A 115,343-nucleotide genomic window follows, 5' to 3' on the forward strand; every position below is an offset into this window, starting at 1 on the left:
TATTGTCCATCTCGTATTAAAAGATTTCCCAACTTAATATTATTGGCACGTATAGCTTGTTCTATATCAGATAATTTTACTTGGAGTGCCTCCATTTTTTGTTTGTCCGGCACAATAAGTAACTCAGGAAAAACTTGACCACTGATATCCACCAAGGCTACTTCCTTCAATTGCTCAATACGTTTTTGTACAACCTGACTGCTAAAATTACTAAGATTGATGAATTCCTGTGTGACGGGAAATAGCTCTTTGTCACCGTTTTGTACTTCTATCTTATTTTTTAAGGTAAGGTTTAAGTAAAAAACTGGAATGTCTGTGGCACTTGCCTTAATCACTTTAGGTCGTTGTATTTCTCGTGGAAGACTATTTATGGTCTGATCAATCTTTTCGTTTACTTCAATAAATACAAAATCTATATCAGAGCCATATTCAAAATCAAGATCAATAATACAACTACCATCTCGCGATTTGCTTTTAATATCTACCAAATGGGACACCTGCATTAATTGCTGTCTTAAAGGTTTTGCAACCGTTTGTTCTAACTCTTGTGCCGACCGGTTGGGGAATTTCGCATGAACCGTAACTTTAGGTATATCAATATCTGGCATTAACGATACAGGAAGTTTTGTCAATGAAGATATTCCAAGCAAAAGAATTGCTACAAAAGTCATGCTTACAGCAATGGGGCGTTTTAATAGAAATCTTACCATTTTACTTCTACTTTTGATTCATGTGCGAGATTAAGGTTGTCCGAAACAATAATTGTATCACCAGCTTTCAGTTTTCCTCCTTTGTCTGGATGTGCTATAACTGCATAAGAAGTGCTGTTCTCAAAATTGGTTTGTACATAAGTCCAGCAAGCAATTCCTTCTTTTGTGTATTTAAACAATACCTGTTGATTGTCACGCTGTATAACAGCCCCCTTAGGTACTACCAACTGGTTTTTTATTTCATTTTCTATTAGAATTTTAACATTCATCCCTTCCATTAAATTCCCAGTATTCTGAACTAGTGCTTTAATATCAATTAATCCATTTTCATTTACGATGGGGTTAATCTCAGTGATGTAACCGGAAAAAACTTTATCTGTTGAAAACGGGATGACCTTAATGCTTTTATGAAGTGATATATTAGAAATCTCTGTTTCCAAAACTGGAAATTGAACTTCAAAATTCGTATCATCGATTAGCAGACAAAAAACCTCTCCCGAAGTATTTTCAAATTCTTTGGTTTTGATATCTGCGATTATACCTTGAAATGGTGCAGTTAACGTAGTTAAATTTAGATGATAAATGGCCGTTTTTAGCTCACTTTGAGCAGATGAATAACTCGATTTGCTCTTAGCAATCTGCATAAAGTTTTCAGGTATTTTCTCAGAATCGTCCAATCTGTAACCTAAACTTATAAGGGCATCCTGCAAATCGATAGAAGCTTTGTCTAATCTAAATTTTGCTTGCTCGTACCTTTGCTCTTGTTCAAAACTGTTTAAAATGGCAATCGTATCATTCACTGAGATACGTTGTCCATTTTTAACGAATAGTTTTTCTACAGTTCCATTTGTTTTAAATCTTAAATTCACTTTTCGAGAGGCATGCAATTTACCGTTACTGACCATCTCTTTTCTGAAAGTGGTTTTTTTAAGGGTTATCACTTTCACCAGATTTTTCTCTTCGATGTATTGGCGTTTCGGAATAACTGGATTCGAGTCCTTATTGTTTGATGGCATGCAACTATATATAAATAATGCTACAAATGTTAATAATAATATTTTTGTCATGTTGAATTATATTAGTTGTATAAATTGGCTTTCTGTAGCAAAGTAGATATTGTAACTAAATCTTTTATGATATACTAATTTAGCCGATAGATTTATTATATCATTTGGAAAGTGTCACTTTTTTTAATATTTCTAGTATAGAAATCATTAAATACATATTCCAATTATCCATTTATTAGTATTGTTACTAATAAGAGAATCATTTAACCAAACCTTCATTGCAATTCTTCCCCAATTACCCGTATACATTTCTTGCTCCTTATCAGAAATGAGGATGGCTTTTAAATACATCATAATACCATCTCTATAATCAAAAGGTTGAAGATGCCAACTTGGCTCAAAATACCATAGGATATTTCACCTATAAAATAATACTGATCAATAAAGTCCAAGCGTTAAATTTTGAAAATAATTTCATAGGTAAAGTTATTTTATTTCAAGGTTCATTAATATGGGCAAATAAATAAATATTGCAATCAACGAAAAAATCAATCCACCTATTGCCCCAACGGCAAAAGAAAACCAAAATGCTTCGTTTTGCCCCATCCATATAAAAGGGATTAGCCCCAGAACGGAAGAAATGATAGTTAAAAGTATCGGAATTATTTTATGATTAAAGGCTTTTAAATATAGTTGCATATTGTTCTGTTTGGTGCCTCTTCTTTTTAGATTGTTATAATCGTTGATGATATAAAGTCCTGCATTTACGACTAGTCCACTAAGAAGTATAAATGATGCAAATCCGCCCTGGTCAAAATTAAAATCGAAGAGGTAAAAAGCGAGGAATACTCCAATATAAGAAATGGGAATCATACTGATCACAACAAGTGGTTGAATCAATGATTCGAACAATATACTGGTTAGCAGAAATATTATTGCAATAATAAGGATCAAAAGGTAATACCGTTTTTTGTCGTTCTGTTTCCCCAAATTAGATGAATTGTCTTTTGCAAGATATCCCAATGGTAAGATTTTGTTCATCTCTTTAATATATTCATCTCTTACTATTATTACCAAAGGTATTTGACCAATAAAATTGTAAGCAACATTTAACAGGTATTGTTGGTTGTGTTTATGTATATCATTTCCTGTTCTACGTTGTTTAACCTTTCCTAGGTTTGTTAATTTATATAGTTTATGGTTTAGTTGGATAGGGGTATTTTTAAGATCCCAAACATTACCCCCACCTTCATTATTTGAAACTAAAGAAACGAATTGGTTTTTATTATTGGAAAATACGGGTTTTAGATAACGTTTATATGACCGGTTATTCAGATAGGAGTAAAAACTGTTTAAAGAAATTTCGTTTAAGCAAAATTGCTCTCGATTAAAATCAATAAAATATTCGTTTAACGAATGTGTTCGCCACGAGTTGTCCCCTCCATTTATATCTACCTCCTGAATCCGTTCGTTTTCCAGTAAATTACTTTTTAACTCCTCTGCATAGGCGTAAAGTTGGTCGTAATTGTATCCTTCCAAAATAATCTTACTGTTTTTGTCACCAAAATTCGACTGATTAATAAAGGCGCGACCAAGACCAGAAACTCTCCAATAGAGACCACCCATACTTAGAGCTTTTGAATTAAGTTCTTTTTTTAGGTAATATGGGAAGGAGCTGTTTTCAAATTCCGGTTTAAACTGTATGGTAATGTTTGAGTTTTGATAACCGTTTATGCGTGTTTTGAAAAACTCAATCTCATCGTATTGGCTAATATAGTTTTCTATTTTTTTAGTGACTTCGTTAAGTTGTTGCACGGTGCATCCTTCTGGCATTGATACCATTATATTCAACTTGGTTTGTTGGGGATCAGAATAAAATGAATTTTCAAAAACATGCTCGGTAAACAATCGCAAAGTTCCTCCTAAAACTTTTTCGGCAATGGGTTTAATATCTTCCTGACAACACGTACTGCCAATTGTTTTGTTGTATGCACTTGCAAAAAAGAAATCTTTTTCAACTTTAGTTGGCAACCAATGAATTGGTATCCCAAAACTAAGAATAGCTAATATCAGGAATGCCCATTTAAACCTTTTTCCAAAAACAATAGCCCGAATGTAAAAGTGAGTGAGTTTTATAACCCTCATTTTGCGCCGGTAAAAAAGTCTTTTTTTACTACTTTTTAAACTTATTTTTTCCATTAAGGCTGGAATAAAAAACAAAGCGATAAGTAATGAAACTGAAAGATTGGACATAATAACCAATGCAAAATCCATAAGGTTAATGCGTTGCTGTTCTTTTAAATAAAAAATAACCGAAAGAGATCCAATAGTGGTAAGTGTTGCAGCTAATACAGCCAAAAATGCATTTTTATTGTTGTGGTGTTTTATATGGTCGATCATTATAATGCTGTTATCAATAAGAATTCCAAAAGAAACAGTTATCCCTGCGAGTGAATAAAGATGAATTTCAATTTCTAACAGATAATAAAGAATAACCGCCAAAATCAGATTGGAAAACAGACTGATAGTAATCAGAACCAGATAACGGAAACTGAGAGTAATAAGTAAGACAAATAGTAAAAGTATTAACATAGAGAACAAGGTCTGATAGCCTATCTTGCGAAGCTCTTTGGAAATAAATTCACTGCTATCATTTGCCAGTAAAATAGAAAAGCCGTTTGGCAGATTTTTCCTAATATTTGCAATCTCGGCTTTTACACATTTGGACAGTTTAATATTATTCACATTAATTTCAGGATAGATTACCACATTAATAGCATTCAGTCCATTTATACGAAAATAAGAGTTGGGCATTTGCTCTATATACGATACACTTGCTATATCAGTTAAGAAGACAACCCTATTATCCAGCTTTTTTATTGGTATTTTCTCCCATATAAGTTCTGTAGGAATATCATTTTCGAGAGAAAGACGAATATTTTTGGGGATTTCATCACCTTCCTGAGCAATGTCACCAACTCCAATTATCTCTTTACGGAAATAATTATTTACTGCTTCAGAAATTTCGTCAGCTCCAATATCAAAGTTATCTATTACATTGCTATCAAAGCGAATTTCCCATTCAAATGGGGTAGCACCATAAACCCGAACTTTGTTTACTCCTTTAATGGCTGAAATTTTTGGGATAATATTGTCCTCTGCATATTTTTGGATAAAGTACGAGTTAGAACTTGCGTTTATAGTATAAGTTAATAAAGGTGCGGTTTTTCGTCCACCTGTTCCGAGGGATAACATCGGATACGAAACCTGTTCTGGTAAATCGCTATAGATCCGACGTATAAGTGTCGCGACTTCAAAACGAATGGCATCGAGATTGCACCCTTTTTTGAAATAAAGATTTATTCTACCATTTCCTTTTGATGTAACAGATTTTATTTCCTGAATTCCTCTAATTGAATTTAATAATCCTTCTACTTTTGTTGTTACCTCTTTTTCAATTACCCGAGCTGAAGCATCTGGCCAGGAATAAGAAATTACTATTGAGGGTAATGAACGTGATGGTTCAAGCTGAAAATTAATTAATGGAACAAGGCTAGTGCCTATTATTATTAAGCCAGAAAATATTAGAATGATGCTAAAAGCAGATAGTTTACTTCTATATTTTATATCTCGTACCATTGCTAAGCCTATTCAATTTTTTTGTGGATTCAAGCATGATTATTGGCAACTGTGATCTTTTACTCTGTCTTAAGTATTTCTTGAAACTTAACTCGTATATCGAGTTTTACTTTGCAGAAGAACAGGAAAACAAAATAATATTAAGATTACATTGATCTTATATTTTAATTTTAATAAAGTGAATGTAATCGGCGTCCTTCATTTTAGACTGATCATTTTGTATTGCAAAAAAACCATCATCACAAGCAATAATTTTACTTATCGATGATACCTTAAATGTTTTTATTTCTATAAACTTTAGATTTTCATCAAATAAGATGATACTACGATGTTTCTTATCAATATGATTGAAGAAACGAGAATATTTTTTAGATTCCTTATGATAATACAAAGGTCCGTAATATGGAGTTGCCTTTCTTAAAGCAATAAGACTGGAGTAATCCAGTGCTTTTTTGCCATACAATGGTGAAGGAAAATTTTCACTGATAGGAATATTATTTTCTATCTTTCCAAGATATTGGTTTGTTTCAAGGTCATAGCTATAGATGGAGTGATCAACAGGGTAAGTTACATAGACATGATTATTGTTTTTTAGTTGATACGGATGTTGCATATCATAGTAATATCTTCCCTCTTTCTTCTTTTCAAGAACTCCCTTATATTTACCAAAAATAAATTTCCACTTGCGTTTTTTTAAGTCATAAACCCCATGTCGTTTTATGTTTACATCCCCAATCTCATCCATTGAACTAATAGGACTTAATTTTACAAATAATAAACTATTTTTTACATCTACATCTGGTCCTTCTAAATATGAAGATGTTGCAAATCCATAGCCTTTGGAATGTAGAACTGAATCAAGATTATATGGTATCTCAAGTTCGGGTGATGTCCATTTGTCAATTTCTGCTCCATCTCTGTTTATTAGATAAACCATGGGCCCCTGACTTGACAAAAAATAAATACTATCTATATTATGAACATGCATGTTTGTTATTTCCGTTGTTTTAAACAGATTTGGATCAATACTAATTTGATCAATATGCTTCTTTTCGACTAAATCAATTATATTTAACTGGAGTGGAGCAAGCAAGTTTACAGCAAATAGATATCTGTTATCATAAAGCTCAACCACATGATAGTAATTGTATGAATTGTTGGGTATCTTAACCCTAAATGAATCTTGTTTTATAAAAAATGAACTATTTATGTCACTACGTTCATTATTTATAATATTAACTTTCTTATTCTTATCATTGCAACTAAACAATAGAATTGATAAAATGGTATAGATTAGTAAGAATCTCATTGCTAGATATTTTTTATTATTTACTTTTTATAGTAACATAGAATGCTACTATAAGCAGAATTGGTTTGACTTTTTATTATAGAACCAAAATTACAAGGGATATATAAACCGATACCGAGTTTGCCATTCTTAAAACTGTTTTCCCCAACTAGGATAAGATTTTCATCAAACATAAAGAATAGCAAATAAATAAACCCTCAAAAGAAACCTATTAGTACGGCGGAACTTTTTCGTTGTTATTAATAATAGAAGTAATGTTGAATAAAGAAATGCTAATCATTTATTAAATAAATTGACGAAATACGACAGAGCGTATTGAATAGTATTTAAAAATAATAAGATAGTAAAGTCTCCATAACATATTTGCCTTCCAAAATAACCGATTTAATATAACAAACAAGAAAAACTACTTAATATACATAAAAAGTAAATTTGAGTTGAATACATGTTATAATTTAAACTTTCGTCACCTAAAATTGGCGTAGCTGAGATGGCAAATATAATAAACAAAGATATAAATCTTATTATCCTAAAATTCACTTTTGGATAGATAGATAATTGAAATAGACTAGAAGTCATTTAGCTATAGATTAGTTAGTTGTTTTATTTAATATGGCATTAACAAATATATGAGATATTATATAAAAAACTTTCCATATTCTAATATATATTTAATGTTTTAGAACATCAATCATTACACACAACAAGACACATCTAACTTAAATCAGTAAACTGCACTTGTTCATAAAATATTACTTCCATTCAAGTCATAAATGCAACGCTATATTCTAAATTTAAGGTTTGTTAAATTATGGAACTATGGGGTACAAAAAAAGAGGGCACCCATCATCGATGCATACCCTCCTTGATATTTATTAAAACTTACTTATTTAAAATCGACATTGATTCTTATTCGTATACTTTCAATGCTTCTTCTCCATCGAGATAACGTTGTGCATTAGAGTACATAGCATCCATTTCATCTTCTCCTGGATGAATACTTATTGGAGCTAAGAAAGAGACACGACGAGAGATCTCTGCCACCATAGCTTTGTCATAAGCAAGTCCTCCTGTAATTAGAATCGCATCCACTTTTCCAGCAACGACAGTGGCCATCTCACCAATTGCTTTTGAGATCTGATAAGCCATTACATCAATCATATGCTGAGCTTTATCATCGCCTGCTTCTGCCCTACTTTGAATCTCCAGACCATCAGAAGTCCCAAGATGCGCAACAAAACCTCCACGTCCACAGATCATTTTACGAATTGCACTTTGGGTGTAATCTCCTGAGAAACAAAGATCCACTAGTTGTCCATTAGGAAGCGATCCACTACGTTCTGGTGAAAGTGGTCCTTCTCCATCCAACGCATTGTTCACATCGATGATATTTCCTTTTTCATGAATACCTACTGAGACTCCACCACCTAAATGAGCTACAATCAGATTCAATGAATCATATGGTTTGGAGATACTATTGGCATAAGCTCTTGCTACCGCCTTTTGATTTAAAGCATGAAAAATAGACTTACGTTCAAAAAGAGGATGACCTGCAGTTCTAGCAAGTGCAGCCAACTCATCTGTCACTACTGGATCAGAAATAAAAGCTTGTGTATTTGGTATCTTTGATGCTAAATCATATGCCAATAGAGGAGCAAGATTACTTGCATGCATTCCATACTGACGACTATTTATATCATCTATCATGGCTTGATTCACCTCATAAACACCTGACTCTAAAGGTTTGGTTAAGCCTCCTCTTGCAACAATTACATTTACTGCTCCTGGACCTATATTCTCCGCTCCTAGCTCTTTAAGAATCATCTTTTTTCTAAAAGCAAACTGATCATATATTGTCTCATACTGAGCCAATTCTTCTGCTGAATGTCTGATCGTTTTTAGAAAAACACACTTCTTGTTTTGGTATACTGCGATCTTGGTAGATGTACTACCAGGATTAATTGCTAAAACTTTAGTCTCTTTCATATTTCGTGATTGTTGTTAGTTTGAGAGTATTGCTCCCAATGCTATTGAATTGATTTTACATTGCACACTATCTCCTCTAGAAGTTAATACTACAGGAATATTTGCGCCCATTACAATTGCTGCGGTATCTGCACCCATAAGTTTTGTTGCACTCTTATAGAATACATTTCCAGATTCTAGGTTTGCAAAAACCAAGCCATTACATTTTCCACCTGCTCGGCTCTTATATCCCTTCTCTTCTACTGCTTCCATATCAAGAGCCAAATCTAAAGAGATAGGTCCTTCGACTATTACATCTTTGGCCTCTTCAAAATGTTTCTTTACCTCGACGGCATCGGTCGAAGAGATCACTTTTTTAGATACTACTTCTGAAGGAGTGATGATGCCAATGCAAGGGTTTTCTATTCCTATTCTTTGGAATATCTCCTTTTGATAGTTCACCATCTGAATTTTGTGTTCAATGGTAGGTTGCGGAATGATTGCAACATCCGATGCGATCAATAGACGATCAAAGCTCGGAATAGAGATGGCACAGACATGAGACAATACCGATCCCCTATTAAATAGTTCGGCATCTTTGGCTAAGATCGCACGCATATACTGATCGGTAGTCAAACTTCCTTTCATTACAAAATCTGCCTCTTTCTCTTTCAATAATACCACACTCTTTGCAATAGACTCCTCTAAAGAAGTCGTATTATATATTGTGAATGCTTTCAAATCGTACCCCTCTTCTTTACAGATTTCTTCGATCTTATCTTGAGATCCAGTCAACAGAACATCACAAACTCCATTTTGTTGTGCAACATAAGCTGCATTTAACGTATGGTGATCCATTCCATGCATAATTACTAAACGACGCTTTGTTCCTTTTTTTGCTACGTCAACTAATGTATCTAAAGAGATGCTTTTCATGTCCTTTTTTTTATTTTAAATATAGATATTTTGATGGTTCTCACTAATGATCAATGCCACCCTTTTCATTTTTAATAATTTGCAGCTCAATAATTCATTTTAGAATAGATATATTACTATTTACATGAACCTAGGTTGACATTCTATCTGTATTCTATCAATTGCCTAAAGATTATTAAATAGACCTCTTTCTTGTTTATGTGTTATACAATAGTTTTTTTATCATTTTTGTCCATTTTAGATAAAAAAACATCACCTAAAAGATTAGTTGATTAATCTTTATTTCGTTTTTTCTTTCAAGACACTCTTTCTACGAAGAACTTGTTTCAGATCTAGGAATATAAAAAATCATATTCCCTTAGTAGGAAAAAATCGATTAAGCCTCATCCTTCAATGCACGAAAAAACACTTCTCATATATGTATGAATTGTATTTTTTTAATAGCAAATAGAAAAAATATTATTAGTGAAGAAGTGTTACACGAAAAATAGACGAACCCCACCACTAAGCAAAAAGCAGAAAAGTACACGTCTATTAAATATCACATGAAACTTCACTAAAGCGAAGTAGATATATACAAAGCAATAATATTATGAATAAAGAACTATATGAGGAAACTCAAAAGAGGTTGATAAAACCCGTTTCCGTAAATGAAGCAGAACAATTAATCCATTCGATGCCACAATTAGAAATTCTTGATGGACGAAATATCGAAAATTATCAGCAAGGACATATTGAAGGAGCACAATTAATAGATGCTTTTAGCCCAGATGCAGGAAGTAGATTGTTGGAATTAGATAAGAATATCCCCTACTTGGTATATTGTACCACGAATGTTCGAAGTACCATGATTGTACGCTTTATGCATGACCAAGGATTTAAAGAAGTTTATCATATGGTAGAAGGAATGGTGGGATGGATAGAACATCAAAAAGATACAGTCTCCTCTTAACGATGTGAGAAAACAACCATACTCAAAGCCCTTCGACAAGCTCAGAGACCACTTCTCAAAGGGCTCAAAACAATGAACAGACATCAAATAGAGACAGTCTCCTCTTAACGATGTGAGAAAACAACCATACTCAAAGCCCTTCGACAAGCTCAGGGACCACTTATCGAAGGGCTCAAAACAATGAACAGACATCAAATAGAGACAGTCTCCTCTTAACGATGTGAGAAAACAACCATACTCAAAGCCCTTCGACAAGCTCAGGGATCTAATTGTCGAAATACAGGACCGCACTACAACATTATAGTTACTGTATCTCATGGGCCCCTTTGATATTAAAGTATCTGCATTTCGAAGCACAGATATCAGAACCATACAACAAATTTTCACCACAAAACGCAATGTCAATAAAAGCATAAACTCCCTATCGTCCTATATCATCACTCCTTATTCCATAGCATATATCTTATCTCAATCATCCGTGGATAGTTTAATTTGCTTGAATTTCTTCCGTCCAAATGCTTTCTTATAAAGCTTAGGAGATGGACAATACAATGTAGCGACTTTTGGAAACACCTCTTTTCCTATAACAGGAGGTATCAATGCAAGAGAGACAACATCAGAAAAGTGGTCACATTCTTTAAAAGCTTCATCCCTTATAGATGTAAGAGAAGATGGTAAGGATAACTTTCCTGTAAAACCATTACAACCAGCAAAAGCTGAATATCCGATAGATGTCACAGATGAAGGAATGGTCAAATCCCCAGAGAAGCTACAACATCCAGCGAAAGCTGAGCGTCTTATAGAGGTAATGGATGATGGTAATCGCAATTCTCCTGTCAAATGAGAACAACCTTCAAATACTGATTCATCCACATAGGTGATATATTTAGGCATAACAAGGGAACCTGTAAATCCACTACAACCTCGAAACGCAGATGCACCAATTATTGTCAATGAAGAAGGTAAAACAAGAGAACCTGTAAGACCTTTACAACCATAAAAACTACCTCTTTCGATAGACGTCAAAGTAGAAGGCAGTTTTAATTCTCCAGTCAACCCACTGCAAGCCCGAAAACAATCCTCCCCTATAAAAGTCAAGGTAGAGGGTAAAGTCAAAGATCCATCCAAACCATTACAACCACTAAAAGTGGAAGCCTCCATAAAATTAATAGCTTGAGGTAACCTCAGTGGACCAGTAAGTCCATGGCAATCTTTAAAAGCAGATCCCCCTATATATTTGACAGACGAAGGAAAAACCAAGGAACCCGTTAATTTAGAACAACCTGCAAAGGCTGCTTCACCAATAATTTTGAGAGAACTAGGGAGGATCAAATTTCCACTCAAGTTCTCACAGCCACGAAAAGCCTCATCTCCAACAGAACGTACAGACAATGGCAATATCAACGAACCTGAAAGTTTCCCACAATATCTAAAAACAGAAGATTCAATAGACATAAGAGAAGAAGGGATAGTCAAACTTCCTGTTAAATTAAAACAACTATCAAAAGCACTCATACCAATATGTTTTAACGTTGGAGATAGTGATAGTTTTCCATTAAAGCCCTTGCAATCAGCAAAAGCACACATGCCAATATTTTTTAACAAAGAAGGTAATATGAGATCCCCAGTCAGTCCATCACACCCATTAAAAGCATATTTTCCAATAGAAACAATCGTTTGTGGCAAAATCAAGGGCCCCTTAAACCCATATTTTTTTTTCAGTTCATCACAACCTCTGAAAGCATAATCATCGATAGCTAAGACTCTTTTTTTACCAATAGTCTCTGGAATAACAAACTTATCTTTGGGATAGTCCCCTTTATAGTCTTTAATAATGCAACCAATGAGCACCTTTCCATCTGAAGAGGTACAACTATACTTTGCAACGACAAACTTATTCACTTCTTGTGACCACACGGATTCCATAAGAAGGAGAGAAAAAATAAAACAGATAAGTTTTTTCATATCAAACAAATAACTAAAATACAACTTGAATAGACAATCACTTTGACATCATAGAGGATTGAAATAATCCAATGAAAGCATAAACGCTTCACTCTGTCACAATAGAATCAAAAGTTTTAAATACGGATCTCTTTTTATATACAGAGGGAGTTGAACAAATAAGCGTTGTAATACTACTTGGAAAAGATTGGGCTTCTAACTTGGGAGGTTTCGTACTGGTAATATGAATCTCTTTAAACCCCGTACACCCATCAAAAGAATAGAGCCCAACTTCACGTACAGAAGCAGGCAAAGTTAAGCGACCGGAAAAACCGCTACAATCCTCAAATACGGATGCTTCAATAGTTACTAGAGAATCAGGTAAAGAGAGGATTCCAGTAAAACCACTACAACCTGAAAATGCAGATTTACCAATACTCACTACGGATGAAGGGAAGTTTAATGATCCCGTAAAGCCACTACAATTACAAAAAGCAAATGCACCAATACTTCGCAAAGAGGTTGGGAATAGCAATGGACCAACAAAACCTCTACAATCATCAAATGCAGAATCCCCTATCGACTCCAAGCCAACAGGAAGTGTAAGCCAACCTCGCAAACCTGTACACCCATTAAATGCAAATTCTCCGATCCTATTTAAAGAAGAGGGCAATGTTAAAAGACCAATAAAGCCATTACAATCAGAGAAAGCTCCCTCTCCGATCTCTTCTATCGAAGAAGGAAGTGTCAGTGTCCCATGAAGACCTCTACACTCGGCGAACACATAATTTCTGATGTTTTTTATACTAGATGGGAGGACTAAGGTTCCATCGAAACCACTACATCCCGCAAATGCAGATGATCCCAAAGACTCTAATGATTCGGGAAGTGTCAGACTACCACGCAAACCATAGCATATATAGAAAGCGTGACTCTCGATAGTCTTAAGTGAAGTGGGAAAATTTAAAACACAATCAAAACTATAACAACCATAAAAGGCTGATCTTCTAATAGAGACCAAAGAGGTTGGCAAAGTCAATATCCCATCAAAACCTTCACAACCATAAAACACCGACTCTTCTAACGAGGTTATAGAAGAGGGAAGTTTCAAGTCTCCTGTGAAACCACTACAGTTATAAAAAGCATATGCACCTATCGACTCTAATTTAGTAGAGAGAGTCAAAGTTCCATCAAACCCAGTGCATTCATAAAATGCTCTCCGTCGAATTGTCTTTAAAGACGAAGGGCAAATTAAACTTCCTGTAAGGCCACAACAACCTTCAAAAGCAAAAGCTCCTATTGAAACCAAAGAAGTAGATAATGTCAATTTCCCCTCGAAACCAACACATTCACCAAAAGCTTTCTTCTCAATGGATACAACAGAGTTCGGAATGATCAAATTCCCTGTCAGATGACGACACCCAAAAAATGTATACTCCTTTATTTCCTTTAATGAGGAGGACAAAGTCAAGGTTCCTGTAAGGTTCCCACATTTGTAAAATGCAAACCCTCCTAAATATTCGATGGATGAAGGGAGAGTCAAAGCTCCCGTTAGCTCCTGACATCCATCAAAAGCAGACTCTCCAATATAAGTTAGTGAAGTGGGAAAATTTAAAGGTCCTCTTAATTTACGACAACGATAGAAGGCTGTCTCTTCAATCACTCTTAGGAAAGATGGGAATACCAAAGGACCTTGAATCTTTTGACATTCACTAAAAGCGTCGCTCCCAATGGCCAATACAGGCTTATTATTTATTCTTTCAGGGATAACAAATTTATCTTCAGGAAAAGTTCCATGATACCCTTTAATAAGATATCCTCTAAGTTGCATTCCCAAATCACCATTATATATGTACTCTTCCACATCAAACTGATCCACATCTTGTCCCCATACATTAGAGACAACAAAGGATAAAACAATTAATACAAAAAACTTTCTCATGTTCGGTTTATTATATTTCACACCCTATTTTCTTTTTCCATCTGATCCATGGAAAGCATTCCATTATTTTGAATCTATTTATAATAGAACTTTTCGTTGCAGTAAGAGAATTTCTATATCCTACAATTGAATGAATTCACTTTATGATAATTCATAGATTTATATCATTCCTATAAAGGAGCAATCATCTCAAATTCGAGCCAACCATCTGCTTGTTTATATATCTCAGGAGTTGGACATGAAAGCATCATATCAGATAAAGAGAAAACCTCTTCTCCAAGTTTCGGAGGAACTTCATTGGAGCAAACCACCTCTGCAAAATTTACACATCCTTTAAAAGCAAATCTATCTATCTTCTGCATCGAAGATGGGATAGTTAATGTTCCATCAAAACCACGACAATCTTTAAACGCTGCTTCTCCTATAGTAGTCAAAGAGGATGGCAACATCAAGCTGCCAATAAAACCATGACAATCTCGAAATGACGACTCCCCTAACCACTTTAAAGTGGAGGGCAAATCTAAAATACCATCAAAGCCGCTACATCCACTAAAAGCCGCATCGTCAATACGCTCAATAGTAGAAGGCATGATAAGACTTCCTCTAAATCCGCGACAGTTCTGAAAAGCATGTTTCCCTACTCTATTCAAAGTGAACGGCAGGGACAACATCCCAGTAAAACCATGACAATCTCGAAAAGCAGCATCCCCTATAATAGTTACAGAATTTGGGAGAAATAAAGTCCCTTTAAGACTACTACAATCTTCAAAAGCAGACCATCCGATGGTCTCCAACTGAGAAGGCAATACCAAACTACCATTCAATCCACTACAACCTGAAAATGTTTCATGACCAATAGTTTTAATGGAAGTAGGCAAAGTGATCCCATCATCAAAACCGCTACAGCCATAAAAAGAACAAGCTTCAATAGAGTTCAAATTTACTGGAAGAAGAAGCTTTCCTGTAAAGCTGGAGCAATCTTTAAATGCAGCATATCCTATCGAATCCAATGAGGAGGGCAAAGTTAAATGGCCGTTGAAACCACGACATGAATAAAAGGCACGTGCTTTAATAGAGGTTACAGCAGGAGGAATAGTCAAATTTCCCGCAAGAAATGTACATTCAGCAAACGTATTCTTTTGGATAGAAGTCAATGAAGAGGACAACGTTAATTTCCCATCGAATCCACACTCATAAAAAGCTCCATCTCCGATCTCCTTGATACTAGAGGGTAAAAAGAGGTCTCCCCTAAAATATTGACATTGCATAAATGCAGATTGTCCAATAGACTCCAATGAGTCTGGCAAGTTCAGTACTCCATTAAAACTACACCTTGTAAAAGCAAATGCACCGAGAGACCTCAAAGAAGAAGACAAAACCAGATCTCCCGTAAGTCCTACACATTCATAAAATGATGATTCCCCAATAGAAAAAAGTGAGGGGGGTAAAACCAAAGAACCTTGCACCTCTTTACATCCATAAAATGCCGATTTGGTAATATGCAATACGACCTTTCCATCAATCTTTTCAGGAATTATAAATTGATCATGGGGGTAAGTTCCCGTATACCCATCAATGGCAATTCCTATCATTATAGAATCTGAGACCTCGTAACGAAACTCAGAAACAACAAACTTATCTGCCTCTTGAGACCAGACAGTTTCAAGAAGAAAAGATAAAATAATCAATCCAAACAATCTCTTCATAAAACAAGTTAGATTAGCACTCTAAAAACATTTACTTTATTAATTATATAAAGAACTATCGGTAGAATTCAGAAACAAGAAATTTATAGCCATATTATTTCATCTTCCAATCATATACACAAGAAACGCCCTTGTCTAAACAAATAAAAAACAAACAGTTGCAAGCAATCTATATCTAGGTTATTGTACATATTTTATCTATTTCAGAGTTATATATATACGTTGTATTGCTTGATATTAGACAAGTAGCTGCCATGTCTTTACGGCTACAGAAACATAGTGTTTTTCAAATAGTAGTAGAAGAAAAACGATAAAGAGAACAGGGACTGAGGAAATATATGATCACGAAACTTTTGGAGAACAACAAACGCCCATCTAGTTTATTAATGGGAAGAAATCTGATTGCTTTTCGTTGAGCATAATTAGGCTCAATGAATAAAAGTAGAAATAGGAAAACAACAAAACGATTCATTGGTATTACATAAGTTAGGCGGATCTATGGATCCAGGACAAATTAATAAAAGAATAGCTGTTTTTGATTTCTCATCCATAAAGCTTGCCAAAAACAATCATTTACAAAATTAACATTTTACTATATTATTTACATAAAACAAAGGTGAAAATTATACTCAATTCATTGAATCTAATTAATAACAGTTCATATGATACTGGGTTGATATATAACATTGCAATATTCCTGTCACACAATAGACCAGTTCTGACGCCACTAGACAAAGCTCTGCCTTGTCTATACACGGTGTGTTGATATATTATTGGATACGATAGATTGACATATACAGGATGCTGTAGGGTGTCGATATTGAAATTTGTTATGATAATGCCTTTGATCTTTTGTTTTGTCAGCTTTCTGTCCTTTGACAAGGCGGTCCCTGAGCTTGTCGAAGGGCATTGTGATTGCTCAAGATCTCGTGCCAAATCAATAAATCGATTTAAAAAAAGAAGGGACATCCAGCTACGGACATCCCTTCTCTTGATATTATTTATGGTCGAATTATCTATTCTTGATAATCTCAATAGTGTCTCGTGCAATAACCAACTCTTCGTTTGTTGGAACTACAATAAGAGTTACAGTACTGTCGTCAGTAGAGAAAATAGCTTCTTCTCCGTAAACATCATTCTTTTTAGAGTCCACTTTACATCCTAAGAAACCAAAATCTTTACAGATATCTTCTCTTTGGTCTACTGAATTCTCTCCAATACCTCCAGTAAAAATAATGGCATCTACCCCACCCATCGCAGCAACGTAAGATCCAATATATTTTTTAACGCGGTAATTAAACATTTGACGAGCCAGTTTGGCATTATGGTTGCCTTCTTGTGCAGCTTTACGAATATCTCTACCATCAGAAGAGACACCAGAAACCCCTAAAAGTCCACTATGTTTGTTCGCCAAAGTGTTGAAAGAACGAACGCCAATCTGCTCTTTCTCCATGATATATGTTACAGCTCCTACATCTAAGTCACCACAACGTGTACCCATCATCAAACCTTCAACAGGAGTAAATCCCATACTAGTATCGATAGACTCTCCGTTTTGAATCGCTGCAATCGAACCCCCATTACCAAGGTGACAAGTGATCAATTTAGAGTTTCTATAGTCTAAACCTAAGATCTCACAAGCTCTTTCCGAAACATAACGGTGACTAGTACCATGGAAACCATAACGACGAATACCATATTTCTCATACAGCTTATGAGGGATCGCATACATATACGAATGCTCTGGCATTGTCTGATGGAATGCAGTATCAAAAACACCACATTGAGGAACATCTGGTATTAATGCAGAAACTGCTTCAATACCTTTTAGGTTTGGTGGGTTATGTAAAGGAGCTAAATCGATACATTTCTGCATCTCTTCAACCACTTCATCTGTAATAAAAACAGAAGAGTTAAAACGCTCTCCACCATGAACAACACGATGTCCTACCGCATCAATTTCATTCAAATCTTTTATACAACCATGTTTTTCGCTAGTAAGTACTCCCAAAACATACTCAATACCTGCAGTATGATCTAGAATCTCTCCTTCGAAAAGCACTTTTTCTCCAGACTCTTTTTCATGCTTCAAAAAAGAACCTGTCATTCCTACTTTTTCTACAAGACCGATAGCTAAAACAGCCTCAGTATTCATATTTATTAGCTGATATTTTATTGAGGAACTACCACAATTTAATACAAGAACCTTCATAATAGTGTCTTTACCTTTAGAATAGAAAGATTTTCAATTACAACTTAAAATAATTTTCTCTTACAATCACGTTATTCTCATCGTAGCCATAGAAACCTTGACCTACATCTTTACCATAACGTTTTGCACGAGACAACTTTTTAATTAATGGAGATGGTTTGTATTTTACTTTACCAAATTCTCCATATAAGTTCTCCATATATCTTTCGATCTTATCGATACCTAAAATATCTGCTAACTCAAATGGACCAAAACGCATACCGAAACCAACTTTCATTGTTTTATCGATATCTGGAATATCAGAAACTCCTTCCATAAGCGTTTCACAAGCTTCATTCAAGAGAGAACAGAATAGTCTAATAGAAACCAAGCCAGCAGATTCTGATGCGCTAACCACACTTCTATTCAACATATGTACAAATGTCACGACACTTTGATATACTCTTTCTGTAGTATAAAGACTTTTAACCACTTCACAAACCTTCGCCTCTGCAGACTGAATGAAGAAGTGTAAGCTTACACAACGCTCTTTATATTCTAATTCAGAAGCAAGTTCCGTGATTGCAATAGTTGTTGAGTTTGTTGCAATAATACATTCCTTACTTACTTTTGCTTCGATCTCTTTGAAAACATCTTTACGTGTTTCAATTCTCAATCCTTCAGATTGTTCACGTATTGCTTCAATTACAAAGTCACACTCTGCTAGATCCGAATAATCTGTTGAACCACAAATTCTTGATAGGATCGCTTTCTTCTCACCAGGAGTAAGTCCCCAATTATCTATGCGTTTGTCCAACTCATTCTCGATACTCGTTTTGGCCTCAGAGATTTTTTCGAGAGAAACCTCAATAAATACGACCTCGATGCCATTAAAAGCGGCAATACGTGCAATATTTTGTCCAACTTTACCACATCCGACAATACCAATCTTAGAAAACAACGTTTTTGAACGGTGCTTTTTACTCAGACCGAAATCCTCAATTTGTTCAACTATCTTTGTCATTTTAGCGATTCTTTTTTCTTTTATAGCTCTATAAATCTATCGTTTTCAAGAGAGAGTCTCCTCTCTCTTGAAATAGTTATTTCATCTCTATCCTGCTGCTTGAGTTGCAGTAATTGCAACCAAGTTTACAATATCACTTACAGAACATCCACGAGAAAGGTCATTGATTGGTGCAGCCATTCCCTGTAGAACAGGACCAACAGCTTGAGCTCCTGCCAAACGTTGTACCAACTTATAACCAATATTACCAGCCTCAAGGCTTGGGAAGATAAGTACATTCGCTTTACCAGCTACTGGACTTTCTGGAGCTTTTAGAGCAGCTACCTCTTCTACGATCGCTGCATCCAATTGAAGTTCTCCATCAATTTTGAATTCTGGAGCCATCTCCTGAGCTATCTTCGTTGCATTGGCAACCTTATCTACCACATCATGTTTAGCACTACCTTTTGTAGAGAAACTCAACATAGCAACTTTAGGATCCATTCCAACAATTGCCTTAGCAGTCTTCGCTGTTGCTACAGCAATCTCTGCCAACTGCTTATCATTTGTTTCTGGCATCACAGCACAATCAGAAAAAACCATTACTCCTTCATGTCCAAATGTTTTATCTTTTAAGAACATTAAAAATGCTCCAGATACCACACTCATTCCAGGTAAAGTTTTTACAAATTGGAAAGCAGGACGTAACACATCGCCTGTAGCATTGATCGCTCCAGCAACTTCCCCATCTGCATGACCGGCTTTAATCATAATAGGACCAAAACACAATGGATCATTCAACATATCCAAGGCTTTCTCTTTAGTAAGTCCTTTTTTCTTACGAATCTCAACCATAATATCTGCATAAGCATCTCTGTTGCTATCTGTTGCAGGATCAACGATCGTTGCACCATCAATACAAACCCCCAAGCTTGCTGCATTTGCCTTTACCGTTTCAGGATTGCCTAATAAAATGATTTGTGCGATCCCCTCTTTTAACAAAATCTCTGTTGCTTTTAAAGTACGCTCCTCTGTACCTTCTGGAAGAACAATTTTCTTATTTGCTTTTTTGGCGTTCTCCTTAATTTGGTTTAATAATTCCATCTTTCTTGACGATATTAAAGCTGAATGCTATTGTTATTGTTTGGACAAATCTATATAAAAATGTCCCATTTAATCGACTGATTAATTAATTTTATAACACAAAATCCACTTTTTTCTATATCTTCTGCTGTAGAGCATATATTTAGGTGTATTTTTGTATAAAATCGATCTCTTGTAATGATGATATTTCACACACAAGACTATTTTGCAATCTTTAGATTACAAAAATAACATTTTATTGACTTGTACACATCCCTTTTTTAAAAAAATATCACTCTTTTTGATATAAATTTATTGTCATATGAAAACATCACATTCGATCCCATGGAAAATATTGATGCACACTATTTCAGGAGATGTAGCTACTGATAAGACAAATCAAATCATGTATGCAACCGACTCCTCTCTCTTCTATATAAAGCCACGCGCAGTGGTCTTTCCAAAGGACGAAAAGGATGTGATTGCAACCATCAAATTTGCAAACAAATATGGGATCTCAATCACGGCAAGAACCGCAGGAACCTCCCTCGCAGGACAAGCAATAGGAAGCGGGATTATCTTAGATATGTCCCGTTACATGAATCAGATTTTAAAAATCTCTCCTGAAGAGAGGTGGGTCGAGGTGGAGCCAGGAGTAAACCTAGAACACCTAAACAACACATTGAAACCAATGGGACTTCTTTTTGGTCCCGAAACATCTACAGCTTCAAGATGTTGTATTGGTGGAATGTTAGGGAATAATTCATGTGGTCTTCACTCTCTTGTTATGGGAAGTGTAAGAGATCATATTGATCGAATAGATTGCATCATGGAAGATGGCTCAAAAATTCGTTTTAAGGAGTTAACTTACGATCAATTGATCAAAAAAACCCATGGTCCGAATAGAGTGGAGTCGAGAATATATCATTCTATCGATAAAATAATTCATGCTCCAAGATTTGCTGAGTCCGTATCAACGCATTTTCCTGATCCCATATTAAAACGTAGAAATATGGGATATGCATTGGATCAAATATACCATGAACAGAAACGCACGTACAACATAAGTAGACTGATTGCAGGGTCGGAAGGGACATTGGCTATTGCAACCAAAATACGAATCCATCTACAACCTCAATATCCTAAAAACAGAACATTACTAGTCATTGCTTTTGATAGCCTTCAAGACGCACTCTGTGCAAACCTTGAGATACTCAAACATAAACCGATAGCCATTGAGTTGATGGATCACTATATTGTAGATGCTGTCAAAAAACTAAATAAATACGACTTAAATCATTATTTCCCCAAAACCCCTCAAGCTGTTCTAATGGCAGAGTTTGTAGATGATCAATCTACAGCTCTAGACAACCTCTGTCACGATGCAATCCATAACATTAACAAACAATACCCTTCGGCTTTATTTTCTCAGTATAAGAAAGCCGAAGAGATCCAAACATTATGGAATATTCGAAAAGATGGACTGGGTGTTCTTGCAAATATTAAGTCAAAAAAGAGAAGTACCACTGTCATTGAAGACACTGCTGTTGCACCGAAACACCTTCCTGCATATATAGACGATTTAAACATCTTGTTTGACAGACTAGGATTAAATTGTGTGTTCTACGCCCATATTGCCACAGGGGAACTACACCTACGCCCGATGTTGGATCTAGAAGATCACCACGACAAGGAGTTATTTCTTACCTTAGCCAAAGAGGTAGCACTTTTAGTTAAAAAATACAGAGGCTCCCTTTCTGGCGAACATGGGGATGGTCGATTAAGATCGCCAATGCTCCCATATATGTTCTCTAAAGAGGTCATCGCATGGTTTAAAAACATCAAGAGAGCCTTTGATCCTCATGGACTGTTCAATCCCAATGTAATATTAAATGCAGATCCCGACTTTAATCATCTAAAGTATAACTTAAAGGAACCGATCCCCTCTCTTCCTACTTACTATCGATATGATAATTCTATCAATTTTCATGATCAAATAGATAAATGTACAGGCTCAGGGATCTGTATCCGAAAAGACAAAAACTATCAAGGGATGTGTCCAACATATCATGCAACCAAACAAGAGGAATATAGCACTCGTGGTCGTTCCAATTTGATGCGTGCAACGCTACGTACCAACGAAGTGCAGTGGAATATAGACAAAGAGCTCTTGAAAACGATTACCCACTGTTTGGGATGCAAAGCTTGTAAGAGAGAGTGTCCTTCAAGTGTAGATGTTGCAAAGTTAAAATCTGAATATCTTGCTCAATACTATGAAAAGCATAGGCCTACGCTTCAAACCTTGGCAATTGCCTATCTTCCCCAACTGGCTATTTTGGCATCTAAACTCCCGAGGACAAGTAATTTTTTTGCACAATCCTTCATTACAAAAAAGATGCTCCAAATAGCATCCAATACCGCCATGCCACGATTTGCAAACAAAACTGCTAGGAGTAAAATGGACAGACACCCAGCACCTCACAGCAATCCTGATGTAATATTATATGTCGATGAGTTTACAAACTATTTCGATAGTGAGTTGGGATATAAAGCCTTTCTTCTACTTCTAAAACTGGGGTGCAATATAAAGCCTATTTTCCTCTCTCAAAATGGAAGAACCTATATTTCCAAAGGATTATTAAAGCAGGCAAAAAAGATTGCCGATAAAAATGTCTCATGGATTCTCTCTGAGATAAGCCCCAACACCCCTATCTTAGGAATTGAGCCATCTACAACAGCAACGCTAGTGGATGAATATATGGATCTGATAGACAACCCAAGCGACTTTAAACCCTATATTGCGAATATTGATCTAATTGATCATTACCTTTTGAATATCATATCAAAAAATCCTTCGTTACTCAAATCAACACAAAAAACAGATCGAAATATCTATTATCATGGACACTGTCATCAAAAAGCCTCTTTTGGAATTGACAAAACAGTAGCTCTTCTTTCGATGTTTACCAATGGAATCGTCGAAACTTCTAAAACAGCCTGTTGTGGAATGGCTGGTTCATTTGGATATGAGAAAGCACATGCAACCTTAGCAATTCAAGTTGGAGAGGTAAAGCTTTTTCCAGATGTTCGAAAAAGAATTGAAAATACAACCTTTATCGCATCAGGCACAAGCTGTAGACACCACATTGCTCAGAACACCGGTGCGACAGTTCTACATCCAATAGAGTGGCTTTATCATATTATGGAGCGATAGAGATAAAGCGTATTTAAACAAGTAAGAATTTGACAACAGAAACATTTTTAAAATCATTCGTGAATTAAATCTCTCGCCAACATCAGTGTTCCCATTGTTATTCTTAACAAAAAATGTTGTAATGCAATTCAAGTACTAGTTTGCTCATACATAAAGAGTAGGAGTATTCTCTTTTGTGGAAATCATTTATTGTATTCTTAATCAAAATGCTAACATTCTAGTTCTAGCTAGTGTAACAGATGAAAGTTACTAATAAATAGGAAAAAAGAGGAGCTTCTACTAAAGCTATCCTGTAATTTCTTTTTCGGGTATCAACATTTAATAATTCAAAAAACATTTGATGAGTAGCAATTTAGCAATTGCTGAATTGATTTGGAAATTAAAAAACAATCCAACTGACAACATCTCTATCACTTTAGATTATGATAAAATGATAGAGATATTTCTAACCATAATGTACACAACTAGAATATTAATGAAGCACATCATATCTACTAAATAATGACGGTGGATTATCTTGCCTTGATAACTATTAACAGCGATAATTAGACTCTTCAGTATTAAGCTAAATTCACCAAATATGTCATTTATTTTACATATGCATACGATCAGATTTACATAAAAAAACAGATGTAATAACGATTGTTTTTACAACATTTAATAATAGATAAATCAATTTCTATTTACACGTTCTAATCATATATCATATCTATCTGGATACCTAATAATTTATCTTTAGGATTCCCATCTTTCAACTCTAAACAAATATTGTCAGTAATAATAGTTTTAAATTCTTCTTCCGATAGATATTGTTTTACTTCTTCCAACTGATTCTGGTTCAACGTTAAATTATATTGTTTCCCCGAAATTTTTATATAATCAGCTAATACCTTAAATAATTCCGCGATTTGCCTTGGATCTGTATCACTTAATAGCCTACTATCATGGAACAAAAAATTCACATTATGAGATTCTCCTTTGAGCAACAAAGTCAAATCATAACAAAATATCTTTATGTTATTAATACCATCAGAAGCATCTGCCTCAATTTTTGCATCGATATCAAATCTAATTTGATTCTCACCACTATTATTAATAATAGAGATTCCAGCTCCAGATTTAGGATAAAATCGTTTGGCTAACTCTCTAAAAAAATCATTCAGGACATTCGTTTTTTCTCTTGAATCTATTAAATACTGTATTGTGTTCTCTGTTGATTCAATGAATTTTTTATCAATTTTAATCTTATTTTTATTATAACTCTCGATTAATTCATCATATCGCCTAACATTTGCTTCTTGTGCTCTCAAATCCGACAATTTCTGATTCATTTTTGTGTATACATCGAGAGCCTGCTTTGCATCTAAGTATCTTAATCTTGAATCTAATTTATTTACCCTTTCCTTAGACTGATTCTGTAAGTCTTCTATTTCTCTTTGGAAGCTCGTCTTTTGTTCTTGAAGTCTTTTATTACGACTAGATGTAAGATTCTGATAAAACTTTTCTAGTTCATCCAATGTTTTTAAAGCATCCTGCTTTATGATGATTGAAGCTTCTTTATAGATATTCTCAATATTCTGCTTGTCAATATCAGGAGAAAGTTTCAAAGTTTGATCGATCTTTCTTATTTGATTTTGAAATAAGACAATCTTATTATTGATCTTGTCTAATTCATTTTTCAACTTGTCAGCTTCTGCATTAACTTCATAATAATCCTCTGCAACCTCAAATTTATTGAGCTTGGTTTGCAACAAGTCAATATCATCTTTAATTTGTTGTAACTCAATAGATGAATCTTTCTTCCTGTTAAAAAATTCCTTTAATAGATCATCATTCTTTAAATCTGAAACAAGTTTCTTTATTCGTTCCTGCTCTTTTCGTAGTTTGAACTTTTCTTCTATCAAGAAAATATTTAGCCCCAATAGCAATGCGTTTGTTACCTGAATTTGATATGCATTTTTGACAGCATTAGGGTTATTAAACATATTATATGAAGCTTTCCTTGGTCTTGCAAAAAAAGGTATCAAGGAACGAAAGGATAGTTGACTTACATTTTCAGGAATCCGAAACAATAAAGCTTCAAGTTTATCTTTAAAATCTTTAATTTTGAGCTCCCGTCCATTAAACACAATAACATTCTGATTTTCGGTACTTCTAGAGGAAACATATTCAGAGCCTTCAATTTTAAAAGTCAAAGTAAATGTCCATTCTTTTAATTTTGATTTGAATACCGTTTTGGAACTAGAACCTAAACAAAAATGAACGAGGGCAACAATCAATGATTTTCCTACACCATTTGAAGTTGGAGACTCATCGTTATTCGATGATCTATTATTAACTTGTGTAGCAACAATAAAATTTAAACCTGTTTCATTTATAAAATTTACAGTTTTAAATGAAGGCATGTTTGCTGTTAACGATATTAATTGCATTTGCTAATTATTCCTTTCTTTTGTTTAATTGCATTTATTCCATATAGAAAAATTAAGGTCATGATAATATTATCAAAACTATGTTTTGATGCATATAATCCATTTTCATAATCATGTTGATATTCTTCCCAAATATCATCTATACTTTTGGGTTGATCTAATTTCTTTAAAAGATAACTACCTAAACCAAGTAAAGATTGAGAAAAATTTATGTGTTTTGAAGGCATTATCATTACTTATATATTTTTATTGGTTCTTCAAAAATATCACAACATTCAAAATATTTTGCCATAATAACACTTATTGACGAAATAAACTGATTTTCTAACCGAGGACAACACTTCTTTACAATATTCCAAAATAGATCATCCCCTTGATACTCTATTTTCAAAGTTTGATATATTTCAACCATTCTTATTTGTAATTCTTCACCCAAAAATGGATCTTCAGATAAATACTCATTTAAATCACCCAAATTCATAGATGCATTATTTAATATCAATCTTGTATTATCATTAAGGTTATTGAAATTAATCTTTTCATTCCAATCTGGTAGTGTAAGCTTCTCGGGTAAGGAAGTAAATGGTAATTTCTTTATATGTGAAATTACTTCAGTTATTACAGAAAAATCAATATTAATATTTTCCAAATTTGGCAATATTCCAACGATGTCAAATATTTCATCATCATTTAATGAAAATAAGATTCTTTCTAAATCTTTTGGCGTAATAATTTTACCCTTAAGTAGTTTATTTTTAAATATTAAATCATCAAGTGTGGCAGTCGCATCAGGATTTACGCCTTTGTATTTATCATTAACAACAAAGTAGAATTCACGAATAGGCTTCCATTGCTTATGACTTAATAGACCATTAAAATCAACAATTAACTTTTTAACAGTATCAGGATAACTTTTAATTATATCGATTGGTGCATAGACTTGAAAAAAGACACCTTTTGATCTTATATATCCATCGTTTTTTCGATCTCCAATATTGCCCCATGGTTTTATTTGTTGAAAATCAGGTTCAGCATAATTCATTATCTGGGTAAATAAATCTTCAAATGCATTTCCATCAGACTCATGTATTTTAAGTCTGAAGAGCTTTCTGGCAAGAGTTTTTTGTTCACCTTTCATACATACAAAAATAAAAATAATTTAATAGTTTCTTTTATTCTAAGTATTAAAACGAAACAAAATGATGAATATCATTGATTCTAAAATACAGATTTAAAATGAGAATGATCATAAAAATAGTTATCTCTTTTTCAATGATACCACTACTACTATTCGTCTACGTTCAAAAGGAGCAGTAAACACAAATCAGTCATCAATCAATATATTATGCAAATTAAACATATACCTTGTTCGAATGCTATAAGAAAAAAGTTATTTCTATCACTCCACTTTGTAGAGCCCAAAACGCTTTTTTTTGCATTAAATGATTCAGCAGAAACACTAGAACTTCTATTATGAATCAGCCCTTATCTGTCCACTATGATATGATGATAGTTGTAGTCAACAAATTAAGTATCTGCAGCCGTAGATACAAGGCAGTGCCTTGTATTACATTGCACAATATAACAAAATCAAAAGAGGGGTAGCGATCTATTCTCATCTAATTGACATAAATAGAAGATCATGATATTACACCACTCGAAATAGAATATTCTGACACCCTAGACAAGGCAGTGTCTCCCTAAAGTTCTTGCAACATGTGTAAATAGCAAATTTATAATCATCAATTTTGATGTATCATGAGACAGTTAGGCTCTCCTATGTTTGTAAAATAAGCAATCGGAATAGTTCATCTACAACGTTTTATATGCGATTCTGAAACATAAGGGTAACCACAAGGAACATCTATACTATTGTACTGCGTAAATATCTTACTTAAGGATATATTACAATCTGTCCACAGACTCTTTATCCTAAATCACAGGTCCTCCTAAAACAACACCTATTTCATATCACTTACACACTTTTTCTGACAGTGACAGTGTCATGACACTGTCTCGACAGTATGTCAGCTCTTGATAAAATAGCTATCGAAAGGCTATTTGACAGTTATTTTGTCCATGATTAATTCATGGATTGTTCATGCTTCAGCCACCGAATCGATGGAGAATCGATGAACAAACCATGAACAAACCATGAACAAACCATGAACAAAGTACGGATCAAACCATAATCAATCCATGGATGTGGTATATTTGTACGGATAGCAGGTTAAACCCCTTATTACAGAAAAATAATAAATTTGTATTATGGGAATACGAAAAAGAAAGAGTTACGAAAGAGAGTTCAAGATGATGATTGTTAATCTTGTAGATAGCGGTAGAGATGCTCGTTCAGTTGCTGAAGAGAACGACATCGATGCTCATATGGTACGACGCTGGGTTCGTGAGTTTCATACATATGAAAAAAACTCATTTCAGGGTAATGGCAATCTAGTTCAGACAGACGAAGAAGCAAGAATCTCACAACTTGAAAAAGAGCTGAAGCAAGTTCGTATAGAACGAGATATCTTAAAAAAAGCCATCAACATATTCTCCAAGAGCGACAGCTAACTTATGAGTTCGTATCAGATAATAGTACGATGTTTTCTGTCGAGAGTATGTGTAAAACACTAGACATAAGTAGCTCAGCTTATTATGAATGGAAAAAAGATATACCATCCCAAAGAAAAATAGCATGGGAGAAGGATACAAAGCTCGTGTTGAAAGAGTATAATGAATCGAAACGTCGTTACGGTAGCCATAAGATTACAGCAGTACTTAATCAAAATGGTGTCACTACATCAAGAAACCGTATTGCTCGGATAATGAAACGAAATGGTATAAAAAGTTGTATTTGTAAAAGTTACAAACCCCAAACGACTAGGTCAGACCATGGTAAACGAGTTGCATTAAATCATCTTAATCGAGAATTCAAGACTAACGAACCATGTAAAGTTTGGGTATCTGATCTTACATATGTTCCAACAGAGCAAGGTTGGCTATACCTTACTACAATAATGGATCTCTTTGACCACTCTATTGTTGGGTGGTCAATGTCTGAGGACATGACGGCAGAAAACACTGTAATGAAGGCTTGGAAAATGGCCAAACGCAATCGTAAACCTAAGGCCGAAATGCTATTTCACTCTGATCAAGGAGTGCAATATGTAGCTGAAGAATTAAAAAAAGAATTTAGAAAGGCGAATGTAATTCAAAGTATGAGTAGAAAAGGAAACTGCAGGGATAATGCAGTAGCTGAAAATTTCTTTAAGATAATTAAATCTGAAATGATTGATCATAGACACTATTACTCTAGATTTCAGGCAAAGACAGAAATATTTCATTTTATTGAAGTTTGGTATAACAGGAAAAGAATACACTCAAAATTGGGATACAGATCGCCATTGGAATTTATGGAATTATATAATCAATGTGCGGCTTAACTTTTTGTCCGGTAAAAAGTTGCATATCCACCATAGGGAAAGAGGTGTAAATGAGAGTGAAAAAAAACGACAAGAGGGAGTATCAAGATACTCCCTCTTATCGTTAAATCTATTTTGTACTAAGCAAACCAGAATGCAAGCAAAGTAACGATAGCGAAAACTATAATAACAGAACCAGCTATTCGATTTCCCAACTTCAAGTTCTTCATATTAAATTTATGACGAAACATATTGACAACAGAGGTCAAGATATACCACCAAGACATGGCACCGATAAAAATACCTCCAATTAAAAACAGGGCAACCAGTGGCTCATCTAGACTAATCACCATCTGAAAACGGGCAAAAATGGAGAAGAATATTAAGATTGCTAATGGGTTTGAGAATGTAAGAAGAAAAGTAAAGAAATAGTCCTGCCAATAAGAGGCTGTCTTCTTCTTAAATTTCTGTACATCACTGGATGGGTCAGATTGGAAAATATGCCATCCTAGCACGATTAAAATAATTGCCCCAAAAAAGCGAAACATGACCTCATGGGTACGGATAAGATCAATAATGTAGCTCAAACTAAAACCTGCAATAATTGCATATATTGTATCGGATGAGGCTGCTCCCAATCCGGCATAAAATCCAGCTTTTCTATTCTTATTAATTGTTTTTTGGACACATAACACTCCAATTGGTCCAAGTGGAACAGAAGCACACAAACCGATAATGGCTCCTTTCAAAAGTAATTCTAAATACATCTAGTTGCTTTAAATATGTTTTAGGTTAACCCTTTATTACTACTACAAAATCCTATTTTGTTTGGTTCATTCATAAATTGCTCAATCGCACTTTTAAAATCATCTGGAACCCGACATGGTCTTTTGCTATTTCGATCTAGAAAAGTCAAAATAGTAGTTCCACTACAAAGGACATTCTCTTTATCGTCTAAGACTTCTGTCTCTATAGCCAATTTCAAACCACTTAATGACTTCACGGAAGTTCGTATTTCCAAGATTTGATCAAAAACAGCAGAACGATGATACTTTGCCTCAACGGAAACCACTGGCATCATGATACCACTTTGCTCTATTTCTTGATATGAACAAAAAATCTCTCTTATCAACTCGTTTCTTCCGATCTCGAAAAGTCGTAGATAATTTGCGTAGTACACCACTCCCATAGCATCAGTATCACCATAACAAACTCTATAGTGGATGGATGTATAGTTTTTCATCTCTTTAATAGTATTTTTTATTTTGAAAATGTAGAGTTCGGTTCTTTAGCCATATGATTGAATGTCAATCGATCTAATAGCTTAGGGAAGAATTTAGATAATAATACAGTGAATTTACCCTCAACTAAAGTCATGATAATGGTTCTTTTTCTTCGCTTTACCGCGTTAAATATCAACTCTGCACATCTTTCTGCAGACATCATTTTACTTTCGTTACGAGGCGTATCCCCTTGTTTTGAACCATCCTCAACTAAAGCTTGAGTGCGAATCTCAGAAGAGGTAAAACCAGGAGCAGCCACAAGTACATGAACTCCTTTATGCATATTTTCAATACGAACAGTATCTAAAAATCCTCTTACTGCAAATTTAGATGCAGCATATCCTGTTCGACCAGGAAGCCCAACATATCCTGCGATAGAGATAACACCGACAATAGATCCTTTGCTATGAACGATATGTTCTAGTGCATATTTTGTACAATAAACAGTCCCCCAAAAGTTCACATCCATTACATTCTTCAACACATCTAATTGAACATCTTGAAAAACAGCACGCATAGAGATTCCTGCATTATTAATTAGTACATCAATTCTGCCAAATCGATCTATTGCAGAATTTATCAAGTTCTTACAATCCTCCTCTTTCGTTACATCTGTAGCAACACATAGCACATCAGAGGGTAATTCAGAAGCCAATTTTTCCAGACGATCTTGTCTTCTTGCTCCCAATACAATTTTTGCCCCTTTACTTGAATAGGTTCTTGCCAATGCTTCTCCAATACCTGAAGAAGCTCCAGTGATAACTACTACTTTGTTTTCCATATGAAACATTTCAATAATGAATGCTTTTTATAACCTTAAAATAAGGCGAAAGATACATTTATTTTTAAGATTAAATATGATAATGGAATAAGAATATCCAACTGAACCAATAGACATGACAGCACTTTTCAGATAAACATCACATTATCAAATACATTACGAAAAACATATTTAATACACAGGAATTAACAGCTTCTTGAATTAACAATCCCAATCTAATTATTTTTTAATAATAAAGCACTTAAATTAACCGTAAAAGATACAACAACCTCTATATGAATAGTGTATTAATAGAAAGAACCTATAACTTATCTTTAAAAACACGTCTTTAAATGGAAAATATTCTTTTTGAAAAAAAGTTGATCCAACGGAAGCCTTATCTGTACAATTTTGCTTTAAAATTAACCCGATCACATCAAAAAACACAAGATCTTATACAGGAAACATATTTTAAAGCATGGAAAAGCAGGACACTCTACAAGCCTCAAACTAAATTTAAAGCATGGATCTTTACGATCATGAGAAATTCTTTTATCAACAATTATCGCAAGAATGGTTCTCATAGAGTACTCTTTGACACCAATCAATATAACAAGCTTACGAACGACAAAGAGAGTAACACTAATATGCAAGAGAGTATCCTTCGAATAAACGAGATTAATGACAAGATCTCAGAGTTAAAAAGTGGAGTTCGTGAAGCATTCCTACTTTACTTAGAGGGATTTAAATATAAAGAAATATCCACAAAATTGAATTTACCATTAGGAACAGTCAAAAGCAGAATATTCTTCGCAAGGAAGCACCTATCAAGTAGAATAAAGAAACATTAGTATTGTTAAAATTTAAATAACATTAAGGAAATAAAACTTCACTTTATATTTAAAAAATAAACAAAAAAAACAACTTTTTTGATGTTTTTTTAATAAAAAAGAGTTGCAAATGTTTTTTATTGTTGATAAATTTGGTATGCAACAATGAGTTACGCGGTTATAAACATAAACTATCCCCCTTTATGAACCTTATCCAATTCCAAAAATCTCTACTTCAACTAGAGGACAAGTTATATTATTTTGCCCTAAGTCTAACGGCAGATCCGGAGAGAGCACAAGATCTTCTTCAAGAAACCTATCTTAAAGCGCTAACGTATAGAGAAAAGTTTAAAGACAACACCAACTTTAAAGCTTGGATCTATACAATCATGAAGAACACGTTTATTAATGACTATCGGAGAAACCTAAAAACCAAAACTACTTTCGATAGCAGTAATAATGACTATCTATTAAATATCTCTAGAGACACACAATTTCCAAGTCCGGACTCTTCCCATGCAGAAAAAGAAATTTTAAAAAATATCTATCGTTTGGACAAGGAATTTAGGGAACCGTTCGTTATGTTCTTGAATGGCTTTAAATACAAAGAGATTGCAGTCAAGCTTGGTCTGCCTCTTGGTACTGTTAAAAGTCGAATATTTTTTACACGAAAAAAATTAGAAAAATGGCTAAAAGAGTATTCAAAATAACATAAGTACATTATTTAACCTCAAACCAACAAATTTACACCCCTTCATTTATGACAACTTTAGAATTTAAAGAAAACCTTTTACAGCTTAAAGACAATCTCTATTTTTTTGCAGTGAAGCTAACGTCTGATCCTACGAAAGCCCAAGATCTATTACAAGAAACCTTTCTCAAAGCGCTACTTTATCGGACCAAATTTCGTCCTGACACCAACTTCAAAGCATGGGTCTTTACCATCATGAAGAATAACTACATTAACGATTTTAGAAAACAATCGAAGATTAACAGAGCTTTTGAACAATCAGAGGATATTAATATTCAAAAGGACTTTTATTCGCCAAGCCCAGAAGCGATAAAAGCAGAAAAGGATATCCACAAAGCAATAAATAGTTTAGAAGACGAAGTGAGAGAACCTCTCGTTCTTTTTATTAATGGATACCACTATAAAGAGATATCTGTCATGTTAAAACTTCCTATTGGGACAGTGAAAAGTAGGATTCATTTTTCACGCAAGAAGCTATCAAAGCTTCTTGCGGATTATAAATACAAAGATTAGATCGAAGCCGTTTTTTTCAATAAGAACGCTTCTTGATCGGCTTCTAAACCAAGTTTTAGAAGCGATTCTTTAACTGATTCATGATAATTATTGATCCATAAAACCTCATTATGGGTCAATAGTTCTTTATCTATTAATTTCAACTCTAAAGGAAACATTGTTAATGTTTGAAAAGAGAGAAAATCACCAAATTCATTAGAGATATCCTCTTTCACATAGACAAGATTTTCAATTCGTATTCCATAAGCTCCTTCGATATAAATTCCAGGTTCGTTTGATAGAACTTGTCCTTTTTGTAGAGGTTGATTGTTATAATCAGGTCTGATAGACATCGGTCCTTCATGAACATTTAAGAAACTACCCACACCATGACCTGTCCCATGACCATAATTGGTTCTATTTTTCAAAAGTGCTGTTCTTGCAAGAATATCAAGATGACAGCCTGAATATCCTTTAGGGAAGATGGCTTCAGAAAGAGCAATCACTCCTTTTAGTACATTGGTATAGTCTCTTTTCATTACATCACGAACCTCTCCTATAGCAAAAGTTCTCGTGATATCAGTTGTTCCAACATAATACTGTCCTCCTGAGTCGATCAAAAGCAATCCAGAACCAACAATCTTCTTACTATCTTTAGAGGCACTATAATGGACAATGGCCCCATTCTCTTGATACCCTACAATAGGAGCAAAACTATCTTGAACGAACAAGGAAGATTTGGCTCTAAACTGATGCAGCTTCTCTCCTATTTCATACTCCGTAAAACCATCTTGGGCATGCTCCTCAAGCCATTTCCAGAAAGCGATTAACGCTTTCCCATCTTCTAGATGTGCTTGGATAGCTCCATGAATCTCTGTCTCATTTTTAATAGACTTCTTCAAAGTAATTGGAGAGTCTGCTTCTATACGATTCTCTTTTAGCGAAGCAATCGTTTTTTGGGTTGACTTAGTTGGATCATAGCCAACGACACCAGTAAGATGATTTAGATCTGTAAAATATGTATTATACGGTTTTACAGATACCTTCAGGTTCCCAAAGTGTTTCACATCGATATCTGACCCTGTGTATAGGGTAACCTCCTCTCTAGAGACAATTACATAAGAATAAAAAACAGGATTATACTCAATATCATTACCTCTAAGATTTAACAGCCATGCAATTTCATCCAATGCACTGACTAAATAGTAATCCATGTTATAAGATTGCATAAACTCTCTAACCGATTCTATTTTACGATCACGACTCTCTCCACAATAAGCGATATCATGAAGTAATATTGGATTAAAAGTTAGAGGGATAATATCTGATGCAATAGTTTCAAAAATATCGCCACTATCAACCCATACAAAAGAGGAAGGTTTACATACACTTGCAAATTCTTTGGCTGAAATTAATTGTGCATCATAACCTACACGAGAGTTTTCTTCAATCTTTTGAGACAACCAATCGGTATATAATGGAGTGTCAGGAGTTCGATCCTGTATCTGTTCAATGTCTAAGCCTGATAATTGTATTTTTGCCTGTACAGTATATCTAGAGTCAGTCCAAAGAGCAGCATCATTTAGGGTGATTACTACAAAGCCATAAGAACCTGTAAAACCAGTCAGCCATTCACGCAATTTGAAGTGATCATGCATGTATTCACTCAAATGAGGATCGGAATAGTAAACTACATATGCATCTAATCTACGCTTTTTCATCTCATCTCTTAAAGCGCTTATACGGGAAGAATATATATTCATAACTATATTTTTTTGATCTTATCTAATGATAACATTCTATTGCCACAAGATAAGAAGAAAGAGACAAAATATTGATGAATAAACTCTGCAATATGAAGGATAGAGAGTCAACCGTCTCCAATAAATAAGAGTTCTAGTCAGCAATAAAAACATGATCTTATTCCCTATTTATTTACTTCCCCCTATAAATAGATACATAATCTCTAATATTTTTAATAATTTTACTACGAGTCTATCCTCTATTTTGGATACCTAAATAAAATATAGAATCATGAATAGAATCTTTACGTGTATTGTAGCACTACTACTATCACAACAACTCTCCGTTGCTCAGGATAAAAATACAGAGACAAAACCTTGGAACATCGCGAATCTTGGGGTTGTACATCTTCCTGCATTTAGTTCTCAAGGAGACATCAATTTCAAAAAGACTACTTTTAAAAAGGTACTCCCAACAAATCACACTGCCTTTGATCAAATTTCAAACAATGCAACACTACCATGGACACGGGTTCAAGAGGAAAGTGTCGCTTCAAATATCAAGAAAAAAAACAATCTATACCTTCTTGAAACAAATATCAACTGTCACAGATGGAGTGATTCGAAATTAGAGTTAACTGTAAATAACCCCGTGAAGGTTTATTTAGATCAAAAAATGGTGAAAAGTTATGAAGATACAGCTAAAACAACCCTCTCCATTCCAATGAAACTTACACTTGGAGGTCATCACCTTACAGTAGTAATGGCTAATTACCAAGAAGCACCTCTATTTACCTCAACACTTAAGGTGGACGATTCAAAATTAGCATATGCTACTACGAATTCAAGCTATAAGAGAGTCCTTTCTCTATCAGATCTTTTAGATGGAACAAAGATAGTAGGAGCATCGATCTCTCCTTCTGGTAAATACTACCGTTTTATTTTGAATGATATGAAAGATGGGAAATCTCACTATCGTTATCAAATCAGAGAGTTGAAAACAAATCGTGTAGTAAAAGAGTGGAGATACGAATCATTGGTAAGCTGGAGATGGGTTAAAAATAGCGACCTAATTGTTTATGGAAAGAAGTCAACAAAAGGTTATGACATCCTTAGCTATAATCCAGTAACCTCCGAAACAAAATTGGTATATGAGGGGATTGAAAAGCTATATAGCTTCTATATTTCTGATAATTTCCATCGTATCATTTATAGTAAAAAAACAAATAAGGAGAAGAAGACAGATCTTAAAAGAATCTACACACCAGACGATCGAATTGCGGGGTATAGAAATCGATATGGTTTAAGAATGATTGATCTAAATTCATTGCAAGACATTCAACTGACCTCAGGGTACCTTACCACCTCTTTGCAAGATATTAGTAATGATGGAAAGAAGATACTCTTCTCTACTGTTCAGCAAGATTGTGATGCCTTCCCTTTTTATCGAACCAAGGTATACGAAATGAACCTCAACACATTTAAACTAGATACTCTATACAATGAGGCAGACGGAGGTATAAGTGTAAACTATACACCAGATGATTCGAAGCTTCTTGTTCAGGCGGGTGCAACTGTATTTAAGGGAATCGGAAAGAATATTCAAACTAGTTTCAAGCCAAACAGTTACGACTCGCAACTATTTCTTTGGAATCGTACCACGAAGAAAGTAACTCCAATTACTAAGAACTTTGATCCTTCTATTGATAGCTACACGTGGACAGACAAAACAAATCTGTATCTTCTTGCAAGCAATAAGGATAAAAAAAGTCTTTATCATTACGACCTAAAGAAGAATCACTTCGAAGAATTACCAACAGATATAGATGTTATTTCTCAATTTAGTATAAACAAAAAAGGAAATCAAATCATCTATTACGGTTCTAGTATCACTAAAGATAAAGAGGTATATCTTTACAATATAAAGAGCAAGAAGAATCGATGTATTGCGAAGAGTGCAAATGTTACCAACGAACATCTACTTCTAGGAAAGACAGAGGAGTTCAATTTCAAAAACCATAACAACGTAGATATATCTGGGCGTGTTTATTACCCTCCATATTACGACAAAACAAAGAAGTATCCTGTTATTGTCTATTACTATGGCGGGACATCGCCTACTGTTAGATCATTTGGGGGAAGATATCCTAAGAACTTATGGGCTGCACGAGGCTACATGGTGTATGTACTTCAACCTAGTGGAGCTACTGGCTTTGGTCAAAACTTCTCTTCTTATCACGTAAATGGATGGGGAAAAGATGCCATTGAAGATATTATCGCAGGAACAAAACAATTTCTAAAAGCTCATCCATCAGCCGATGCCAAAAATGTAGGGTGCATAGGTGCGAGTTATGGTGGATTTACAACCATGATGCTACAGACACGTACAGATATATTCAAAACAGCAATATCACATGCTGGGATTAGCGACATTACGAGTTATTGGGGCGAAGGTTATTGGGGATATAGTTACAGCACCGTTGCGGCTGCAGGAAGTTATCCTTGGAATAATAAAGACCTATTTGTAAAACAAAGTCCACTTTACAGAGCAGATAAATTTAAAAATTCGATTCTACTAATTCATGGTACAGCTGACACCAATGTTCCCGTTGGAGAGAGTAAGCAGTACTATCTAGCACTAAAATTACTAAAGAAAGATGCAGAGATGGTTTTGGTAGATGGAGAAAATCACTGGATTATGGATTACAAGAAACGTAAACAATGGCACCAAACAATTGTATCTTGGTTCGACTTCAAACTAAAAGGAGAGAAAGAACAATGGGAGTCACTATACCCAGCTAAACAATTATAAAAAGAGATAGAGAGAAGTTCCATTGCTTCTCTCTATATCATATCATTTAGATTCCCCATAAGAAAAAACATACCTTAGATTACAGTTCTTAGACATTTCATTGGGATTACATCCTAACTTTCCTTCAGGAATATCAATTCCTAGTTTCTTATAGTACTCAACCCACCCCTCATTGAAAGTCCCACTAACAGGATCTTTGAAAGTCATTGGATTCAATTGAAACAAAGAATCCTCTTTGAAAATATCATAAATAAATTCAGAACAATAATAGCCAGAATCTTCAATAATATAAGTCTTATTGTACTTCTCTCCTAAAAGATTATTTGCGTGTCTCAAAGCGGTGTTAATTCGAATCTCCTTAGGTTTTCGTATCATAAACACATCGACACGACGAGCTACTCCACCTTCTTTAGAAAACTCGTCTAATGTACTTTTAATCACACCACCATGAGGCGTTGCATGTATCACGACCATCTTACCATGCAATGTGTCCACCACACCAATATGGGAATAACCAACGGCTCCAGTTACCCTATTAATCGCAGAAGATAAGCTATCACTAGTAGCAGAACGAAATAGAATGTCTCCCCTATGTACTCTAGGGTTAAAACAACTCGTTAAAAAGATCATAAATAATGGAACTAAATACCACTTCATCTCACCATCTCCTTCAATTGAGCAATCTCCTCTGTCCATATATCCGAATTAGGTGTTTCAAGAACCATAGGTATCTCTTCGAATCGTTCAGACTTCATAATATAATCGAAAGCATCCATTCCAATAAATCCTTTACCAAGAGATTCATGTCTATCCACACGAGTTCCTAGTTCCTTTTTTGAGTCATTTAGATGCATCCCTTTAAGATATTTGAACCCAACGATTTCACCAAAGAGATCGAATGTTTCGCTTGCAGCATCTCTACTTGATAAGTCGTAACCAGAGGTAAAAGCATGACAAGTATCAATACATACACCAACTCTAGTCTTATCTTCTACACGATCAATAATATACGCCAAATGCTCAAATTTGAAGCCCATATTCGAACCTTGCCCCGCTGTATTTTCAATCACTGCACAGACACCACTAGTTTGTTTTAGAGCCCAATTGATAGATTCTGCAATACGATCCATACACTCCTCTTCAGAAATCTTCTTCAGATGGCTTCCTGGATGAAAGTTCAAACGATCAAGTCCTAGCTGTTCACAACGCTGAAGTTCATCTAAAAAAGCATTACGAGACTTCTCCAACGCTGTTTGTTCAGGATGACCTAAATTGATTAAATAGCTATCATGAGGCAAGATTTGTGAAGGAGTATATCCTGCATCCTTACAATTCTGTTTAAACTTTTCAATCTGTTCTTGTGTAAATGGTTTTGCAGCCCATTGTCTTTGATTCTTTGTAAAAAGAGCAAAAGAGGTTGCGCCCAATTTTGCAGCATTGAGAGGTGCATTCTCAACCCCTCCTGCTGCACTCACATGTGCTCCAATATATTTTGTCATATAACTTATTGTTTTTGACCTCTAGTTTTTGGTTTTTTATATTTCTCTTTCATCTTTTCAGCACGGGTCTTCTTCATATTAACCTTTTGGTTTTTTAGCTTCTTTTCATGGAATGCAGGACCAACTTCTCTTTTCTTTTGTTTGACGAAGATATTCTTCATTTTGATAACAGGCTTCTCTGCATCGACAAGCACATCCGAATAGACAAGATCTTCTGGATTTGGCACTCTATCCACTTTCTTCGACATAAAAGTTTCTACAGCAGCCATGAAATCTCTCTCTCTATCTCCTACAAAAGCAATAGATTCCCCTCGTTTGTCAGCACGTCCTGTACGACCAATACGGTGCATGTAATTCTCAGGGACTTCTGGGATATCAAAATTAATAACATGAGTTACTCCTTCAATATCAATACCACGAGCCACAACATCAGTAGCAATCAGATATTGTAAACGATCCTCTTTAAAATCTTTTACCGTATTAAAACGATTATTTTGTGCCTTATTTGAGTGAATCACCCCTAATACCTCAGGATAATCAATAATGAGCTCATCATAGAGAGTATCTGCCATCCTCTTATTAGAGACAAAGATCATCACCTTCTTCATCTCATCATTTTCCAATAAGATACGTAATAAGTTTCTTTTGGTATTGAAATTAGGGATTTCGTATAACGTTTGGTTAATATTAGCCAATGGTGTACCTACAGGAGCAGCCTCCACACGATCAACAGCACCAAAATATTCCTGAATAAACGTCTCCACCTCTTCGGTCATCGTAGCTGAAAACATCACATTTTGACGTTGTTCAGGAAGTAGATCCATAAGACGAGTCAATTGAGGACGAAAACCTAGATCTAACATTTCATCGACCTCATCAATAATAAATTTCCTAATATTCTTAGTATTTAATACCCCATTAAGTATTAAATCTAAAAGTCTACCAGGAGTGGCTACTAAAAAGTCGAGCCCTTGCATAATTGTTTGGGCTTGTGTATTGATATTTGCACCTCCATAAACTCCAACAGGATGGACATTCATATAAGGAGTTAGTTTCTCAATCTCTTCTACTACCTGAATTACAAGTTCTCTAGTAGGAACGACAATCAACACTTGAGGAAGAGGACTTTTTGTAAACTTCCATAATCGTAGTGCAGGAAGAAGATAAGCCAATGTTTTACCTGTTCCTGTTTGAGCTATTCCAAGAAAGTCAACACCCGACATGAACTTAGAAAAGACTCTTTCTTGTATTGGAGTTGGGGTTGTAAATTCTCTTTCGTTTAGAGCATTAAGTATAGGATTACTTAAATTAAGATCTTCGAATCTCATAGTATATTTAATTGTATCTATTTTTCTATTTTATTAAACCAAGTACGAGTGCCATAAAATTGGCAACTTAACGAGGCTACATCCGCTGCACACTTTAGTGCTTCTATAAAAGGTTTTTTGGTTATATAGTATAACAGAGCGCCATGAAAAAAGTCGCCAGCCCCTAATGTATCAACAGCCTCTAACCTTTTCACCTCTATCAAACCATATTCGCTACGACTAAACCATTGAATAGGATTAGAACCATTCGTAATTACAATATTTTCAATATTAGGGAAAGTCCAAAGATAGTCACAAACATCTTTCGTAGAAGAGCAATTAGGAGGATAAAAATCAGAGGAACAAACAGCAATATTCACCCATTTTAAAAGGGCGTTAAGCCCCTCCTTCCAACTTCCACCATCAAAGATCACATAAGTATCATTGTTATTAAGTTTAGAAAGGACAGAAATTGAGTAAGGTATATAAAACCCATCAACCAAAATGGCATCCATTGAACCACAGGCATATTGAGCTCTAGAACCCTGAAAATCAGAAGATGGAATAGAAGATATTATGGCTCTATCTCCATTGTCGGAATGGGTAAAGACAGAGGCTATTATTGGATTGGCAGGAACAGATCGTATCCAATCAACACAAGAGATATTGTATCGTTTCATCTCCTCTGAAAAAATAGGGGTAAAACCATTTTGCCCAAAAGCGGTGTGAAGCATCACAGAGTCTCCCAAAACAGAAGCCAAGATTGCTGCATTGGTAGCAGGTCCACCTATAGACAATAAAGGTGGGGACACCTTTACTTTTTCGTTACGACTAGGCATCATATCTAGACTATATTGGATATCTACTGTAGCTAATCCTAAACACAAAACCTGCATTGACTCTTTCTCTTTCACCTTCCTCTATATTTCCTAAATTATAACCAATGTACAAAGGTAGGAAAATATAATCACCTTTGTATAGCGAAAAAGGTCGTTAGGTAAAACTTCACCGTTTATTATGAATCTTCAAAATTGCTCTCCATTGAGCTTCGATTTTTTCAACTAAAGGTATAGTTTCGATGAAACTATACTATTTCCTTATGAATGGATCGCATAATACCTACAATTTATTTCGATTCTTACAGGAAACTATTTAAGTTTGTTAAACACAATTATCAAAATTAAATGATATCAGATATAGTTAAAGAGAAAATTATCTCCGATGTAAAGGCTCTTTTTGAATCACAAGAAGGGAGTCATGATTGGCTTCATGTATATAGAGTGATTAAAATGGCTGAAGAGATAGGTAAAACAGAAAAGGGAAGTGATTCAACCACTGTTTTTTTGGCATCTATTCTTCATGATGTTGCCGATAGAAAATTACAGATCCGTTCCTTAGATTGGATAAAAAAATACCTTGTCGACCTAAACATCGATAAGAATATTATCGAAGAGGTCTTATTTATTGTAGAACATCTCTCTTTTAGCAAACAACAAAATAATCCGGTAAGCAATAAAAGTATTGAATTTAAGATTGTACAGGATGCTGACAGACTAGATGCAATTGGCGCCATTGGAATTGCTAGGGCCTTTGCTTTTGGTGGGTCAAAAAACAGGGCTCTCTATAGCGACAAAGAGGAGGACAATGACTCCACACTCCATCACTTTTATCAAAAACTATTTAAGCTAGAGGACTTAATGGAAACTATAAAAGGGAAAGAACTTGCCAAAGAGAGGACCGCTTTTATGGATCATTTTGTTCAAACAATAAAAAACGAATGCTATTTAATTAAGTAAATATGGAAACTTCTACTCTGTTCATTATTATTCTCATCATAATAATAGGTCAATATCTGTTTGACACGACACTCTCTATTCTGAACAATAAAAATCGAAATGCACCTATTCCAAAATCATTACAAGACCTCTATAGCAAAGAGGAGTATGAGAAGTCGCAAAACTATGGGAAAGAGAACAACACCATAGGAATCATTTCAAACACCTTTTCTACTTTGATAACGGTCATTTTGTTTTATACAGGAGCATTCGGAGCACTTGATCAATGGATTGGACAATATACAACACACTATATACTTCAACCACTTCTTTTTTTAGGAGTACTTGGTATGGGCTCTTCTCTTCTAGGTATCCCCTTCTCATATTATGCAACATTTGTAATTGAGGAGAAATATCAGTTTAATCGAAGTACCAAAAAGACCTTTATCTTAGATGCTATTAAAGGACTTCTTCTTTCTGGACTATTTATCGGGGGGATCCTTTCACAGATCATTTTACTATATCACACAATAGGGGAAAACTTTTACATCTTTGCATTTATTGTTATTGTAGGATTCTCTCTAATAATGACATTCTTCTATTCTTCTATTATTGTACCTCTTTTCAATAAACAAACTCCTTTAGAAGAGGGAGAATTAAAACAAGGAATAATGGATTTCGCAAAGAAAGCAGAATTTCCGATTAAGGAGATATATGTCATGGATGGATCTAAAAGATCTGCAAAAGCGAATGCTTATTTTACTGGCTTTGGAAAAAGAAAAAGAATTGTTCTGTTTGATACGCTAATTGATCAATTAGATCAAGAGGAGATCATCGCAGTTCTAGCACACGAAGTGGGACATGCAAAGAAGCGACATGTGATACAGAGTATGATTTTTTCATGGATTCAAACTTTTGTAATTCTATACATTTTTTCTCTCATACTTAACCAACCGACCTCTTCTCACGTAATGGGATCATCACAGCATACTTTTGAACTCTCATTACTATTGTTCTCTTTTTTATTGTCACCAGTAACCGAGGTCTTATCTGCAATTTCCTCTATCTTTAGTAGAAAGAACGAATATGAAGCAGATAATTTTGTAAAAAAATACAAACTTAAAGATGCAATTATATCAGGATTAAAAAAGATTTCAAAAAACTCCCTTTCAAATCTTACACCCCATCCTTGGGTTGTAGCTTGCACCTACTCTCATCCAACATTAGAACAAAGAATAGACAATCTAAACCAGAAGGATTAGCATTCATTGCTAAACATTAAAAATATAGAACAGTCCAATTGGTTATTAATTCAATTGGACCGTCTCTGTTTTTAGCATTATTTAACATTTTACATTAATACCATAAACAGGCCCTCATTTTGCTCTCTATAAAACCCCATTGAGGAGACAATAGAAACCTATTCTATTTGTTTAAACACAAGGACATACTGTATAAATATACAACATCAAACCTGTTTATTCACCCCACCAACGAATATATATTCACATTCTATCTCTATATCAATAAAAGGTATTCCACTTCCAACATTCAAGATTCTTATTTGTTATCCATTAAAAGCAAACTATATTTGCAGTATCATTTTAAAACCATAAATACAACATATACAGCAAAGAAGATGCATAAAAATCAAAACATCTATACACTTCGTAATATTTTACTATTCGCAATCCCTTCAATCCTTGGAGTTTTCTGTTTTATGACTCCAATTCCCTATAAGGACAGTTTTTCGATACCAATTGCAATATTAAAAGATGAATTATTATTCATTATTGGAGACAATATCTCGTCATTGATTATATCTGTGATGCTTATTGCAAGCATAGGGTATTTAATTGCAATCATTGCCAAGCCTCGTTTTATATACAAGAATCGCTTTTTAAAAGCACTCTTTGTAGTAAAACCAATATGGGGGATTTTAAGAATATTGGGAACAGTGTTCTGTTTTATGGTACTTTTCAATGAGGGACCTGAGCTTATTTTGAATGCAGATACTGGTACATTTGTATTTAATGAGCTACTACCGACACTTTTTTCTGTCTTTATCTTTGCGGGGTTCCTTCTTCCTCTATTAACGCACTTTGGTCTATTGGAACTTTTTGGAACTTGGTTGACTAAAATAATGAGACCTATCTTTAATCTTCCAGGGAGATCCGCTATTGACTGCCTGGCATCATGGTTAGGAGATGGAAGTGTAGGAATTATCATGTCAAGCAAACAATACGAAGAAAAGTCCTATACTCAACGTGAAGCAGCGGTAATTGGAACCACTTTTTCCGCAGTATCGATCAGTTTTTGTTTGGTTATTCTTAGTCAAGTCAAACTAGACCATCTTTTCGTTCCTTTCTATGCGATTGTCTGTTTTGCTGGGGTCATTGTCGCTATTATTGTTCCAAGAATCCCTCCATTGTCAAGAAAGACAGACAAATGGATTGATGGTACAGACAAAGTATATGATAAGGAGGCTATTCCTGAGGGAGAAAATGTAATTAAATATGGTTTTTATAATGCAGTGAAAACAACAAGCAAAATTGAGAAACCAATACATATATTGCTTGAAGGGCTTAAAAACAGTTTAGATATGCTTATTGGAATTCTTCCTGTTGTGATGGCAATCGGTACTATAGGACTAATTATTTCAACCTATACTCCAATATTTGGGTGGTTAGGAAAACCTTTTGTTCCACTACTAAACCTTCTTCAGATTCCAGAGGCAACGGAAGCATCCAAGTGTATGGTAGTAGGATTTGCAGATATGTTCATCCCATCTATTTTGGCCTCTTCTATTACTAGTGAATTAACTCGCTTTATTATTGCAGCTGTATCCGTAACTCAATTGATCTTTTTAAGTGAGGTTGGGGCTCTTTTGCTTGGAAGTAAAATTCCAATCAATCTTTGGGAACTGTTCATTATCTTTCTTGAAAGAACTTTAATATCTCTTCCTATCATTGCACTACTAGCTCATCTGGTATTTTAAATAGACGAACATTTACTCCCTCTTAAGAGTCTTAAATTGCTCATAAGAGGGAGTATATTATAACTGAATTACAATACCCTTCCACAGTCTCTCCTCATTTTGTTTTAAGGTCTTTTCTACTATTTAGAAGATTTCATTGATTCGAATATTGGCAATTTTACTTTTGCTCAGAATTGATTTACAAATCCTTGACTTATTAGTACGTTTCTGTGTTTCTATTCCACCCACGTATCGTAATCTTACACTCGCCCCTCCTCAACTTCTATAATTAGAGAGAGAGAAAGAATACGCTAGATTAGTGAATGAACAAATTCTTTCAGACAAGACAATTGGGGCAAGCAAATTAAACGTACAACGCCCTATTCAGAATAGTTTCCATTCAATCCTCCGTTCTTCTAGAGGAGGAATACACCCTGTAACTGAACTAATTCGAAACATATAAATATGATATCTTTTTGTCATCTTTATAAGTAGAATTATTTGTATTGTTTTTTAACGAAAATTTACAAATTGTTTTTATACTTTCACCATACATAAACAATTAAAACACACTTGATTTTATGAAACTATTTAAGCTAAGTTTTGTGTTCATGATATTAATTTCATTCATATCATGTAATCATTCAAAAAAAGATCTTGACACGGGGATCATACCAAAACCTCAATCTTTACAAAAAAAAGAGGGAGTATTCCATATCTCTAGTCAAACTTCCATTTTAGCACAAACTGCTATACAAAAGAGAGCTGCACTTCAATTAATTCAACTTCTCGACAATCAAACAGGAATTATACCTAAGATCACAGAAAATAAGGCAAACGATAATCAGATTCAATTTTCTAAAGATTCTTCAATCAAAACGAAAGAAGGATATAAATTGGATATCGAAAATGACCTAATTGTAATCTCTGCTGTCGATTATGCGGGTTATTTTTATGGGGTGCAATCCATCAGAGCACTGCTTCCAGCTTCCATTGAAGCTAAAAATCCTCAAGTTAAATCTTTTGATCTACCAGCATTGTCTATTCAAGATGCACCAAGATTTGCATGGAGAGGAATGATGTTAGACTGTTCTCGTCACTTTTTCCCTGTTGATTATATCAAAAAGAACATTGATAGAATGGCTCGCCTAAAGATGAACGTGTTTCATTGGCACCTAATAGATGATCAAGGGTGGCGAATTGAAATCAAGAAATACCCTAAACTAACGGAGATCTCGTCATGGAGACCTGATTATGAAGATCGTGATTGGGGTGCAAGACCAACAGAAGATCGTCAAGATGGAAAGAAATATGGAGGATTCTATACCCAAGAACAAATTAAAGAGATTGTAAAATATGCTGAAGATAGAAATATAACAGTAGTTCCAGAAATAGAGATGCCAGCCCATGTTACTGCTCTGTTTGCGGCTTACCCTGAATTTTCATGTAGAGGTAAGAAACTAGCTGTTCCGACAGGATCTCTTTGGCCAATTACAGACATCTACTGTGCTGGTAAAGATGAAACCTTTCATTTTATAGAGGATGTGTTGACAGAAGTGATGCAATTATTTCCTTCAAAATACATTCACATTGGAGGAGATGAAGCGGATAAAAAAGAGTGGGAACACTGCAAAGATTGTCAACGAAGAATAAAGAAAGAGAAATTAAAGAATGTTCATGAACTACAAAGCTATTTCATTGAGAGAGTGGAGAAATTCTTAAATAAAAATGGAAGAGAGCTAATTGGTTGGGATGAAATTCTTGAAGGAGGACTTGCTCCTAATGCAGCTGTTATGTCATGGAGAGGCATGAATGGAGGAGTTAAAGCTGCTAAAATGCACCATCCGGTAGTAATGACACCGACTCAACATTGTTATTTTGATTACTATCAAGGACCTAGAGACTTAGAACCTACAGCATTTGGTGCCAACTTACCTATAAAGAAAGTCTATGACTTCAACCCTATTCCAAAAGAGCTGAATAGTAAAGAATCGAAGTTCATTATGGGAGTACAAGCAAACCTTTGGACTGAGCATGTTCCTAATGCTTCTCATGCCGAATATATGACCTTCCCAAGATTGGCTGCCATGAGTGAAGTAGCATGGACAAACCAAGAGAATCGTAACTGGGAAGACTTCCAACACAGAATGCAGAAAGAGTATCAACGTTACAAAGAGGCAGGAATTAATTTTGCAAAAAGTGCTTTTAACATAGATATTAAAACGAAATATGATACAAAAGCAAAGAAAAACTTCATTCATCTTTCAGCTGCATCTTTAGATGGTGAGATATTCTATACGACTGATGGATCGGAGCCAAATGAACAAAGTAATAAATTTACACATGACATTTCTGTAGATAAGACAACCACGATCAAAGCAATTCAGATTAAAGATGGTATTGCTATTAGTAAAACAACTACAGGAAAAGTCTATGTTCATAAAGCATCAGACTCAAAAGTTACATATAAATTTGCCCCTAGTTCAAAATATCCTGATAAAGGAAATCACCTTCTAACAAACTGTACAATGGGGACTCAAACCTTTACTGATGGACAATGGGCTGGTTTTGAAGGAACAGATATGGACGTAATACTAGATATGGGTAAAATGAAAGATATCTCATCATTTCAATCTCATCACCTTTATAGTCCAGGTTCTTGGATCTTCTTACCTAAAGCGGTTAGCTATTCTTATAGTACAGATGGCAAAGAGTATCATAAATTAGGAACTATTAAGAATCCATTTTCTGTAGAAAATATGCCTACATATTATGACTACCCTCTAGAGCTAAAGAAACCTGTTAAGGCACGTTATCTTCATGTGATCGCACATACTATTGGGAATTGCCCAGATTGGCATGGAGGGAAAGGTTTGCCTTCTTGGTTGTTCGCTGATGAGATTATTATTAAATAATATTTATCGTCACATAATTGCATAATCAAAACGTACTCTAAAGATTATTTAGAGTACGTTTTTTTTATGCCATTTATTTAATATGACTTAATGGAACCTAAATCAGAAATAGAACTATACATTTTTATATATTTGTAAAAGACAACAATTTAATACTATGGTATACATGAACATTTCAGATGGTTGGAATTACTCATTTTTGGACCCTAATAGTCATGAAAAAGGTATCTGTTTAGTTCAATTTGTAGGAGATTCCTTTAACGGAAGAATCCCTTCGCAAATAGACAATTTTCCGATTGTTACTCTTGGCTCTGGTGATGAAAAAAATCCCCTATTACCGATAGAGAAAATACAAGACAATACAACTATTACTTTTGACAGGTCTAATTCTATTCGAGAAATTGCCCCCTATTGCTTTCTAAACAACACTAAGATTCGTGATGTACAATTTCCTAATTCAATCGTTAAAATTGGGGATATGGCATTTAAAGGCTGTAGTAGCCTTACTCAGTTAATTCTTCCTAAAGAACTTGAACTTGTCGATGGAGGCGCTTTTTGGGGGTGTAGCAACATTAAGGAGATAAAATTCAATCAAGCACTTACCACACTAGAATCATGGGCATTCATGGGCTGTAGTGCGATAGAAGAGCTCAATTTCAATACCAATCTTTTTCAAATTGGAAAATGGGCTTTCCAAGATTGTGAATCATTAAAAAAAGTACACTTTAACGAAAACCTGAAAGTGGTATTAGGTGCAGCTTTTAAGAACTGTACATCGCTTATAGAAGTCCGTCCTAATCTAAAACTTAAACATTTTTGGGGGCCAGTTTTTCAAGGTTGTACTCGTTTAAAATCAGTAATACTTCATCACAATTTTAAAACCGTTGGAAGAGCTGCTTTTATGGGTTGTACAGAACTTGAATCAATTCGATTCCCTAGTTCTATACTTGAAATCGAAGGACAAGCCTTTGAAAATTGCAAGAAATTAAAACGAATAGAGTTAGAACGAACGGAAGAACCTCTAACAAAATTGGGAGAGGATGCATTTGCAGGAAGTGCAATTAAGCTTATCGTTATACCCAATAGCACCACATACAAAAAAGAAGATAATTGGAAAATGTATAACAAGATATTTTCAAATAAGTAACTATGCTTCAATAATTGTTTTTTCAATAATTCTAACCATTATCAAGTTGTAGCCCCATTGTGGAGTAGTTACAACTTGAATATATATTTAAGACTGCTTTGAAGAAAAAATAACTGTATGGCCCATATGATTTAGTTAAACAGCAAGATATTTTCACTGCAAGATCTTACCTAAACAAACACTTAACACAACACCATTATACCACTATATAACAGCAAGATAACTAAGAACAATTATGATGCAATATGAGTAATAACACTTACAAATCTCTACTTAACACGGGTTCACTTTGGACTACTTTTTGTGTGTAAAATATAATTAATATAGAATAAAGACATATACCTAAAGTATTACTTTAGATTATATTTTTATACTCCATTAAAATATTAGGTTATGTAAGACATTACCTTTCCTAAGTAGTATATATTATTGTATAAAGACAAACTACGAATGGTGTAAATACATATTAACATGTATAAATTCGCACCATTCATCAAGCTATATATCAATACTTTACACAAATAAACTATACTGCCTCGTTTTTAGTATTATTAAGGGGTTAAAATAACCTTCTGTGATTGTAATATTTGTATTTTTCTTTTGAGTTTACCATTTTTTATCCAATTTTGCACAAAAGAGTATACATAGATGAATTCACAAAATAATATTACACCAGATCAAAACGAAATGGCTCGCTATGCAAAAGCATTAGGCCACCCTATCAGAATCTATATTCTAAATAGATTAAGTGAATTAAGCTGTTGTTATAGTGGAGATCTTACAGAGGAGTTACCCATTGCAAAGTCAACTCTTTCACAGCACTTAAAAGAGCTAAAAAGTGCAGGTCTGATCCAAGGAGAGATTCAAAGACCAAGAATAAAATATTGTTTAAATAAAGAGAACTGGAAGCGAGCACAAAAATTGTTTGGATCGTTTTTCAATGAATAGTACCCAACAAAGCATTCAAATCAAATCTACCTAACATGAAAAAGATTATTACACTAATAACATCTGTAATTTTAGTTGCTTGTGTTACAACAAACCTTTTTGGCAAAAATAGTGTCAAACAAAATAGTAAGGAAGTAGAAGTTGTTTACTTCCACTTCACACAAAGATGTACGACTTGCCAAGCAATTGAGATGGTAGTTAAATCGTATATAGAGAAAAGAGTTGAACAGGATAATGCACCTTACTCTTTTCAATCAATTAACATCGACAAACCAGAGTCACAAGAGTTTGTAAAAGCTAAAAAAATAGAGGGACAGACTTTGCTATTGATATGTTCTGATCGCGTCATAGACCTCACAGATATGGCTTTTGATAATGCGGATTATCATCCTGATGAATTGACAAAGATTTTAGAGAAAAAACTTACAGAAATTACTCTTTAAAGAGTATTATTTTTTTAACAGGTAAAAACAATGGGGATAATTGTGTATCAAACTCAATTATCCCCATCTTCTTGAATAGAATATCAGGGCTAAAAAATAACCATATTTTATTTTTCTTGACTCTCATCCTGATACCAACTTGCATACATAGCATAGCTATTTGCAATTCGGTTAATTTCACCTTCTAGTAATTCAGGACTTAACTCCTTGATCTTTTTAGCAGGAGAACCAGCATAAACGGAACCAGACTTAACTACTGTTCCTTTTGTAACCACTGCACCTGCTGCTACTATTGCATTCGGTTCAATAATTGCATCGTCTAAAACGACAGCATTCATTCCAATTAGAACATTGTCGTGAATTGTACATCCATGTACAATTGCTCCGTGAGCAATCGAAACGTTATTCCCAATATTTGTTGGAGATTTTTTATACGTTGCATGTATTACTGCATTATCCTGGACATTCACATTATCCCCTAAACGAATTGAGTGAACATCTCCTCTGAGAACTGCTCCATACCAAATACTACAGCCGTCTCCAATTTCTATGTCTCCAATTAAAGTTGCTGTTTCTGCCAAAAAACAGGTTTTCCCAATTTTCGGTGTTTTACCTTTGAGCTGTCTTAGTAAAGCCATAATGTATAATGTTTATAAATTATCAGCTAATGTACGAAATAATTAAAATGATGACTTTTTAAGGAACGACTTTTTAACATTTATACTTAACTTTGCATATACAACATTTAACATTATGCCATTACTATACGAAATATCATAACATTTTGTTATGGTTTTGAGCAATAATCATAAAAAACTATTAGGCAATAGCCAAAATTTAAACAAATATCCAATTATGTCTACCGAAGCTAAAATTATAGAATTGGACGAAGTTGCTATCCGATTCTCTGGAGACTCTGGAGATGGGATGCAATTAACTGGAACACTATTTTCAGATGCGTCTGCTTTACATGGGAATGATATATCAACATTTCCTGATTTCCCGTCAGAAATACGTGCACCACAGGGAACTGTTGGGGGTGTATCTGGATTTCAAGTACATTTTGGGGCAAATAAGATTAATACCCCGGGAGATTTAGCACAAGTACTAGTTGCAATGAATCCAGCTGCTATAAAAGCAAATGAGAAATTCATTAGACTACAAGGAACCATCATTTATGATTCTGATAGTTTTACAGAAAAAAATCTAAAAAAGGCAAACTTCAAGACTGATGAACCTTTTGAAGAGTTAAATCTGCATGACTATAGAAAGCTTCCGGTACCAATCTCAAACCTCACTAAAGAGAGTTTAAAAGAGTTTGGATTAGACAACAAATCGGTTCTACGCTCAAAAAACATGTTTGCGTTAGGACTAGTCTGTTGGATGTTCAATCGCCCTCTTGATTACATCGAGAATTTTATCGAGAAGAAGTTTGCTAAAAAGCCTACAGTGGTAAAAGCAAACCTTAAAGTGCTTCATGATGGTTTCAATTACGGAATGAACATGCAGCATATGACACCTAGGTATGTAGTGAATCCTGCTCCTATCAAAAAAGGTACTTACAGAACTGTGCATGGCAATCAAGCAACTGCATGGGGTATTCTTGCTGCTGCAGAGAAAGCTAAAAAGCCTCTTTTCATCGGTTCATATCCAATTACCCCTGCTACAGACATTCTACAAGAATTGGCTGCACGCAAAGATCTAGGAGTAAAGTCGTTTCAAGCTGAAGATGAGATTGCTGGTATCTGTACCACAATTGGGGCTGCATTTGGTGGTCATTTTGCGGTAACATCTACTTCTGGTCCTGGTTTAGCTCTAAAATCAGAGGGGATTGGTCTCGCTGTCATTGCAGAGTTACCAATAGTAATCATCAATGTGCAACGTGGAGGTCCATCAACAGGTCTTCCAACAAAGACAGAACAATCAGACCTATTACAAGCACTTTATGGACGTAATGGAGAATCTCCATTGGCTGTGATCGCAGCATCATCTCCTTCCGACAGTTTCTATTATGCATATATGGCAAGTAAAATTGCAATGGAGAGAATGACTCCAGTAATCCTTCTTACAGACGGATTCCTTGGAAATGGTAGTCAACCGATGAGACTTCCAAGAATCGCAGATCTTCCAGAAATTACCCCTTCTCATGCTCATAATACTGAAACATATCAACCTTATAAACGAGATGAGAAAACTCTAGCTAGAGAGTGGGCATATCCTGGGATGAAGGGGTTTGAACATCGAATTGGAGGCCTTGAAAAAGGAGAAGATGGAAATGTAAGCCATGATCCTGCAAACCACCAAAAGATGAGTGATATTCGTGCTGAAAAAGTAGAGCGCATTGCCGATATGATTCCCGAATTAGAAGTTTATGGAAATAAAGAAGGTGGAGAAGTTCTTGTTGTTGGTTGGGGCGGTACTCATGGTCATCTACTAAGTTCGGTACGTGAACTTCGTGCTGACAATATTGATGTATCGTTGGCTCATTTTAACTACATCCAGCCTCTACCAAGAAATACAGAAGAGATTCTATCTAGATATAAAAAGGTTATTGTTTGTGAATTAAATAATGGTCAATTTGCATTATACTTAAGAAACAGACTTCCTCATATTAGTTTCATGCAAATGAATAAATTGGAAGGTCTTCCTTTTACAACAGATGAAATCAAAACTCGTGTCCTTAAAGAAATGGAGGGAACATTATCATGTTAGAAAATAATACTCAATATACTGTTAAAGATTTAAAATCACCGAACGAAATTCGTTGGTGTCCTGGATGTGGTGATCATGCGATTATCAATTCAATCCAGAAAGCAATGGTTACTCTTGCAATTCCAATTGAAAAGTATGCTGTGGTCTCAGGTATTGGATGCTCTTCTCGATTTCCATACTATATGAATACATACGGATTTCACACTATTCACGGTAGAGCTGCTGCAGTCGCTTCAGGACTTAAAAGTGCAAACCCAGATCTTTCTGTATGGGAAATTACAGGAGATGGTGATGCACTTGCCATTGGTGGAAACCACTTTATTCATATGATCCGACGTAATGTCGACATCAATGTAATATTATTCAATAATAAAATATACGGTCTTACCAAAGGACAATACTCTCCTACTTGTGATCGTGGTAAAGTAACAAAAACATCCCCTTTCGGTACAGTTGAGGATCCTTTTACTCCTGGTAAATTGGTTTTGGGGTCTAGAGGTACTTTCTTTGCTCGTGCTATTGATAACAATGTAAAGAAAAGCCATGATGTTTTTGTTGCTGCAGCACAACACAAAGGAACTTCTGTAGTGGAAGTACTTCAAAATTGTGTTATATACAATCACAATATTCATACAGAAATTACGGACCCTAAACATCGTGAAGATCGTCAAATTCATCTTGAAGATGGCAAGCCGATGGTTTTTGGTAAAGAAAAAGACAAGGGGATTGTCATTAATAAAAGAGGACGTCTTGAAGTCGCAACTATTGGTGAGAATGGTGTTACTTTAGAAGACATTCTTGTCCATGACGCAGGAGATAAAGATGGCTTCATCCACCAACAATTAATTGAAATGAAACTTCCCGAGTATCCCGTAGCATTCGGTGTGATTCGTGAAGTAGATGACCTCGTTTACGATCAGTGCATGGAAGCACAAATTGCAGAAGTTCAAGAAACATCTAAGATTAAATCAGTTGAAGATCTTCTTTTCTCAGGAAACACTTGGGAAGTTGAATAAATCGAAAGTGATATAATTTTTCAGAAAAAGCCCTTTGAAATATCTTTCAAAGGGCTTTTTAAATTTTGATACCATTGCTTTTCTTGAACAGACTGAACAGATAAAACGAAGTTTCGAAAAAACAGACATTAACGAATTACACTATTCAGAATCCTATTTAAATTTACTTAAAAGAGAACATAGGCTAATGAATTTTGTTTAGTTTAGGAGGCTCAATTGTTCATTAAAATCAATTTTAGAATATGAAAAAGTTAATACTAATCACACTTTGTCTTTTTGTATCTATCCCTCTTTGGGCAAAAGATATAACAGGTATTTGGCAAACATTTGATGAAAAAACGAATAAGCCGAAATCAGATGTTATGATCACGATCAAAGACGGGATATTGTATGGTCAGATTGTTGCTCTATACAACCCTGATCCAAACTACAACCCTCTTTGCAAAGAATGTGAGGGCTCTCTACACAATAAACCAATTATTGGACTTACCATTATTAATGGTTTAACCAAAAAGAAAGATATCTGGGTTAAAGATGATGGAATACTTGACCCTGAAAGTGGGAAAAAATATGACGTGAAACTTTGGGAAGAAGACGGTAAACTTCAAGTTAGAGGATATATTGGATTCTTCTTTAGAACCCAAACTTGGGTTCGTAAAAGATAGAATGAGACGAATTTATCAAGAGAATAAAGGAGGAGTCAATCTAAAAATGACTCCTCCTTTTTTTACAATATTATTTTAGTTAAGACAATCTTTTAAAAATACCGATTTTCACTATTGAATTAACTTAAAATAATATCTAATCTGCTATAAAAAATAGAACTCAAATAACTTTTTTCAATAATCAACCATTATATTTGTAATTCATCATTCAATGAAAAAGAAATAAATGGATTCATATGAGATAGTGATTCTGGGCGCAGGAATCTCTGGAATGTCTACCGCTGCTTTTCTACAATCTAAAGGAAAAAAACCTCTAATTCTTGAAAAAAGAGATAAAGTAGGAGGTGTCTTATCTTCAAAAGAGATAGATGGTTATACTTTTGACTTTGCAGCAAACTCGACTGTTGAGAAATACGAGTCATTTTTTAAACTAATTCAATGGGCAGGTATTGAGAAAGATCTTCTCATAGCAAACAGAAATGCTTCAAAAAAATACCTCTATCGAGATCATCAAATACATGCTTTAGATGGTCCTTTATCATATATATTCACAAAGCTCCTCTCCTTTCGAACCAAACTACGAGTGTTAAAAGAACCATTCATTGCTGCGAGACAAAGTGGTGAGGATGAAAGTATGGCTGACTTTGTTAAACGTCGTTTTGGTCAAGAGTTTTTAGATTATACTCTAAATCCATTGGTAGCTGGAGTTTATGCTGGCGATCCTAAGGATCTGAGTATGCAAGCTGCTTACCCAAATATGGCAGAGATGGAAACAAAACACGGCTCTGTAATCATGGGCTCATATCATACACTGAAAGAAAACAAGAAGGCATACAAGAAAGGTAAATATAGACCTTCCCGTAATATTATGTCCTTTAAAAGAGGATTAAATCAAATTCCTAGAGGGATAGCAAAAAAGATCTCTCCTCAATTATTCTTAAAAAGTGAAGTACTTGAAATAATACCTATCGACGGCAAGTACCAGATTAAATACATGAAAGAAGGGAAAGAATTTTCATTGATTGCTGAGAAAATTATCTCAACACTTCCAGCTTACGTCCTTTCTTCTTTAATGAAAGATATTGATAAAAACCTCAGTACTGAGCTATCAAAAATTTATTATCCTCCTGTTGGGACACTAAACCTTGGTTTTCATAAGGAGCAGATTGGTAAAGATCTTGATAGTTTTGGTTTTCTTGTACCTGAGAAGGGAAACCTTAATTTCTTGGGCGCACTTTGGAGTAGTACAATATTTGATAACAGAGCGCCTAAAGACCATGCATCTTTCACTCTGTATCTTGGAGGTAGTAGAAATAGAGAGATACTACAAAGCGATTTAAAAAAGTGGGTATCTATTGCTACAAAACAATTTTCTGAAATAATGGAAATTGAAGGAGAACCGAAAACAAAATGCTTTAAGTTGTATGAAAAGGCAATTCCTCAATACAATCTAGGTTATATGAATTTCAAGAAATATCTAGACAGGTTTCATGAAACAAATAATAATTTTATCATTTCTGGAAATTTCATCGGAGGCAATAGTATTTCTGATTGCATAAATAATGCAGAGATCAATGCAAACAAAATGATATAGCAACCATCATTCTTAGAATAAATAAGGAGCATATTCTCTAAAGATCATGCTCCTTACTTATTCTTCTCTATGTATTATAATGCTAGAAAAGTAATAAGCTCACCGCCATTACTCCCATTCCTGCAACCAACCCATATATTGAAAGGTGATGTTCTCCATACTCCTCTGCAGTAGGAAGTAACTCGTCGAGAGAAATAAATACCATTACTCCAGCAATAGCACTCAAAATAACACCCATCACAACCTCAAGGTTATCAGGGGTCACCATTGGAATAATAATCAAATAACCAAGTAAAGCACCTATAGGTTCAGCAAGGCCAGACAAGAAAGACAACCAGAATGCCTTACTACGGCTTTTTGTCGCATAATATATTGGAACACTAACTGCTATTCCCTCAGGTATATTGTGAATTGCAATCGCTATAGCAATCGCCATCCCTAAAGAGGGATCATTCAATGCAGAAATGAACGTAGCCATTCCTTCAGGAAAATTATGCAATCCTACAGCCAAGGCAGTCATAATCCCCATTCGATACAGCTTGCGAAAATCCTTTGCCTTGGAAGCATCATCCATCTCTTCAATTTTCTTAACCTCATGTGGATTTTCAAAACTAGGTATAAGCTTATCAATGATCGCAATAATAGCAATTCCACTAAAAAAGGCAATCACACCATAAAGATTACCTAGTTTCTCGTCAAAATGGTTTTCCAAAGAATGTATTCCTTCAGGCAAAATCTCCATAAATGAAACATAAATCATTACACCTGCTGAAAATCCTAAAGCAATAGACAATAACTTTGTATTCGTTTGCTTAGACACAAAAGCTATTAAACTTCCAATACCAGTAGACAATCCGGCAAAAAGCGTTAACAGGAATGCCGTCATAAAATTACTATTCAGTTCCATATTCTTTTGTATATAATTCAGTTATTAAAACAAGAGGTTATTTATAATGGATATAAATATACTAACATTATAATTTAATATTAAACACTAAATGAATATTAATCTGAAGCACAAAAGAAGTATTACTATAAACATCAGAAAATCAGAAAATTATTCCATCATTTTTTTATTCATCTCCTATCATTTCATCCATAAAACCTTAAATTCTTTGGACATGTCTACTCGTCGCCATTCATTTATCTCTAAAGAGTCTTGCCAAGCAGGTACTGCTTTACCATGATAAGGAGGATAACTATATTCTCTACGAGAGTCATCATGATTTATTAAAATTGACATATTTAGGTACTTACTTCCACTAGCAAGATGGAACATTCCAAAATCACCTACTGTATTACCAACGGCTAAAACAGGAATCTTACCAATTCGGGAGTAGATATTTATGCTTTTCCCACTATGATTATTATGAGGAGTATACTTGCTATTTTTAAATAAAAATGATGGTCTTCGACCATTTTTATAGACAGGTTTTAGTTGTTGTCTAGTACCAATTAAATGTGTTCTAGGAATCTCTAAGACTTCTGGACAAATACTCCAAAGTAAGCTTTGCATAGAACCAGAAACAATATAAATGGTGAATTTATTTTCTTTTAGTAAATTGATAAGCTCTAACATAGGTTGATAAAACATATCCTTATAAAGAATATCGTACTGTTTATTTTTATGAGTTGAAAGATACTTATTCGCATAAGTAACATACCATTCACAATCTTTCCCATCAAAAGCGTTAAGAATCATGGAATCAAGATAATTTGCATTCTTTCGAACCCAATTATTATGAACAGAAGTATCTGCAGGATTTGTTGCTAATTTCCGTGCATATTCATATATCGGTTTGCCTTCTAACTCAGGATTATTGTTTAATCGATCAATTAAACCAGCGACTGCCACCTCCATCTCAAACCACAAAGGAGCTTCACAAGCCAGCGTTCCATCTAAATCGAAAACTGCAATTCTATCTTCTTCTGGTATACTAGTAGAGGCTGTCTGAATAAATTTTAAAATCTCTTTTTTAAGTGGGGTATTATTCCACGATTCTAAAGATTCAGAATCAACATCTTGTGTATAGTTTGTCCAAAACAAGACTACAATAATAATGGCAAGTAACAACGTCCATCTAGTACGGAAATTCATAATAAATCTCTTTTAGCATGATTAAAGAAAGAGTGTATATCATTTATTTCTATAAACTATCATCTAGGTTATAATAATTGGGGATCTAGATTCACCAGCGATAATTCTCTTCTTTTAGATATACAAACTGCTTAAAAAAATGTTTAATATGAGATCGTTATTAAACCATTGCAATATGATACAACTATTAATTTTTATTTGAACTCAAATAGAACTTATTAAACAATAAAAAACTCCGTTCAATTCGGAGTTTTTTATTGTTTAATACCTTTCAAAAAGGTGTATTTAGATGAGGTTAAACACAAACTAGTACTTAGAATTCGACTTTAATACTTTACATTGGAGAAAAGCAAGTATATATTTAGATTATTTCAATTTAAAAGGATTACTCTAATTTAAGTTCTTGATAAATAATCTCGATAGATCTTTTAAGCATTGTATCATGAGAATACTCCATTACATTCTGTCCTAATTTCATTGCTTCAACAAAATCCTTAGACCATGGTATAATAGACAATAACGGGACACCTATCTCTAATAATTTTACACTAATTTCATCTTGAAGAGAGATATTTAAACCGCCTTTATTGATTACTGCATAAACCTTAATTCCCCATTTACGAACTAAATCAAGAACCCTAAGAGCATCGTGCCATCCAGAAACAGTGGGCTCTATTACAACCAACACAACATCTGTACCTGTAATCGAAGCGATTGTTGGGCATCCGATCCCTGGAGGTCCATCATTAATTATGTAATCAGCATTGGACTCTTTTGCATAAATTTCGGCTTTATTTCTAATATAAGAGACCAACTTCCCTGAATTATCCTCTGCAACCCCCATTTCCGCACTGATAAATGGACCAAACCTAGTAGACGAAAGATACCAACAGTTTTCTCTATTAGGTGTAGGCATTAGTGCATTAGACGGACAAGATCGTTCACAGAGACGACAACCTTCGCATTTTATATTATTAACCTCTGCTTTTCCAAATATATTAACAGATATTGCATCAAATCGGCACAAATTCTCGCATATTCCACATCCATCACAGATAAGAGGATCTACCAACATATTCCACCCATGAATAAATTCATTTACTTGACTCTTTTGTGGAGAAAAGATTAAATGTAAATCAGAAGCATCCACATCATTATCACAAAAAACAGCATTACAAAATAGCGAAGCCAAAGCTGCTGTTACTGAAGTTTTTCCAGCACCACCCTTTCCACTCAAAACAGTTATTTCCTTCATTGGTACAATCGTTTAAATTTTATTGAAGCAGCAATCTTTTGGACCTCATTTTCTATATATTTAGGTACTGATTCCAATATTCTTCCTTCTGAATATGATTTAGCGAACTCCTGATCATAAGGTATTTTACCTAATATTTCAATACTATTATCATGAAGATAATTACACATTATTTCATCCCCAAAGTCACACTTATTTATCACAACCCCAAAAGGAACATTCATCAACTCTAAGACTTTAATCACCAATTTCATATCATGAAGGCCAAAAGGCGTTGGTTCACCAACTAGAATAACAAAATCTGATTCATCTAATGTTTCGACCACAGGACAACTTGTTCCAGGAGGTGCATCATATACGACAACCCCTTCGTGAGGCCCCCACTCTTTTAATAATTTTATCAGACGTGTTTGCATTACTGAGCCTATTTTCAATCTTCCTTCATAGAAATTACCGATAGCTGATCGATTATACGATAACTTTCCAATAGGTTCAGGACTAAATTGAATTGCATGGTTAGAACATGCATATTCACAAGCGCCACAACTATGACACAGATTCTTATTGACCTCAACAAATTTTGAGGCAGCAACCATTGTTATTGCATTAAATTCACAATACTCAGTACATTTCTTGCAGAAATTGCATTTATTTAGATCAATCTGAGGAATATCTTGACAAGCATCAATTTGCTCAACAAGGTTTGAATCATCTAAAAAAAGAGAAACATTAGGTTCTTCCACATCACAATCCACTAAAGATACAGGCTCAGGAACAACCTCTTGAAGATATTTAAACAACAACAATGAAAGTGCTGTTTTACCGACCCCACCTTTGCCACTTGCAACTGCGATTTTATAAGAACCCACCATTATAAACTAATTTGTATTTATGAAAACAAGTAATTTATGAGAAATAGACAAATATCTATATCCACAAAACAACTAGTTATTAGAAATGAAAAAAGAGCCCAGCTTTCCTTTAAAAAATAAAGGATCTCTCATAAGCAGATAAAATAAGAGAATGTATAATAATGAGTTGAGAGGAGGGCTCTTCAAAATATGTTATCAATGGTCACATGTATGCCCAGCTTTATGGGTGCATCCATTACCATTTGCAATAAGATTTTCATTTAAATAGAGACCAATTATCTCTTCAGCAGATGCAACTTCAACCCCTGTAACAACTTCGATACCTTTATCATTAAAAAGAGTTTTTGCCTTTGCTCCTAAACCAGAGGTTATCACCACATTTACATCATGTGACCCCATCCACACGGGAAGATATCCCGGTTTATGTTCAGGTGCTACTATTTTTTCTTTATTTACAACAATCCCATTCTCCACTTCATAAAAACAGAAAAATGGGGCATGTCCAAAATGAACAAATAAAACTCCTTGTTCATCAATCGGTAAAGCAATTTTTTTTCTCATAACAACTAATTAAAACAACGTCATTCTTCTCTCTCTTTCGAGAAAGAAGATGACATTAAAACATAAAACAATCCACAAAATCTTGTTGGATCAAACAACTAACAATAATTACTAAGACTATTTTCTTACCTTTTCAATTATCTGATCTATAGTCACATCAACTTCATCGATCGTAACCATTTGAATCTCAAATTTATTCAACAACTCTTTCGCTTTTGGACCAAAATCACCAGAAATCACTTTGGTTACTCCTAGTTCACCAAAAATTGACGCTGCATTTAATCCAGCACCATTTGAAGCATCTCGTTTCTCATTCTCAATAAAGCGCTGTTCCTCTGTTTCGGTATCAAAAAGACAAAACCAGGAAGCTCTCCCAAAACGTCTATCAAATTGTGCTGTCGCACTATCTGCCATAGATGTAACTACTATTTTCATAAATTTTTCATTTAAATCTTTACTGACGATATCTTTTCTGAATTACACATAGGACAACATTTGTCACTCATTTTAGGAGTAACACTAAAACGAACCAAACAGTTATCACAGATGTACCAATCTTCATCCATCTGTGCACTACCATAAATCATACGAATGTCCTTAGTCTCAACAAAGGCACGAGCCAACTTACGTCGCGCACTTTCATATATACGTGCAAAAGTTGCACGACTAATCCCCATTAATTCAGCTGCTTCAGCATGATTTAGCAAGTCATAGTCAGCCAACTTTAAGGCTTCATATTCTTCATATAAAAACTCCTCTTCCGAAGAAGAGTGCATTTTACTTGTCCCATATGGTTTGTACCCTTTAAAATTTGGAGGTGAAACTACTTTTCTTAACCGTCTCTGTCTTGCCATACAATGCATAAAACAATTATGAGAATATTCTCACAACAAATATAATGAGAATATTCCCATAATATCAAATATATTCAACTATTTTTAGTCATAGTTATCGCTAAATTAAATATACAGAAAAGTCCTTTAGTTCATAAAAGAATCATTCAATACCGTTTATAGAATAATAATCAAACTATTGCCACATATAAAATGAAGAATATTTTGGGCAGTATAAGAATAAAAAATTATATCCTTAGCGTATACAATGCATAGAATTCTAATTATCAGGCATTAAAAAAGGTCGTATAGCTCAAAATGAGCATATACGACCTAAAACAAATACTAATGTATATCAAGCCATTAACATTAGAAATATCTAATCTAATTCATAGATCTTCACAGACCTAGATGGGATTTGTATCTTATCTTCAAAAGTTACTGTTTCACCTGTAAGAATATCATTCGCACTATCTCCTGGTTGAATCATTTCATGAAATCTAGAAGTATCTAATGAGGATACATCACTGTTTTTATTCATGATCACCATCACTTTGCCTTTTTTGGTATACCTAAAATAAACATATGTCCCATTTTGTGGCGCATAATGCATTAGTTTCCCATTAGCAATGATTGAATTATTCTTTCTCCAATTTAACAAAGTCTTCATAAACTTCTGAGCAGCTGCCTCGTCTTTACTAAGCCCCTTACCAGTAAATGCATTTTTTGCATCACCTTCCCAGCCACCGGGAAAATCAATTCGAAGGTAACCATGATCCCCACCATGTTCTGATTTAGCAAGTATCTCTGTACCATAATAAATCTGAGGGACTCCTCTCATTGTCAACACATATGCAATAGCCATCTTATACAGATTAAAATCACGATCTAACTGATCATAAATTCTAGCCATATCATGGTTATCAGGAAAAATAACTAGATTTCCAGGATTAGGATACTGAAAGTCATTAGCAAGGGTCTCATAAAGATTTATGAAACCTGAATCCCAATTTTCTTTTTTCTTTAAACCATTTATTAATGCTGTGTTTAATGGAAAGTCCATCATACTAGGCATGCTAGAAACATAACCATCAGTATTATTTTTCCCTCTTTGCCAGTAAGATACAATTGCTGGATTCGTTGACCACTCTTCTCCCACTATATTGATGTTTGGATATTCATCCGTAATTCTTTTTGACCATTTAGATAAGAATGTTTTATCAGAATAAGGATAAGTATCAATGCGTAATCCCTCTAAATCAGCATATTCAATCCACCAAATCACATTTTGGGTTAAATATGTTGCTAAGAATGGATTTCTTTGATTCATATCTGGCATGCTTTCCACAAACCATCCATCAGAGAACTGTTTTTTATCCTCTTTTGATGCATATCTATCTTCTACTGTAGTTCTAACATGAGAACATTGAGAAAATTTTCCTTTAAAATTAATCCAATCCTTAGAGGGAAGATCTTTCATCCACCAATGCTCTGATGCACAATGATTCAAAACGACATCCATAATCAGACCAATACCTCTAGACTTAGCCTCTTTTGACAATCGAACGTAATCTTCATTTGAACCATAACGCTTATCTATGTGATAAAAATCGGTGATTGCATAACCATGGTAAGTTACCGAAGGTTCATTATCCTCTAACATTGGATTAACCCAAATTGAGGTAAAGCCCATATCAGCTAAATAATCTAAGCTATTAATGATCCCCTGAATATCCCCTCCATGACGGCCATCTTTATTAGCTCTATCACTTTTCTCAGTAAGCCCTTTCACGTTATCATTAGAAGGATCACCATTTACAAATCGATCAGGTGTTATTAAATACATGACATCTTTTGAAGTGTAACTTTCTCGTAGAGCAGAACCCTTACGACGAGACTTCAACTCATATCGATAAGTTAGGATCGTTTTCTTTCCGTGCTTAAATTGAATATCAAAAGAACCTGCCTTTGTCTCTTTCGCTATAATAAGGTTAATGAAAAGATAATTTGGATTCTCCACAGAACTCACACTTTCCAATGTAACACCAGGGTAGTTAATCGTTGGTCTCAAGTCTGATATATTTTCACCATGAACTAACAATTCAAGCTTCGGACTTTTCATTCCAGTCCACCAAAACATGGGTTCTAAATGATCTACCTTATATTTGGCAGCAAAACCAGAAGTTCCAATGATGAGCATTGAAACAAAACTTAATATCAATCGTTTCATACTTATGTATTATTTAATTATTCTAAACATTTGTAACCGTCTTCATTAAACGAAGTAGTACGAAAATATTTTTTCTATGCATAAGATCATCGAAAAAATGCTAAACAACCAAAAATAGAGGATAAACAACAATCTAATAATTTAATTTCAAGATTCTATTCCCCCCAAATCTAACGCATCTAATAAATGAAATGTTCTATACTTAAATCGATGAGTATTGGATAATATCGAAAGTATATATTTAAAATAAAGAACCTATATTATTGAACATAAAAAAAACAACACTCGACGTATGTCCCTAATTTTATTCCTTTCATCCTTTCTAATTTGAGGATACAACATTACAACCTATCTTTAACTTAATAAAAAACGTTACATTTAATTTGAAGTAACGACATAAAGAAACAGCAAAAAATTACAAAGATGCAGATTTTAAAGCCCGATAATAACATCATCACATCTCTGATTAATAATAGATGGCTACAACATTTATTATATTGGACTGTCTATGTATCTTTCTTCGCATATGCATGGGGTACTTATGATGCCGATTACCTCAAAACCATCGCTGTTGAACTAATAAATCTTCCCAATAAAATAATATTGGTCTATACAGTCATATATATATTGTACCCTCAATTTCTATATAAAGGGTATATTTGGCGATTTCTTGCCACATTTATACTTGTGGTAATGTTAAGTGCTGTATTACAGAGAATCGTTGACAATCTTTTCATTATAGACCATTTCTTCCCCTATTGGGAGAAAACAGACACCTTTTCATTCTCGGTTTTAATACAAACCGCGATTAACCTAGGACCTGTATTAGCGCTTCCAATGACCATTAAACTAATGGAATATATTGCTAAGGTTCAACAAAATGAACAGATGCTAACCAAAGAAAAACTAGAAGCAGAACTTGTTTTTCTGCGAAATCAAGTACAGCCACACTTTCTTTTTAATACGCTCAACAGCCTCTATGCCTTAATATTAAAAAAGTCAGATAGATCTCTTGAGGTCGTTCTTAAACTTTCAACCCTTTTAAGGTACATGCTTTACGAAACAAATGCAACTCGAGTTGACCTTCGTAAAGAGATTAAAAGCATTCAAGACTATATTGATCTAGAAAAAATCAGATATGGAGATCGAGTTGAGGTAAGCCTGCATTATTGGGGTGAAGTTGAAAAAATTCAAATTGCACCAATGCTCATCCTTCCATTTATTGAAAACAGCTTTAAACATAGTACCAAAGGACTTAGTAATAAGGCTTGGATTACAATGGAGATTGGAGTAAAAGAGAACCTATTTACAATGCGTATCGAAAATAGCATTCCTTCTGACAGTAGTGACACGAAATCAATCGTGGGAGGAATTGGTTTGCAAAATGTACAAAGAAGACTATCTTTATTATATCCAGATAGACATACTCTAAAGGTGACTTCTGATAATGTATCTTACTCAGTTATACTTAAAATCAAAATGATATGAAGATTCAATGTTTAATCGTTGATGATGAATCTCTCGCGTTAGATATAATAGAACAATATATCGAAAGGATTGATACGCTTCAACTAGTCGCAAAATGTCAAAGTGCGATCGAAGCTTTAGACCATCTCAACAATCATAAAATTGATCTTTTATTTCTAGATATTCAAATGCCTGGATTAACAGGAATACAACTACTTCGTAACATTTCGAATCCACCACCAGTTATCTTTACAACTGCATATTCCGAATATGCACTTGAAAGCTATGACCTAGAGGCACTAGACTATCTTATAAAGCCTATTCCATTTGAACGATTTATCAAAGCAATAAACAAATATTACAAGCTAAAATTACCTACTCGAGATTCGATTAGGACACCTGTTCAACAAGAGGTAAAAGAAAAACCATTTATCTTCGTCAAATCAGACAAGAGGATGGTAAAAATAATGCTACATGAGATATGCTACATTGAAAGTATTAGAAATACGGTTTCCATCTATTTAACGAACAAAAAAGTAATTATTACGGCAATGACAATTAGTAATATTGGAGAAAAACTACCAGAAGTAGAGTTCTTAAGAGTTCACCGCTCATTTATTGTGTCTATATCCAAAATAGAGAGTTATGCGACTGCAAATATTAAGATCGAGAATCAATGGATCCCTATCGGAAGAAATTATAAAACAGAAGTCCTATCAGTACTCCAAAACCATAGCATTGAATAGAAGCTGTAAATAATTAAAAAACTTCATAAAAGAGATTGTCTCTTTTATGAAGTTTTATTGAGTCATGCATAATATACTACATTGGTAACATGACATAGAACTTCACTTGTAACTGCCATTTCATGTCGTCTAAAACATCTGGACGAATAGCATTATAATAACCGCTCACAGCAAGATTGTAAATTGCAGACGATGTTTTAAAAATTTGTGATACTCCCAAACCAAACGGAACAATCCACTTTCCTAGTTTCTCATTATAACTTAAAAGAGGAGAAGAGTTTATACCTGTTCCTGACTTAAATGAGTAATTAAGAACATATTGAAGCGTAGAAGAATTCACCTTATTTCCTCCAACACCCCATGTAGGTGTATAAGCAAAAAGTGCTAAAAAACCTTTGTTTTTATAAATACCTGCGACAGTTAATCCAACATTCCAAGTATCATCCATATAAGTTTCATAGTCCCCATAAGTATTTGTTTTTAACGTTATAGCAGGGCCTAAAGCAGGAGTAAAGTGTCCTCCCCATAACTTGAAAGGTTTTTGTAATGAAAAATTTCCTGTATAAATAATATTTCCTAAAGATGTTCTATGACTCCCATTCACATAACGAGTATCGACTGGAATCATTGCAAAATTACTAAGTTGAAGTTTATCTCCAAAATACACTGGTATTGCTGGTTCAATCCATAAGGTATTTGCATCATGATCACCAAATGTTAAATTATTCATCAAAACCATTTTATAAATCTTAGCAGTAGGATTCAATGCTTTAACTGACATCTCTTGTTTTGAATCCTCATTCTGTGCATAACTAAGACTAGAAGTTAAAGTAATAGATAGCAATAATATTACGCTAGTTAAAATTCGATATTTCATATCATATAAATTTATGGTTACATGAATAAAGAACATTTGGCACTTTATTATAGTTTATGACTCTTGATTACATTTAACACTAATTAACCAATATCCCTCATTTAATATCAAACACTTATACATAATAACACATCCTTTCAAATTACCATTACTCCATAATTATTGTAATTAAACTCGATTTGTTATCCATTTACTTTTCGACACTTTTCTGCAACCGAAATAAATCGACTACAATGTCTATCATTTACAGGTTCAGAGGAGCCCCAAGGCCCCCCCCAAAAATTATCTATTTGATAATTAACTAAAACATGAGACAAAGTTTCTTCTGAATGAGAGACAAAAGGACCAAGTTGACAAATATTTTCATTTATTGGACTCCCCTGAAGAAATAATAAATAACTTCTTTCAGCGCCATTTTGAAGTATTATATCTTTACTATGATCTAAGTCAACGATACTTCCAGAAGAGGCCAAACAGTCATCTACGCTTAATAGCATCCCTCGATAAAATATAATTGAACGAGAAACATAGTCCAACTCTTTAGGAATACAGAAACTCGCCTTAGGAGCCAGTTCTATACACCATATATTTACATGGTGATCAGGTGACGCAGCCCAAGAATTTCCGGGTACCAACAATGCTTTGTGACCTCTGTAATTCCCCGCTAATATCTTAATTTTTGACTGTCTCCCCTTATAATCATAACAAATTACTAATGGGATCTCTTCTTTCCAAAACATTTGGGAGCTAGGTGACGAACGTTTCTTGATTGAATCAAGATTCAACCAAATCTGAAACATCTCAAAATAATTTGGAGCAGTTGAAAGAAGTGGAAACATCTCTGAATGCTGAATACCATTACCTGAAGATAACCAATGAACATCTCCGGAACCAAAACGTCCATACACTCCTTTCGAATCAAAATGATCTATTATCCCCTCTTCGAGGATCGTAATAATTTCAAATCCATAATGAGGATGAACAGGAAAACCAGGGAATTGACGACCATTCATCATAGGACAAACATTTTCTTTATCTAAAAGATTGCCAACTGAAGGTTGCATTCCCGACGTTCCTGAAGGGAATATTTCTTTAAAATGACTACAAATTATAAAAGGATCCTGAATTCTTGTTGATTCTTCAAGATCTTGAATATTCAATACTGCAGATTCTTTACCCATACATTATATGATTAAAAAAGACAATCTCTATAGTGTTCTACATACCGAATGAACCCTATATTTCGATGAATGTTTAATCAAATTAGGTTCTAATTGTTATTATTTAGAACATATTTCTAGTATTTTAGTTCATTCCACTTCATGATGAAGTATTTTAATAATACAATATTTTGATAAAATTGAAATGTCCTTTCAATACCAATAACACAAGAGTCAGAAGATCAACATACTTTACTATTTATATAACCATTACAGCTCAATTTTATAAGATAAAGCTTTCGTTTTTTATTAAAAAAAGATCGAAAGTTCGATTTGAAGATAGAGTAAATTTAATTTGTAATAGAACTTACACACTCTTAGACAGTGCCGATAAGATAAATAAAAAAATGGATAATCCCAATTTGATTCTTTTTTTCTTTACGGATCAATTACCCTTTGGTTACCCTTCCGTTACTCTAGGAGTAACGGAAGGGTAACCAAAGGGTAACCAAAGGGTAACGGAAATAATAATGAGGTCATTTCAGATCAAGATCTAAATAGCACAGTCAAATGGAAGAAATTCTATTATTTAAAGAAGGATAATCATCCTTCTTTTTACGAGAAAAAATAGATCATGTGTCCAATTCTTTAATATGATGGATTCCATCATTTTATCATCGGATACTTTCAGACATAAAAAATGAATCATCTACAATATAAAGTTCAACCTATATCATCGATGATTCATTTTCTATTTATTGTATAAATATTACTTCTTCGCAAATACGACTCCATAAAGAGTTCCCACAAAGAGTAATCCACCAACAATGTTTCCCAAAGTTGCAGGAATCAAATTATGTACTATAAAATCACTCCAAGTGATAGAGGATCCATGAAAAATGGAAAGAGGAATGAAGTACATATTTGCGATACTATGCTCAAAACCAATCGTAACGAATGCCATCACAGGCCACCAAATTCCTAAGATCTTACCCGTAGCACTCTTAGAAGCCATTCCAAGCCACATAGCTAAACATACAAGCCAATTTGCTCCTATCCCCTTTAGAAAGGTCTTATAAAAAGGGTTAGAGGTTTTCCCAATAGCAATTTTGTGCACCATATCCAACCAAGGCTTATGTGCAACCACTTCAGTTAAATAGGTTAAGAAATAGGCGACAAATATAGCACCAATAAAATTGCCTAAATATACCCAAAACCAATTACGAAACATAGGACGTACCCCCTGTACTCCATCTATAACATTAGGCATAAAATAGGCAGTATTCCCCGTAAACAACTCCGCTCCAGCAATTACAACCATAATCAATCCCACGGGGAAAGTCGCCCCTAAAAGCAATTTTTGCAAACCGACATAATCATCATTCAAACCAGGAGTGCCTCCGGCAACAATGATAGCAAATAAGCTACCAAATGAGATATAAGCTCCGGCAAGAAAACTAAGTATTAATATTTTTTTAATGCTATAGTCAGCTTTTTTTTTGGCAGTGGTTCTCACAACTCCCACAATTTCTTCTGGTGATAGAATATCCCCCATAAATAGTCTCTTGTTGTTTGTATTTCAATATTTTTATACGAAGGGACTTCGACCTATTCAAGATAAAGCATCAGTTTAATAATTATCTTGTAATATTATTTGACCCAAATTGGCACAAAACTACCGTTTTAATTCCTAAATATAGAATCATTATATTCTAAATAAGAAACTAATTACATATTGAAAGAACAGACATCAATAACCGAGGAAATTATAAATCAGCTATTTTCTCGAAAAGAAAGACCCGGATTTCGATGCGAAGATGGTAACCCCACTGTTTGTATAAAAGAAGGTAGCATTGTTGTATGATAATAATGCATGTAATTACAAGTACACAACGATATCATAGGATGAAAAGCCAAAGCATTCAAGATATAAAAAATAATGTACCACAATTGTCCAGTACACAATAAACACCGCTCAGTTGGGCGAGATTCTGAGAATGAACGCCTAAGGACAGGGAGTCTTCTGGCAGCCATTAATCTACATAATAGAAATGTAATTCCTATGGTGAATGAAAGACATAGAAGTAAAGAGTTTATTGAGTTCTTAAAGAAGTTGGATGGTCTCTATCCGAAAGACTGGAAACTAGAATAATACTGGACAAGCACTCTTCTCATATATCCAAAGAAACGAAGAGTTATCTCTCTGAAGTGCCAAATAGATTTGGATTTGGCTCTTTCAAACCTTTGGTGGGTAATCCTAATAAAAGTGATAATGCTTGTTGATTTTTCTAAAATCTAATTTCCCAGTGATCAAGTATATCATTGTGATAAAATTCTTTTTTTTCTGAATCCACGCGCTCTTTTTTTTGCAAATTGTACAATAGAATTAAGGCCTTCTAAAATACCATTGTTAATTTTATGATGTCAATTTTGGAGAAGATAATTTTAGATCCTTAAATTCTGGTCTACAGAAATCGATACCATCTATTATGTTGTTTGTTTGCAGTGAATTAATAAAAATGAATAACAGAAATAATTTCAATCTGTTAAGAGAAGAACTTGTCTATAATCCAAAGATGACAAACAAGTTCTTTGCTGCAGAGCTCTTATGAACAAGCCTTGTTAATCGTATTGGACGATTCTTTTTTTAATAGAACTAAATACCCCAATAAAATACCCCCTAAAAGTAATGTGACATACATTTTTAAAAAAGAATGATTGAAAAAAGGGAACGTTACCAAGACCAAGATCAATACAAGAATAGGATAAAAAAACAAATACATAGGAGTCATTATTTTAGATGAAAAGTGAATAAAATGGCTCAATTTCATCATGAACCATTTTCTAAGTTAAAACTTTCGATGAACATTACCAAAGGGCTGAAATTTACCTTAATCTACGACGCTAATATAAATATAGAGTACTTAAATAATTAAAGTACTACACCTACCAATCAGAATGAACGAATATATTATAGATCAACCTCTCCATGGTATGAATCATGCATTTTATCTATTCTCTCTTTAAACTCTTCTCTAAGGAAAGCGGGTTCCAATAACTCAAGGCTATCCATATAGTAGAAAAGATGTTGTCGTACTTCATAGTTTAAGCTAACATCCAATGAGAATAACACATAATCACCATTACATTTGAGTAACTTTTGTGAAGAGTGTATTGGTTTACTCTCTATATAATTCCATGATTTCATATTTACCTTCGCAACAATATGCTCTACAGGTGCATCTTTATAAACTGTAACTCCAACAACATTCTTATAATAATCTGACATGGAGATCGATTCATTTGTTATATAAGGAACTTCAATTCTCTCATAAGACAAGATACGGTCGAGTGGTAAATTCCACATTCTATCTTTATTCTTTACGTAGCCTAAAAGAAACCACCTATTATTATACTGCTTGAGAAACCATGGATGAACCTCCAGTTTTTCGACCTCTGCCTTTTCATATTCTCGATATAGAACACTTAGAACATGTTCTCTTGATATAGCTTGAAAAAGATCCCCAAAATAGTCTAATCCTCGCAAATGTTCATTTTCATCAAAAGAGACAGATTCTTTGGATGAACTTTTAACGAGAAAAGTATCTTCAAGCCTCACCTTCAGCTCTTCAAGCCAATTGGTTTTTGGCATTCCCTTAAAACGAGAAAGAACCGTTAAGATCTCTCCTAATTGCGTAATCTCTGAAGGATTCAGATCTCTTTTTGCGATCGAAAAATCCATATCACTATAACGATAATAAACTTTTCGATCTTCACGAAATCTTGCGAGAGGTATATTCCATCCCTGCTCACTCTCCATAAATTTAATATCAGCTAATAGCTGTCGTCTCTTTATTCCCTCGCACCCATTTTCAAGTTCAAGTTCTTTATTGCATTCTTTTAAAAGATCTTGCCAAAAGTATTTTCTTTTATAATCTCGAAAACAACGATCAAGTACATTGTATCTAATGTTTGCATGTTTATTTGAAGACATAGGAGTAATTCAGTTATATTGTAAGTATTGAAAAGCAGAAACTCTTCAAATTATTATCAAATATATAAATTTATTATTAAACATATAAATATTTTAGAGCGATATTATTTATGATTTATCGTGGAGTCATCCATCCTTTATCATCCGAACGCTTTCAATCATATCTTCAAACAGACCTCAAATACCTAAACTTGTAAACATAAAAAAAGAGTCATAATTCTTCATTACGACTCTTTTTTATATTCAATTACAAAAAGGTTAATGTCTTTTTACGAAGATCATGCCACCTAAGATAGCAGTAATTGGTGCAACAAGAACCAACCCAAAACTACCAATCATGGTATGTAAGATCTCACCTGCCACATAATTTAGATTTAAAATATTAATAGTTGGAGTACCTTGAGCAATAAAGACCATTAATAAAGCACTAAATCCGCCAGAATAAGCGAGCAAAAGGGTCGTTGTCATTGTACCGATCACACCTCTACCAATATTAAAACCTGAGCGAATCAATGCTTTATGAGTTATAGTAGGTTGAATTTCAACAATTTCATACTGGGATACTGCAATATCCATCGCAATATCCATCATTGCCCCTGATGATGAGATAAAAATACTAGCTAAGAATATCTGTGTTAAGTCCAAATGATTAAATCCTGAATATAATAACGTTTCAGAGAATGGCTTGATTGCTCCATGAATTTGAAAAAGAACACCAAATATCTGAGAAAGAACTGCTGTAACAAGAATACCCGATATGGCACCTAAAAGTGCAACCAATCCTCGTTTATTGATACCTGCCACCAGTAATATTATCACTGTCGTAATCACTGCTACAAGGGTCAACGAAAGAAAAACTGGAGAGTACCCCATTAGAAATCCTGGCAATAATAACTTCCATATCACCATCCCCGTAAATGCGAAAGAGATAATCGCTTTCAAGCCAACTGTTCCTGCGAAAAGTAATAGAAAGGCAAAGAATAGCAACATTAACCAAAACTCTATTCCTAAACGGTAATGATCAATGACATTGACTGAAATAATCTTTTGAAGAGATTCATCTAAATTTAGAACAACTAGAGCCTCTTGATTTGGTTCGAAGATTTTATCAAACTCCATACGTCCCATCAGCTGGTTCGATGCTTGCAGTGTATCCCCTTTAAAAGTCCCTTGTTCAACAATAATTTGAAGTGCTTGATATCCACTTTTGATTATCCCTACTTCTAAAATATCATCATTATTCACTGCCAAAACACGTGCTTTGACTCTCGCGGCATAGGGGTTTTCTGGTTTATCAAATGAGGAAGGAAGGAAATATAGCAATGTAGTAATCACAGCTATAAAAAGGGGGAAAATTACTGATTTGAAACGATGTTTGTCTAGTAATTTCATGATGTCATAAAAATAGCACGACCCCTAAGTTATAGGGGTCGTAAATAGATTAAAGGTTCATAAGAACCTCAATGTTTTTTGGTAAGTCTGTATTGTCAAAATAACCTTCGAATAACGTAGATCCTGAACCAATAGCTCTTACCGGTATAGGTGTGGCAGTATGTGAGAATGTAGTCCATCCAATACCTGCTTTTTGTGCTAAAATATGTCCTGCGGTAACCGTGATTGGTTCATATGAGCCATATAATTGGTAATATTGATCTTTATTTTCAATCTTATCCCCTTTTCCAAAGCTTTGATCGTATGCTTGTTTTAACTGCGACAGCTCATAGTCAGACAACTTCATTGCCTTTACCCCATTATTAAAGCCATAGTTTTCTTCTACAGCCTTTAATACTTTATCAAAAGAAGCTTTTTTTCTCTTCAACTTAGAGATCTTCGAAGAAAAAACTTCATACGAGTTTTTCTGGTTCTCTAGAAGTTTGAAAGCAGAGTGGTAATGAGAACCAGAAAATCCTAATCCTAAACCACCTGTTTCATGGTCACCACATACAACAATCAAAGTCTCATCTGGATGTGCTTCATAGAAAGCATAAGCTTTCTGGATAGCATTATCAAATTGAATAACTTCTTTAATTGCAGTTGCTGCATCATTCGCATGACATGACCAATCAATTTTTCCTCCCTCAACCATCAAGAAAAAACCTTTTTGATCGTTGTCCAAAACATCAATTGCCTTTTGTGTATAATCTGCTAGAGAGAGAGCACCTTCTTTTTGATCAATAGAATAAGGTAGAGACTTTCCTCCTGATAATTTCTCATTTATCGCAATGATCTTATCATCACCAGCCTTGATCTTGTTAAAATCATCGTTACTGTTCACGATAGTATAACCATTCTTTTTCGCAATCTGAAGAGAGTTTTTCTTCCCTCCATTTATTTTTTCACCAGAGTCCAAACCCATGTTTGCGGCAGAACTTTTACTTTTCTTCGCTTTTTTATCTCCTTCAGGATGTTTTATTCCTCCACCACCAAAGAAATTAAAATTACTATTTGCCAAGTCAACACTAATATCATAGTAATCGTTTCTTGATGGACGGTGAGCATAAAAAGATGCTGGGGTTGCATGATCTAACGAAACCGAAGTTACTACTCCTACTTTATAGCCATGGTCTCTAGCTTTCTCTGCTATCGATTTATATGGCTTTTGTTTTGCTGCATCCATCCCGATAGTATTGATAGATGTTTTATGACCTGTTGCTAAAGCAGTACCAGCTGCAGCAGAACCTGTAATAAAACGATTCTGAGCATAGGTTGTATAAAATCCCTGTTTAGGAAATGTATTCATAACCATTCGAACCACACCATCCTTGTCCTTTACTGCAGCCATATAGGCTTCAGCAGCATTAGACTGTGATAATCCAAATCCATCTCCAATAAAATAAAAAACATACTTAGGTGTTTTACCTTGATAGCTTTCTCGTTTCTCTTGTACCCCATTTGACTCTGCAAAAACACCTTGCAAAGAGAATAGACAAAGAGCCAATAATAGAAAAATTCTATGATTCATCATTCTTATTATTATAGTTAAATTAAGTAATCTATTAAATCAAAAAAAAGAGTCTTATGAAGAGATAAATTACCGATAACAAATATCTCCATTTTCATATGAACCTAAGTAAACAAGATAAATTAATTTCCTATTTGTCATCCCTACCAATCTCTTTTCAAAAAGATTCTGATTTCAATTGTAGGAAGGCAAATGTACAATTTAGCAACAAGAAAAGAGTAAGACTAAACCAACAAAAACAACTGACATGTTCTTATTTAGACTTAAAGAACTAAAATGCACATTGATGATAAAACTAGTGTTAAAAATATCATCAATTTATAAAAATATCATCCAACATGAACGCACGACTTCTTACATTTAGTCCTAAAAATAAGATCATTTCATTACAGAGATATTACAGTTTTTTAGTTTTTGGCACACAATTTGAATAGTATTAAACATTATCTACAAATATCAACACCTATCATTATGAAAATTAAACCTATTACTTTAGCCTTTAAGTCACTCCTCACCCTACTACTTGTCATCCCATCCATCCTTCGAGCACAGGAACAAGATAGCTATTGGGAAGATGGAAATAAATACGAGGTATACAATAATGGTCCGATAGAGATATCTGGATTCGTTATTCCGGCAAAAACTCCAGTTGGGAAAAAAAATATTTTCTTCCTAAACCTATACAATCATAGTGAGCAACGTGTTCTTCTAGATCTAGAGAGAGTTCAAGTTTTAGGGTACAAAAGACTTCCCATAGAAAATAACACACCTCATCTGCTCGAAACTTTAACTGCTGATCAGTACGAACAAAAGGTTAAATCTCGAGCTTTTGGTTCTGCATTTCTTGGAGTAATTGCTACCACAGCTCTAGTAGCTACTGCAGCAGCCACTGATGATGAAGTGGTTTCAGATATTGCCGCAGAAGGGGCCGTACTTACATCCTATGGAACAGCAATTGGTGTTACGGACAAACTATTATCTCGACATAGAATCTATTACGATTATCTAAAAAAGACCACGTTAGAAAAAACAAGATCTGCCCATGGAATTCTTTTAACAGACTATTCTAAACGTTACAAAGCACTGATTCTTAGAATCTCTCTTTCAGGAGATAAAACTCATGAGATCCGTTTTTATCCAGACAAAAATAGAAGAATTGTTCGTTACGAAAACAACCAATAGAACTTAAATCTGTTCTACTAAAAATGAAGTATAATATTAAATGTTATCACCATGAAATCTTCTTTCTTAATAGTGTTTATTTTGTTCGTTTTTGCGATCCCGTTAAAAGCCCAAAAACAAGAAAACTTTTGGTATAAGGGCTCAGAATATATCCAATATAATGACGATTCCTTAGAAATTGTTTGCTATTACAATCTTATGGAAGGTTCTTATAAGTCATACATATATTTTCATTTTAATATATACAATAAGACAAACAAACCGATTCTTTATACTGAAGATGCAACAACAGTTTATATTAAGAAACATAAAGGGGATAATTGGAAGAAAATTAATTTAACAACCAAGGGTGATTATTATCGATATTACTACTCCCCAGAATCGCACTATAAATTAACAAATGATGATTTTACAATGAACCACACCCCAATTACAATATATGTAAAAAAACAAGTAAATGATTCAACAACAAAAACGGTTCCAGAAACACAATTAATTACTCAACAATCCCCGTCCCCTTACGAATGTCTTCAAAAAACTCATATGTCAACTCGATATCTCTCTAAAACGACCTTAATCAAAAATCGGCATGCAAGTGGTCTAATAAAAACAGATAAATATTATAAGATACCATATCAAATAATGGTTGTCATCGATATGGATGGGATGACTAAAATAAAACTAAAGTTTTCTCCAATAGAAGAGGATCTAAAATAGCGACACTCATAATTTTTCTCTAAGACTATTATGTATATGAGAGAACTAAAGAAGCCATACTTTTGCAAGTATGGCTTCCGATTTTGGCACTCTTTGGTTTTATATATACTGCATAAACTACAGCTTCAACTCTAGATTGAGATAAAAATAATTTTCGTTCTTCAATTTCGGAGAGTTCTCATGATGAACCCAACGATAGTTTGGAGCAATCTTTATTCCTTTACATGGAATATATTGAAATCCTGAAAGAAATACATTTTCGTTGTCTTCTTTATAAGACTCTTCGTGGTTATTATAGAAATCGTATCGAGCAAATACTTTAAACTTACTATCAATATTTACCGTACTATAGATGGAAAAAATATCTTTATTATTGTTTTGATCAAATTTGAAGTTTTGCCCATAGTCATACTCCAATCCAAATGACCAATCCTTATTCTTATAACCAGCAAACAAGGCATAACTACTTTGATTAAACGACTCCGTACCATCTTCCGAATCAGGAGCTATAAAGTAATCTACATATGTTCTGATCGAAAAATGTTCTGTTGGATAAAGAGAAGCCCCTAATCCATATCGATACTTTCCTTGATCATCTTGTGCTTTTTTGGCACCTTCTCCGTTTGAAATTGTAATATCAGCAGCAAACCACGATTTGAATTGTTTTCGTATAAAAAGACCAGCATCTACACTATTGTTAAATTTGTACTCATCCATTGCTGATTTATAGATATAACGATATCCCCAATTATTTTCCTGTTCTTTAAACTGTTTTAAACCAATGATACCTAAACTTGCCTGAAATGTACTATGTTTATAAGTAAAAAATGCCTTACGTAAATATGCGGTTTCTTCAAAGCCTCCATTCTTAGGATTCCCTGTATCTAATACAACCTGTCCTGACCATCGAGGTGAAAATTGATAAGAATAACCAAGAAGTGCACGCTGAATCTCAAATCCACTCACATTGCTTACTTCACCAAAACCCGTATGCCAATCTGCAAATATTCGAACAATAGGTTTTCCTTTGGGCTTAAATTCAGAATCATTACCCGACGATTTTGCATATACCCCCAAGCTGGCAACACATAATAAAACTAACAAGCTTAATTGTTTCATTATTTTACTTTATTATTTCTCTAGATGTTTTCTTTTTACACTGCATAAATACAACAGAGATGTTACAATTTTGTTACAAAACAAGTCGACATAAACGATGAAAACACAAATATCCACTTATCAAACAGTTACATTTTCTATTTTATCTTATTATAGACAAAAGAAATAGCGATACTCATACTATTACACATAAGAAATGACAAATTTGTTATCATATATTATTATTTCTTTTTTAAACAATGACATTTCCTCGTTGTTTTAGAGTGATATCAATGGATAATTAATAATTTTAACACTTGTAATTCGATAATAGAAGACCACACTTTATGAAGAACGAAAGAGAAATTATACTTTTAAATATCTCAGGGGAAGACAAACCAGGGTTAACCTCTTCTTTAACACATATCCTAGGTAATTACAATGCTACCATTCTCGATATTGGTCAAGCTGTGATTCACAATACATTATCATTAGGAATACTTTTTGAAACTCCTAAAGGCAAAGAATCAGGTCCCATATTAAAAGACCTTCTATTTAAAGCTTACGAGTTGGAGATCCAAGCAAAATTCACTCCTATCCCAACTGACGATTATCAGAATTGGGTTGGGCTTCAAGGTAAGGATAGGTTTATCATTACGCTTCTTGGAAGGATGATCTCAGCAGAACAGATATCTTCAGTAACGGATATTATTACAGATCAAGGTCTAAACATTGAATCCATCAATCGACTAACAGGTCGTATTCCATTAGAAGAAATTGGAAATCTAGCAACAAATACAAAATCTTGTATTGTTCTAAGTGTTAGGGGCACTCCCCCGAATAAGGAAACGATGAATCTACGCTTCTTGGAATTAGCAAGAAATTTAGGAATTGATATTTCATTCCAAGAAGATAATCTATACAGAAGAAATCGACGACTTGTTTGCTTTGATATGGATTCAACCCTTATTCAAACCGAGGTGATCGATGAATTAGCTGTTAGAGCTGGTGTTGGGAAACAGGTCAAAGAGATTACTGAAAGTGCAATGAGAGGAGAAATTGATTTTAATGAAAGCTTTAAACAACGAATGGCTCTTCTGAAAGGCCTACCTGAATCTGAATTAGAAGATATCGCACGAAATCTTCCTATTACAGAGGGGGCTGAACGTCTCTTTAAAGTCCTTCGTCTTTTTGGATTTAAAACAGCCATTCTCTCTGGTGGATTTACCTATTTTGGGAATTATCTCAAAAAGAAACTTGATATAGACTATGTATACGCCAACGAGCTTGAGATTGTTCATGGGAAACTAACAGGAAACTATATAGGAGATATTGTTAATGGGAATAAGAAAGCAGAACTTATGAAGCTAATTGCTCAGTTTGAGAACTTAAATCTAAAACAGGTAATCGCAGTAGGTGATGGGGCCAATGATCTTCCGATGTTGAATCTTGCTGGATTAGGAATAGCATACCATGCCAAACCTAAAGTAAGACAAAATGCTTCTCAAGCTATTGACACTATAGGCTTAGACGGAATACTATATCTTCTTGGCTTCAATGATGCATTCATTGATAATTAACAGCTATTTTGTTTGACGCAAAAAAGAGGTCTCTGAATAATTCACAAAGACCTCTTTTTTTTACATCAAATCTTATGTTATCAAAATTTGAAAGTTAATATCATTAGTAACCCAGATCCTGGCCCTTATTTATTGCTTTAATTCCCTTTTTCATCCAACTTGGCTCTGGTGCCCCTTTAAGATAATGATCAAAGAACTGCATCATTCTTCTACTAAGATCCATACGGTCACCCCAAGCATCTGCACTTAGGTTATGAGGTTGGCCATTATACTGTAGCATCCATACGGGTTTTTGAAGTCGTCGCAATGCCATGAAATATTCAATTCCTTGATACCATGGTACAGCACCATCTTTATCATTATGCATAATTAATAGTGGTGTCTGAACCTTTGGGGCATAAAATACTGGAGAATTCTCAATATACTGCATTGGTTTTTCCCATAGCGTACCTCCAATACGACTTTGTGTTTGTTCGTATTGAAACTCACGACTTAAACCAGACCCCCAACGTATTCCACCATATGCACTAGTCATATTACTTACAGGTGCCCCTGCCATTGCAGCAGCAAACATATTTGTTTTAGTCACCAAATAGGCAGTTTGATATCCTCCCCAACTCTGTCCTTGAAGGGCCATTTTGTAACGATTAATATAATCATAACGCTCACACATTGAATAAGCACCACTAACAATAGCATCATATGAACTCTCTCCTGGATAGCCATCCCTATAAGTGATATCTGGAATAAACAACACATAATCATTACTTGGATAGAGCGACTTATTGATTGTCGATCGACTTGGTGCGGGAGTCCAAAATTGATGTAATTTATCCGCATAGCGTTCATAGAAATAGCACATCATTGGATACTTCTTCCCTTTCTCTATCTTTTCAGGTGTAATAAGAAGTCCTTTTAACGAATCTCCATTGAAGCTGACCCAAGAAACAAGTTCGCAATGTCCCCACTTAAATTTATCAATCTGCTCACCTAAATTTGTCTGCTTCTTTACATTGCCAAAAGTCATATTTGAGGCATAAAAATCAGGATAGATGCGATAGCTCTGTTTAGACCAACATAATACATCCGCATTTTTTGCTTTTCTTGGATACCCAAGCTTATAGTCACCCTTCATATAGGTCATCATTTTTAAGCTCTTTAGATCCAAATATGCATATGCTGTAGCCATTGTTTCATTATTAGTAACAGTAAACATTGGTGTATCATTCACATATTGCTCCTCTCTATCCAATTTTACATATCTATATGTTATTTTTTCACATCGACCATTCGTAATACGTTTGGGTGCTGTTTTATTTCTTAAATCAATTTTCCAAACATCATACTGGTCATATATATAGATAGATTGGTCTTTACCTAATCCCATCACCCCATAACTTGGCGGATCTGAAGGAGTATCATGTTGAACATCATAAAGAGGAACATCTATCTTTTTTGTTAGACAGAAGGTCTTTTGATGCTTTAAATCTTTGGAATAATAGCAACTATCTTGCCATTGATAATAAACAGCATACATTCCATCAGGACTAAGTCTGACATCTTCAATATTCTTAGCAACAAGCTGTTTCTCTCCATTTTTTAAATTATATGCATAATAATCACCTCCCCACATTGCCTTCCAACTATAGGACAAGCGATATGGTGAATTATCTAAACCTAGGGCATATGCACCAGATCCATTTCGAGGAATGTAAAAATTCAAACATGTGGAATCATTCATCAAAATGACCTTTGATTTTTTAACATCATACATAGCAACGAAAGATCGTTTCTTATCTTTTGATAAATTTATCAATTGTCGAGGTTGAATATCTTTATCTTTCCATGACCACAAGTCTAATTTGGCCTTTTCATTACTCATCAAACTATCTTTAGGCTCCTCTTTTTGTGGGTATTGAATCCCAAAAAACAGACGAGATCCATCTTTTGAAAAAGAAAGTGAACGATAGGTTGAAGGGACTAATTCTTGCTTTAAAAACTTAGAATCTGCTGTTGCAACAGAAGTCAATTTTTTCTTTTGTCCACTATACAAGTTGCATGAGTACGTCTTAATCTTAGTTGTATCTGAACTGAACAAATAAGCAACAGAGTTTCCTGATCGATCAATGACCACCTTTTGGAAATCAGCATGGTCTGCATTCTCTATTTCAGATATAATACCATTTGACAGATTTAAGTAATTTAATGTTGCTCTTTTTAAAGAATCATCCTGTTGCTGGACAAATGCTAACGCTGCACCGTTCTCAGACAATACAAAGCTACTTACTTTACGAATAATCGTAGTATCCAAGGATGTGGCATTCACTATATAAAGATTCTTCTTTGTGATTTTGCTCTTCTTCTTGTCCTTTTTTTTCTTGTCGGACTTATTCTTTTCTTTTTTCTTTTTGTCTTCTTTTTTCTTTTTGTCTTCTTTTTTCTTTTTGTCTAAAGAAACTTCAGAAATAAGAGCAATCCAACTATTCCCTTTCTTAGAAGAAGAATAAGTGGATGCCTCATTAATAGTAAGAAGGGAATCTTTTGAAATCGAATAAATTTTCACACTTGATTTAGGTGCTTTCTTCTTTGCAACTAATTTTACTCTTATCGAATCTAAAGGTGCTTTTTCTACAAAAACAATAGCATCATTATTTGGAAGAATATCACTTTTCTCTCCTCGGGCAAACTCATGTGTGACTTCTCCCTCAACAGGCTTTAAAATCAATGTCGCATCTCCATGATTTGGTTTAACTTGATATAAGATCCAAGCTCCATTATCAGAAATAGAGAAGCTACCAATACGTTTCCAATCAGGAAAATCATCGATAGACAAAGCCCTTTTCTGAGCAAAAAGAGATCCAATACTGATCATTCCCATACATAGGAATAGTAGTAGTTTTTTGTTCATGTCTTAGTTTTTCAATTATAATAAGTTCAAAATTAATCAAAAGAAATCTAAATAACAGACCTCTTTTGTAAAGAAAAGTTATAATAATTTAGGACTAAGATATCACAATCAATGTTGCAAGAAACAATAGGTTGTTAGAGATATCACAGAAAACCGTTTAGACTTTAGAACCATTCATGGTATTCTAATAATGATAGACAAAAAGTGTAGTCTAGATTCAGGAATCATAAACTATAATGAAACAATCTCAAAGTCGAGAAAATACAACAATTCAAATTCGCTAAATTAGAGCTCGTTATTATTCCCAGTCAAAAATGAGGATTTTATAATCTGACAATACTTCGGTGTTTTTTCATACAAATATCTGATATACAGTAATTTAGTTCTTATTTTATTTTGTTATATCATTAGTTTTCAGTATCTTAAAGGTTGGGAGATCACAATATTTAAGCTGATCACTGATGAAACAAAAGAGATATACTTCCTGTATTGAGAAAGCCCTTTACAAGATGTCAGATGTTGGACGAGTAAGACGTAATTTTATAATTGAGACATTTTGCCTATTCTTAAGCATTATAGGGAAAATAAATTTTTTGCAATTGGCTCGTTATGGCACCAAAAACGAACTGACCTATAGAAAACAATTTGCGAAGTCTTTTGATTTTATGGAATTTAATCGTCATTTACTCGAAGAGAATAAATGTTCTGAGTATGTAGTGGCATTTGATCCTTCATATATAAATAAGTCTGGTAAATGTACCCCAGGATTAGGAACTTTTTGGTCGGGTTGTGCTGGTAAAGCAAAACGAGGATTAGAGATTGGTGGTATTGCTGCAATTGATGTAGCAAAAAATACAGCCTTTCATCTTGAAGCAGTTCAAACAATATCAAAATCGTCTCAAAATCTTAATGATTGGTATATTGATGTACTTGTAAATAAAAGGGACTCAATAAAGACTATATCTAATTACCTTGTCGTAGATGCCTGGTTTTCAAATAAGAAATTCATAGATAGTATGATTGAACAACAGATGCAAGTTGTTTCTAGGCTTCGACGTAATGCTAATCTTAAATATTATTATACAGGAGAAAAAACAGGGAAACGAGGAAGACCTAAAACATATGGAGGTAAAGTGAACTGTAAAGAAATTGATAAAAAGTATTTTGATCTAGTAGAGCAGACTGGAACATATACACTATATTCTGCAGTTGTATATTCGGTTTCGATGAAAAGAAAAATACGTGTCGTATATATGGAATCACAAAACAGCAAAGGGACTCTTTCGTATAAAATATACTTCTCTACTGACACTGAATTAAAACCAGAAAAGATACTTCTTTATTACAAAAGAAGGTTTCAGATAGAATTTATCTACAGAGATGCTAAACAATATACAAGCTTGAATCATTGTCAAGCTCGATGTGAAAAAAAGCTCTATTTTCACTTTAATATGTCTATGACATCTGTCAATATAGCTAAGATGACGGATTGGTTAGATAATCGAAATCAAGTACAAACACCTTTCTCTCTAAAGAATATTAAAACAATAAATTTCAATGAGTTAATGCTAAATCTATTTTTATCTAAGTTCAGTGTAAGTGCAAACTTAAAGAAAATACAAAAGGCGGTCAAAGAGATGCGATTATATGGGACTAATGTTGCCTAAAAACTACCGAAGTATTGAATCTGATCTTCTTTCTTGAAAAGCAATCTTACGCCCACTAAAAATATTTTTAATAAAATTATAAAACGAAATACCATTAGAGAAACAAAAATAGGAACTTAGTATTTGACAATAGAAAAACAACGAACACTGCATATTAAACAACAACAAAGACCATTCGTATTATAGTCTATTCAATTGTATCTTCTCTTACAACCATGATACGATTAAGATATTCAAAATAAATCACCACTAGCATTTAAATCGAGGATTCCACCAATTCTTATCCGAAGAAACAATGGTTTTATTCGACATCTTCTTAATTTCTCGTTTAAGATTTGGTCTGGTTAAAATATCCTCTTTAGAACCATTACAATAATGACTTTCAAACCACTCATATACATCATCTACGATAACACTATCTTTCAATAGTTTAGATGTATTTATCGAAACTTCCTTTTTAGCAAGAATCCAACGATATAACCGAACAGTAAAAAGTCTCATCGAATCTTTTTTGGAAGTCTTTAATAAACATTTAAAGGCAATCATCTCTTCATTTTCTTGAACTTGATGAAATCGTAAAGAAAAGAGTCTTTTGAGAAGTAAAAGGATTAATAACAATACCAATATTCCCCATAAAATGAATATATAATTCTCTTTCACAAAATCTAACAAAGAGAATTTAGTATCAGAATCCAACGTTTTGTTTCCTAAAATACTATTTTGCGAGAGTAATACATCCGAGTTACTATTTCGTTTGACCACAACAAATGGCCCATCTATAGACTTAGTCACCTCCCTATTCAAATATGGATTATAATAACGGACAGATACTTTAGGAAGATGATATTCTCCTGTTTTTGTAAGTAAATAGAGCATCTTCTCTTTACGTTGTGAACGGATAGCATCCAATCCGATTCTTTGAATGGTTGTATCTTTTTGGAGATAACCTCGAACAAAGTCAACCTCTTCAAAATTAAATGGAGTAATAAAAGATGCTAGAGTATTTACCGTATACACAGTTACATCTTGGAAAAATACTTGGCCGACATACATTGTATCTTGAAGATTTTTCCATTTTTGCTTCAAAATGACCTGCGAACTACTATATAGGTCATCCTGAGGCAGGGATTCGACTTTTACTTTAATCGGTTTTGACTTACAAGTTTTGTCAATAGGAACAAAACCCCGATTTGCTGCAACCATCGTTTTTATTTCGAAAGAAGGAAAAATAAAATTACCAGGAACCATTGGAACAACTGTATATCGAAATGTTCTCTCCATCACCACCTCGTCATTTATCACAATAGTATTGGTCCCGAGATCTAACACATTAGGAAGAATATATCCATTGGTAGAAGTAACTTCACTACGTTTCATTTCGCCCACAAATGATGAAGAGGTATAAACATGTAGATCAATCTTCAATGGTTGACCAACAACGATATTAGATCGATGAGAGACTACACGACTATATAAAGACTGAGCAACAACATGGCTAGATACAACATATATCAACAATAAAAATATCATTTTTCTCATAACATCTTTTTTTTGACCAACACATTATTTGTTATTTGCTCCTGCATCTCTAATTTCTTTTTAAGAAAAACCTTAGGATCGCTTTTGCTCGATCTTATTAAAACCTTCACAGCTCCATTTGGATCAGAACCAAATACCCCGTTTAACTTTCGATCTTGTTGAAAAGCTTTTTGTACTTTCCCCCCCTCCACTCTTGCATTAGAGTCTAATTTAGCTTCGGGATCAAACACTCTATCTACAAATTGTTTTTCTCCATATTTTTTTTTCTTCCCCTTTTGTTCTTTCCAATCACTCTTTTTTTTCTTTTTTTGTATCCAACTTACCTTTTCCTTAAGAGAAGCAATTGTATCATTTAAAGCCAAGCCCTCCTTGTCCCTTGGAAAACGATCAAGGACTCGATCTAAACTCTGTTGTGCTAAATCATATTCCTTTAAAACAATGTAAATACGAGTGGCATTCAGTCTAGAGTCTTTGGTAGAATCCAACGCATATAAATTTGCAGCTTCGTCAAAATCCCCTACTTTATATGCAGCATACGCTTTATGAGAAACACTCTGATAGTTTTTTTCTGCTTCTTTCCAATTTCCCTTTTTCGACATAAGCTGGGCACGGTAATCAGCAGTTGTCCATATTCCTCTGCGATCTTGCGTTAAGTCACAACTTGAAATTGATGTACAGAGCAGAAATAGAAGCCATGAGCGAATAATCCACCCCTTTCGAAATACAGGGAGAAAAAATAGAATAGCAATTAAAATCATATAAAAACTAGAATCAATCCACCGTATATTTTGAGAATCATTTTCAACCTGAACCTCCTTACTTTTTTTAACGGATAAAATCATCGTATTTACGTCACTTTCATCAACCGTTAAGAAAGTATCACTACTATTGCTATATGCTAATGCTTGTTGCTTTGAAACGATATACCAAGGAAAAATATTCATTTGATACATGGATGCATCTTTTCTTAAAGACTCTAAAGAAGACGTTAAAACACGATCAGTTATTAGTATTAAGGAAGACGATTTTGTATCGCTTTGCATCAATGAATCACACAGAGTCCTAAGTGCTGTTATATCTTTCCCAGAAACAGGCATAATCGAACTATCAATTTCTCGTATATACGATTTTAATGTTGCTTTAGCACCTGTAGGAGGGAGTAGAACATGGGAACTCCCAGCAAACACAATAAGCCCCATATCCGTATAATTATTTTTATTGATAAACTCCTCAAGCTTCATCTTTGCTCTCTCTAACCGACTAGGACGAATATCCTTTTGATTCATCGAAGAGGACAAATCTAAAACGAGCCATGTGGTAGTCTTAATACGTTTAGTAGGCAATGGTTTTCCTTTAATAGCTGGGGTAGCCATAGCAATAATAAGAAAAGCCAACCCCAGAAAAGCCGACATCCATGGCAGCCAACGTTTAGGTGTTTTATAATTGGTAATAACATATGATCTCAATGAAACGGGAATATCCTCAACCCATTTAAGGGGCTTATGGTGCATATAAAGCAAAAAAAGTAATATTAGTAAGAGTAAAACCTCTAACCATAGCCATTGAGGGTGTAAAAATCGTAATGGTAAAGAGAACGTATCCATAAACAATTACTTTTCGGAACGGAACAAGCCATTCATTATTAACAATAAAAAAAGTAGTCCTATAGCAACCAGAAGAGGAAAGCGATAAAGAGGTGTTTCAGGTGCAAAAGATGACTTCTGATACTTTAATGGTTCAAGTTGATCGATATAATCATACACATGCTTCAGTTGAGTTGTATCATTTGCATAAAAATATTTGCCTCCAGTTATCTTTGAAATATTTTTTAAAATTGATTCATTAAGACGTGTAGTGTCTCTTCTAGAGCCAATACCTAATGTATAAATCTTAACACTATCCAAAGCAGCAACCTTTGCAGCAGTTTCAGGAGAAATGGATCTTTTGGTATCCACTCCGTCGGTCATTAAAAGCAAAATTTTTTCTTTTAATGTATCCTGCTTCATTATTCCTAAAGAAAAACCAATCGCTTCACCTAGCGATGTTTTTTGACCTGCCATTCCAACTTCAGCATCTTGAATTAACCATTCAACCATCTTTTTATCATCCGTTGGCGGACACTGTAAATATGCATGATCACCAAAAAGGACAAGACCGATACGGTCACTTTTTCGATCTTGTAAAAATTTAGACATCATATATTTCACGGCATCCCAACGACGAACCATTTTCCCATTTAAAGTCCAATCTTTTCGTTCCATACTCATCGAAATATCAGAAGCGACAACAAAAGTGCGTGCTTTCTTCAACTCCAAGATAGGTTCGCCTATAAACTTTGGTTGCATCAATGCCAAAACAAGTAGACAATAACTTAAATAAAGAAATATCGTCCGAAATATACTTCTAGCATAGAAGCGTTTAGCTCTAGTTGACGAGACTCCCAGTACTTCAGTCACTCGGTCATAAAAAGGGACACGAAGTCTGCTATTTTTAAATCTAAAAGCTGGAATAAACCAATGAACAAGCCAAGGTAATAAAATCAACAGGATGAAATATGGATAAGTAAAATGAAGCTGTTCAAAAGTCAATTGATTCAAATTAATTGCAATTAAAAAACTCATAAGCAAAAATTATTTGATTCGATGTGTTAAAATCCACCTTTCCATAAAACTAATATATCTTTTCTGAAGCTCAGTGTCTATTGGGACAGTGCTTCCACTACGTCGATATAATTCTATTTGTTGAAACTCTTCCAATGTTAATAGGGCCTCTTTTTTACAAGAATGCGTAAGAAAATTATACCATCTTTCCCCATAATATCCATCTATAGGTAATTCAGGGTATTTATGAATGATTAGCTCTTTCAAATAACGATTCACTTGATTAAATTCTTTTGGACCGAAAAAACCTTTTTCCATTTGCACCAAAAAAGATATTGCCTCTCTTCTAAAACGATTCCGATAATATCTCCGTAAAAAAAGTCCCATCAACAAAATCAGTATGACAAACAAGACCCCTTCTACAACAAACCATCCAATCGTTGAAAAGGAGTAATGTATTGGAGAGGGAGCTGTTATTCCATCAACTTGTAATAACATCTTATCCATAAACTATGTCAATTATCTGTTCTTTTAATGAAGATTGAGTATTGACCACCAACAGAGGTATCTGATGAACCATTAATCGATCTCTTAACTGTGACATTCTTCTTTCATAATCATCATGAAAGAGTTGTGCTTCATCAGGTGTAATAAGCAATGAGCTTTCATTTATTCCATCCGTGATATCTAAAGATGTTTGTGGTAAATTGCAATCCATTGGATCCTCAATATGTGTAACAATCAAATCATTACGCAAAGACAATGCTATTAAACTCTCAACATCTTCAGCAGTCAGTTTTATAACATCTGTTACAACTTGAATAATATAATCATGACTAATCTGGGGCACAACCTCTTTTAGAAAATTGGAAAAAGAACCATGCTCTTTTAACCTCTCATTTTTCTCAATAAACTCTAACTCCTGATTATTTGTTTCAAGTAAAGACTCTAGAAGAGAGAGTAACGAAACCTTTGTGCTACAAAACTGTCTGTTGTTATTCATACTAGAATTAGAACTCCAGATTGAAACCCTATCTCCCATTTTAAGAGCTCTAAATGCATGTAATGAGGCAACTTGAAGCCCACTATTTATTTTTAATTCGGACACAGAACCAAAAACCATTGATGTATCTTGATTTAAAAGAACTAGTTGACAACGTTGTTTCTCTTCTTCGAAGACTTTCGTATAAGTATCACTTCTTCTTGCAGTGGCTTTCCAATCAATATTACGAATATCATCCCCGTGATCATATCTTCTTACCTCAATAAAGTCCATTCCGCGTCCTCTCATAAAAGAACTATGTTTTCCTATAAGTAATCCATGAATCCTTTTATTTGGGAGTAAAGAAAAGTCTCGAACAAGTAGCTCTAGATCTAATAAATCTGTGATATCCATGTGAACCTCCATAACTCTAATTAATTAGTACCGAAGCCAGCAGCTTGTCTATTACGGAATCTGTTGTAATTCTTTTAGCAAGAGCCTTATAAGTCAGCATAATTCGATGACGAAGTACGCGATGAACTACTTGTCTTACATCGTCAGGAGTTACATAATCACGCCCATTCAAAAAAGCTACAGCTCTTGAAGCAGCATCCAATGCAATAGAACCACGAGGAGAAGCACCATAACGAATCCAACTCTCCATAGAACTATCATAATCAGCGATATTACGTGTAGCATCCACCAATCGAATCATATAATCAGTGATATTTTCGTCTACATGCATTTTATCTACAGAAACTTTTGCATCATCAATAACCTCTTTTGATAAATTGTATTGACTCTCTTTAAATGCATGCATTCTGATTTTCTCTACAATGACACGCTCTTGGGACTTACTTGTATAGGACACTATTGCCTTCATTAGAAACCTGTCTGTTTGTGCTTCAGGAAGAGGGAAAGTCCCTTCTTGTTCAATAGGATTCTGTGTTGCAAAAACCATAAATGGATCACTTAAATTATAGGATTTACCACCTACAGTAACCTGCTTCTCTTCCATCGCTTCAAGAAGCGCCGATTGCACTTTCGCAGGAGCTCTATTAATTTCATCGGCTAATAAGATATTGCAAAATACAGGACCTTGATTAAAAATAAATGGATTTTCTCCATCAGGCTGATATACCTCAGTCCCTGTAATATCTGAAGGCAAAAGGTCTGGAGTAAATTGAACCCTATTCATCAACAATCCTAAGCCTCTAGAAAAAGACTTCACAGTATGTGTTTTTGCCAACCCTGGCATCCCTTCAATAAGCAGATTAGCATCTGTAAGTAAAGTGATTACCATCGATTCTACAAGCTCATCCTGACCTATCACTTGACTCTTTAACCAACCTACGTAATCTAATATTTCAGAACATTTACTTTTCATACCACTTTTATTTGAGAAAAAAAGGATAGTTTTCACTATCCTTTTAAAATCTACTTAATTATGAATTTTAGTGAGAAGTAATTTTAAGATCAAATCCTTTCTCTTTCATCTCTTTGTTTATCTTCATTAACTCTCTAAAACGTGTAATACTCAAAGATCCAGAATAACCTTCACTCTGAACAGGTCTAGGTGGATACTTCACATATGTATTCAAAATCTCTTCAAGGTGCATTGTCATCATTGGTGTAGTCCAAGTACTTTCAGTAAATGAATTCATAAAGACATCGTAACGCTCCTGTGGGTCTTGCCATAAATCATATACTTGAGGAACTGTAGCCACATACATCTCTGGCCCTGTCCAACCCAATAGTGGCGCTGGTCCGTCAGATCCAGGAACTGCTCCATTATCCCCTCTCATATTAAAGACAAACTTCCAACGTCCAACTCTAATAGCACCAGGAGCTAACTCTCTTTCAGTAAAATAGTACCAAGCTTCTCTTTTGAAATCTTTGTTATGTCCTGTTAGAATAGGAGTCATATCGTAACTATCAAAGATCGTTGGTTTTCCCTCTTGATCTACCTTGGGAAGATCGATTCCAGCCAAACTTGCAAAAGTCGCCATAAAATCAAGACCTCCACAAATATCAAAGCTCTCTGTACCAGGCTCAATTACTCCTTTCCACATAGCATAAGCAGGAACTCTAGATCCAGCTTCTCTATCGGTTCCTTTGGTTCCTCTGAAAGGAGTATAACCACAATCTGGATAAACATCCTGCCATGAGCCATTATCAACAGTATAGACGATCAAAGTATTCTCTTCGATACCCATCTCTTTAATTTTATCTAATATACGACCTACATTATAGTCCATCTCCTGTACAGCATCGGCATACTTTGTTTTTGCTGGAGAACTACCTGCAAACTGTTTTGAAGGGACATTAGGTTGATGGTTCTTAGCAAAGTTAATACTCATAAAGAATGGTTTTTTACTCTTTGCGTAAGTTTCAATTTGAGGAAGAACATTATCCATCATCATCATATCAAGTTCCCCAATATTCTCGCGGGTTACTTTTGTCACCTCTTTGGCAGGCTCATCAGCATTTCCTTCAAGAATACCAGTGGTCGCTTTTTCAAAAAAAGCTAACTGGTCTGCCGACATTCCTGGATGGAAAGATGGCATTGTATAGGTATAAGCATTCAAGTGATACAATACCACATTCTTCATAATATCATAACCTTGCGCATTTGGAAGTGCATAATCACTCTCACCTAAATGCCATTTACCACTAAAGAATGTTTGGTATCCAGCCTTCTTAAGCACTTCAGCAACAGTCCATTCAGCAGCAGGCAATCCACCACCTTGTCCTTGAAAAGCTACTGTCGTCATACCACTTCTATTTGGAATTCTTCCTGTTTGCATCGCTGCACGACCAGGTGTACAACTGGGCTGTCCATAGAAGTCCCAAAACTGCATACCCTCTTTATCAAGACGGTCCATTGAGGGAGTTTTAATACCACGGCCAATACCTCCTCCATAAGAAGTAAAGTCACCCCAACCAGTGTCATCAGATACAATCATTATAATATTAGGTTTAGAACCCTTTAAACTCTTTTTTTTGCGATTTCGTTGCGCCATTACATCCACAGACATTAGCATCACCAATGCCATGAAAATTGTCAATAAGAATGATCCTTTTCTCATAATTAAATAATATTAAAAGATTCGTTAATCAATTATTCTGAACTATAAACCAAGAAGCAACATAAAAAGTTTAATACTATTTGAATATTTTAGCTTTCATCTAAATTTTTGTTTTATCGCTTTATCTCGAAATACTAAATACGAGACAACGAAGTCTATCAAGATATAGGATTGTTCATAAAGCGAGAATCACCTCTTCTTATTTCATTTTCATTCATCCTACTAGATGAAATTATTTTAATAGAAATATTTAATCTGTCCCAAACAGATAATTTTTAAATAAAAATGAGGTGATATCCTATTCGTTATTAATCTGATGAACAAGTCCTGCTTCAAGGTAAAACATGAAGATTTAAAAAATAACATACAGATAAATACAAGCATATGTATTTTCCAACAAAATCATTTCCAAAAAGAATGCGATTTATCAATAAGATAAATCGCATTGAAGCAATAAAATTTCTATTATATTTTTCATCTAGTTGGAGGAATTTCCACCACAACGAATCGTGCATCTGATAACACTTTTATCTCAACCTCTTCCTCATCAGACCAAACCCCTATTGCATCGTTAACAAATGCTACATGATCGACGCATTGAACCATTCCATCTAGAGTGAGTAAATAAATTCCAGAATTGGATTGATGAAATTTGTATTTCACCATCTTTCCTTTCGAAACATTTCCCCAAGAAACATAAGCATCTTGATTGACATGACAATGAAAAGAGGGATCAACAAGTGGAGTCAATGTATCTTTCACTGTAAATAAATCATAATGGGCATGATGATATTCTGGCTCCTCTCCTCTTGTATGTGGAAGGACACGAAAATGTAGAAGCCGTAAAATATCAGATTCACTATCATTCACTTCAGAATGTTTCACTCCAGTTCCTCCGCTCAAGCATTGAACACTTCCAGGTGGTAACTCCAATTGATTTCCTAATGTATCTGAATGTCGTAAAGTTCCTTCAAGGACAATAGTTACCATCTCCATGTTGTCAAGTGGAGTGGAGGTAAAACCTCTCTGCGGTTCTATCTTTTCATCATTCAAAACTCTGAGTTTCCCAAATTGCATTCGTATTGGATTAAAATATTGGCCAAAACTAAAGGAGTGATGACTTTTCAACCAACTTAAATTTGAGAATCCTCTCGTATTCGCTCTATGGATAATAGATCTAGTCATAATCATAATCTTTTAGAATAAAAACATATATGATCAGCTTTTGTTCGAAATAAAAAAACTTAACACTAAAAACTATTTACAAACAAGAATAACCTAGTTAACAATTAGTTACCATAACAAAAACACTTTTGTCAACTCCAAACATAAGAACGACAATAGCTAGTATACTCCAATAACGACTATCATCCATTTATAATAACTAATTAAAACATACTATAAATCAGAGTAGAATTATTTTAAACTAAAAATCCATAAAATTAATTGATCCTACAATCACCTATGTATAAATACATTAAAAGCACCCAAAGTACAATAAATTATTTTTTATCTCTTTTTTTATTTTTTTGCATAAAATACCTGTAATTATAATAGTATATTTAACAATATAAGAAATAAATTATTTGCTATACCCTACTAAACGAAACTTTAAGAGTCCCATCAAACCGTTAACATTTCGTCTAGAAAGGAATATATAATTTTAGTAATTATATACTTACAAATAGAAAAACAGGTAGAAAACACATGCCAAGAATAAACACAATTACCCTATTCTGAAACGGGGTAATAAACACAAATTGAAAATAAACATATGAGAAATTTAATTTATCGAGCTAGTACGCTTATTATTGTACTATCTCTTTTTTTGTCCACTTTTACCGCTTCAGCACAAAAAGAGAAAACGAATAATGTAGGTGTTCACACATCAACGACTTCACAAAGTGTGACAATTGAGTTAAAAGATAATCAGAAGTTATACTTTGAATTTTATGGTAAAAACATCTTTAGACTGTTTTTAGACCCCAAAGGGGCTTCCATGCGACCTCCAAAATCAACTCCTCTTGCTAATATTTTAGTAAAAAACCCCAAAAGAGATGTAGGAGATTTAAAGGTTGAGACTCACGATGATTGTGTATATATGAAAACAGAACAAATAGAGATTGTTTTCAATAAAATCAAACAGACATTTTCGGTTACAAATCTAAAAACAGGAAAGGTTGTTATCAAAGAGACTTCTCCAGTCAAATTTGACAAGAAAAAGACAGAAATAACACTTGAAGAAGATAAAGATGAGTACTTCTATGGTGGTGGAGTCCAGAATGGTCGTTTCTCACACAAAGGAAATATTATAGCCATTGAAAATCAGAACAGTTGGACTGATGGAGGAGTTGCCTCGCCTACTCCTTTTTATTGGTCAACAAAAGGGTACGGATTTATGTGGTATACCTTTAAAAAAGGAACATACGATTTTGGGGCAACATTACCAGGAAAAGTAATTCTAGCACATAATACTGACTATTTGGATGTATTTTTCATGATAAACGAAGGAGTCGTTCCTCTACTTAACGATTTCTATCAATTAACAGGAGCACCGGTATTAATTCCAAAGTTTGGCTTCTACGAGGGACATCTAAACGCCTATAATCGTGACTATTGGAAAGAGACAAAAAAAGATGGCATTCTATTCGAAGATGGTAAATACTACAAAGAATCTCAGAAAGATAACGGTGGGATAAAAGAGTCTCTAAATGGAGAAAAAGACAATTATCAGTTTTCTGCAAGAGGGGTTGTAGACAGATACCTTGACAATGATATGCCATTAGGTTGGGTCCTTCCTAATGATGGATATGGTGCAGGTTACGGACAAACAGGAAGTCTTGATGGAAATATCGAGAACTTAAAAAAATTCGGAGACTATGCAAGAGAACATGGTGTAGAGATTGGTCTATGGACACAATCAGATCTTCACCCTATAGATTCAATTCAACCACTGCTTCAAAGAGATATTGTAAAAGAGGTAGGAGTTGCAGGCGTTCGTGTTCTTAAAACAGATGTAGCATGGGTTGGTGCTGGATATTCTTTTGGACTTAATGGAGTACAAGATGCTGCAGAGATAATGGAAGAGAAAGGGAACAAAGCTCGTCCATTTATTATCTCTCTTGATGGTTGGGCTGGAACACAACGTTATGCTACGATATGGACAGGAGACCAAACTGGTGGTGTTTGGGAATATATTCGTTTTCATATTCCTACGTACATTGGATCTGGACTGTCAGGTCAACCTAATATCTGTAGTGATATGGATGGGATCTTTGGAGGAAGTAAACCCATTGTAAACACCAGAGATTTTCAATGGAAGACCTTTACATTAATGCAACTAAATATGGATGGATGGGGAGCAAATCCTAAATATCCACAAATCTTAGGGGAACCTTTTACCTCAATTAATAGAAATTATCTAAAATTAAAATCAGAGCTTCTTCCTTACTCGTATAGCGTATCACACGAGTCTGTACATGGATTACCTGCAATACGTGCAATGTTTTTAGAAGAGGCAAATCCTTTTACTTTAGGTAAAAACACAGAGTACCAATTTATGTATGGTCCATCATTTTTGATTGCACCAATATATCAAAATACGGATGCTGACAGGGAAGGCAATGACATTCGTAACAACATCTATCTACCAAAAGGGGAATGGATTGATTATTTCACAGGAGAAATTTACAAAGGAGGACAAATTATAAACCATTTCAATACTCCGATTTGGAAACTCCCTGTTTTGGTAAAAAGGGGAGCAATTATTCCAATGGTTAATCCGAACAACAACCCTAATGGAATAGATAAAGGATTACGAATATACGAAATATATCCTCATGGAAACTCCTCTTTTACAGCATATGATGATGATGGAAAAACAACTGCATATATAAATAACGAATGTCTAACAACGAAAATATCTTCTGAAGAGATAGAAGGGAAAGTACATATTGTTGTTGAGAAATCGAAGGGTTCTTTTAATGGACTTAAATCCGAAAAGAAAACAATATTCCGCATTAATACGACACAATCACCTAAAAAAATACGTGCTAAAATCAACGGAAAGAAGTGTCGAATTAAAGAAGTGAATTCAATAGAAGATTTTAATAGTTCTAACAATGTATTCTTCTATAATAAGACGCCTAATCTAAATCAATTTTCAACCTTAAATAGTGAATTTGCTAAAGAGGAGATTCATAAGAATCCACAAATTTGGGTAAAAATAGATAAGGTAAATATACTTAACGACGAGATAGAACTAGACATTAAAGGCTATGAATACAATCCAATAAATAGCTATTTATCAAAAGATGGGGCATTAAAAACAGTAGATAATGCTAAAGTAGTTGAAGACAAGAAAACTGCTTATAGCATCACTCCTACTTGGGATTCTGTTGAGAATGCAGATTTCTATCAGATCTCATTCAACAACATGCTCTATACTAATATTTTGGATAACGAGTTTACTTTCAACAACCTTTCGCCAGAAACAAACTACTCTTTTAAAATCAGAGCAGTTAATACTGATGGAGCTTCCGATTGGATCACAGTTACAACACAAACAAAATCAGACCCTCTTGAATTTGCGATTCATCATGCCGAAGGGGAAAGTGACACTAAATTCCAAGGCTCTCACAATGTATCGCGCCTGCTTGATTTCGATGAAAATTCGAGTATGCACACCAAATACTATAAAAAAGCAATCCCTTTTAACATGATCATTGACTTAAAGTCGGTAAATCAATTAGATAAGATTCAATATATTCCTCGTAAAGTCGGTTTAAATGGTGTTTTCCAAAAAGGGACAATTTACACTAGTATCGACAAGGTAAATTGGACTGAAGCGGGATCATTCGATTGGAAACGTGATAATACGAACAAAATATTTGCTTTTGAAAAAAGGCCAACAGTAAGATATGTAAAAATTAATATTAACAAGGCTGTTGGAGATTATGGATCAGGAAAACAGATCTATTTCTTTAAAGTACCAGGAACAGAGAGCTATATTCCTGGAGACATTAACAAAGATAAAAAGATAGACAAAAACGATTTGACCTCGTATATGAACTATACAGGACTAAGAAAAGGTGATAGTGACTTTGACTACGTAAGTATTGGAGATGTAAATAAAAATGGGTCAATTGATGCATATGACATTTCTAATGTCGCTACGCAATTAGATGGAGGGGTCTCAAAAAGAGATACAGGAAAAGTTGCGGGATCTATCTCGATCAAGGCATCGAAACGTTACTATCGTGCAGGAGAAAAAGTGATAATTACGGTTAAAGGAGTAAAAATGAATGCTGTAAATGCCTATAGTTTTGCTATTCCTTATAGTGTAAAATCCTTAGAATTCATTGGTGTAAAAGAAAATGGGACACAAAAAATGATGAATCTTACATATGATCGCCTTCATTCAAATGGAGACAAAGTTCTCTATCCAACTTTTGTAAATATTGGTGAAAAGGAGACAATAAATGGAGATAACACTATTCTTAAGATCGAGTTTAAGGCAAAAACATCTTTCAAATTCAACCTTAAAGCAAAGAATATTATTTTGGTAGACAAAAAGCTAAATAGCATTACGAAATAAACATCTTTTCAATAAAACGTGTGGTAGGCTGTCTCTTGTAAAAAGAGGCAGCCTATTTTTGTCTATCTTGACAAGTGTAAAGACATTATTCCAATTAATAATAGATCACAAGATAGTAATCCTAAAATGACTTGTTAAAAACCATATTAGAAGAAACATTTACGTCATTCACGTTGTTGATAGTAACAGGTTTTTAAAAGTCACATTATGAAAAAAATTAATTTATTCGGAATACTAACACTTTTGCTATTCTTCTCTTGTCAGGTTAAAGAATCACCTAAACAAGATGAAATAAAAGATGTACTGACAAGTTGGAAAGATGGCGAACACAAAGAGCAAATTATATCTTTTGTTAAAGATGTAACCACTCCTGGGTCGGACTACTATGTACAACCAGAAGATCGTATTGCAGTTTTTGATAATGATGGAACTCTTTGGTGTGAAAAACCTCTTTACAGCCACTTTTTTGGTCTATTCTCTGAAATCGAAAAAAGGATAAAGGAAGACCCTTCTGTGGCCAAGAAGGAGCCGTACAAAAGTCTTCACAAATTTATTCAGAGTCAAAAAATGGAAGATTTAGAGTTCTTCATTAAAGAGTACAAAGAGGGTAAAATACTCGATGTGGTAGGTCAATTAATGGGAACAGCATATAGTGGTTTAACTGTGGAAGATTATAAGAATTTAAATAGAGACTTCTTCAAGCAGTGGAAAAACCCAAAGCTTAATAAAACAATCTTTGAGATGACCTATCAACCAATGAAAGAACTGATAGCCTATCTCAAACAGAATGATTTTAAAGTCTATATATTTACTGCGGACGAAGGCGATTTTCTTAAAATATTCAGCAAAGAATTATATGGAATTAGTCCTTCTCATGTATACGGGACAAGTACTAAATTGATGTACAAAGATGGACTTATCTATCGAACAGATAAAGGGGAGTACGTAAATAATTGGGATGGCAAACCAAGACTTATTGAACGCTCGCTAGGAAAAAGACCAATCTTTGCAGCGGGTAATTCTAATGGAGATTTCCATATGCTTCAATACATTTCTAAAGGCAAAGGGAAAAGGCTTTCTATGATGATTCATCATACGGATGAAAGAAGAGAGTTCAAATACGACAGCCATACGGACAAAGTACTTCCATATGGAAAAAAGAACGGATACGTAATTGTGGATATGAAGAATGATTGGACCACTGTATTTGGCAAATAATATTAATCGAAATCAATAGTCACTACTCCATTGAGAATAGAAATATAAACATCTATTTTCAATGGAGTTTTTTTTGACCAAAATCCTCTTTTTATTCTCTATAACAATTACACTGAGGTTGGGATATTAAAAAAGCACAGATCCTGTCTATAGAGACTAATACCTTTTTAATAAGGATCAACCACAAATGGTCGAATTGGTGCATTGTATATAAATCAGAAGATATCCTCTCGAATAAATACATTCCCAATGAATAAATATCATTGCTCAAGTGATATCTTAACAGATTTAAATATCGAACAAATTACATGAACCAATAGATCAGACACTTCAATAATGATTATCAGTATTCTCTAAGTGGATATCTTAACACAAGAAGATATTAAATAAATATCCTAGAAGAATAATAAACAGAGTAATCGTTCCAAAGAAAATTAATATCAGAGGCCACTTCATCACTTTCTTCAACAGAGTCGCTTCTGGCAATGATAAACCGACCACAGCCATCATAAACGCAATCGCCGTTCCAAGTGGGACCCCCTTTGCAACAAACACTTGTATCACAGGAACAATTCCAGCAGCATTGGCATACATCGGCACAGCCAATATCACAGCCAAAGGAACCGCATACCACTTATCTGCAGACAAACGCTCTGCAAAGAAATCTTCAGGAACATAACCATGCATCGCTGCACCAATAGCAATACCTATAAGTACATATAGTAGAACAGAACGCACAATGCTCCATCCCTCTTTTACAATGGATGGCAGTCGATCCATGAAAGACAGTTTTTCACCTTGCCAATCTTCCGTCTCCACTGCGGACTGTTGTTGAATGTCCTGAACCCAATCACTTAAAAAACGCTCAAGCTTCAATTTCCCTAAGATGTATCCTCCCAACATCCCCATGACAATTCCACTAACAACATAGACTAAGGTGGCTTTGACTCCAAACATTCCTAAGAACATCGCTACAGCGACTTCATTCACCAAAGGGGATGTGATTAAAAAAGCAAAGGTCACACCAAGCGGAAGCCCTCCTTTAACAAATCCAATAAAAAGAGGGATTGAAGAACATGAACAGAAAGGAGTTACAGCACCAAAAAAAGAGGCTACAAAATATTGTAATCCATAAAGATTTCTACTAGACAAAAAGGACTTCACACGTTCTACTGGAAAATAGGTATTGATCACTCCCATCAGACTACTAATCAAGAAAAGTAGAATCAAAATTTTCATCGTATCATAATAGAAAAAATGTATCGACTTTCCAAAATGACTTTCTGCATCCACTCCCATTAAATCATAAACTAAAGAATCAACGATCAAAGGCAAAAAGCTATAAACAACCAAAAGAGCTATAACTAGCAAAAAAATCCAAATCACTGAATCACTCTTTCTTTTAAAAACTTTATTAATCATAATATTAGAAACAGACAGATTAAAATAGATGCTCTTCCTTAAGAAGAGCAAGATATAACTCATAAAATGTATACGATTTTTTTATCTTAAGATGATCTTGAGTTTATGACCACAAGAAAATATTAGAAAAAATAAAGGATACACTGATACACCCCAACAAGCAAAAATATAATTGCAACTACGCGACGAAATAAAGTTTCAAAACGTTTGATATTATTATAAGTAGTTCCAAGTGATTCCATACTAAAGGCAAGCATCCATGCAAAGATTATAACAGGAATTCCTGTTGCTATTGCAAAGATAATCGGTAGATACAGACTCCCGGCACTGCTAATAGTCATCGGGATCAACATTCCAAAATACAGAACGCCGCTATATGGACAAAACGCCAATGCAAAAACAATCCCCAACAACAAAACACCCCAGAACCCAGTTCTACTCTTTTGCTCCATCTTCTCATAGAAACGATCCATCCCTGGAATACTAAAAGAAAATACTCCAAGCATAAAAAGTCCTATAATGATCAACAGAGGGCCAAGTAATTTCTCTCCCCACTCCTGTAGTACTCCTTCTATTTTAAAATGAGAGGCACTAAAAAAAAAGATCAAACCAATTACGGTATAACTTATCGCCCGACCAATGGTATAAATCAAGCCATTAAGAAAGACCCGCTTTTTGTCACCAATATCTTTGCTAATAAACCCTATTGCAGTAATATTTGTGGCCAATGGACATGGACTTATCGCAGTCATAAGCCCTAAAAGAAATGCAGTTAAGAGGGGCAAAGAACTCCCCTCTAACCAAGATTGAAGTATCTCCATTCTACAACTTATCTTGTATCGTTTTCACTAACTTCGACTCTAATTTCTCAGGATGGGTTCTTGCATTCATGAAAGCCAAATTAGTTAAATCTTCCACCTTATCCCCTTGAATCACAAGTAGCTTCTGACCAGAAATGTGATATTTCTCGATCATTGGATTGTCCTTCTCAGTATCTTTATTCACAGAAATAAAAGTAACTTTTTCTCCAAAGGCATTTTTGATTGCCTCTTTTGACACCTTCTCTACAGCTTGGCAAGTAGCGCAGCGTCTTGTAGCATGAAAATAATAAACCTTCACTGGCGCATCACTCTTTTGGGCACTACTACAACCGCCACAACCAGCTTCTGCACGCTTCTCTTTTACAGCAACCTCTTTAGAAGTAGACTTTCCTGATGTTCCTCCATCACATGAACTAAAAGCAAATGTTGTTAAAACAGCAAGAATAACAATGGCATAAGTTTTGATCTGATGATTCATAAATTTCATTTTATCAGTTAAAAATTGAATTAGGATTTATTTAGAAATTAAAGCGATGATATCATCTACAGAAGGAACACTCCCTTTCATGACAACTTTATTATCCACCACCAATGCAGGAGTAGTCATCACACCATACTGCATAATCTTCATAATATCTTCCTCTTTGGTGACTTTGGCATCCAAACCTGATTCTAATACTGCTTTTTTAGTTTGCTCTTCAAGCTTTTGACATTTGGCACATCCTGTACCTAGTACTACAATATTTTTCATTTTGCTACAATATTAATAATTCGATATTCGTAGAAATACGAACGTTTTTAAAAAAAAGATATTACCAACGAACAACCTCCTAGCACAAAGGCTATCACGTATTTCGTAATATTACGAACAAAAGAATCACTTTTTTTCTAATAAACCAACTCATTGGTTTATTTTTTAACAACAAGAAGGATGTTATGTATCATAATAAATAAATTATTTTTACTAAATATTGGGTTATACAATATTCAACGTAGAATTATACAATTGGTCAAACAATAATATTCTGGACATAAGTTCACTAGAAAAACATTGTATACATCTGCCTAAATTCTTTTTCTGACAGTGTCCACAGTGTTTATCATTCTTCTGGACAGTGCCTTCTTCTGTCTAACTACTATTTAAATCCTATATTGTAGGCTACATTGTCCATACTTTACTCATATCTTAATCATGGTTCATCCACCGAATCGATGGAGAATCGATGGACAAACCATGGACAAACCATGGACAAACCATGGACAAAGTACGAATGAAACCACTATGAAATAGCTTAGAAAGCATCTACCTCCTCAATAAAGACAAGATAAAAAGCAAGACTCAAAATAGAAATGATATTAATAACCTCGGGTATCTTGACACAGGAAACACAACAAACTCATCGCCATAGACAAAAAAATAGGCACATTACACGGAATGCACCTAAAGAAGGATTGTTGTAACTCTACGAAGAGCATGAAAAAACGTATATCACTAAATTTCTGCTGCACACAACAAAATAAATTAGATCAATCTAAGTCCGTTATTTGATATTGTTTTCTTCTTTCCCAAAGAATATAACCAATTACAGAGACAGAAATAAAAACAACAAAGAAAAAATCAGATATAATTGGTAAGAAACTCACCTTGTTATACAAAATGTATTGCACCCAAATATCTCCTCCTTTATACATAAAAGAAGCCATAAAGATGCCTAATATTATTCTTAAAAAAGTTCTCATACCTAAAATATGTTTTAATAAATCAATAGATACGGGACAGCAAAGGGGATAGAATCAAAGAGGTTTGATTATTTAACTAAAATAGATGTAGTATGTAAAGGTACTATTTATCGGAGTTATTAACTAAAATTCAACGAATAGCTAAAACTCCACACGTTTATATTAAAGTTCCCATGTATGGGAACGACGACGCCTCTCCAATATGATGTTATACAATACGGTAATAACCACAACTAGAATCACGGCCCCAATAAGCTCACCTGTCATCTCCATTAGATTAAAGCTCTCAGATTGAAAGTAATTAATCCAAACCTCACCACCTACCATTACGAAAGTGGCAATCAATGCACTTAAAATAACTCTTAACAACATTCTCATAAGACAATATGTTTTTAACGGTAATGAATTTTAATAAAAATTAATAAACACATATGCAATATGATTAATTTACAAGAAATAATCAACTTTATGTCAGATTAAATAAAGATGCTATTTAACATCTTTATTCATACTTAAAATAACAACCTTGGCTTGCTACTACTCATTATCGACAAACACACATTTTGTTTAAAGCAATATTTCAATTAAACAAACAGGGCCAGCAAAGGTAAAGACATTTAGAACTGTAATACAATTTAAATAATTCGAACAAGATCGGATTAAACAATCAAATCAAACAACAGAGAATTATATTCTCTTCAGGAAGAAACATGACTCAATTATTTACATTTTTGAAAACAACATCAGCAAAAAGTAAACATCTAAAACCCCAAATCAATAAAATTTACAAACATACAAATACCTACATATCAAAGGGATAAATTCAAATTATCATAACATCAAAAGCAAAATTAAATTTTAGACTGATCTGTTGTAAAACATTTTTCACGAAACATTGTTATGAAGTCAAATAACATAAAACCGAAAGTTAAATGACAAGAATAAAGGTAGTTAATCCCGTTGTAGAGTTAGATGGGGACGAAATGACTCGAATCATATGGACTAAAATCAAAGAACAGTTCATCTTTCCATATCTCGATCTAGATATTAAGTATTATGATTTAGGTATTCAAAAGAGAGATGAAACCAATGATCAGATTACAATTGAGGCAGCAGAAGCAATCAAGAGATATCATGTTGGGATAAAGTGTGCAACAATCACTCCCGATGAGAATAGAGTCGAGGAATTTGGTCTAAAAGCGATGTATAAATCCCCTAATGGCACTTTACGTAATATTATTGGAGGGACTATTTTTAGAGAACCTATTGTCATCGATAATATTCCTAGACTAGTACCACAATGGACCAAACCAATCACAATTGGTCGTCATGCTTTTGGAGATCAATATAGGGCTACGGATTTTGTAGCAGATAAGCCAGGCAAATTCATTTCAAAATTCATTCCTGATGATGGAAGTGAACCTATTGAGATGGAAGTTTATCAATATGAAGGTCCAGGTGTTGGAATGTCTATGTATAACACTTTAGAGTCGATCGAAGGGTTTGCACACTCTTGTTTTAAGATGGCACTTCAAAAGGGCTGGCCTCTTTATCTTTCAACCAAAAACACCATTCTGAAGAAGTATGATGGATATTTTAAGGATACCTTCCAAGAGATATTTGAGAAAGACTATAAAACTGCATTTGAAGCAGCAGGTATTACATACGAACACCGATTAATTGATGATATGGTGGCCGCTGCAATCAAATGGGATGGAGGTTTTGTTTGGGCATGTAAAAACTATGATGGAGATGTTCAAAGTGATATTGTTGCTCAAGGGTTCGGTTCATTGGGATTAATGACTTCTGTATTGATGACTCCAGATGGAGAAATTCTTGAAGCTGAAGCAGCCCATGGAACGGTCACAAGACACTACAGAGAACACTGCAAAGGAAATGAAACTTCAACGAATCCTATTGCTTCCATTTTTGCTTGGACAAGAGGACTCGCATTTCGAGGAAAAAAAGACAACAATGAGGCATTAATTAATTTCTGTCAAACATTAGAGAGTGCTTGTGTCGAAACAGTAAGAGCTGGAAAGATGACAAAGGACCTAGCTCTTGCAATCCATGGAGAGAAAATGGAGAGATCTCATTATCTAGATACCGATACATTCATCAATGAGGTCAAAAAAACATTAGAGGTTCTTTTATAGGGATCTTCTAGTAGTCAAGAAGTTCAATTATATTCCTTATTGAAATAAACTTCTAATGACTTAGATTGTTATTGATATTTGTAATAATTGGTTATTTTTGAGTCAATCTGTTTTAAAAATACTATTTAAACACTTTATATTATGATTAAAGAAGCTGTAGCAAAATCAATTAACGATCAAATTAATAAAGAGTATTATTCATCATACTTATATTTAGCTATGTCTGCTTATTTCGAAGCAGAAGGACTAAAAGGATTTGCAAACTGGATGCGTGTTCAAGCAAAAGAAGAAGCAGATCATGCGGACAAGTTTTTTGACTATCTTAATGATCGTGGTGGTCGTGTTCATTTAGGAGCAATCGAACAAGTTCCTTATGAATTTGGATCTGTGTTAGAAGTTTTTCAGCAGGTATTAGCACATGAAGAACATATTACTGAATCGGTGAATAACATCATGGATGTTGCAATCAGTGAAAACGACCATGCAACTAAAAGCTTCCTACAGTGGTTTGTAGATGAACAAGTTGAGGAGGAATCAACAGTAGGTGATATTATAAATAATTTGAAATTAATTAAAGGAGATGGTCAAGGCATCCTAATGATGGATCGTGAATTAGGTGCTAGAACATTTGTTCAAGCCTAAGATCTTGAAAAGGTAAAAAGATTACCCATCTAAAAAGAAGGCGTAATAAACATTTTTATCAATTAAAATGATAGAACGTACTCCTTTTGCCATCTTCTTAGTATAATAAGATTTTACCCCATTCGATAATCCATTGTTGGATTATCGAATATTTAAATGTTAATGTTATGAATAAGAATAATGAGTTAGTGACTTTTGCAGGAAATCCTGTAACATTAGTTGGGACACAAGTGAAAGTTGGAGATACTGCACCTGATTTTACCGTTTTAAGAAACGATTTAACTCCTGCAAAACTTTCTGACTTTAAAGGTAAAAAGGTTGTTATTGCTGTTTATCCTTCTATCGACACAGGGGTCTGTCAAGCACAGAACCGTAAATTTAATGAAGAAGCTACAAAATTAGATAATACAGTCATTCTCTCTATATCTTGTGATCTTCCTTTTGCTCAAGGTCGTTTTTGTGCAACAGAAGGGTTGAACAATATTGTGACACTTTCAGATCATAAAGATGTAGACTTTGGTACAAAATACGGTTTCTTAGTGGACGAACTTCGTCTTCTAGCTCGTGGTACGGTAGTAATTAATGAAGAGGGGGTGATTACTTTTGTAGAGTATGTTCCTGAGATTACAAACGAACCTAATTATGCTGCTGCATTAGAAGTGCTTTAATAGTCATATCGCATATTCAATAAAGGGCAGCATTAAAATTTTATCCTATGATGAAAATAGAACAGATAAAAGCATTAAGCGAACAAGGAAAACTTGATGAAGCGCTGTCACTCATTCAAGAAGCAGAAGATAATGAAACGCTCTCTTACAAGATGCTTGAAGGAGAGATACTTTATAAGATGCAGAAATGGGGAGATGCACTGAACCTATTTGAAGAGATCTATGCAACGCATAAAAATAAAGAAGCAAAGGTCTACTGCCAGATGATTCAAAGCATCTTAGGATACTATAATCCTGATATGCTGAACCCTTAAAAAGCAGAGAGGTTATCTTGAAAACAAGATAACCTCTCTCCTTTTTAAAAACAATCTCTTCTAACGAAAAAAAATCTAAATCGATTTACTAAACTTATCATTTCTCTCTGCTCTATCATGCATTCTTATATCAAATACACTACAGACATTACGAAGGAACATCTTTCCTAGTTCAGGAGTTAAGACAAAACCACGTTCATTACGCTCAATTATTCCCTCTGCTTCCATCTCTTTTAGTTGGGACAACATTTGAAATGTCATGTAGTTTACGAGATCATCATTAAAAGTAAGTTTCATTTTACAGGCAACATCTAGTATTGTACGTTTAATAGTACGATCTTCATGTGTCAAGAAATGACCTTTAATAAATGCAGGAGTTCCAGCTTCCATACATTTCTTGTATGCCTCGATACTCTTTTCATTTTGCATATACGCCTTTCCAGCATCACTAATAGCAGATGCACCTAAACCTACAATCATATCGGCTTCAGAAGTCGTATACCCCATAAAATTACGATGAAGGGTACCATTCTCCTTTGCGATATGAAGTTTATCAGTAGTTTTCGAAAAGTGGTCCATCCCAATATCCTCATAACCAATCTCCATTAAAAGACGCTTCCCTACTTCATAAAGAGCACGTTTTTCCTCTCCTCTAGGAATGTCATCATCAGTAAATCCTCTTTGGCCTCTCTCTTTCCAAGGGACATGGGCATAAGAGTAAAAAGCGATTCTGTCTGGATTCAGCACGCGAACCTTACGAAGTGTATCTTCAACACTTGACAACTGTTGCTTCGGAAGTCCATATATCAGATCAAAATTTACGGATTCATATCCAATAGAACGAGCCTGTTTTACGACAGTCTCAACTGTCTCATAAGATTGTATCCTATTAATCACCTTTTGAACGGAAGGGTCAAAATCTTGAACCCCTAAACTTAAACGACGAAAACCTAGATTATATAGTGTTAGAAGATGTGCTTCTGTCGTATTATTTGGATGTGCTTCAAAGCTAAATTCATATTCTGGATGTTTCTCACCTGATTCAATAATCGTAGACAATAGGCGTTCCAGAGAGCTTGGAGAAAAGAAAGTCGGTGTACCTCCACCTAAATGTAACTCTCTTATGATGGGACGATCTTTAAAAGTATCAAGATAAAGTTGCCACTCTTTTAGAAGCGCATCAATATAAGGAGCCTCCAAATCATGATTCTTTGTGATCACCTTTGTACAAGCACAATAGGTACACAATCGCTCACAATATGGTAAATGGATATAAATCGCAATTCCTTTAGATTTATTAGTCTGATCAAAAGTATCTTTAATCACTTCAAACCACCTCTTACTGTCTGGTTTATCAGTATCCCAATAAGGAACAGTAGGATAACTTGTATATCGTGGAATGGGAATATTGTATTTCGCAATAAGGTCGGTAATACTCATTCGAATCTATTTTAATAATACATTATCAACAAAGTTTTTGTTGACACTACAAAGATAACAAACTAGGGCATGTTGTGAAAAAAGAATGGGGAATTACAAGGTTCTATAGATAGAAATTCATAACAAAAAAAGTTACTAATCCTAAATGATTCTTTCATAAATTCATTTCGTTATAAAGAGGTTTTATTCCATTCATATGCTTGCAATCTAGCCCCAAATAAGATGTACACAATCAATAGAATAAATGTTTTGGACCAATTGTGTGACAACAGAATAGGTTGTAAAATAGAACATCATGAGATTGAAAAGCCTAAATAAGGCTTCTACAATTAGATTCGATTATGAAAAAGAGTCGATGAGAACTCATAAAAACACAACTACAAGATCTTGATTATCATATCTACACTCTTTTTCGCAGCATTCTCTTTGTTAAATGTATATGTCTCTTCAGCCTCATCATTGGCACTATCACTGATGGATCGAAAGATTAAGAATGGGGTCTTTAACTGAAAGCAAACCTGTGCTATGGCAGCACTTTCCATATCAACAGCCCATGGGGCAATTGTTTCATTTAACTCTCTCTTTTTATTACTATCGGAGATAAATTGATCCCCAGAAATTATGGTTCCAAAAAAACATCTCTCTTGAAAGTCATATAAATTATGTGCTTTGGCTAAGAGGGATTTATCGGCATCAATATAAAGAGGTAGATCTTTATCTGTATGGATATTAGGAACAGCCCAGTTGACCATTTTACCCATGACAAAAGTACCCAAATCATGCTGCATATATCTGGTACCAATTACAATATCTCCTGGGTGCAAAGTATCATTCATTGCCCCTGCAATACCAGTAAATAGTATCTTAGATGGATTAAAATGATCTATTAAAAGAGTGGTAGACATAGATGAGTTTACTTTTCCAATACCACATTTTAATAATACAATAGGTTTTTTATCAATATAGCCTGTAACAAATGGAATTTGCTGAATATACACCGTTTGTGGATTTTCTATGCGACTTAAGAACTCACTAATCTCTATTGGCATCGCCCCTACAATCGCAACGATATCTTGACAATTTGATTTCTTATTATTTTGTAATAATTTGATAATAGTAAAAGTAACCAGTAAGATAATCGTGATAAAAATTAATACTGCCTTATTCTTCATTTAAAATATATTTAATCGATATTTATAGAAATTGGATTGTCAATTTTGTAACTTTAGGAATCGAGTTCTGTTTCGAAGAAACATCAAAATGGGGTTCATTTCATAATCCTATTTTATGCAAGATAATACAGTTATGCTTATCAAAAAGAACAGAAGGAATTTAAATATTAAGATTCAATAAAATAATCATCTACAGCTCCCTTTTCACAAAGAACGAAATGTTGTATACTCACCACTTAAAGCCTAAACTATGATACGTAAAAATTTGTTATGTGTATGCTTAATTCTGTTATTCTCTTTCACTATGTTTGCAAAAGAAAAGTTTATTTTTAAAGACAGCACATTTCGCGTACTACAACTTACAGATTTGCATATTGATGCAAAAAACCCGAATCAGGATAGCTACTTCAATAAATTACTCACCATCATTAAAGCCTCTAGACCCCAATTATTATTTTTCACGGGAGACATCGTTACAGGTCAAGAGAATACTCTCGATGGTTGGAAACAGCTTCTTGCCTTTCTAGAAGAGACTCAAATACCTTACACGATGGTATTAGGAAATCATGATCCAGAAGTAGCAAAAAAGAATGAGATATACGAACTCTTAAAAAGAGGTAAATATGCGCAATACAACTATATCGAGGCATATAAAGAGCAACCTCTTTGCTATGTTATTCCAATATACGATAAAAAGAGGATAGTATGGAATCTTTGGGGTTTTGATAGTGGGAGCATGTCCACTGATAAACGTATTAAAGGATATGCTTGGGTATCTCAAAAAACGATCTTCGATATAAACGATATGTACCAACAGCTTCATCCGAATGAACAAGATCACCTGGATGATTTGGCTTTCCAACACATCCCTGTACCCGAATACTCTATTGCTACGAAGAGAAAGTATAGAGACTTCCACATTGTTGGGCACTGCAAAGAAAAGGTATGTTCGCCTCAAATAAATAGTGGGCTTTTCTATTGCCTTTGGAAAAAACATTTTAAAGGTATATTTGTAGGGCATGATCATAATAATGACTACGTCTCTCAATTGTATGGTCTTCCTTTAATTTATGGAAGATGCAGTGGGGACAAAACTTGTTATGGTAAGCTTCGTATGGGGGCAAGAGTCATTGAATTGCATAAAGATCGAACCTATAAAACGTGGGTTATAGATGATCAATTAAAGAGATCAGAGATAATACAATTGCCTAAAAATTAAGATCGTTTATGCATCCAACAAAATCAAATAATAGAAATAAATCATCTATGCATTAATACTATAATTATATGAAAACACTTTACCTACACGGACTAGAATCAACTGGACTAACACAAAAAAAAAGAGCAGTGCTCGAAAAAAATCTTAATACTAAAGATATTGATGCCCCTGTTTTCGATTACTATGAGAAAGAGGTCGAGAATAAGATATGGAACCTTTTTAATGATGGGAATTATGACCTAATAATAGGATCATCAACAGGTTCTATGGTAGCTCATAGTTTGATAGCACAAAAACCAACCAAAGCAATTCTTATAAATCCAGCATTCTCACACGAAATAGTGGACAAACTAATGCCAAATTTAACTCGTTCTAGAGATGTGGGGGAATCCTCATTTTATGTGTTTGGAGAGTTGGATAAAACAGTTCCAAGGAATGGGACATTAGACTATCTAAATGTGATTTATTTACCCGAAGATAGACATCTTATTGTTAAAGGGATGGAACATCAGATTCGTCCTGAAGAGATGAATGTTATATTCTCAGATACTAAAATTCGTATGTTCTTATTTAAATAATTAAAATATAATTGAACTAGAAAATAGAGTGTCTCTCATTCAACATCATTGCATCTCAACACATATAAACAACTGTTAGCCAACAACAAACAAGAGACAGCCAATTGAACCAATCGAACGATTAATTGTATCTATTTACATACTGGTATTTTTGAACTAAAACATCTGCTATGAGAAATACGATTCAATTTTTAGAAGACAGAGCAGCTTGGTTGCTTGTCTTGGGCTTGTTGCTATTAAGTGGAAACCTATTTGCTCAACAAGGCGGTCTCCTTCTCTACGAAGTAGGAACCCCAAATATTGGAAATGCGAATGCGGGGCAGGGAGCTGTTTCTCACGATGCCTCCACTGTATATTTCAACCCTGCAGCAATGACTGAAGTAGAAAATCAGGGATGGCTAATTGGAATACAAGCAATGATTCCCAGATTTAATTATCATTCAGAGACTTCAAGTTCTTCCGATGATAATGCGGGCGGTTTTACTCCTGCATTGGGAGTTTATTGGATGAAACACATAAATACACAGTGGTCCGTCGGTGCAACACTTAATTTCCCTATGGGATCAGCCTTAGATTACGGTACAGATTGGGATGGTAAATATTATTTAACAGAGGCAACCCTAGTTGTTGTTAATATTGCACCAGCAGTTGCATATAAATTAAACGATCAATGGAGTTTTGGATTTGGTCTGAACTTATATTTGGGAATGTTATCTGAAAAAATGATGATCCCAAGAGTAATATCTGGAAGTCAAGATGCAGATGCAGAAATGGACGGGACATCATTCAATGTAGGGTTTCAGCTTGGGGTTCATTACAGAATGAATGAAAAAACCACTCTAGGCTTAACCTATCGTTATAAGTCAGACATCGACTTTTCAGGAGATGCGGATGTAAATAACTTTAATAGAGGAGGAATAACTCAAACTTCCGTTCCATTTTCTACTGAAATGGTAATACCACATGGAATAAATCTTAGTTTAAGTCAATATATGGGCGATTTTGAACTATTATTTGATGTTGGATACACAAATTGGAAATCATTCGATTATCAACCAATTATTCTTCAAGAAGAGTACAGTGTTGAAATGAATAGAGATTGGCAAGATACATATAGAATTGGCATAGGCACAAACTACTTCATCAATGATCAATGGACTGCAAGAGCAGGTGTTTCATATGACACCTCTCCTGTTGAAGATCAATATAGAACACCAGACCTTCCATTATGTGAGATATGGCGTTTTGGTGTTGGTGGAACCAAAAAATTAGGAGAAAAGATGAACCTCTCTTTAAGCTATAATTTCATGTATGGTCCCGACAATAAAATTGATCAAACGTCACCAATACGTGGAGATCTTGTAGGAGAATATGACCCTACTAATGTGCATACGATTGCCATATCACTAGGCTTTTAATCTTCTTCAATAAGAACAAAAGATCCTTCATAATGATGAGGTCTCTTTTGTTCTTTTTATCTTATGTATAAATATTAAACAAAAAACCACGACAGAAATAAGAGGGTGCTCAATACTTCAAATTTAAATCAACAAAAGAGACACAACACTCTTTTTTATTGATTTATAAAAAACATTTCATAATATTTCTTGTTCCTAAAAGTGAAAATAAAAAGAGAAAACATGATCAAAACTTATATGCTATTATTGACTCTATTCTTCGCTATCGTAAAACCTAAATTAGCAATTTCACAAGAATCATTCTATGATTATGAAGTGGAAACAATCGATGGTGACATAATATCGATGTCTCAATTTAAAGGCAAGAAGATACTTATTGTGAATACTGCATCTAAATGCGGCTTTACGTCTCAATATAAACAACTACAAGACATTTATCTCAAATACAAAGATTTAGGATTTGTCATTATCGGTTTTCCTTGCAATGATTTTGGCAAACAAGAACCTGAAAAAGAAGACAAAATAAAGAGTTTCTGTAGTATTAACTATGGAGTCACTTTTCCGATGATGTCTAAGATACATGTAAAAGGAGACAATAAGTCCCCATTATACGAGTGGTTAACATCAAAAAAACTGAACAACGTAAAAAGTAGTAGCGTCAAATGGAATTTTCAGAAATATGCGATAAACAGAGATGGTACTTTACATGACTACTACTACCCCACTACGAAACCAGACAGTCAAAAAATAATTAAATGGATTGAAGGTCAGTAGATGATTTCATCGATTGACATACAGCAATAGAAATATCTAGGAATCAAAAAACTAGCATATCAATTAGAATACTTTTTTATCAATTCAACATGTCTTTGTAATTTACCTTTTAGGTTACAATTGATAATGATCAGTGATTTTGATTAGGTAACATGGTATATTAACATCAAGAAGTCAAAAAATAGCAATTCTAAAAAACTTTGGCTTTTGGCTTTTATTACCTTATTTTTGTGTTTCATTAAAATATTACTCTATGGATACCTATCAACTTGAACAACAAATTAAATCTTTTACAGACTTCGAAATACGAAAAGCCTTGGTTCTTCGTGATGGTTATGAACCCGCAGCTGTAGATATATTGATTCAGGTTGCAAAACAAAGAGGGATTATCAAAAAAGAAGAAGAAATTGACAATTGGGATACCTCAGAATTTGGAAGGAATAAAAAGTTTGGGGTTCTCTCACCTATTACCGACCACCAAGTGTTACATCGCCTCGTAAAGAGTATTCAAAGAATAATGCTTATCTTTACGGCAATTCCACTTATCTATGGAGGACAGTTAATCTATAATGGGGATCGTATATATGGCGTAATAAGTGTTATTGGAGCATTGGGTTGGTTAGGT

General features: G+C 34.3%; 95 protein-coding genes (2 of these 95 running past the window's edge). 38 read left to right on the plus strand and 57 right to left on the minus strand.

Annotated features, from left to right (window positions below; genetic code table 11):
• From K4L44_07415 to K4L44_07440, 6 genes are all read right to left on the minus strand, one after another.
• Nucleotides 1-710, minus strand: the beginning of a protein-coding gene (locus K4L44_07415) for an efflux RND transporter permease subunit (GenBank protein QZE15652.1). 2,374 nt of this gene lie to the left of the window's left edge; 710 of the gene's 3,084 nt are visible here — the first part of the coding sequence; it begins with the start codon at nucleotides 708-710; its stop codon lies off the left edge, out of view.
• A complete protein-coding gene (locus K4L44_07420) occupies nucleotides 704-1,777 on the minus strand; it encodes an efflux RND transporter periplasmic adaptor subunit (protein ID QZE15653.1) in 1,074 nt (357 codons plus the stop codon). The genes K4L44_07415 and K4L44_07420 overlap by 7 nt, the downstream gene beginning before the upstream one ends.
• Nucleotides 1,778-2,203: 426 nt before the next feature.
• Nucleotides 2,204-5,356 carry an efflux RND transporter permease subunit gene (locus K4L44_07425; protein ID QZE15654.1) on the minus strand — a complete coding sequence of 1,051 codons (3,153 nt, stop codon included), beginning with the start codon at nucleotides 5,354-5,356 and terminating at the stop codon, nucleotides 2,204-2,206.
• 157 nt (nucleotides 5,357-5,513) lie between these two features.
• On the minus strand, nucleotides 5,514-6,665 hold the full coding sequence (locus K4L44_07430; protein QZE15655.1) for a DUF4221 domain-containing protein: 1,152 nt from the start codon (nucleotides 6,663-6,665) through the stop codon (nucleotides 5,514-5,516).
• 909 nt (nucleotides 6,666-7,574) lie between these two features.
• The gene (gene buk, locus K4L44_07435; protein QZE15656.1) at nucleotides 7,575-8,651 is read right to left on the minus strand and encodes a butyrate kinase; all 1,077 of its coding nucleotides are present in this window, start codon (nucleotides 8,649-8,651) and stop codon (nucleotides 7,575-7,577) included.
• Between the two features lie 15 nt (nucleotides 8,652-8,666).
• Nucleotides 8,667-9,566 (minus strand): hypothetical protein, encoded by a 900-nt coding sequence (locus tag K4L44_07440; protein QZE15657.1) that lies wholly within the window; start codon nucleotides 9,564-9,566, stop codon nucleotides 8,667-8,669.
• Nucleotides 9,567-10,158: 592 nt separating this feature from the next.
• On the opposite strand from K4L44_07440, the gene K4L44_07445 reads away from it, so the two are divergent.
• Entirely contained in the window at nucleotides 10,159-10,518 is a 360-nt protein-coding gene (locus K4L44_07445; protein QZE15658.1) for a rhodanese-like domain-containing protein, read from the plus strand.
• 468 nt (nucleotides 10,519-10,986) lie between these two features.
• Here K4L44_07445 and K4L44_07450 read toward each other — a convergent pair whose 3' ends face one another.
• The 6 genes from K4L44_07450 to pta all read right to left on the minus strand — a co-directional run bounded on the left by K4L44_07450 (nucleotide 10,987) and on the right by pta (nucleotide 20,408).
• Nucleotides 10,987-12,483 (minus strand): leucine-rich repeat domain-containing protein, encoded by a 1,497-nt coding sequence (locus K4L44_07450; protein ID QZE15659.1) that lies wholly within the window; start codon nucleotides 12,481-12,483, stop codon nucleotides 10,987-10,989.
• Nucleotides 12,484-12,571: 88 nt separating this feature from the next.
• A complete protein-coding gene (locus K4L44_07455; GenBank protein QZE15660.1) occupies nucleotides 12,572-14,404 on the minus strand; it encodes a leucine-rich repeat domain-containing protein in 1,833 nt (610 codons plus the stop codon).
• Nucleotides 14,405-14,574: 170 nt separating this feature from the next.
• Nucleotides 14,575-16,110, minus strand: a complete 1,536-nt coding sequence (locus K4L44_07460) for a leucine-rich repeat domain-containing protein (GenBank protein QZE15661.1) — start codon at nucleotides 16,108-16,110, stop codon at nucleotides 14,575-14,577.
• A 1,012-nt stretch (nucleotides 16,111-17,122) separates the two neighbouring features.
• Nucleotides 17,123-18,325, minus strand: a complete 1,203-nt coding sequence (locus tag K4L44_07465; protein QZE15971.1) for an acetate kinase — start codon at nucleotides 18,323-18,325, stop codon at nucleotides 17,123-17,125.
• Between the two features lie 34 nt (nucleotides 18,326-18,359).
• Nucleotides 18,360-19,325: a 3-hydroxyacyl-CoA dehydrogenase family protein gene (locus K4L44_07470; protein QZE15662.1), complete on the minus strand. Its 966-nt coding sequence runs from the start codon at nucleotides 19,323-19,325 to the stop codon at nucleotides 18,360-18,362.
• An 87-nt stretch (nucleotides 19,326-19,412) separates the two neighbouring features.
• Nucleotides 19,413-20,408: a phosphate acetyltransferase gene (gene pta, locus K4L44_07475; protein QZE15663.1), complete on the minus strand. Its 996-nt coding sequence runs from the start codon at nucleotides 20,406-20,408 to the stop codon at nucleotides 19,413-19,415.
• Nucleotides 20,409-20,709: 301 nt separating this feature from the next.
• Here pta and K4L44_07480 point away from each other — a divergent pair, with 301 nt between their 5' ends.
• Nucleotides 20,710-23,601: an FAD-binding oxidoreductase gene (locus tag K4L44_07480; GenBank protein ID QZE15664.1), complete on the plus strand. Its 2,892-nt coding sequence runs from the start codon at nucleotides 20,710-20,712 to the stop codon at nucleotides 23,599-23,601.
• Nucleotides 23,602-23,941: 340 nt separating this feature from the next.
• The gene (locus K4L44_07485; GenBank protein QZE15665.1) at nucleotides 23,942-24,103 is read left to right on the plus strand and encodes a hypothetical protein; all 162 of its coding nucleotides are present in this window, start codon (nucleotides 23,942-23,944) and stop codon (nucleotides 24,101-24,103) included.
• Between the two features lie 190 nt (nucleotides 24,104-24,293).
• On the opposite strand, the gene K4L44_07490 is transcribed toward K4L44_07485, so the two are convergent.
• From K4L44_07490 to K4L44_07500, 3 genes are read right to left on the minus strand one after another with little or no spacing between them, the layout of a single operon-like run.
• Nucleotides 24,294-26,033: a DUF2326 domain-containing protein gene (locus tag K4L44_07490; protein ID QZE15666.1), complete on the minus strand. Its 1,740-nt coding sequence runs from the start codon at nucleotides 26,031-26,033 to the stop codon at nucleotides 24,294-24,296.
• A complete protein-coding gene (locus K4L44_07495) occupies nucleotides 26,024-26,266 on the minus strand; it encodes a hypothetical protein (GenBank protein QZE15667.1) in 243 nt (80 codons plus the stop codon). Before K4L44_07495 ends, K4L44_07490 begins: the two co-directional genes overlap by 10 nt.
• Nucleotides 26,266-27,171 carry a hypothetical protein gene (locus K4L44_07500; GenBank protein ID QZE15668.1) on the minus strand — a complete coding sequence of 302 codons (906 nt, stop codon included), beginning with the start codon at nucleotides 27,169-27,171 and terminating at the stop codon, nucleotides 26,266-26,268. The genes K4L44_07495 and K4L44_07500 overlap by 1 nt, the downstream gene beginning before the upstream one ends.
• Nucleotides 27,172-28,301: 1,130 nt before the next feature.
• Here K4L44_07500 and K4L44_07505 point away from each other — a divergent pair.
• Nucleotides 28,302-28,604, plus strand: coding sequence for a transposase (locus K4L44_07505; GenBank protein ID QZE15669.1), 303 nt, complete (start codon nucleotides 28,302-28,304; stop codon nucleotides 28,602-28,604).
• On the plus strand, nucleotides 28,583-29,476 hold the full coding sequence (locus K4L44_07510; GenBank protein QZE15972.1) for an IS3 family transposase: 894 nt from the start codon (nucleotides 28,583-28,585) through the stop codon (nucleotides 29,474-29,476). The genes K4L44_07505 and K4L44_07510 overlap by 22 nt, the downstream gene beginning before the upstream one ends.
• 119 nt (nucleotides 29,477-29,595) lie before the next feature.
• On the opposite strand, the gene K4L44_07515 is transcribed toward K4L44_07510, so the two are convergent.
• The 3 genes from K4L44_07515 to K4L44_07525 are packed head-to-tail and all read right to left on the minus strand — an operon-like array spanning nucleotide 29,596 to nucleotide 31,519.
• Nucleotides 29,596-30,222, minus strand: coding sequence for a LysE family translocator (locus K4L44_07515; GenBank protein QZE15670.1), 627 nt, complete (start codon nucleotides 30,220-30,222; stop codon nucleotides 29,596-29,598).
• Nucleotides 30,223-30,242: 20 nt separating this feature from the next.
• Nucleotides 30,243-30,698: an acyl-CoA thioesterase gene (locus K4L44_07520; GenBank protein ID QZE15671.1), complete on the minus strand. Its 456-nt coding sequence runs from the start codon at nucleotides 30,696-30,698 to the stop codon at nucleotides 30,243-30,245.
• A 17-nt stretch (nucleotides 30,699-30,715) separates the two neighbouring features.
• The gene (locus K4L44_07525; GenBank protein ID QZE15672.1) at nucleotides 30,716-31,519 is read right to left on the minus strand and encodes an SDR family oxidoreductase; all 804 of its coding nucleotides are present in this window, start codon (nucleotides 31,517-31,519) and stop codon (nucleotides 30,716-30,718) included.
• Nucleotides 31,520-31,851: 332 nt separating this feature from the next.
• Here K4L44_07525 and K4L44_07530 point away from each other — a divergent pair, with 332 nt between their 5' ends.
• The 3 genes from K4L44_07530 (at nucleotide 31,852) to K4L44_07540 (ending at nucleotide 33,592) form a co-directional block, all read left to right on the plus strand.
• Nucleotides 31,852-32,349, plus strand: a complete 498-nt coding sequence (locus K4L44_07530; GenBank protein QZE15673.1) for an RNA polymerase sigma factor — start codon at nucleotides 31,852-31,854, stop codon at nucleotides 32,347-32,349.
• 182 nt (nucleotides 32,350-32,531) lie between these two features.
• Nucleotides 32,532-33,038: an RNA polymerase sigma factor gene (locus tag K4L44_07535; GenBank protein ID QZE15674.1), complete on the plus strand. Its 507-nt coding sequence runs from the start codon at nucleotides 32,532-32,534 to the stop codon at nucleotides 33,036-33,038.
• A 50-nt stretch (nucleotides 33,039-33,088) separates the two neighbouring features.
• Entirely contained in the window at nucleotides 33,089-33,592 is a 504-nt protein-coding gene (locus K4L44_07540; protein QZE15675.1) for a sigma-70 family RNA polymerase sigma factor, read from the plus strand.
• Here K4L44_07540 and K4L44_07545 read toward each other — a convergent pair.
• Complete coding sequence (locus tag K4L44_07545; protein ID QZE15676.1) at nucleotides 33,589-35,334, minus strand: aminopeptidase P family protein; 1,746 nt, start codon at nucleotides 35,332-35,334, stop codon at nucleotides 33,589-33,591. The two genes, K4L44_07540 and K4L44_07545, sit on opposite strands and share 4 nt — an antisense overlap.
• A gap of 271 nt (nucleotides 35,335-35,605) precedes the next feature.
• Between K4L44_07545 and K4L44_07550 the strand changes: the two genes are divergently transcribed.
• Nucleotides 35,606-38,125: a prolyl oligopeptidase family serine peptidase gene (locus K4L44_07550; protein ID QZE15677.1), complete on the plus strand. Its 2,520-nt coding sequence runs from the start codon at nucleotides 35,606-35,608 to the stop codon at nucleotides 38,123-38,125.
• A 42-nt stretch (nucleotides 38,126-38,167) separates the two neighbouring features.
• On the opposite strand, the gene K4L44_07555 is transcribed toward K4L44_07550, so the two are convergent.
• The 4 genes from K4L44_07555 to K4L44_07570 are packed head-to-tail and all read right to left on the minus strand — an operon-like array spanning nucleotide 38,168 to nucleotide 41,845.
• A complete protein-coding gene (locus K4L44_07555) occupies nucleotides 38,168-38,821 on the minus strand; it encodes a hypothetical protein (protein QZE15678.1) in 654 nt (217 codons plus the stop codon).
• Complete coding sequence (gene nfo / locus K4L44_07560; GenBank protein QZE15679.1) at nucleotides 38,779-39,624, minus strand: deoxyribonuclease IV; 846 nt, start codon at nucleotides 39,622-39,624, stop codon at nucleotides 38,779-38,781. The genes K4L44_07555 and nfo overlap by 43 nt, the downstream gene beginning before the upstream one ends.
• Nucleotides 39,625-39,629: 5 nt before the next feature.
• Nucleotides 39,630-40,952: a DEAD/DEAH box helicase gene (locus K4L44_07565; protein ID QZE15680.1), complete on the minus strand. Its 1,323-nt coding sequence runs from the start codon at nucleotides 40,950-40,952 to the stop codon at nucleotides 39,630-39,632.
• Between the two features lie 17 nt (nucleotides 40,953-40,969).
• Nucleotides 40,970-41,845: a hypothetical protein gene (locus tag K4L44_07570; GenBank protein ID QZE15681.1), complete on the minus strand. Its 876-nt coding sequence runs from the start codon at nucleotides 41,843-41,845 to the stop codon at nucleotides 40,970-40,972.
• 270 nt (nucleotides 41,846-42,115) lie between these two features.
• On the opposite strand from K4L44_07570, the gene K4L44_07575 reads away from it, so the two are divergent.
• The 7 genes from K4L44_07575 (at nucleotide 42,116) to K4L44_07605 (ending at nucleotide 51,136) form a co-directional block, all read left to right on the plus strand.
• Complete coding sequence (locus K4L44_07575; GenBank protein ID QZE15682.1) at nucleotides 42,116-42,727, plus strand: HD domain-containing protein; 612 nt, start codon at nucleotides 42,116-42,118, stop codon at nucleotides 42,725-42,727.
• 2 nt (nucleotides 42,728-42,729) lie between these two features.
• Nucleotides 42,730-43,968, plus strand: coding sequence for a M48 family metallopeptidase (locus tag K4L44_07580; GenBank protein ID QZE15683.1), 1,239 nt, complete (start codon nucleotides 42,730-42,732; stop codon nucleotides 43,966-43,968).
• A 377-nt stretch (nucleotides 43,969-44,345) separates the two neighbouring features.
• Nucleotides 44,346-45,704 (plus strand): YjiH family protein, encoded by a 1,359-nt coding sequence (locus K4L44_07585; GenBank protein ID QZE15684.1) that lies wholly within the window; start codon nucleotides 44,346-44,348, stop codon nucleotides 45,702-45,704.
• A 560-nt stretch (nucleotides 45,705-46,264) separates the two neighbouring features.
• Complete coding sequence (locus K4L44_07590; protein ID QZE15685.1) at nucleotides 46,265-48,598, plus strand: family 20 glycosylhydrolase; 2,334 nt, start codon at nucleotides 46,265-46,267, stop codon at nucleotides 48,596-48,598.
• Nucleotides 48,599-48,764: 166 nt separating this feature from the next.
• Nucleotides 48,765-49,745: a leucine-rich repeat domain-containing protein gene (locus K4L44_07595; GenBank protein ID QZE15686.1), complete on the plus strand. Its 981-nt coding sequence runs from the start codon at nucleotides 48,765-48,767 to the stop codon at nucleotides 49,743-49,745.
• Nucleotides 49,746-50,393: 648 nt separating this feature from the next.
• Entirely contained in the window at nucleotides 50,394-50,693 is a 300-nt protein-coding gene (locus K4L44_07600) for a metalloregulator ArsR/SmtB family transcription factor (protein QZE15687.1), read from the plus strand.
• 35 nt (nucleotides 50,694-50,728) lie between these two features.
• Entirely contained in the window at nucleotides 50,729-51,136 is a 408-nt protein-coding gene (locus K4L44_07605) for a nitrophenyl compound nitroreductase subunit ArsF family protein (protein ID QZE15688.1), read from the plus strand.
• A 107-nt stretch (nucleotides 51,137-51,243) separates the two neighbouring features.
• On the opposite strand, the gene K4L44_07610 is transcribed toward K4L44_07605, so the two are convergent.
• Entirely contained in the window at nucleotides 51,244-51,774 is a 531-nt protein-coding gene (locus tag K4L44_07610) for a gamma carbonic anhydrase family protein (protein QZE15689.1), read from the minus strand.
• Nucleotides 51,775-51,991: 217 nt separating this feature from the next.
• Here K4L44_07610 and K4L44_07615 point away from each other — a divergent pair, with 217 nt between their 5' ends.
• The 4 genes from K4L44_07615 to hemG all read left to right on the plus strand — a co-directional run bounded on the left by K4L44_07615 (nucleotide 51,992) and on the right by hemG (nucleotide 57,123).
• On the plus strand, nucleotides 51,992-53,848 hold the full coding sequence (locus tag K4L44_07615) for a 2-oxoacid:acceptor oxidoreductase subunit alpha (protein QZE15690.1): 1,857 nt from the start codon (nucleotides 51,992-51,994) through the stop codon (nucleotides 53,846-53,848).
• Entirely contained in the window at nucleotides 53,842-54,864 is a 1,023-nt protein-coding gene (locus K4L44_07620; protein ID QZE15691.1) for a 2-oxoacid:ferredoxin oxidoreductase subunit beta, read from the plus strand. The genes K4L44_07615 and K4L44_07620 overlap by 7 nt, the downstream gene beginning before the upstream one ends.
• A 242-nt stretch (nucleotides 54,865-55,106) precedes the next feature.
• Nucleotides 55,107-55,529: a DUF2147 domain-containing protein gene (locus K4L44_07625; GenBank protein QZE15692.1), complete on the plus strand. Its 423-nt coding sequence runs from the start codon at nucleotides 55,107-55,109 to the stop codon at nucleotides 55,527-55,529.
• 226 nt (nucleotides 55,530-55,755) lie between these two features.
• Nucleotides 55,756-57,123 (plus strand): protoporphyrinogen oxidase, encoded by a 1,368-nt coding sequence (gene hemG / locus K4L44_07630; protein ID QZE15693.1) that lies wholly within the window; start codon nucleotides 55,756-55,758, stop codon nucleotides 57,121-57,123.
• Between the two features lie 82 nt (nucleotides 57,124-57,205).
• On the opposite strand, the gene zupT is transcribed toward hemG, so the two are convergent.
• From zupT to K4L44_07670, 8 genes are all read right to left on the minus strand, one after another.
• On the minus strand, nucleotides 57,206-58,030 hold the full coding sequence (gene zupT, locus K4L44_07635) for a zinc transporter ZupT (protein ID QZE15694.1): 825 nt from the start codon (nucleotides 58,028-58,030) through the stop codon (nucleotides 57,206-57,208).
• Nucleotides 58,031-58,210: 180 nt separating this feature from the next.
• The gene (locus K4L44_07640; GenBank protein ID QZE15695.1) at nucleotides 58,211-59,221 is read right to left on the minus strand and encodes a haloacid dehalogenase-like hydrolase; all 1,011 of its coding nucleotides are present in this window, start codon (nucleotides 59,219-59,221) and stop codon (nucleotides 58,211-58,213) included.
• 385 nt (nucleotides 59,222-59,606) lie between these two features.
• On the minus strand, nucleotides 59,607-60,476 hold the full coding sequence (locus tag K4L44_07645) for an ATP-binding protein (protein QZE15696.1): 870 nt from the start codon (nucleotides 60,474-60,476) through the stop codon (nucleotides 59,607-59,609).
• Nucleotides 60,473-61,348 carry an ATP-binding protein gene (locus K4L44_07650; protein QZE15697.1) on the minus strand — a complete coding sequence of 292 codons (876 nt, stop codon included), beginning with the start codon at nucleotides 61,346-61,348 and terminating at the stop codon, nucleotides 60,473-60,475. The genes K4L44_07645 and K4L44_07650 overlap by 4 nt, the downstream gene beginning before the upstream one ends.
• A gap of 195 nt (nucleotides 61,349-61,543) precedes the next feature.
• Nucleotides 61,544-61,909, minus strand: coding sequence for a NifB/NifX family molybdenum-iron cluster-binding protein (locus tag K4L44_07655; protein ID QZE15698.1), 366 nt, complete (start codon nucleotides 61,907-61,909; stop codon nucleotides 61,544-61,546).
• Nucleotides 61,910-62,026: 117 nt separating this feature from the next.
• On the minus strand, nucleotides 62,027-62,344 hold the full coding sequence (locus K4L44_07660; GenBank protein ID QZE15699.1) for a dinitrogenase iron-molybdenum cofactor biosynthesis protein: 318 nt from the start codon (nucleotides 62,342-62,344) through the stop codon (nucleotides 62,027-62,029).
• Nucleotides 62,345-62,355: 11 nt separating this feature from the next.
• Nucleotides 62,356-62,763, minus strand: coding sequence for a DUF134 domain-containing protein (locus K4L44_07665; GenBank protein ID QZE15700.1), 408 nt, complete (start codon nucleotides 62,761-62,763; stop codon nucleotides 62,356-62,358).
• Between the two features lie 358 nt (nucleotides 62,764-63,121).
• Nucleotides 63,122-64,972 carry a glycoside hydrolase family 13 protein gene (locus tag K4L44_07670; GenBank protein ID QZE15701.1) on the minus strand — a complete coding sequence of 617 codons (1,851 nt, stop codon included), beginning with the start codon at nucleotides 64,970-64,972 and terminating at the stop codon, nucleotides 63,122-63,124.
• 423 nt (nucleotides 64,973-65,395) lie between these two features.
• On the opposite strand from K4L44_07670, the gene K4L44_07675 reads away from it, so the two are divergent.
• Together K4L44_07675 and K4L44_07680 are read left to right on the plus strand one after the other, a co-directional pair.
• Nucleotides 65,396-66,460, plus strand: coding sequence for a histidine kinase (locus K4L44_07675; protein ID QZE15702.1), 1,065 nt, complete (start codon nucleotides 65,396-65,398; stop codon nucleotides 66,458-66,460).
• Nucleotides 66,457-67,185, plus strand: coding sequence for a LytTR family DNA-binding domain-containing protein (locus K4L44_07680; protein ID QZE15703.1), 729 nt, complete (start codon nucleotides 66,457-66,459; stop codon nucleotides 67,183-67,185). Before K4L44_07675 ends, K4L44_07680 begins: the two co-directional genes overlap by 4 nt.
• Nucleotides 67,186-67,261: 76 nt before the next feature.
• Here the strand turns inward: K4L44_07680 and K4L44_07685 are convergent, their stop codons facing one another.
• The 3 genes from K4L44_07685 to K4L44_07695 all read right to left on the minus strand — a co-directional run bounded on the left by K4L44_07685 (nucleotide 67,262) and on the right by K4L44_07695 (nucleotide 70,777).
• Entirely contained in the window at nucleotides 67,262-68,062 is an 801-nt protein-coding gene (locus K4L44_07685; protein ID QZE15704.1) for a hypothetical protein, read from the minus strand.
• Nucleotides 68,063-68,244: 182 nt separating this feature from the next.
• Nucleotides 68,245-69,243: a pirin family protein gene (locus K4L44_07690; protein ID QZE15705.1), complete on the minus strand. Its 999-nt coding sequence runs from the start codon at nucleotides 69,241-69,243 to the stop codon at nucleotides 68,245-68,247.
• 748 nt (nucleotides 69,244-69,991) lie between these two features.
• Nucleotides 69,992-70,777 (minus strand): formate/nitrite transporter family protein, encoded by a 786-nt coding sequence (locus K4L44_07695; protein QZE15706.1) that lies wholly within the window; start codon nucleotides 70,775-70,777, stop codon nucleotides 69,992-69,994.
• A gap of 384 nt (nucleotides 70,778-71,161) precedes the next feature.
• Between K4L44_07695 and K4L44_07700 the strand changes: the two genes are divergently transcribed.
• Nucleotides 71,162-71,374, plus strand: coding sequence for a hypothetical protein (locus tag K4L44_07700; protein QZE15707.1), 213 nt, complete (start codon nucleotides 71,162-71,164; stop codon nucleotides 71,372-71,374).
• Nucleotides 71,375-71,541: 167 nt separating this feature from the next.
• Here the strand turns inward: K4L44_07700 and K4L44_07705 are convergent, their stop codons facing one another.
• From K4L44_07705 to K4L44_07720, 4 genes are all read right to left on the minus strand, one after another.
• Nucleotides 71,542-71,637 (minus strand): transposase, encoded by a 96-nt coding sequence (locus K4L44_07705; GenBank protein QZE15973.1) that lies wholly within the window; start codon nucleotides 71,635-71,637, stop codon nucleotides 71,542-71,544.
• A gap of 556 nt (nucleotides 71,638-72,193) precedes the next feature.
• On the minus strand, nucleotides 72,194-73,216 hold the full coding sequence (locus K4L44_07710) for a WYL domain-containing protein (protein ID QZE15708.1): 1,023 nt from the start codon (nucleotides 73,214-73,216) through the stop codon (nucleotides 72,194-72,196).
• A 258-nt stretch (nucleotides 73,217-73,474) separates the two neighbouring features.
• A complete protein-coding gene (locus tag K4L44_07715; GenBank protein ID QZE15709.1) occupies nucleotides 73,475-74,608 on the minus strand; it encodes a YibE/F family protein in 1,134 nt (377 codons plus the stop codon).
• Between the two features lie 49 nt (nucleotides 74,609-74,657).
• Nucleotides 74,658-76,181, minus strand: a complete 1,524-nt coding sequence (locus K4L44_07720; protein QZE15710.1) for an alkaline phosphatase — start codon at nucleotides 76,179-76,181, stop codon at nucleotides 74,658-74,660.
• A 468-nt stretch (nucleotides 76,182-76,649) separates the two neighbouring features.
• Between K4L44_07720 and K4L44_07725 the strand changes: the two genes are divergently transcribed.
• Nucleotides 76,650-77,360, plus strand: coding sequence for a hypothetical protein (locus K4L44_07725; GenBank protein ID QZE15711.1), 711 nt, complete (start codon nucleotides 76,650-76,652; stop codon nucleotides 77,358-77,360).
• Between the two features lie 51 nt (nucleotides 77,361-77,411).
• On the plus strand, nucleotides 77,412-78,077 hold the full coding sequence (locus K4L44_07730; protein QZE15712.1) for a hypothetical protein: 666 nt from the start codon (nucleotides 77,412-77,414) through the stop codon (nucleotides 78,075-78,077).
• A 117-nt stretch (nucleotides 78,078-78,194) separates the two neighbouring features.
• Here the strand turns inward: K4L44_07730 and K4L44_07735 are convergent, their stop codons facing one another.
• Nucleotides 78,195-79,196, minus strand: coding sequence for a hypothetical protein (locus K4L44_07735; protein QZE15713.1), 1,002 nt, complete (start codon nucleotides 79,194-79,196; stop codon nucleotides 78,195-78,197).
• Nucleotides 79,197-79,522: 326 nt separating this feature from the next.
• Between K4L44_07735 and serB the strand changes: the two genes are divergently transcribed.
• Nucleotides 79,523-80,755: a phosphoserine phosphatase SerB gene (serB, locus tag K4L44_07740; protein ID QZE15714.1), complete on the plus strand. Its 1,233-nt coding sequence runs from the start codon at nucleotides 79,523-79,525 to the stop codon at nucleotides 80,753-80,755.
• A 103-nt stretch (nucleotides 80,756-80,858) separates the two neighbouring features.
• Here serB and K4L44_07745 read toward each other — a convergent pair whose 3' ends face one another.
• Nucleotides 80,859-83,663, minus strand: a complete 2,805-nt coding sequence (locus tag K4L44_07745; protein ID QZE15715.1) for a prolyl oligopeptidase family serine peptidase — start codon at nucleotides 83,661-83,663, stop codon at nucleotides 80,859-80,861.
• Nucleotides 83,664-84,124: 461 nt separating this feature from the next.
• Between K4L44_07745 and K4L44_07750 the strand changes: the two genes are divergently transcribed.
• The gene (locus K4L44_07750; protein QZE15716.1) at nucleotides 84,125-85,330 is read left to right on the plus strand and encodes a transposase; all 1,206 of its coding nucleotides are present in this window, start codon (nucleotides 84,125-84,127) and stop codon (nucleotides 85,328-85,330) included.
• A gap of 249 nt (nucleotides 85,331-85,579) precedes the next feature.
• Here K4L44_07750 and K4L44_07755 read toward each other — a convergent pair whose 3' ends face one another.
• The 8 genes from K4L44_07755 to K4L44_07790 form a co-directional block, all read right to left on the minus strand.
• On the minus strand, nucleotides 85,580-86,869 hold the full coding sequence (locus K4L44_07755) for a BatD family protein (protein QZE15717.1): 1,290 nt from the start codon (nucleotides 86,867-86,869) through the stop codon (nucleotides 85,580-85,582).
• Nucleotides 86,866-88,380: a VWA domain-containing protein gene (locus K4L44_07760; protein QZE15718.1), complete on the minus strand. Its 1,515-nt coding sequence runs from the start codon at nucleotides 88,378-88,380 to the stop codon at nucleotides 86,866-86,868. The genes K4L44_07755 and K4L44_07760 overlap by 4 nt, the downstream gene beginning before the upstream one ends.
• Nucleotides 88,381-88,479: 99 nt before the next feature.
• On the minus strand, nucleotides 88,480-89,490 hold the full coding sequence (locus K4L44_07765; protein ID QZE15719.1) for a VWA domain-containing protein: 1,011 nt from the start codon (nucleotides 89,488-89,490) through the stop codon (nucleotides 88,480-88,482).
• Nucleotides 89,491-89,499: 9 nt separating this feature from the next.
• Nucleotides 89,500-89,976 carry a DUF4381 domain-containing protein gene (locus tag K4L44_07770; protein QZE15720.1) on the minus strand — a complete coding sequence of 159 codons (477 nt, stop codon included), beginning with the start codon at nucleotides 89,974-89,976 and terminating at the stop codon, nucleotides 89,500-89,502.
• Nucleotides 89,969-90,865 (minus strand): DUF58 domain-containing protein, encoded by an 897-nt coding sequence (locus K4L44_07775; GenBank protein QZE15721.1) that lies wholly within the window; start codon nucleotides 90,863-90,865, stop codon nucleotides 89,969-89,971. Before K4L44_07775 ends, K4L44_07770 begins: the two co-directional genes overlap by 8 nt.
• 16 nt (nucleotides 90,866-90,881) lie before the next feature.
• Nucleotides 90,882-91,838 (minus strand): MoxR family ATPase, encoded by a 957-nt coding sequence (locus tag K4L44_07780; GenBank protein QZE15722.1) that lies wholly within the window; start codon nucleotides 91,836-91,838, stop codon nucleotides 90,882-90,884.
• A gap of 67 nt (nucleotides 91,839-91,905) precedes the next feature.
• Nucleotides 91,906-93,540, minus strand: a complete 1,635-nt coding sequence (locus tag K4L44_07785) for an arylsulfatase (GenBank protein QZE15723.1) — start codon at nucleotides 93,538-93,540, stop codon at nucleotides 91,906-91,908.
• Between the two features lie 474 nt (nucleotides 93,541-94,014).
• Nucleotides 94,015-94,725, minus strand: a complete 711-nt coding sequence (locus K4L44_07790; GenBank protein ID QZE15724.1) for a pirin family protein — start codon at nucleotides 94,723-94,725, stop codon at nucleotides 94,015-94,017.
• Nucleotides 94,726-95,314: 589 nt separating this feature from the next.
• On the opposite strand from K4L44_07790, the gene K4L44_07795 reads away from it, so the two are divergent.
• Nucleotides 95,315-99,136, plus strand: a complete 3,822-nt coding sequence (locus K4L44_07795; GenBank protein ID QZE15725.1) for a DUF5110 domain-containing protein — start codon at nucleotides 95,315-95,317, stop codon at nucleotides 99,134-99,136.
• A 207-nt stretch (nucleotides 99,137-99,343) separates the two neighbouring features.
• Nucleotides 99,344-100,354, plus strand: a complete 1,011-nt coding sequence (locus K4L44_07800; protein QZE15726.1) for a haloacid dehalogenase-like hydrolase — start codon at nucleotides 99,344-99,346, stop codon at nucleotides 100,352-100,354.
• A gap of 366 nt (nucleotides 100,355-100,720) precedes the next feature.
• On the opposite strand, the gene K4L44_07805 is transcribed toward K4L44_07800, so the two are convergent.
• From K4L44_07805 to K4L44_07830, 6 genes are all read right to left on the minus strand, one after another.
• A complete protein-coding gene (locus K4L44_07805; GenBank protein QZE15727.1) occupies nucleotides 100,721-101,776 on the minus strand; it encodes a permease in 1,056 nt (351 codons plus the stop codon).
• Between the two features lie 122 nt (nucleotides 101,777-101,898).
• Nucleotides 101,899-102,597, minus strand: coding sequence for a sulfite exporter TauE/SafE family protein (locus K4L44_07810; protein ID QZE15728.1), 699 nt, complete (start codon nucleotides 102,595-102,597; stop codon nucleotides 101,899-101,901).
• A gap of 1 nt (nucleotide 102,598) precedes the next feature.
• A complete protein-coding gene (locus K4L44_07815; protein QZE15729.1) occupies nucleotides 102,599-103,075 on the minus strand; it encodes a nitrophenyl compound nitroreductase subunit ArsF family protein in 477 nt (158 codons plus the stop codon).
• A gap of 36 nt (nucleotides 103,076-103,111) precedes the next feature.
• Nucleotides 103,112-103,348, minus strand: a complete 237-nt coding sequence (locus K4L44_07820) for a thioredoxin family protein (protein ID QZE15730.1) — start codon at nucleotides 103,346-103,348, stop codon at nucleotides 103,112-103,114.
• 776 nt (nucleotides 103,349-104,124) lie between these two features.
• A complete protein-coding gene (locus K4L44_07825; GenBank protein ID QZE15731.1) occupies nucleotides 104,125-104,337 on the minus strand; it encodes a hypothetical protein in 213 nt (70 codons plus the stop codon).
• Between the two features lie 162 nt (nucleotides 104,338-104,499).
• Nucleotides 104,500-104,715 (minus strand): hypothetical protein, encoded by a 216-nt coding sequence (locus K4L44_07830; protein ID QZE15732.1) that lies wholly within the window; start codon nucleotides 104,713-104,715, stop codon nucleotides 104,500-104,502.
• A 554-nt stretch (nucleotides 104,716-105,269) separates the two neighbouring features.
• Between K4L44_07830 and K4L44_07835 the strand changes: the two genes are divergently transcribed.
• From K4L44_07835 to K4L44_07850, 4 genes are all read left to right on the plus strand, one after another.
• The gene (locus tag K4L44_07835; GenBank protein QZE15733.1) at nucleotides 105,270-106,493 is read left to right on the plus strand and encodes an isocitrate dehydrogenase (NADP(+)); all 1,224 of its coding nucleotides are present in this window, start codon (nucleotides 105,270-105,272) and stop codon (nucleotides 106,491-106,493) included.
• 141 nt (nucleotides 106,494-106,634) lie between these two features.
• Nucleotides 106,635-107,135, plus strand: a complete 501-nt coding sequence (locus K4L44_07840; GenBank protein ID QZE15734.1) for a ferritin — start codon at nucleotides 106,635-106,637, stop codon at nucleotides 107,133-107,135.
• A 167-nt stretch (nucleotides 107,136-107,302) separates the two neighbouring features.
• Nucleotides 107,303-107,803, plus strand: a complete 501-nt coding sequence (gene tpx, locus K4L44_07845; protein ID QZE15735.1) for a thiol peroxidase — start codon at nucleotides 107,303-107,305, stop codon at nucleotides 107,801-107,803.
• A 47-nt stretch (nucleotides 107,804-107,850) separates the two neighbouring features.
• On the plus strand, nucleotides 107,851-108,117 hold the full coding sequence (locus K4L44_07850; GenBank protein ID QZE15736.1) for a hypothetical protein: 267 nt from the start codon (nucleotides 107,851-107,853) through the stop codon (nucleotides 108,115-108,117).
• A gap of 75 nt (nucleotides 108,118-108,192) precedes the next feature.
• On the opposite strand, the gene hemN is transcribed toward K4L44_07850, so the two are convergent.
• Nucleotides 108,193-109,557 (minus strand): oxygen-independent coproporphyrinogen III oxidase, encoded by a 1,365-nt coding sequence (gene hemN, locus K4L44_07855; protein ID QZE15737.1) that lies wholly within the window; start codon nucleotides 109,555-109,557, stop codon nucleotides 108,193-108,195.
• Nucleotides 109,558-109,934: 377 nt separating this feature from the next.
• Entirely contained in the window at nucleotides 109,935-110,729 is a 795-nt protein-coding gene (locus K4L44_07860) for a 5'-methylthioadenosine/adenosylhomocysteine nucleosidase (GenBank protein ID QZE15738.1), read from the minus strand.
• 304 nt (nucleotides 110,730-111,033) lie between these two features.
• Between K4L44_07860 and K4L44_07865 the strand changes: the two genes are divergently transcribed.
• The 5 genes from K4L44_07865 to K4L44_07885 all read left to right on the plus strand — a co-directional run.
• Nucleotides 111,034-111,948: a metallophosphoesterase gene (locus tag K4L44_07865; GenBank protein ID QZE15739.1), complete on the plus strand. Its 915-nt coding sequence runs from the start codon at nucleotides 111,034-111,036 to the stop codon at nucleotides 111,946-111,948.
• 68 nt (nucleotides 111,949-112,016) lie between these two features.
• Nucleotides 112,017-112,526, plus strand: a complete 510-nt coding sequence (locus tag K4L44_07870; protein ID QZE15740.1) for a hypothetical protein — start codon at nucleotides 112,017-112,019, stop codon at nucleotides 112,524-112,526.
• Between the two features lie 170 nt (nucleotides 112,527-112,696).
• Nucleotides 112,697-113,944 (plus strand): outer membrane protein transport protein, encoded by a 1,248-nt coding sequence (locus K4L44_07875; GenBank protein QZE15741.1) that lies wholly within the window; start codon nucleotides 112,697-112,699, stop codon nucleotides 113,942-113,944.
• A 237-nt stretch (nucleotides 113,945-114,181) separates the two neighbouring features.
• Nucleotides 114,182-114,718, plus strand: a complete 537-nt coding sequence (locus K4L44_07880; GenBank protein QZE15974.1) for a glutathione peroxidase — start codon at nucleotides 114,182-114,184, stop codon at nucleotides 114,716-114,718.
• A 253-nt stretch (nucleotides 114,719-114,971) separates the two neighbouring features.
• Nucleotides 114,972-115,343 carry the 5' portion of a hypothetical protein gene (locus K4L44_07885; protein ID QZE15742.1) on the plus strand. The gene runs 225 nt beyond the window's last position, so the window shows 372 of its 597 coding nt (coding positions 1-372); it begins with the start codon at nucleotides 114,972-114,974; its stop codon lies beyond the right edge, outside the window.

This window comes from Prolixibacteraceae bacterium (assembly GCA_019720755.1).
Taxonomy (GTDB): domain Bacteria; phylum Bacteroidota; class Bacteroidia; order Bacteroidales; family Prolixibacteraceae; genus Halosquirtibacter; species Halosquirtibacter laminarini.

What these genes read in the sequence shown, in the direction of transcription:
- K4L44_07765 (QZE15719.1), bottom strand. Translation starts at nt 89,490, where the DNA reads ATGAGTTTTTTAATTGCAATTAATTTGAATCAATTGACTTTTGAACAG.
- K4L44_07760 (QZE15718.1), bottom strand. Translation starts at nt 88,380, where the DNA reads ATGCACCATAAGCCCCTTAAATGGGTTGAGGATATTCCCGTTTCATTG.
- K4L44_07500 (QZE15668.1), bottom strand. Translation starts at nt 27,171, where the DNA reads ATGAAAGGTGAACAAAAAACTCTTGCCAGAAAGCTCTTCAGACTTAAA.
- K4L44_07865 (QZE15739.1), top strand. Translation starts at nt 111,034, where the DNA reads ATGTTTGCAAAAGAAAAGTTTATTTTTAAAGACAGCACATTTCGCGTA.
- K4L44_07790 (QZE15724.1), bottom strand. Translation starts at nt 94,725, where the DNA reads ATGACTAGATCTATTATCCATAGAGCGAATACGAGAGGATTCTCAAAT.
- K4L44_07810 (QZE15728.1), bottom strand. Translation starts at nt 102,597, where the DNA reads ATGGAGATACTTCAATCTTGGTTAGAGGGGAGTTCTTTGCCCCTCTTA.
- K4L44_07875 (QZE15741.1), top strand. Translation starts at nt 112,697, where the DNA reads ATGAGAAATACGATTCAATTTTTAGAAGACAGAGCAGCTTGGTTGCTT.
- K4L44_07725 (QZE15711.1), top strand. Translation starts at nt 76,650, where the DNA reads ATGAAAATTAAACCTATTACTTTAGCCTTTAAGTCACTCCTCACCCTA.
- K4L44_07690 (QZE15705.1), bottom strand. Translation starts at nt 69,243, where the DNA reads ATGGGTAAAGAATCTGCAGTATTGAATATTCAAGATCTTGAAGAATCA.
- buk (QZE15656.1), bottom strand. Translation starts at nt 8,651, where the DNA reads ATGAAAGAGACTAAAGTTTTAGCAATTAATCCTGGTAGTACATCTACC.
- K4L44_07795 (QZE15725.1), top strand. Translation starts at nt 95,315, where the DNA reads ATGAGAAATTTAATTTATCGAGCTAGTACGCTTATTATTGTACTATCT.
- K4L44_07530 (QZE15673.1), top strand. Translation starts at nt 31,852, where the DNA reads ATGGAAAATATTCTTTTTGAAAAAAAGTTGATCCAACGGAAGCCTTAT.
- K4L44_07820 (QZE15730.1), bottom strand. Translation starts at nt 103,348, where the DNA reads ATGAAAAATATTGTAGTACTAGGTACAGGATGTGCCAAATGTCAAAAG.
- K4L44_07470 (QZE15662.1), bottom strand. Translation starts at nt 19,325, where the DNA reads ATGACAAAGATAGTTGAACAAATTGAGGATTTCGGTCTGAGTAAAAAG.
- K4L44_07600 (QZE15687.1), top strand. Translation starts at nt 50,394, where the DNA reads ATGAATTCACAAAATAATATTACACCAGATCAAAACGAAATGGCTCGC.
- K4L44_07455 (QZE15660.1), bottom strand. Translation starts at nt 14,404, where the DNA reads ATGAGAAAGTTTTTTGTATTAATTGTTTTATCCTTTGTTGTCTCTAAT.
- K4L44_07605 (QZE15688.1), top strand. Translation starts at nt 50,729, where the DNA reads ATGAAAAAGATTATTACACTAATAACATCTGTAATTTTAGTTGCTTGT.
- K4L44_07460 (QZE15661.1), bottom strand. Translation starts at nt 16,110, where the DNA reads ATGAAGAGATTGTTTGGATTGATTATTTTATCTTTTCTTCTTGAAACT.
- serB (QZE15714.1), top strand. Translation starts at nt 79,523, where the DNA reads ATGAAGAACGAAAGAGAAATTATACTTTTAAATATCTCAGGGGAAGAC.
- K4L44_07425 (QZE15654.1), bottom strand. Translation starts at nt 5,356, where the DNA reads ATGGTACGAGATATAAAATATAGAAGTAAACTATCTGCTTTTAGCATC.
- zupT (QZE15694.1), bottom strand. Translation starts at nt 58,030, where the DNA reads ATGGAACTGAATAGTAATTTTATGACGGCATTCCTGTTAACGCTTTTT.
- K4L44_07450 (QZE15659.1), bottom strand. Translation starts at nt 12,483, where the DNA reads ATGAAAAAACTTATCTGTTTTATTTTTTCTCTCCTTCTTATGGAATCC.
- K4L44_07620 (QZE15691.1), top strand. Translation starts at nt 53,842, where the DNA reads ATGTTAGAAAATAATACTCAATATACTGTTAAAGATTTAAAATCACCG.
- tpx (QZE15735.1), top strand. Translation starts at nt 107,303, where the DNA reads ATGAATAAGAATAATGAGTTAGTGACTTTTGCAGGAAATCCTGTAACA.
- K4L44_07650 (QZE15697.1), bottom strand. Translation starts at nt 61,348, where the DNA reads ATGGTGGGTTCTTATAAAATCGCAGTTGCAAGTGGCAAAGGTGGGGTC.
- pta (QZE15663.1), bottom strand. Translation starts at nt 20,408, where the DNA reads ATGGAATTATTAAACCAAATTAAGGAGAACGCCAAAAAAGCAAATAAG.
- K4L44_07750 (QZE15716.1), top strand. Translation starts at nt 84,125, where the DNA reads ATGAAACAAAAGAGATATACTTCCTGTATTGAGAAAGCCCTTTACAAG.
- K4L44_07555 (QZE15678.1), bottom strand. Translation starts at nt 38,821, where the DNA reads ATGGACAGAGGAGATTGCTCAATTGAAGGAGATGGTGAGATGAAGTGG.
- K4L44_07680 (QZE15703.1), top strand. Translation starts at nt 66,457, where the DNA reads ATGAAGATTCAATGTTTAATCGTTGATGATGAATCTCTCGCGTTAGAT.
- K4L44_07780 (QZE15722.1), bottom strand. Translation starts at nt 91,838, where the DNA reads ATGAAAAGTAAATGTTCTGAAATATTAGATTACGTAGGTTGGTTAAAG.
- K4L44_07730 (QZE15712.1), top strand. Translation starts at nt 77,412, where the DNA reads ATGAAATCTTCTTTCTTAATAGTGTTTATTTTGTTCGTTTTTGCGATC.
- K4L44_07840 (QZE15734.1), top strand. Translation starts at nt 106,635, where the DNA reads ATGATTAAAGAAGCTGTAGCAAAATCAATTAACGATCAAATTAATAAA.
- K4L44_07575 (QZE15682.1), top strand. Translation starts at nt 42,116, where the DNA reads ATGATATCAGATATAGTTAAAGAGAAAATTATCTCCGATGTAAAGGCT.
- K4L44_07520 (QZE15671.1), bottom strand. Translation starts at nt 30,698, where the DNA reads ATGAAAAACTATACATCCATCCACTATAGAGTTTGTTATGGTGATACT.
- K4L44_07625 (QZE15692.1), top strand. Translation starts at nt 55,107, where the DNA reads ATGAAAAAGTTAATACTAATCACACTTTGTCTTTTTGTATCTATCCCT.
- K4L44_07545 (QZE15676.1), bottom strand. Translation starts at nt 35,334, where the DNA reads ATGAATATATATTCTTCCCGTATAAGCGCTTTAAGAGATGAGATGAAA.
- K4L44_07735 (QZE15713.1), bottom strand. Translation starts at nt 79,196, where the DNA reads ATGAAACAATTAAGCTTGTTAGTTTTATTATGTGTTGCCAGCTTGGGG.
- hemG (QZE15693.1), top strand. Translation starts at nt 55,756, where the DNA reads ATGGATTCATATGAGATAGTGATTCTGGGCGCAGGAATCTCTGGAATG.
- K4L44_07525 (QZE15672.1), bottom strand. Translation starts at nt 31,519, where the DNA reads ATGGAAAACAAAGTAGTAGTTATCACTGGAGCTTCTTCAGGTATTGGA.
- K4L44_07695 (QZE15706.1), bottom strand. Translation starts at nt 70,777, where the DNA reads ATGGGGGATATTCTATCACCAGAAGAAATTGTGGGAGTTGTGAGAACC.
- nfo (QZE15679.1), bottom strand. Translation starts at nt 39,624, where the DNA reads ATGACAAAATATATTGGAGCACATGTGAGTGCAGCAGGAGGGGTTGAG.
- K4L44_07580 (QZE15683.1), top strand. Translation starts at nt 42,730, where the DNA reads ATGGAAACTTCTACTCTGTTCATTATTATTCTCATCATAATAATAGGT.
- K4L44_07585 (QZE15684.1), top strand. Translation starts at nt 44,346, where the DNA reads ATGCATAAAAATCAAAACATCTATACACTTCGTAATATTTTACTATTC.
- K4L44_07755 (QZE15717.1), bottom strand. Translation starts at nt 86,869, where the DNA reads ATGAGAAAAATGATATTTTTATTGTTGATATATGTTGTATCTAGCCAT.
- K4L44_07685 (QZE15704.1), bottom strand. Translation starts at nt 68,062, where the DNA reads ATGAAATATCGAATTTTAACTAGCGTAATATTATTGCTATCTATTACT.
- K4L44_07775 (QZE15721.1), bottom strand. Translation starts at nt 90,865, where the DNA reads ATGGATATCACAGATTTATTAGATCTAGAGCTACTTGTTCGAGACTTT.
- K4L44_07670 (QZE15701.1), bottom strand. Translation starts at nt 64,972, where the DNA reads ATGAAACGATTGATATTAAGTTTTGTTTCAATGCTCATCATTGGAACT.
- K4L44_07640 (QZE15695.1), bottom strand. Translation starts at nt 59,221, where the DNA reads ATGAATTTCCGTACTAGATGGACGTTGTTACTTGCCATTATTATTGTA.
- K4L44_07665 (QZE15700.1), bottom strand. Translation starts at nt 62,763, where the DNA reads ATGGCAAGACAGAGACGGTTAAGAAAAGTAGTTTCACCTCCAAATTTT.
- K4L44_07535 (QZE15674.1), top strand. Translation starts at nt 32,532, where the DNA reads ATGAACCTTATCCAATTCCAAAAATCTCTACTTCAACTAGAGGACAAG.
- K4L44_07550 (QZE15677.1), top strand. Translation starts at nt 35,606, where the DNA reads ATGAATAGAATCTTTACGTGTATTGTAGCACTACTACTATCACAACAA.
- hemN (QZE15737.1), bottom strand. Translation starts at nt 109,557, where the DNA reads ATGAGTATTACCGACCTTATTGCGAAATACAATATTCCCATTCCACGA.
- K4L44_07800 (QZE15726.1), top strand. Translation starts at nt 99,344, where the DNA reads ATGAAAAAAATTAATTTATTCGGAATACTAACACTTTTGCTATTCTTC.
- K4L44_07745 (QZE15715.1), bottom strand. Translation starts at nt 83,663, where the DNA reads ATGAACAAAAAACTACTACTATTCCTATGTATGGGAATGATCAGTATT.
- K4L44_07825 (QZE15731.1), bottom strand. Translation starts at nt 104,337, where the DNA reads ATGAGAACTTTTTTAAGAATAATATTAGGCATCTTTATGGCTTCTTTT.
- K4L44_07615 (QZE15690.1), top strand. Translation starts at nt 51,992, where the DNA reads ATGTCTACCGAAGCTAAAATTATAGAATTGGACGAAGTTGCTATCCGA.
- K4L44_07785 (QZE15723.1), bottom strand. Translation starts at nt 93,540, where the DNA reads ATGAGAAAAGGATCATTCTTATTGACAATTTTCATGGCATTGGTGATG.
- K4L44_07540 (QZE15675.1), top strand. Translation starts at nt 33,089, where the DNA reads ATGACAACTTTAGAATTTAAAGAAAACCTTTTACAGCTTAAAGACAAT.
- K4L44_07445 (QZE15658.1), top strand. Translation starts at nt 10,159, where the DNA reads ATGAATAAAGAACTATATGAGGAAACTCAAAAGAGGTTGATAAAACCC.
- K4L44_07645 (QZE15696.1), bottom strand. Translation starts at nt 60,476, where the DNA reads ATGAAGGAAATAACTGTTTTGAGTGGAAAGGGTGGTGCTGGAAAAACT.
- K4L44_07610 (QZE15689.1), bottom strand. Translation starts at nt 51,774, where the DNA reads ATGGCTTTACTAAGACAGCTCAAAGGTAAAACACCGAAAATTGGGAAA.
- K4L44_07835 (QZE15733.1), top strand. Translation starts at nt 105,270, where the DNA reads ATGACAAGAATAAAGGTAGTTAATCCCGTTGTAGAGTTAGATGGGGAC.
- K4L44_07515 (QZE15670.1), bottom strand. Translation starts at nt 30,222, where the DNA reads ATGTATTTAGAATTACTTTTGAAAGGAGCCATTATCGGTTTGTGTGCT.
- K4L44_07870 (QZE15740.1), top strand. Translation starts at nt 112,017, where the DNA reads ATGAAAACACTTTACCTACACGGACTAGAATCAACTGGACTAACACAA.
- K4L44_07860 (QZE15738.1), bottom strand. Translation starts at nt 110,729, where the DNA reads ATGAAGAATAAGGCAGTATTAATTTTTATCACGATTATCTTACTGGTT.
- K4L44_07710 (QZE15708.1), bottom strand. Translation starts at nt 73,216, where the DNA reads ATGTCTTCAAATAAACATGCAAACATTAGATACAATGTACTTGATCGT.
- K4L44_07815 (QZE15729.1), bottom strand. Translation starts at nt 103,075, where the DNA reads ATGAATCATCAGATCAAAACTTATGCCATTGTTATTCTTGCTGTTTTA.
- K4L44_07495 (QZE15667.1), bottom strand. Translation starts at nt 26,266, where the DNA reads ATGATAATGCCTTCAAAACACATAAATTTTTCTCAATCTTTACTTGGT.
- K4L44_07880 (QZE15974.1), top strand. Translation starts at nt 114,182, where the DNA reads ATGCTATTATTGACTCTATTCTTCGCTATCGTAAAACCTAAATTAGCA.
- K4L44_07505 (QZE15669.1), top strand. Translation starts at nt 28,302, where the DNA reads ATGGGAATACGAAAAAGAAAGAGTTACGAAAGAGAGTTCAAGATGATG.
- K4L44_07595 (QZE15686.1), top strand. Translation starts at nt 48,765, where the DNA reads ATGAACATTTCAGATGGTTGGAATTACTCATTTTTGGACCCTAATAGT.
- K4L44_07490 (QZE15666.1), bottom strand. Translation starts at nt 26,033, where the DNA reads ATGCAATTAATATCGTTAACAGCAAACATGCCTTCATTTAAAACTGTA.
- K4L44_07715 (QZE15709.1), bottom strand. Translation starts at nt 74,608, where the DNA reads ATGAAATTACTAGACAAACATCGTTTCAAATCAGTAATTTTCCCCCTT.
- K4L44_07805 (QZE15727.1), bottom strand. Translation starts at nt 101,776, where the DNA reads ATGATTAATAAAGTTTTTAAAAGAAAGAGTGATTCAGTGATTTGGATT.
- K4L44_07850 (QZE15736.1), top strand. Translation starts at nt 107,851, where the DNA reads ATGATGAAAATAGAACAGATAAAAGCATTAAGCGAACAAGGAAAACTT.
- K4L44_07430 (QZE15655.1), bottom strand. Translation starts at nt 6,665, where the DNA reads ATGAGATTCTTACTAATCTATACCATTTTATCAATTCTATTGTTTAGT.
- K4L44_07565 (QZE15680.1), bottom strand. Translation starts at nt 40,952, where the DNA reads ATGAGATTCGAAGATCTTAATTTAAGTAATCCTATACTTAATGCTCTA.
- K4L44_07770 (QZE15720.1), bottom strand. Translation starts at nt 89,976, where the DNA reads ATGGATAAGATGTTATTACAAGTTGATGGAATAACAGCTCCCTCTCCA.
- K4L44_07675 (QZE15702.1), top strand. Translation starts at nt 65,396, where the DNA reads ATGCAGATTTTAAAGCCCGATAATAACATCATCACATCTCTGATTAAT.
- K4L44_07480 (QZE15664.1), top strand. Translation starts at nt 20,710, where the DNA reads ATGAAAACATCACATTCGATCCCATGGAAAATATTGATGCACACTATT.
- K4L44_07660 (QZE15699.1), bottom strand. Translation starts at nt 62,344, where the DNA reads ATGAAAATAGTAGTTACATCTATGGCAGATAGTGCGACAGCACAATTT.
- K4L44_07720 (QZE15710.1), bottom strand. Translation starts at nt 76,181, where the DNA reads ATGATGAATCATAGAATTTTTCTATTATTGGCTCTTTGTCTATTCTCT.
- K4L44_07830 (QZE15732.1), bottom strand. Translation starts at nt 104,715, where the DNA reads ATGAGAATGTTGTTAAGAGTTATTTTAAGTGCATTGATTGCCACTTTC.
- K4L44_07420 (QZE15653.1), bottom strand. Translation starts at nt 1,777, where the DNA reads ATGACAAAAATATTATTATTAACATTTGTAGCATTATTTATATATAGT.
- K4L44_07440 (QZE15657.1), bottom strand. Translation starts at nt 9,566, where the DNA reads ATGAAAAGCATCTCTTTAGATACATTAGTTGACGTAGCAAAAAAAGGA.
- K4L44_07700 (QZE15707.1), top strand. Translation starts at nt 71,162, where the DNA reads ATGTACCACAATTGTCCAGTACACAATAAACACCGCTCAGTTGGGCGA.
- K4L44_07485 (QZE15665.1), top strand. Translation starts at nt 23,942, where the DNA reads ATGAGTAGCAATTTAGCAATTGCTGAATTGATTTGGAAATTAAAAAAC.
- K4L44_07590 (QZE15685.1), top strand. Translation starts at nt 46,265, where the DNA reads ATGAAACTATTTAAGCTAAGTTTTGTGTTCATGATATTAATTTCATTC.
- K4L44_07655 (QZE15698.1), bottom strand. Translation starts at nt 61,909, where the DNA reads ATGAGAAAAAAAATTGCTTTACCGATTGATGAACAAGGAGTTTTATTT.